Origin of the sequence: Burkholderia sp. R-40, assembly GCF_049942845.1 — a bacterium.
Classification (GTDB): domain Bacteria; phylum Pseudomonadota; class Gammaproteobacteria; order Burkholderiales; family Burkholderiaceae; genus Burkholderia; species Burkholderia ambifaria.
In genome coordinates this window covers 2,057,944-2,170,862 of the sequence record NZ_CP187967.1, presented here as the reverse complement: position 1 = coordinate 2,170,862, position 112,919 = coordinate 2,057,944, and the positions used below count along the sequence as shown (strand labels likewise).

Genomic DNA, 112,919 nt, shown 5'->3' with positions numbered 1-112,919 from the left:
GACCGAGTACGGCGTCGGCGCGAGATGCGGCGCGTTCAGGTACTGGTCGAGCGTGAGCCCGCCGCGCTTCGCGAACGGATGCGTGTTGCTCATCAGGCAGACGATTTCGTCGACGAACAGGTTCGACAGGTGCAGCTGTTCGGGCGGCTCGGGCCAGTTGCCGACGACGATGTCGAGCTTGCCGTCTTCCAGCGCGAGCTCGTAGTCGAACGCGGGGCCGAGCGAGTGGAACTCGAGCGTCGCATTCGGCGCGGCCTGGCGAAAGCGTTCGACGACGGTCGGCACGAACAGCACGTTCAGGTAGTCGGGGCAGCCGATCCGGTAGCAGCGGATCGACGTGGCCGGGTCGAAATTGTGCTGCTGGAACTTGATGCGCTCGATTTCACGCAGTGCGTTCTGCACCGGTTCGAGCAGGCGCAGCCCGTATTCGGTCGGCACCATGCCGGACTTGCCGCGCACGAGGAGCGGGTCGCCGGTGATGTCGCGCAGGCGCCGCAGCGCGGCGCTGATCGCCGGTTGCGACTGGTTCAGTTTGACGGCCGCGCGCGTGACGCTGCGCTCCATCAACAAGGTGTGCAAGACGCGCAAGAGGTACGTGTCGATCGCCTCGCGTTGCTGACTCATGATATCTCCGTTTATATGTACGGGCTGATCGAGGGGGCGTGGGGGTATATGGTTTTTAATATGAACGAAAACCAGCGTCAAGAGATGGATACCCGCAGACGCCCGCCGGCCGGGCCTCGACACGGGGCCCGAACGGGGCGTCATGCAGGCGGGCGCGGCGCCGCGCGGATGCGCATTGCACGCATCCGGTGGTCAGGGCACCGCGCGCGGTGCGTCAGTCGTCGATGCGCATGCCGACTTTCAGCGTGACCTGCCAGTGGATGACCTGATCGCCTTCGATGTGGCCGCGTGTTTCGGTCACCTGGAACCAGTGCAGGTTGTGCAGCGTCTTGCCGGCTTTCGAGATCGCGTTGCGGATGGCGTCGTCGCACGATTGCCGCGACGAGCCGGTCAGTTCGATCAGCTTGTAGACGTGGTCGCTCATGATGCGCTCCCTGGTGTGTCGGTATGTGGTCGGTATGGCCGGCGAAAGTGGCGGCGCCGAAGCGGCGCCGCGCGTGTCCGGCTTCTTGAGTGATAGGTATGATGGGCGGCAAGTGCAACCTCAATTGGAGACGGGAATATCGTGGAAGTCGGATTTTGCGGACCGGGGTTGATGGGCGCGCCGATGATTCGGCATTTGCTGGTGGCAGGCCACAGGGTCAGCGTATGGAACCGGACGCGCGGCAAGGCCGAGGCGCTTGAAAAGGATGGCGCGCAGGTGGTCGACACGCCGCGCGAACTGGCCGAGCGCGTCGATACGGTGTTCATGTGCGTGCTCGACGGCCGTGCGGTCGGCGATGTCACGTTCGGCGAGCACGGGCTGCTTGCCGGCGATGCGAACGCACGCCGCTTGAAGCGCATCGTCGATCATTCGAGCATTCCGCCTGCCACGACGCGCGACTATGCGGCGCGCGCAGCCGCGCTCGGCGTCGGCTGGATCGACGCGCCCGTGTCGGGCGGCGTGCCCGGCGCGCAGGCCGGTACGCTCGCGGTGATGGCGGGCGGCGGCGCGGCCGACCTCGACGCGGTGCGGCCGTTGATCGACGCGTACGCGTCGCGCATCACGCACATGGGCGACGCCGGTGCAGGCCAGACCGCGAAGCTGTGCAACCAGGCGATCGTCACCGCGACGGTGACCGCGATCGCGGAAGCGGTCGGCCTGGCGCAGGCGAGCGGCATCGATGCCGCGCGTCTGGCCGACGCACTGGCGGGCGGCTGGGCCGACTCCGTGCTGCTGCAGACCTTCGTACCGCGCATGACGTCAGGCGGCCACCCGCCGATGGGTGCACTGAGCACGTTCCAGAAGGATGTCGATGCGATCGCCGACGCCGCGCGCGACACGGGCGCGGTGATGCCCGTGTCGGCCACGGTGCAGCAGGTGCTGCGGCTGGGTGCTGCGCAGGGCCTCGCCGGCGCCGATTTCGCCGCGTTCATCGACATCGTCCGGCCCGGCAACGGGCGCGGGACGGCGCAGTGAGCGCGTGGCGGCGGTGAAGCGGGAAGCCTGAATGGCCGATGGGCCGCCCGGAGGCGGCCCATCGTGTCGGTGTCGGTTCAGCCGAGGGAGCGCGGTGTCGTGTCGCCGGCGTTCTGGCGTCCGAGGCCGCCGCGCAGGCTTGCCTTCGTGCCTGCACCAAATTCGGGCAGGATGCGCGCGCGGGCGCGGCTCGCGAACACGAGGAAGCCGAAGCCGTTCGCCTCGTACCAATATCCGCCGTTCTCGAGGCCGTCGAGCGGCTGTTCGAGCGCGTTGGCGATCGATTCCATGCAGCGCTTGCGCAGTTCGGCGATGGCCGGATAGGGCGGCTGTGCGCCGCGCACGCTGCACAGGAGCACGTCGAGGCCGGGCAGCACATGCGCATAGAGGACGGGTTCGTCCTGCGCACGGGCGCGGGCAATCTTGGTGTCGAGCTGCGCAAACGGTTTCGAATGGCGCAATACCGCGAGGAATGACTCCTGGCCATCCTGCTGCGCGCGTCGACGTTTTTTCGGGAAGGACATAAACACTCGCCTCAAAAACAATTGCAAGAAATGCGGCACTTTCATGCGACCCACTCCCGGCTATGTACGCCGCATGTCGATCCTTTATAGCACACGAAAATGCTGCACTCGTGCGGTACGACGATCAATGTCTCCCGTCGACCCGCTTGCCACGATGATCGACACAGCCAGCGTCTCGGCGCCCGTACTGTCGTTTAGTCTCCATCATAGACCTGCTTTTCCCGCGCGTGCATTCGCGCGTCACAAAAAAGTGAGATAAGCGTCGCGCGGCGGCGCGCGGCGCACGCATGCGCGCGGCACGCGCATGAAAAAGGCCCGCATTTTGCGGGCCCGGCAGATGCAGCGTGGCGCGGTGCTCAGCGTTGCTTGAGCGAATCGCGGATCTCGCGCAGCAGCACGATGTCTTCCGGCGTCGCGGCCGGCGCGGCTTCTTCCGGCTTGCGCAGCTTGTTGATGAATTTCACCATCAGGAAAATGATGAACGCAAGGATCACGAAGTTGATCGCCACGGTGATGAACGAGCCGTAGCCGAATGCGGCGACGCCCGCGGCCTGCAGGTCCTTGAATGAATCGGGATTACCCTTGAACGTCGGGGGGATGGTGCCGAGCAGAACGAACTTGTTCGAGAAATCCAGACCGCCGGTCAGCACGCCGATCACCGGCATGATGAGGTCTTTCACGACCGAGTCGACGATCTTCGAGAACGCGCCGCCGATGATCACGCCGACGGCGAGATCCATCACGTTGCCTTTGACGGCGAATTCCTTGAATTCCTTGATTATGCTCATGAGCGGCTTTCTCCTGATTGAGGCTAGGGGAAGGCGTGCCGCGACGCGCAGGGCTGCGAAACGTCGGATGGGATCGGAGGCACGCCGATGGCCGCATGATAGCGAACGTGCCCCATTGCCGGTAGCCCATCTTGAAATGATTGACAAATCCGCGGCCGGCGATCGGGCGGCCGGCGATCGGGCGGCCGGCGATCCGGCGGCCGGCGCGAGTGGGAATGAAAGGAAGCGCGGCGTGAGAGGTGGGCGTCGCGCGATGCGTCGACGCCCGCGTGCGAATGCTCAGGTGTTGTCGTCGGTCCAGCCGTCGTCGTTGCTGCCGAGATCGACACCGCCGCCGCCGTTGCCGTCGCTCCAGTTCGAATCGTCGCCGCGACCGAAGTCGAAGCCCGGATCGTTGTTCTCCTGGCGCCGGCGCTGGTCGTCGACGATCACGTCGCGCTCGACCACGCGCTCGCGCCCGCCCGACATCGCTTCGCCGAGCAGCACGCCGGTCAGCAGCCCGCCCATCCCGCCGGCGAAACCACCGCCTTGCTGGACCACGACGGGCGGCTGCTGCTGCGGATACGGTTGCGGCGGATACGGCTGTTGCGGGTATGGCGGTTGCTGATACGGCTGGCCTTGCGTGCCGGTCATGCGATCGGCTTCCTGCGCATACACGGAGCCGTTGCCATTCGCCGGCGCGGCGGGCTGCGCGGCCGGATCGGGGCGGCCTTCGACGCGTGCCTTCACGCTCGCATGCCGCTGCTCGAGTTCGTCGATGCGATACGGCGGCACCGGGTTCTTGCCGTTCGACAGCGTTTCGACGAGCGTGCGTGCATCGGTCTCGATGCCTTCGAGCTCGCCGGTGAGCGCGGCGGCGCCGGGCGCCGTCGACAGCTTCGCGTCGAGTTTCAGCGGACGAATGTCGTTCAGCACGTCGGTCGCGCGCTTCAATTGCGTGCGGCGTTCGTCGTCGGCGCGACCGTCGTCGGCCGAGCGCGCGCGCCGCAGCGTCCAGCGCAGCACCAGCGCGATGAGTGCGACGATCAGCGCGATGCCGATCCACATGCCGGTCGACGGACCGTGTTTCGCGACCGGCGCGGCCGGTGCGAGCGACGACTGCAACGAGCCGGCCTGCGTGGCCGACGGTGTGTTGCCGCTCACGCGCGCGGCGTCCGCGCGAATGCGGGATTCGGTCTGCGCGAAGCGCGACGCATCGGTGAAGCGCAGTTGCGGATCGAGCGACTTCGCCCGCTGCAGTTGCGCGAGCGCGTCCGACGCGCGGCCTTCGCGGTCCAGCACCTGGGCGTACAGGTAGTGCGCATGCGCGTTGTTCGGGTGGGCGTCGATGACTTGCGACAGCTGAGAGTCGGCGCGCTGCCAGTCGCGTTGTGCGATCGACTGCTCGACTTGCTGCAGCGACGGGACTGCGAATGCCGCGGACGACAGCAGCATCAGCGAGAAGCCGAGTGCGGCGAGAGATTTCTTCATGGTCGAACCGGGCGCGAGCGCCCGTCTCCTGACGATCGATGCGCGCCGCGAGCCGGGCGGGCCGCGGCGCGGTTGCCGTTACTGCGCGGGCGTGTCGAGCTGCTTCTTCAGCGCGGCGAGGCGGTCTTCCACCGACGGGCCCTTGTTCAGCGCGGCGAGCTTGTCCTCGAGCGCCTTGCCGCTCGACGTGTCGGCCGAGTTCAGGCGTGCGTCCGAGCGCGCGTTCTGCAGCGCGACCTTGTCCTCGAGCTTCTGGAAATCCTCGGACAGGTTCTTGCCGCCGATGCCGCCGAGCGCGGTTGCCGCGACGTCCTTTGCCTGCGCGATTTCATGCTTCGCCTGCAGGATGTTCGAGCGCGAGTTCAGGTCGTTGCGGCGCTGGCGCATGTCGGCGATCTGCCCCTTCAGCTTGTCGACCGACGGTTCGAGCGTCGTCAGCTCGGCCGCGAGTGCATCGCGCTCGGCTTCGGCGTTCGATTGCGCGGCGAGCGCCTCGCGTGCGAGTGCTTCGTCGCCGGCCTGCAGCGCGCGCTTCGCGCCGTCTTCGTACTTCTTCACCTTGTCGTCGGCCGCATCGCGCTTGCTGCGCTGGGTCGCGACTTGTGCCTCGATCTCGATCAGCGAATTCTCGGCACGGCCGATGCTGTCGTCGAGCTCCCGCACGATCTGCCGTGCGTCGCGCGACGGATCCTGTACCGAGTCGGCCGCATCGTTCAGCAGGCCTTTGATCGTGCGCGAAATAGAGTCGAAAAGCGACATGAAATCCTCCGTGGTTGAAAGGTGCCGCGTGAGCGGCAGTACCCGTCGCGAATCGGTTCCGACCCGCGTGAGCCGGCGGATATTACACCGCCGGCTCCTTAAATACGGCTTAAGCGCCGGAGTTCAAGCGCGATGCGTGCGCAGTATTCGAACCTTTCGCGTTTGAAAGCAACGCCGCGGCACGCGGCGGGCCGCGTGTCCATGATAGGCGGAGCATGCGGCCAATACGTTCCGTAAATCCCGGCCGTGCGGGAATTTTTACAAAAAATCGCGAAGTCAACCGGTCGATTTCATTAAAATGCGCTGTCACGTCGCGGGAACGGATCGCCGCGCGGCGGGGTCTGTCGACGTGACAGTTGCCACGATGCACCACACTCTGATTCATCCGCTTGCATTTCCGCATGCGTCCGAGGGCGCCACGCCGCCTGCCATTCCGACATGCCAATTATCAAACGACCGCCTTCTTCTTCCGACCGGAACGAACCTCACTACACATTGCGCCGTTCGCCGTCGGGAGCCTACTACCCCGATGACGACAACGGCGACGACGATCGCCGCACGCAGCGCCGCGGAGGCGGGGGCGGCGGCCGCCGCTCGTTCGGCTCGCGCGTCGCGCTGTGGTTCGTCGGACTGTTCGCGACGCTCGCGGTCGTCGGCGCGCTGATCGTCGGCTATGCACTCGTCGTGATGGCACCGCAACTGCCGTCGCTCGATGCGCTGACCAACTACCAGCCGAAGGTGCCGTTGCGCGTGTTTACCGCCGATCACGTGCTGATCGGCGAGTTCGGCGAGGAGCGCCGCAGCCTCGTGCGCTTCCAGGACATTCCCGACGTGATGAAGAAGGCCGTGCTCGCGATCGAGGACTACCGCTTCTACGAACACGGCGGCGTCGACTTCCTCGGCATCCTGCGCGCGGGCGTGGCCGACCTGATGCACGGCGGCGCGCGCCAGGGCGCGAGCACGATCACGATGCAGGTCGCGCGCAACTTCTTCCTGTCGAGCGAAAAGACCTACACGCGCAAGATCTACGAGATGCTGCTCGCGTACAAGATCGAGAAGGCGCTGACGAAGGACCAGATCCTCGAGCTGTACATGAACCAGATCTACCTGGGCCAGCGCTCGTACGGCTTCGCGGCCGCCGCGCGCGTGTATTTCGGCAAGGACCTGAAGGACATCACGCTCGCCGAAGCGGCGATGCTCGCGGGGCTGCCGAAGGCGCCGTCCGCGTATAACCCGGTCGTCAATCCGAAGCGCGCGAAGGTGCGCCAGGAATACATCCTGAAGCGCATGCTCGAGATCGGCTACATCACGCAGCCGCAGTACGACCAGGCGGTGAAGGAGGAGATCCGCGTGCGCACGCCGGGCAACCAGTATGCGGTGCACGGCGAATACGTGTCCGAGATGGTGCGGCAGATGATGTACCAGCAGTACAAGGACGAAACCTATACGCGCGGGCTGACCGTCACGACGACGATCAACTCGGCCGACCAGGAAGCGGCGTACCAGGCCGTGCGTCGCGGCATTCTCGATTACGAGCGCCGCCACGGTTATCGCGGGCCGGAAGCCTCGATCAACCTGCCGGCGGCCGGCGACGAGCGCGACGAGGCGATCGACGACGCGCTCGCCGATCATCCGGACAACGGAGATTTGCAGTCTGCGGTGGTGCTGGCGGCGTCGCCGAATGCGGTCGAGGTGCAGTTCGTCGGCGGTGCGACGACGACGATCGGCCCGGCCGGGCTGCGCTTCGTGTCGGGCGCGCTGAATCAGCGCGCGAACGCCACGCTGCGGATCAAGCCGGGTTCGATCGTGCGCGTGCTGAAGGATGGCAAGACGGGCTGGCAGGTCGTGCAGCTGCCGCAGGTCGAAGGCGCGCTCGTCGCGATCGCGCCGCAGGACGGGGCGATCCGCTCGCTCGTCGGCGGCTTCGACTTCAACAAGAGCAAGTTCAACCACGTGACGCAGGCGTGGCGCCAGCCGGGTTCGTCGTTCAAGCCGTTCATTTATTCGGCGTCGCTCGACAAGGGCCTCGGACCGGCGACGATCATCAACGATGCACCGCTGTACTTCCCGCCGAGCGTGCCGGGCGGCACCGCGTGGGAGCCGAAGGACGACGACCAGCCGGACGGCCCGATGTCGATGCGTACCGGCCTGCAGCGTTCGAAGAACCTCGTGTCGATCCGGATTCTCGCGTCGATCGGCACGCAGTACGCGCAGCAGTACGTGACGCAGCGCTTCGGCTTCGATCCGGCGAAGACGCCGCCGTACCTGCCGATGGCGCTCGGTGCAGGGCTCGTCACGCCGCTGCAGCTCGCGACTGGCTATGCGGTGTTTGCGAACGGCGGCTACAAGGTCGATCCGTATCTGATCGCCGAAGTCGACGACGCGCACGGACAGGCGCTGCAGCGGTCGCAGCCGGTGGTCGCCGGCAGCACGGCGCCGCGCACGATCGAAGGCCGCAACGCGTACGTGATGAACAGCCTGCTGCATACGGTCGCGACGGCCGGCACGGGCGCGGGCACCAACGCGCTCGGCCGCGGCGACCTGCAGGGCAAGACGGGTACGACGAACGATGCGAAGGACGGCTGGTTCGCCGGCTACCAGCAGTCGCTCGTCGCGGTCGCGTGGATGGGCTTCGACCAGCCGAAGAGCCTCGGCAGCCGCGAATTCGGCGCGCAGCTCGCGCTGCCGATCTGGGTGAACTACATGCGCACCGCGCTGAACGGCGTGCCCGAGCAGCAGATGCCGATGCCGGACGGCCTGACGACGGTCGACGGCGAGCTGTACTACGCCGATCGCACGCCGGGCAACGGCTTCGTCGGGAGCGTGGACATCAACCCGGCCGAGAACGCGATCAGCGCGAACGACGCACTCGGCTCGGCCGGCGCGGCCGGGCTTGCGCCGCCGCCCGTCACGCAGCAGGAGAAGCAGCAGATCATGGACATGTTCGAAAACAAGTAAGCGATACGCGGATGATTCGCATGCGACGGGCGCCTTCGGGCGCCCGTTTTTTTTTTGCGTGTCGCCGTGCGTCAACCCACGTGCGTCGGCGGTGTCATCTGCCTATTTCGCGTCCGGCACGCTTCGCGCTTGTAAAACGCTGCGCGCTCAACCACTTGCGTGCTTGCCCGGCGGGTTATCAACAGGGCTGTCAACATAAACTGGGGATAACCCGCAGCGCCATGCGCAGCTTCAGTGCTGCAGTTTCGCGTGCGCGAGATGCATGCCGAGTGTCGCGGGGTCGGTATTCGTGCCCGACAGCAGTACGCCGACGCGCTTGCCCTGCAGCGTCTCGCGCAGCGGCCCGAGCAGCGCCGCGAGCGCCGCCGCGCACGCCGGTTCGACCGCCAGCTTCAGGTGCGAGAACAGGAACAGCATCGCCGCGCGCAGCGCGTCGTCGGACACCGTGACGATGCGGTCGATGTGGCGCCGGCACAGCTGGTAGCTGTATTCCTCGGTGTGCGGCGCCATCAGCGAATCGGCGATGGTCTGCATCGCGCTCATCTTGATCGTGTGATTCGCCGCGAAGCTGCGGCACATCGCGTCGGCGCCTTCCGGCTCGACGCCGTACACATGCACGCGCGGATTCGCGAGCCGCAGCGCGGTCGCCATGCCGGCCGCGAGCCCGCCGCCGCCGATCGGCACGATCACCGCGTCGAGATCGGGCGTCTGCGTCGCCCATTCGTAGCCGAGCGTCGCGGTGCCGAGAATCGTGTGGTAACCGTTGAACGGATGGATGAAGAAGCGGCCTTCCTCGGCCTCGATCCGCCGCACGACGTCGAATGCCTGCGACGCGCTGCCGGCCAGCACGACTTCCGCGCGGTACTGCTTGCACTGTGCGATGCGCGTCGGGCTCGCGGTATGGAACATCACGACCTTCGCACTGCTGCCGAGCCGCATCGCCGCATACGCGACGGCCGCCGCATGGTTGCCGGCCGACACACACGTGACGCCGGCGTTCTTGCGCGCTTCGTCGAGTGCCAGCAGGTGCGTGAACGCACCGCGCGCCTTGAAGCTGCCGCTCGCCTGCAGCAGCTCGAACTTGAAGTTGACGTGCGTGCCCTCGAGAGATGGCAGATTGGCGCGCTCGAACACCGGCGTGCGCGCGACCCACGGTGACAACGCGAAATGCTGCGCGGCGATTTCGTCGAGCGTCGGAATCGGCTCGCCGTCGATCGTCGTATGGGCGGTGCCCTGTTGTTCAGTCGACATGACGTGGCGGGTGGCGGGGTGGGGCCGGCCCGCACACGCAGGCCGGCGTGGCGGGGGGCAGTCAGTGTGCGTCGACCGACATGCTGCGGATGAACTTGCGCAGGAACTGCTCGCAGGCGGCGAGCTGCGCGAGCTCGACATATTCGTTCGGCTTGTGCGCCTGCTCGATGTTGCCGGGCCCGCATACGACGCTCGGGATGCCCGCGCGTTCGAACAGGCCGGCCTCGGTGCCGTATGCGACCTTGCGCTTGTCCTGGTCGGCCGTCAGCGCGCGCACGAGCTGCGTGATCGCGGCCTGTTCCGTCGCGTCGAGGCCGGGTGCCGCCGCGATCTTCGAGAACTCGATCGCCGCGTTCGGATGTTCGCGCAGCATCTGCGGCAGCAGCGTTTCCTGCGCATACGCTTCGATGCGCGTGAAGATCTGCTCGGGATCGAGCGTCGGCAGGTTGCGGAACTCGAAGTCGAACCGGCATTCGGCCGGCACCGTGTTGATCGCGTTGCCGCCCTGGATCGTGCTCGTTTGCGCGGTCGTGAACGGTACGTCGTACAGCTCGTCGAACGGGCCTTCGGCACGGAAGCGCTCGGCGATGTCGCGGATGTGGCAGATGAGGCGCGCCGCGTATTCGATCGCGTTCAGGCCCTTCGGCGTCAGCGACGAGTGAGCTGCGTGACCGCGCACGCAGCAGCGGTACGCGTTGATGCCCTTGTGCGCGATGATCGGCCGCATGCTGGTCGGCTCGCCGACGATGCAGCCGGACGGCTTCACGCCGCGCTTGACGAGATCGGCGATCAGCAGCGGTGCGCCCGCGCAGCCGATTTCCTCGTCGTAGGACAGCGCGAAATGAATCGGCTTCGCGAGCTTCGTCGCCTGCATCTCGGGCAGCAGCGCGAGCGCCGCGCCGATGAAGCCCTTCATGTCGCAGGTGCCGCGGCCGTACAGGCGGCCATCGCGGATTTCCGGCGCGAACGGGTTGCTGTCCCACTGCTGGCCGTCGACCGGCACGACGTCGGTGTGCCCCGACAGCACGATGCCGCCGTCGGTCGAGCCGTCGTGCGCGGGCACGGTCGCGAACAGGTTGGCCCAGCCTTCGCGCGGATCGTGCGTGAGCGTCGACTCGATGCCCTTCGCGGCCAGCGCGTCGCGCACTGCTTCGATCAGGCCGAGGTTCGGCACGCGGCTCGTCGTGTCCATCGACACCAGCTGCTTGATCCAGGGCAGGCTGACGAGCGATGCGTCGCCTTGGTCGGCGGCGGACGGCGCCGTCGCGTCGAGAGTGGACATGGCAAAACTCCGTCTGAGGAATGGGAAAATCATACTCAAAAACGCGCCGGCCCGCCTTTGCCGGCCGCGATGCGGTGCAGCATCGCGGCCACGCGCTCAGCGTGCCGCGCTCGCGGCGTCGGCGCGCGGCGCCAGCGCGCGCAGCGTTTCCTTGATCGTCGACACGCGGATCGCGAGATCGGGCGAGCGCGTCTCGATGCGCAGCTTGTCCTGGCCCGCGAGCTTGATGTGCCGGTGCTTCTGCACCATGTCGATGATGCGCATCGGATCGATCGGCGGGTTCGGCTCGAACTGCAGCCCGATCGCGGCCTCGCTCGCGTCGATCTTGACGATGCCGAGCGGCTTCGCGGCCAGCCGCAGCCGGTGCGTCTCGACGAGCGCGTGCGCCTGCGGCGGCAGCTTGCCGAAGCGGTCGATCAGCTCTTCCTGGATGCCGTCGATCGCGTCGCCGTGCTCGCAGTTCGCGAGACGCTTGTACAGCGACAGCCGCTCCTGCACGTCCGCGCAGTAGTCGGCCGGCAGGATCGCGGGCGCATGCAGGTTGATTTCCGTCGTCGCGGCGAGCGGTGCGGTGAGGTCGGGCTCCTTGCCGTTCTTCAGCGCCTTCACCGCGTCGTTCAGCATGTCGGTGTACAGCTGGAAGCCGATCTCGTGGATCTCGCCCGACTGCTTGTCGCCGAGCACCTCGCCGGTGCCGCGGATCTCGAGGTCGTGCATCGCGAGATAGAAGCCCGAACCGAGCTCCTCCATCTGCTGGATCGCCTCGAGCCGGCGCTGCGCCTGCTTGGTCAGCGATTGCGGATCGTGGACCAGCAGGTACGCATACGCCTGATGGTGCGAACGGCCGACGCGGCCGCGCAGCTGGTGAAGCTGCGCGAGGCCGAACTTGTCCGCGCGGTGCATGATGATCGTGTTCGCGCTCGGCACGTCGATGCCGGTCTCGATGATGGTCGTGCACAGCAGCACGTTCGCGCGCTGCGCGACGAAATCGCGCATCACGCGCTCGAGTTCGCGCTCGTGCATCTGGCCGTGCGCGATCACGATGCGCGCCTCGGGCACGAGTTCCTCGAGCATCGCCCTGCGGTTCTCGATCGTCTCGACCTCGTTGTGCAGGAAGTACACCTGGCCGCCGCGCTTCAGCTCGCGCAGCATCGCCTCGCGGATCACGCTTTCTTCCTCGCGGCGCACGAAGGTCTTGATCGCGAGCCGCTTCTGCGGCGCGGTCGCGATCACCGAGAAGTCGCGCAGCCCCTCGAGCGCCATCCCGAGCGTACGCGGGATCGGCGTGGCCGTCAGCGTCAGCACGTCGACTTCCGCGCGCAGCGCCTTCAGCGCTTCCTTCTGGCGCACGCCGAAGCGGTGTTCCTCGTCGATGATCACGAGGCCGAGGCGCTTGAACTGCACGTCCGACGACAGCAGCTTGTGCGTGCCGATCACGATGTCGACGGTGCCTTCGTTGATCTGCGCGATCGCCGCATTCACTTCCTTCGTGGTCTTGAAGCGCGACAGCTCGACGATGCGCACCGGCCAGTCCGCGAAGCGGTCGACGAAGGTCTGCGTGTGCTGCTCGGCGAGCAGCGTGGTCGGCGACAGCAGCGCGACCTGCTTGCCGCCCATCACCGCGATGAACGCGGCGCGCAGCGCGACCTCGGTCTTGCCGAAGCCGACGTCGCCGCACACGAGGCGGTCCATCGGCTTGCCGCTCGTCATGTCGCCGATCACGGCCGCGATGGCCGCGGCCTGGTCGGGCGTTTCCTCGAAGCCGAAGCTTTCCGCGAACTTCACGTAGTCGCGCGGATCGAGCGCGAACGCATGGCCCTCGCGGGCCGCGCGGCGCGCATACAGGTTCAGCAGCTCGGCCGCCGTGTCGCGAATCTGCTGCGCGGCCTTGCGCTTCGCACGCTCCCACTGGCCCGAGCCGAGCGCGTGCAGCGGTGCGCTGTCGGGATCGGCGCCGCTGTAGCGCGAGATCACGTGCAGTTGAGCGACCGGCACGTAGAGCTTGCTGTCGCCCGCGTATTCGAGGTGCAGGAATTCGGTCTCGCCTTCGCCGAGATCCATCGACACGAGGCCCATGTAGCGGCCGATGCCGTGCTGCGCATGGACGACCGGGTCGCCGACCTTCAGCTCCGACAGGTCGCGCACCATCGCGTCGACGTTGCTCGCCTGTTCCTGGCGGCGCCGGCCCGCGCGCCGGCCGAGCGCGCCGTACAGCTCGGTTTCGGTGACGATCGCGTAGCCTTCGCCCGGCACCGCGAAGCCGCTCGCGAGCGGCGCGACACCGAGCGCGAACGGCGCGTCGCTTTCGAGCCAGCCCGCGAAGTGGTCGTTCGACGCGGGGCGCAGGTGATGTTCGGCGAGCAGTTGCAGGATCGTTTCGCGGCGGCCGGCCGATTCGACCGTCAGCAGCACGCGCTTGCCCGACGATTCGACGAACGTGCGCAATGCGGCGAGCGGATCGTCGGCATGGCGATCGACCGTGAGTTCGGGCAGGCCCGTCGCCCAGCCGCCGGCCGGCTGCGCGGGCAGCACGACGCGCGCGAACGGCTTCGCGAACGCGAAGAAATCCTCGTCGGACAGGAACAGGCGCTGCGGCTCGAGGATCGGCCGCTCGCGGTCGTGCGAGAGGAACGCGTGGCGCTGCTTCGTATCGGCCGTGAAGCGGCGGATCGACGCTTCCAGATCGCCGGTGAACACGAGGTGCGCGTCCTGCGGCAGGTAGTGGAACAGCGTGGCCGTCTCGTCGAAGAACAGCGGCAGGTAGTACTCGATGCCGGCCGACGGCACGCCGTTGCCGATGTCCTTGTAGATCGGCGCGCGGCTCGGGTCGCCTTCGAAGGTCTCGCGCCAGCGGCTGCGAAAGGCCGTGCGCGCGGCTTCGTCGAACGGAAACTCGCGGCCGGGCAACAGGCGCACGTCGCGAACCGGGTAGAGGCTGCGCTGCGTATCGGGATCGAACGCGCGGATCGAGTCGACCTGGTCGTCGAACAGGTCGATCCGGTACGGCAGCGGCGAGCCCATCGGGTACAGGTCGATCAGCGAGCCGCGCACGCAGTATTCGCCGGGCCGCACGACCTGGCTCACGTGCTCGTAGCCGGCCAGCGTGAGCTGCGCCTTCAGCTTCGCCTCGTCGAGCCGCTCGCCCTGTGCGAACGCGAAGGTGTACGCGGCCATGAACGACGCGGGCGGCATCCGGTACAGCGCGGTGGTCGCGGGCACCAGCAGGATGTCGCAGCGGCCCTCGCCGAGGTCGTGCAGCGTCGCAAGCCGCTCGGAGACGAGATCCTGGTGCGGCGAGAACGTGTCGTACGGCAGCGTTTCCCAGTCCGGCAGCAGGCGCACGCGCGCATCGGGCGAGAAGTAGCGGAGTTCCTGCGACAGCCGCTGCGCGTCGACCGCGTTCGCGCAGATCACCGCAAGGAGCGGGACCGCGGCGCGGTTCTCGGCGAGATAGCGGGCGATGGCGAGTGCGTCGGCGGAGCCGTGCGTGCCGTCGAAGGCGAACCGCTGGCCCGGTTTGACGCGGGCGACGGGCGAGGCGAACGGGATGGAAGCGTTGTCTGGCATAGGGACGGCAGGGGTGGCGGGCACGGCGCGGCGCGGTGCGCCGGTCGAGACGAAAGACCTATTATAAAATCCGCTTCTCGATTTCATCTTTCCGGCGTTTCCACTTCGTGACTCCCCGACTTTTCGCCCTGATTCCTTGCGCCGGCACGGGCAGCCGCTCCGGTTCGGCCGTGCCGAAGCAATACCGCACGCTGGCCGGCCGCGCGCTCCTGCATTACACGCTCGCCGCGTTCGACGCGTGCAGCGAATTCGCGCAGACGCTCGTCGTCCTCGCGCCCGACGACACGCACTTCGACGCACGCCGCTTCGCGGGCCTGCGCTTCGCGGTGCGCCGCTGCGGCGGCGGCTCGCGGCAGGCGTCGGTGCTCAACGGGCTGCTGGGGCTGGGCGAATTCGGCGCGACCGACCAGGACTGGGTGCTCGTGCACGACGCCGCGCGCCCCGGCATCACGCCGGAGCTGATCCGCACGCTGGTCGCGGCGCTGAAGGACGATCCGGTCGGCGGGATCGTCGCGCTGCCGGTGGCCGATACGCTCAAGCGCGTGCCGGCCGGCGGCGACGCGATCGCCCGCACCGAGTCGCGCGACGCGCTGTGGCAGGCGCAGACGCCGCAGATGTTCCGCATCGGCATGCTGCGCGACGCGATCCTGCGCGCGCAGCGGGAAGGGCACGACCTGACCGACGAGGCCAGCGCGATCGAATGGGCCGGTCATACCCCGCGCGTCGTGCAGGGCAGCCTGCGCAACTTCAAGGTCACGTACCCGGAAGATTTCGCGCTCGCCGAAGCGATCCTCGCGCGCGCCACGAACGCTTCCTGACTTTCACCTCATCTCACACCGGAATACGCATGGATTTCAGAATCGGACAAGGCTACGACGTGCACCAGCTCGTCCCGGGGCGCCCCCTCATCATCGGCGGCGTGACGATTCCGTACGAGCGCGGCCTGCTCGGCCATTCGGACGCGGACGTGCTGCTGCACGCGATCACCGACGCGCTGTTCGGCGCGGCGGCGCTCGGCGACATCGGCCGCCATTTTTCCGACACCGACGCCGCGTTCAAGGGGGCGGACAGCCGCGTGCTGCTGCGCGAGTGCGCCGCCCGCGTGAAGGCGGCTGGCTTCACGATCCAGAACGTCGACAGCACCGTGATCGCGCAGGCGCCGAAGCTCGCGCCGCATATCGACGGGATGCGCGCGAACATCGCGGCCGATCTCGGGTTGCCGCTCGAGCGCGTGAACGTGAAGGCGAAGACCAACGAGAAGCTCGGCTACCTTGGCCGCGGCGACGGCATCGAGGCGCAGGCCGCCGCGCTGCTGGTGAAAGAGGGCGCGTGAGCGCCTGATGCCGGTTTGACACCGGCCCGAAGCGGCGCGCAGGTTGCGCCGCTGCAATGAAAAATGCCACGCGTTTGCGTGGCATTTTCGTTTTTGGCCCGGGGCGGCGGATGCGGCGTCGAAGGACCGCCGCACCGCGCTGCCGGCCGAGCGGTGCGCTTACTCGCCTTCGGCGGCGATCACCTGCGCGGCGGCGTTGATCACCGACGCGATGCGGCCGACGTCACGCAGTTGCGTCGTCGTCATCCCTTGCTCGTTCTTCAGCAGCGCATAGTGCGACTTCACGCAGAAGTGGCACTTGCCGACGATCGACGCGGCGAGCGCGTACATCTCGAACCGGCGCTTGTCGACGCCGCCGTGCGACGCATACGCGCCCATCCGCAGTTCGGCGCGCTGGGTCTTCAGGTCGGCGTCGTCGGCCATCTCGACATACGGATACCAGGTGTTGTTCATCCCCATCAGCGCGGCCGCCGTCAGCACGGCGTTCGTCTCTTCGGGCGACAGCACGCCGGCTTCGCGGATCGTCTTCACGAGCACGGTGCTCTTCGCCGCGACCGCTGCCGCCAGTGCCACGCCGACCGCATCGTTGCCTTCGAGCGACGAGCGCGAGATCGTGCCGTCGAGGTTCAGGCGAATGTCCTTCGCGTAGTCGGGAATACGTGCCTTAATCGAGTCGATGAATTCCATTGATATCTCCTATGGGTTGGCCGTTAAAAAAGCCCGCAGGCAGGACGTGCGCCGCGGGCTTCGTGCATCGATGCGCTTACAGCGTTGCGCCGCCGACTGCACGGTTGCACGGGCACAGTTCGTCCGTTTGCAGGCCGTCCAGAATGCGCAGGACTTCTTCCGGGCTACGGCCGACGTTCAGGTTGTTCACCGAAACGTGCTGGATCGTGTTGTCCGGATCGACGATGAACGTCGCGCGCAGGGCCACGCCGGCTTCCTTGTCGCGCACGCCGAGCTGGTCGATCAGCTCGCCCTTGACGTCGCCGAACGAGTAGTGGTTCAGCTTGTCGAGATCCTTGTGCTCACGGCGCCATGCGAGCTTCACGAATTCGTTGTCCGAGCTGCCGCCGAGCAGGACGGCGTCGCGCTCTTCGAACTGCTTCGTCAGCTTCGCGAACTCGACGATTTCCGTCGGGCACACGAACGTGAAATCCTTCGGATAGAAGTAGATGATCTTCCACTTGCCCGGGAACGACGCTTCGGTGACGGTCTCGAACGCCGACTGGCCGTTTTCCTCGTGATTGTTGAAGCCCGGCTTCGCGGCTACGACGGTGAATGCTTCGAGTTTATCGCCCACGGTTTTCATGCGGATACTCCTGTGTGAGTTGGGAAGAAGACTGAGTCAAGCTACCTCGGTGCTGCAACGTTGATGTGACAGCATGCGAAGACTGTAACACTATTAACCAAGCGATTCAATAGATTTTGACTAACGATCCCCATAGTTTTTTTCAACCGCAGCGATAGTGTGACGCGCAAGCGGCGTGCGCGAACGCGTCACGCCGTCGCACGCGCCTTGCCGGCGCCGGGGAATTCGAGCGTGACTTCGAGGCCCGCGTCGGGGCTGCGGTTGCGCAGGCGCATCGCGCCGCGATAGCGGCCGACGAGCCGCAGCACGATCGCCATCCCGAGCCCCGTGCCGTCCGCCTTGGTGCGCGCCGTGTCGACGCGGTAGAACGGTCGCATCACGAGCGGCAGTTGATCCTCCGGGATGCCGGGGCCTTCGTCGGTCACCGACAGCTCGACCCGCGCGTGCGTCACGCGCGTCTCGAGCGTGATGCGCGACACGCCGTCCTGCCGGCTCTGGCCGTATTTGCGCGCGTTCTCGACGAGGTTGCCGATCACGCGGCGCATGTCGGTCTCGTCGGCTTCGATCACGGCGCTCGGCGCAAGCCGCGTGCGGATCTCGACGCCGTCCTCGCCCGACACGCGCGCGGCGACTTCGTGCGCGATCGACGACAGGTCGACCGGCTCCGGCTTGCGCTGGGACGGACGCGCGTAGTCGATGAAGGCCGCGATGATGCGGTCCATCTGCTCGATGTCGTCGACCATCGCATCCTTGGTCGCCTGGTCGGACGGGCTCATCTCGGTCTCGAGCCGCAGCCGCGCGAGCGGTGTGCGCAGGTCGTGCGAGATGCCCGCGAGCATCAGCGCGCGATCGGCCTCGAGCTGTTCGAGGTCGCGCACCATCTGGTTGAAGCTGCGGTTGGTCTCGGCCGCGACGCCCATCCCGCGCTCGGGCAGCAGCTCGGGCGTCTGGCCCGAGCCGATCTGGCGCGCGGCGAGCGCGAGCCGCGAGAACGGCCGGTTCACGAGGCTCGTGATGAACGCGGAGCCGAACAGCGACAGCGCGAGCGCGAACAGGCCCCAGCCCGCCCACTGCAGGCCCGTGACGCTGTCGAGCTGGTCGCGGTCGAGCGCGACCCAGTAGTCGTCGTCGTCGATCTTGAAGCTGATCCACACGCCGGGAATGTCGTTGACCGACTGCGCGATCACGGTCTCGTCGCCAAGCCGGCTGCGGATATCGTGTTCGATCAGACGGTTCAGCGATTCGTCGGGCTGCAGCTTGAACTTGTCGGTTTTTTCGCGCGGGTAGACGCGCACGCCCTCGTTGCTCTCGAGATCCTGCAGCAGCGCGCGCCGCAAATCGGGATCGGAATAGAGCAGGGCGGTGCGCGTGAGCTTCACGATCGCGACGAGCTGGAGCGCGACGCGCTGCGCGCGCGGCTCGCGCTCGATCACGCGAAAGCTCTGGAACCACGCGGCGAGACTGACCGAGATCAGCAGCGCGATCAGCAGGAAGGTGCGCCAGAACAGCCCGCCGAACGCGAGCTGCAGGAGGCGCCGGTCGATACGCATGGGACGGGCCGAGGACAGGCGAAACCGGAAAGGAAAAAAATCAGGCGGCGCCGTCCGGAATGAACACGTAGCCGAGGCCCCAGACGGTCTGGATGAAACGCGGGCTGCCCGGATCCGGTTCGATCAGCTTGCGCAGGCGCGAGATCTGCACGTCGAGGCTGCGGTCGAACACTTCGTATTCACGGCCGCGCGCGAGCTCCATCAGCTTCTCGCGCGACAGCGGCTGGCGCGGATGGCGCGCGAACACCTTCAGCACCGAGAATTCGCCGGTCGTCAGCGGAATTTCCTGGCCCGACTTCGTGAGCGTGCGCGTCGCGAGGTTCAGCGAGAATTCGCCGAACTCGAACACCTCGGTGGTTTCCGACGGCGCGCCCGGCAGTTCGGCCGGCGCCTGGCGGCGCAGCACCGCGTGAATGCGCGCGACGAGTTCGCGCGGGTTGAACGGTTTCGGCAGGTAGTCGTCGGCGCCCATCTCGAGGCCGACGATGCGATCGACATCCTCGCCCTTCGCGGTGAGCATGATGATCGGCGTGCGATCGTTGCTGCCGCGCAGGCGGCGGCAGATCGACAGGCCGTCCTCGCCCGGCAGCATCAGGTCGAGCACGAGCAGGTCGAAGCGTTCGCGCACCCAGAGCTTGTTCATCGCAGTCGCGTTCTCCGCGACGTATACGTTGAAACCCTGCTCGCCGAGATATCGGCGCAGCAGATCGCGCAGGCGCGGGTCGTCGTCGACGACGAGAATCTTGGAGGGGTTTTTCGTTTCCATGAGCGGCATCTTATCGCGAATGGGAAATCACGCACGGTCGCGTATTTTCGCGCGTTACAGTCCGTTACAAAATTTACCCGTAGTGTCGCGTGGAGTAAAGGCACGCTATAGAGATTCCTTTACTCGAAGCCGGAGTTCGGTAGATACTCCCCAGCACTCCATCTTTCATCTTTGTACACCCGAATTCCGCAGGGTTTTTCAAGTACCAGAGGTAACCGGTTGCCGCGTGACGAAGCGAACAAATCGACCAGAGAAGCGAGGACGGTCATGCGATCTGCGCGGATTGCAGTGATGCTGACGATCGCACTTGCCGGTCCATATGCGTCGAACTTCGCGTATGCGCAGCGCCCCGAGGCGGGCGCATCGTCGCGCAAGCTGCAGCGCGGCAAGGCGCCGCAGTCCGACCGCGCCGCCGACACGGCGGTCCGGTCCGCCGTGCCTCCCGATCTCGAACAGCACCGCCGCGACGGGCACATGACGCCCGAAGAGCGCCACCTGCTGCGCCAGCACATCGAGGACGCCGTTCGCGAGCTGTACAAGCGCTGACACGCGCGCGTGCCCGCACGGCAACGAAAGATTCCGTAGCAATTTTCCCGTCAACTTTCCCATGCGTGCCGCCGTTGAACCTGCATCCGCACCGCCGGTGCGTTCCGGGAGTCCACGACGATGAAAGCGAACGCTGCCGCCCCGGCATCGCCCGCGATGCAGGCGCCGCTCGACGCCGACGATGCGCTGTTCTTCCTGAGCCGTACCGGCTTTTCTCCCGCACCGGCCGAGGTCGCCCGCATCGTCGGCATGACGCGTGCACAGGTCGTCGCCGATACGCTCGGCAACGTGCGCCGCGAGCCCGTGACGCGCTGGCCCGACTGGGTCGCGGAGTTGCCGCCGACCCGCGCGCAGCGCCAGGCGCTGACCCCCGACATGCGGCGCGACGAGCAGCGCGAACGCAACCGCCGCTACGATGCGTTGCGCGCGGCGTGGGTCAACGAGATGGTCGCGACGCCGTCGCCGCTCACCGAGCGCATGACGCTGTTCTGGCATGGGCACTTCACGTCCGGGCAGGACAAGGTCCCATATCCGCAGACGATGGCCGCGCAGCATGCGCTGTTTCGCCGCGAGGCGCTCGGCAGTTTCGACACGCTGCTGCATGCGGTCGCGAAGGATCCGGCGATGCTCCAGTATCTCGACGGCGCGAGCAACCGCAAGGGACGCCCGAACGAGAATTTCGCGCGCGAGGTGATGGAGCTGTTCACGCTCGGCGAAGGGCATTACACGCAGCACGACGTGACCGAAGCCGCGCGCGCGATGACCGGCTGGAGCGTCGATCCCGACACGCTGCGCTTCGTGGCACGGCCCGAATGGCACGACACGGGCGAGAAGACGATACTCGGCGAGACCGGTGCGTTCGACGGCGACGGGTTTCTCGACATCCTGCTGAAGCGGCCCGACACTGCGCGCTTCATCGCAGGCAAGCTGTGGCGCGAGTTCGTGTCCGATACGCCGGACGCCGGCGCGCTCGAGATCGTGGCCGAACGGTTTCGCGCGAGCGGCTACGACATCCGCACGGCGCTCGCCGCGCTCTGGTCGACCGACGCGTTCTGGGATCCGGGCAATCGCGGCGTGCTCGTCAAGTCGCCGGCCGAGTTCGTCGTCGGGTCGGTGCGGCTGTTCGACGTCGCGTACGGCGATCCGCAGATGCTCGCGAACACCGTGCGCACGCTCGGGCAGAACCTGTTCTATCCGCCGAACGTGAAGGGCTGGCCGGGCGGCGCGCTGTGGATCAACAGCACCACGCTGCTCGCGCGCAAGCAGTTCGTCGAACAGCTGTTCCGCGCGACCGAGGCGGCCGGGATGCGGGCGCCCGCGCACGCGATGGCGCAGCCTTTGCCGAACGCGCGTGCGCATGCGATGCCGGTTGCGGATGCCGCCTCCGGTGCCAGCATGCCCGGTGCCGGTACGCCCGGTGCCGGTACGCCCGGTGCCGGTATGCCCGGTGCCGGTATGCCCGATGCCGGTATGCCCGCTGCCGGCATGCGCGGCGCGCCGGTCAAGCCCGCACGCGGCGGGCTGCGCTTCGACCTCGAACGCTGGCTCGCGCAGTATCGTGTGCGGCCGCAGGCGCGCGCCGGCTTGTCCACCGAACTTCAACTGCAGCACGCGGTGCTGCCGGTGTCGCCGGTCGCGGCGATCGATACGGACTCGACCGGCAGCGCGTATCTCGAGGCATTGCTGATGGATCCGGCCTATCAACTGAAATGACCGAAACGACGACGAACAGGCGCGCTGCAGCGGTGGCCATGCCGCGCGGCGAACCGAAGGATGCACGATGAACCGACGTGATTTTCTGACGCTCACGGGCGCCGCGGCCGCGACGGGCGTGTCGTTGTGGCAGCCGGCCACGCAGGCGGCTTCGATGCCCGCGGCGGGGCGGGCCGGCTATGCGAACGTGCTGATTCTCGTCGAGCTGAAGGGCGGCAACGACGGCCTCAACACGGTCGTGCCGTATGCGGATCCGCTCTACTACCAGCTCCGTCGCGGCATCGGCATCAAGCGCGACCAGGTGCTGCAACTCGATGCACATACGGGGCTGCACCCGGCGCTCGCGCCGCTGATGCCGCTGTGGCGCGACGGGCAGGTCGCGATCGTGCAGGGCGTCGGCTATCCGCAGCCGAATCTGTCGCATTTCCGTTCGATCGAGATCTGGGATACCGCGTCGCGCTCGGACCAGTACCTGCACGAAGGCTGGCTCACGCGCACGTTCGCGCAGGCGCCGGTGCCGCCGGGCTTCGCGGCGGACGGCGTCGTGCTCGGCAGCGCCGAGATGGGACCGCTCGCGAACGGCGCGCGCGCGATCGCGCTCGTCAATCCCGCGCAGTTCATCCGCGCGGCGCGGCTCGCCGAGCCGTCGTCGCTGCGCGAGCGGAACCCGGCGCTCGCTCACATCATCGACGTCGAGAACGACATCGTGAAGGCGGCGGACCGGCTGCGCCCGCGCGGCGGGATGCGTGAGTTCAGGACGGCCTTTCCGGCCGGTACGTTCGGGACCTCGGTGAAGACCGCCATGCAGGTGCTCGCGGCATGCGAAGCATCGGGGCCCGGCGCGCAGGACGGCGTCGCGGTGCTGCGGCTCACGCTCAATGGATTCGACACGCACCAGAACCAGCCGGGACAGCACGCCGCGCTGCTCAAGCAGTTCGCGGAAGGGATGGGTGCGATGCGCGACGCGCTGATCGAGCTGGGGCGCTGGAACCAGACACTCGCGATGACGTATGCGGAATTCGGGCGGCGCGTGCGCGAGAACCAGAGCAACGGCACCGATCACGGTACCGCCGCGCCGCACTTCGTGATGGGCGGCCGCGTGGCCGGCGGGCTGTATGGTGCGGCGCCCGCGCTCGGGCGCCTCGACGGCAACGGCAACCTGCCGGTCGCGGTCGATTTCCGTCAGCTGTATGCGACCGTGCTCGGGCCGTGGTGGGGGCTCGATGCGACGCGCGTGCTGCAGCAGCGCTTCGACACGCTGCCGCTGCTGAAAGTGTGATTGGGGAGGCGCGTTACGGCGCGGGTCAGCGGCGGCGCGCGGCGCGCCATGCGATCCACAGCTTGCGGATCGGCGTCAGCGCGATGCGCTGGTGCAGCACCTGGTAGCCGTCGCGCTCGATTTCGTCGAGCAGCGCGCCGGCCAGTGCGATCTGCGCGCGCAGCGTGCGTTGCGCGCGGCGTTCGGACGCGGGGATCGCTGCGTCGGCGGCGGCGAGCGCTTCGCGCGCGCGGGCCGTCTGAAACTGCAGCAGCTCGGTGAAGGCCGGGCTGTAGCGACGGTTCAGCAGGTCGGCCGCGGTCACGTTGTAGCGTTGCAGTTCGTCGATCGGCAGATAGATGCGGCCATGGCGCGCATCGTTGCCGAGCTCCTGCACGAATTGCGCGAGCATCAGCGCGCGGCCGGCATCCGCGGCCCACGGCTGCGGGTCGGCCGGATTCGCGGCGCTGGCGCGCGCGACCAGCGACGCGAAGGTGCCGCCGACCTGCGCGATATAGCGCTGCAGGTTCGCGAAATCCAGGTAGCGCGCCTGTTCGAGATCCATCCCGTAACCGTTGACCAGCGTGCGCAGCGCATCGGCTTCGGCCGCGATCGCCGGGTGATGCTGCGCGAGCGCCTTCGTGACCGGGTGCGACGGTTCGCCGGCGGCGAGCGCCGCGAGCTCCTTGTGCCACCACGCGAGCTTCGTGTGTCCGACGGTCGGGTCGCTGGTTTCCTTGACGGTTTCCTCGAGTTCGCGGCGCAGCGCGAACAGGGCGGTCAGGCGCGGTTCGGCGGCGAGCGGCGCCTGGCGCAGCGCGTAGTAGACGCTGGAGCCCGCGGGGGCGGCCTTTTGCTGACAGTAGTCGTCGAAGTTCACGGGTGGGATCGTGGCGGAGGCGGGTTCGGGGGCGCGCGCCGGCGCGTGGCCGGCACGTCGAGCGCGGCATTCTAGCACCGCTGTCCGGCGGGCGCCGGCGGGGCGAGACAACGCCGCACAGATCGGGTAGAATCTCGCGCTCGCCTGATCGGGCATGCCGGTTTTCGGGCCGGCATGAAGTCCCGGGCGCGTGGAGAACGCATCTTGCGTGCCGCGCGGTCAGGTGACGGACAATACGCGTGAGTGGCGAAATTGGTAGACGCACCAGGTTTAGGTCCTGACGCCCGCAAGGGTGTGCCGGTTCGAGTCCGGCCTCACGCACCACATATCCTCCCAAGCCGGTTCAGGTTTGGAAAGGAAGCCCCGTCAGTCAAGTACCGACGGGGCTTTTTGTTTCCAGCGTTGCTTGGCGTTTCCGATTGATGCCCATGGAATCGGGGACATCGAAATACCCGCATGCCCGGCCGCCCTTGGGCGGGCGACGTATCGCATCGACGGCAGGGAGAAACGGATGGCCGTGCGACTCCGTTATCAACCCATCGCAACTGATTTGTACATTAACGTTGATGCGCCGGCGCAGACGAGCTTCGGTGGCCCATCAGCGTCCTCAAGATATTCTTGCCGGGGAGTTCGATCGTCCTATATGTCAACCACGACAGCGCGATCGTCGCGACGAAAAAGGCGACGAAGAAGCTGCGGCTGCTATATGGCAACTCGTGTCCGGATGCGACGCCCAGGATGTGCACGGCGAGTTGCATCGGAAAATGCACCAAATAGATCGAATATGAAATGGAGCCGAGGAACACGAGGGGAGGAAGTTTGAGCACCTTGTTGACGACCGTCCCTCGCATCGACCCGACAATCAATGTCGGGAAGCAAATCAGCGTAACCACGATGTCCAGACCACTCGAAAATCTGGAGCTGGCGCAGTAGTAAAGGAAGCACGCGGTCGACGAAACTGCAAGGAGGTCATAGACGGGTTTCGCAATCGAGATCTTGTCGAACACGTCGTTGATGCGTAACAGTGCGACGCCGATACAGAAGCCGAACGTCGCGCGGAAAATGTCATTGTCGATGCCGAACAGGGCCGTGTCGCTGATCAAGCCGTTGCGAAAGATGGCTGCGAGCGCGACCACGAATCCAGTTCCCACCAGAACGGCGGACAGCCTTTTCCGGGTCGAAATGGCCGCAAGGAAGGCGATGTTCACTACGAACTCGGCAGAAATTGACCACGATGGCGCGTTGAACGAGAAGCCCCGCTCGAGTCCGGTTCTGTTGAGCAGCAGCAGGTTGAGAACAAATTCCCGCTTGTCGTTGTAGATGTAGGTAAAAGGTGGCGAGCTGAGGCGGTGCACCAATACCCATTGCATGACCGCGACAAGGCACAGCATGACGAAGTGCAATGGATACAGGCGAGCGATTCGATCACGAAGATTCGACGAGAAATTCGGTGATCGCTTGTCATTCCAGTAGGTGCGAGCGAGCACGAACCCGGAGAGCACGAAGAAGAAGTCGACCAGCAGCAGCCCGTGGCCATAGAACGGGGCCATCAGGCTGGGAAACGGAGACGCATGGAAGTGGTTCGTGTAATGCCAGGCGATTACGCCGATCGCTGCCAATGCTCTAAGGCTATCCAGTTCGTGTAGCCGTTCGTTTCCGCTCATCGCGTTATGGACTGGTGTTGAATTTGCGCGATTGTATCCGAGAAAGCGTCGCTCTCTGGAGCGCAAACCCGCGGCTATCAGGTCCCGAAACCATGCGCCCGCGGAGCCTATGAACGCTTTCCAGCCGAACTGAGCGGTTTGCCGCTTGTCCCGATAAGCGCCACACCTGACAAAAGAAAGCGCCGCGACTCGCCCAACCGCAGCGCTTTGTCGTTTTGCGTGACGCGCCTAATCCCAGAAACTCCGCACCGCGACCGCCACGATCACCGGCACCGAAAACACCAGCGGAATCGCGAAATACTGCGCTTCGCGATCGACGATCCAGCTATAGATCAACCACGCCACGCCGATCGCGAACGTGATGAGGCCGACCAGCACGGCGGCGATATTCAGAGCCAGCTTCGAAGGCTGGCGGCGCGCTTTGTCGTTGGTGTCGGGTTCGCGCGGAGACGGTTTCATCTGACGAGGGGCCTGGCAGGTGTAAAAGCACAGGAAACCCCATCCGCCCCGATCGCGCAAGGGCCGGCGTGTGCCGACCCCGTATCTTGTGTGAAGGCCCGTTACAAGCCGAACGACGCCGCCAGTTCGTCGAGTAGCTCGCGCTGAAACGCGACGAACCGCTCGCCCGGCTGTTGCGCGATCGCGAGTTCGAGCATCGGATCGGCGACCTCGGTACGGATGCCGGCCAGTTCCTCGACGATCGCGAGCCCGCAGAACGGCACGTACGCCTCCGAATAGCCGCCTTCATGGACGATCACGAGCCGCCCGCCGCAGTGGCGCTGTGCTGCGTCCTTCACCGCCCGCGTCATGAACCGGTAGCTGTCGGTATGCAACAGCATGCGCGCGAGCGGATCGACCGCGCTCGCATCGAGGCCGCTCGCGACGACGATCAGTTCCGGCCGGAACCGTTCGAGCGCCGGCAGCACGATCCGCTCGAACGCATACCGATACGCGTCGTCGCCGCTGCCTGCCAGCAACGGCACGTTCAAGTTCGCCCCGACGCCCGCACCTTCGCCGCGGTCGGCGCCGCCGCTATAGCCGGGCGGAAAGCAGCGGTCCTGATGCAGCGAGATCGTCAGCGTGTTGGGATCGTCGTAGTAGATCGACTGCGTGCCGTTGCCGTGATGGACGTCCCAGTCGATCACCGCGACGCGGCCGATGCCGTGCTTCGCGCGCGCGGCCTCGATCGCGATCGGAATGTTCGCGAGCAGGCAGAAGCCCATCGGGCGATCGCGCAGGCAGTGATGGCCGGGCGGCCGCGACAGCGAGAACGCGTTGGCCGCATGCTCGCCGACGACGGTGTCGATCGCCGCGATCGCAAGGCCCGCGGACAGCGTGGCGATCTCGTAGCTGCCCTTGCCGAACGGCGCGAGATCGCCGAGGTCGCCGCCGTGCGCATCGCTGAGCGCGCGGAACGCGTCGAGATAGCTCGCCGGATGGATGCGCAGCAGATCGTCGGCGGTGGCCGGCGCGGCGCCGCGCATGTCGAGGTGAGCGGCGAGGCCCGATGCCTGCACGAGCGACAGGAAGCGGCGCTTCGAATCGGGAGACTCCGCGTAGCCGGCGCTCGATGGCGGCTGGACCCAGCCGCCGACCGGGAAGAACAGCGCGTGTGTGCCGCCGGTGTGCCAGAAGGTGCGTTCGTCGGTGAAGAAGGCAGTGCGATTCATGGATGAGCTTGACCTTGTCACGGTTGGGAAGAAACGGAAGTCATGGAAGTGCGCGCGCGGCGATCGATATGGCGCAGCGCGGCGAACGACGCGATCGCGCCGGCGGTGGCGGCCGCGAATAGCGCGTGCATCGTGCCGCCGGCATCGAGCAACAGCCCGGCGAGCAGCGGGCCGGCCGCGAGGCCCGCACCGATCACGAAATTGAGCGTCGCGACGAGGCGCCCGGACGTATCGATTTGCGCGACGGTCGCGAGCATGAACGGCAGCACGAACGTCCACGCGAACTTGAACGCGAAGATCGCGGCGCTGTAGCCGCTCGCATGCGGCAGCGCGGCGAGTGCGACGAGCGATGCCGCGAGCAGCGCGTAACCGGCGGCCAGCATCGCGCGTCGGGCAAGCCGGCCGCCCGCGCACGATGCTAGCGCCGCGCCGGCAATCCCCATTACGCTCGCGATCGCGAGCACGTTGCCGGTCGACTGCGGATCGAGTCCGGCTTCCGCCGCCGCGCGGCTCGCGAACGTCCACACGCTGCCGATCGCGAGATAGAACATCAGCACCGCGCCGATCGCCAGCGCGACGAAACGTGGTGACGCATCGGCATCGGCGTCGGCGCCGCCGCGCGCGGCCTGCGCCGATGCGGTCCGTACACCGAGCGTCGCTGGAAAGCCGCGCGACAGCGGCGCCGCGAACAGCGCGAGCACGGCCAGCGCGACATAGAGCGCGCGCAGCCCGAACGCGGCGAACACGTGCGGCAGCACGAACAGGCCGATCGCGCCGGCGGTCAACTGGCCGACGACCCACAGCCCATACACGCGATCGCTGTTCTCGCTCGTGGCCGCACTGGTCATGCAGAGCACCATCAGCGAGCCGCCGCCGAGCGCGGTGACGGCTCGCAGCGCGAGCAGCGCGCCGAAGCCCGGCATCCACAGCGCGGTCAGCAAGTTGCCCATACCGAACAGAGCGATCGCGCACGCAGCGACGCGGCGCGCATCGATGCGGCCGAGCCACAGATACGACGGTACGGTCGCAAGGCTGAACGCGCCGAGTTCGACGAAGAAGTAGGTGCCGATCTGCGATGCGGACAGCCCGAGCTGCGCCGCCAGCTGACCGGCGACGGCCGGCGCGACGAGCAGCAGCAGCGGCGTGATGGCCGCGAACACGACGAGCGCGACGAGTGTCGAGCGCGCGAAGGTCGCCGTGCGGCCGTCGGACGGCAGTGCGGCATCGGAGCAAAGGGTTTTCATGGCGGGATCTCGCTGGACGGAATCAGAACAGGTGGTACATGCCGACCATCGCGCCGAACTGCGATGCGCCGGCAAGCGGCGTCGGGTCGTATTCGTAGACGGTCTGCGAGCTCTGGCCGCTGTTGCGCGCATAGCCGAGGTTCACGTACGCGACGGTGCGTTTCGACAGCGCGTAGGTGGTGCTCGCGATGAACAGCGTCGGGTGGCCGATCGCCGGCGTGTGCGAATCGGTGTGATAGACGCCCGCGTTCAGTCCGACTCCGCTCGAGCTCAGGTAGCGCGCGCCGCCCCAGACGATCGTGCGCGCCGCATCGAGGTCGCCGCTCAGGCGTTCGACGCCCGCATAGACGGTGAGCGGCAGTGACGCGAATGCATAACGTGCGGCGAGCGTGCCGAGGTCGCGGCGGCGTGCGGAAGCATCGTCCGCGGCGGATGCGTCGCCGTGCGCCTGATGCAGCACCGCACTGACCGACAACCCGTTGCTCGTGTACTGGCCGCCGAGTTCGAGCACGCGCCCGGCGCGCGTATTGCCCGCGACGCCGGCCGTCGCCGCGAGAGCCTCGACATCGAAGCCGGCGAACGTCGGCGACTGATACTTGATCGAGTGGTCGATGAAGTTCGCCGTCATCGGCACGATCACGCCCTGGCCGCTGTACGACGCGTACCACAGCGGGTCGTAGAACAGCGTCTTGTCGAACAGCACGCTGAATTGCCGGCCGAGCGTGACGGTGCCGGCCGGCCCCGCGACACCGACGTACGCGCCGCGGAAGAACGCATAGCCGGGGGCGGTCGCGGTGCCGTCGTTGAGGTTGAGGCCCTGTTCGAGCTTGAACAGCGCGCGCCAGCCGCCGCCGAGATCCTCGTGGCCCTTCAGCCCGATCTGCGAAGGCAGGATCCCGTAGTTCTGCAACTGCACGGCCGCGTGTCGTCCGTCGGCATGCGTCAGGTACTGCACGCCGGCGTCGAGCGCGCCGTACAGCGTGAGGGTCGACTGCGCATGCGCGGCAACGCTGCACGCGGCGAGCGCCGCGGCGGCCGTGGCCGTGCGGTTGAAGCGGGGTGTCATCACGTCGGGTTCTCCATACCGTCCTGCATCGTGTGTTGTTGTCGCGACGCAGTGTCCGCAGCGGGAAATCGGGCGAACAGTCGTGCAGATGAACGGTATGGAAAACCCGCGGGGCACGGCGTGGCCGTGCCGCGACGCCGCGCTGCGGCGTGCCGCGCGGCAGCAACGGGTGGCGTACCGTTCAAATGGATGGGGCTGCCGCGTGTTCCGGCAGCGACGCCCGCCAAAAATGCCGGTCGCTATAATCGGCCGGTCTGCGTTGCACGCATCAGCGGCCCGGTCGGGCAGGGGAGCGGAAAGTGAGGATCACGACGGATATCGGGCAGGATCTCGACGCGCTGCGCGACGTGCCGGCCGCGATCGTGCTCGACGAATCCGCATGGCCGCCGTTGCCGCCACGGCGGGCCGATTTCGACGGCGTGACGCGCGGCAATGGAGCGCAGCGCGAACTCGGCCTGATGCTGCTCGACCTGTACGCGGTCGCCGCGCGGTCGAGCATCGGCGAATTCGAGTGCCGCTTCTTTTCGCTGCTGCAGGCGCTCATCCCCTTCGACGCCGCATGGACCGGCGTCGCCACGCACGTGCCGACCGGCCCCGTGATGCACAACAGTTTCCTGTATCGCCTTCCGCACGCGTTCTTCAGCGACTGGAAACGCGTGCGCGACTGCGATCCGCTCGCGCAACGCACGCTGCTCGGCGCACACGGTCGAGCGGTGCGCCTGTCGGTCGTCGAACCGGGATTCGACGCGCGGTTTCGCGACTGGTGCGTGAAGTACGGGCTGGCGCAGTTGATGTGCGTGTGCACGCTCGATCGCCGCTTCGGGTTGACGACCTTCATGTCGATCTACCGCCAGGGCCTGAATCGCCCGTTCAGCGACGACGATGCGAGCCGCTTCGAGGAAGTGATTCCGCATCTGGCTGCCGCGCTGACGATCAACCGCGCGGCGCAGCTCACGCGCGAGCGCGACGACGCGGTTGCGCCGGCGGCACGCGCGCTGTGCGACAACTTCGGCGTGCTGCATCACGCCGATCACGGCTTCGACGACGTGCTGCGCACCGAATGGCCGACGTGGACGGGCCCGCGCATCCCGGAGCCGCTGGTCGCGCATGGGCGGCGCCAGTCGGGCCAGCCGTTCATCGGCGACGCGTTGCGCATCCAGTGCGTGCCCGTCGCGGGGCTGTTCCAGATCGAGGCGCGGCCGCGCTCGCTGCTCGACCGGCTGAGCCCGCGCGAACTGGCGGCGATCCGCTATTACGGCACCGGACGCTCGCACAAGGAGGTCGCCCAGCAGATGGCGATTTCGCCGACGACCGTGCGTCACTACCTGCGCTGCGCGTACCGCAAGCTCGGCATGCACGACAAGAGCCAGATCGCCGGCGTGCTCGGCGCGGCCGGCGGCCCGAGCGTCGACGAGCCGCCGGAGGCGGGCGGCGCGTCGCGCTGAATCGCGCGTGCGAATCGATGCTGCGGGCGCTTGCACAAATGGTTGTGCCCTCAACCATTGAGCGTTATGCTCGTCAGCTTCCCGAAGACGGAATTTCATTATGAACGACACGAATTCAGGGTCGATGCGCGCTGCGGTGGTCGGTGTCGGCGCGATCGGCGGATTGCTCGCGGCGGCGCTGTCGCGCGCCGGCATGACGGTGAGCGCCTACGCACGCGGCGCGACGCTCGATGCGCTGAATGCGCACGGCGTGCGCGTGATCGACGAGGCGGGCGCGGTGTCGTCGGTCCCGGTGCGCGCGAGCGACGACGCGGCCGCGCTCGGCGTGCAGGACTACGTGGTGATCGCGCTGAAGGCGCAGGCGTTGCCGGCGCTGGCCGCGCGAATCGCGCCGCTGATCGGCTCCGGCACGGTGATCGTCGCAGCGATGAACGGCCTGCCGTGGTGGTTCACGCACGGGCTCGCGGGCCCGCTCGACGGCGTGCCGCTCGACGCGGTCGACCCGGCCGGTGCGGTCTCGGCGGCGCTGCCGCCCGCGCAGGCGATCGGCTGCGTCGTGCACCTGTCGTCGAGTACCGATGCGCCGGGTCTTGTGCGCCGCGGTCGCGGCAACCGCCTGATCATTGGCTCGCCCGATGCGCGGCTCGACGCGCCCGCCGCGCGATTCGCGGCGGCACTCGCCGCGGGCGGCTTCGACGTCGAATCGACGCCGGCGATCCGCACCGAGATCTGGACGAAGCTGTGGGGCAACATGAACATGAATCCGTTGAGCGCGCTCACGGGTTCGACCACCGAGCAACTGCTCGACGATCCGTTCACGCGAGACCTTGCATTGCGGATGATGGAGGAGGCGGCCGCGATCGGCGCGAAGCTCGGTCTCGATACGGGGATGGCCGGGCCCGAGCGGATCGCCTTGACGCGCAAGCTGGGCGCGTTCAAGACGTCGATGCTGCAGGATTTCGAGGCCGGGCGACCGCTCGAGACCGGGCCGATCCTCGGCGTGTTTCCTGAACTGGGGCGCAAGCTCGACGTGCCGACGCCGTATTGCGATGCGGTGCTGGGGCTGCTGCGTCAGCGCGCGGCGAACAGCGGGCTATAGCGCAAGGGGATCGCTGCGGCGATGGCCTGGTTTGATGAAGGACGACGAGCAGTCGTTCGATACGTGCACGGCGGGGAAAACCGGGCCGCCGCCCGTGCGCTTGCGCGATTCACGCGACGGAGACGAGTGGGGCGATCTGCAGGATTCATCTGAATAAAGCAGGGGCGGGTGGATCGCTCGTGACGCATCTGCGCGGGCCGGCGTACAGCGCGGCGAGTCCGGTACAGGCGCCACACATTCGCAACGCGCACAGGGGCACGGATCGCCCGCCCGGCCGACTCACTCGTCGCCGTCGACCGCGTGCGCGACCACCTTGTCGAGCAGCCGCTCGAACGTCTGGCGCTCGCTGTCGGACAGGCATGCGAGCAAGCCTTCATTCCACTTGCGCACGATCGGCATGATCCGGCGATGCAGCGCGCGGCCGTCGGCCGTCAGCGCGATCAGCACGATCCGGCCGTCGTCCTCGCTCGCGCTGCGCTCGAGCAGCCCCTGGCGCAGCAGCGCTTCCGCCGCGCGGCTCGCCTGGCTCTTGTCGAGATTGGTATGACGTGCGAGATCCATGATCGAGAACGGACCGAACGCGCCGACGGCGGCGATCACGCGCGCCTCGGGCAGCGAGATGTCCAGCTTGTGCCGGTACACGTCGGCGATCCCGCGGTCGGATCGCTTCGTGAGCGCATGGAGGCGATAGGTCAGAAACTGATCGAGCCCGGCTTGACGGCCTTTCATGTCGAATCCTGAAGAAAAAGGGCGGGCCCGATTGTTCCTGTATCGCGCGCTCGGGTCAACGGTCAGTGTGCGCCGTACTTCAGCCGTGTCAACTGCTCCGCTTCGTTCGCGAGCAGATTCGCCGCGTCGCGGATCGCGACGTCGAGCGTGATCGGCCCCGGTGCGGGCGAGAAGCAGCCGGCGAAGTGTTCGGACAGGCGCGGCAGCGCGGCCGGGTCGACGGCGCCCGACAGCAGCGACGCGGGCACGCCGGCGGCCTGCGCGTGACGGCACGCGATGAACGGCGCCTTGCCGTGCAGCGTCTGCACGTCGGAGCGGCCTTCGCCGGTGATCAGCCAGTCGGCGCCGGCGAGCGCCGCGTCGAGCCCGACCTGCCGCGCGACGACTTCCGCGCCGGCTTCGAACCGCGCGCCCAGCATGTGCAGCGCAAAACCGAGGCCGCCCGCGGCGCCGGCACCGGCCAGGTCGCGGCCGCGCCGGTCGAGCGCCGCCTCGAGCAGGTCGGCGAAGTGGCCGAGCGCGGCATCGAGGGTCGCGACTTGCTCGGGCGCCACGCCCTTTTGCGGACCGAACACCGCGGTCGCGCCATGCGCGCCCGTCAGCGGATTGTCGACGTCGGACATGCCGATGAATTCGGCTTCCTTCAGACGCGGATCGAGCGCCGACGCGTCGATCCGCGCGATGTCGGCGAGCCGCGCGGGGACGGGCTCGACCGGCTGGCCGGCCGCGTCGAAGCATTGCAGGCCGAGGCCCGCGAGCAACCCTGCGCCCGCGTCGTTGGTGCTGCTGCCGCCGAGCGCGACGAAGAAGCGGCGCACGCCTTCGTCGAGCAGCGTGCGGATCGCTTCGCCCATCCCGCGCGTGCTGCGCGCGTCGACCGGCACGCTCATGCCGACCGTGTCGGTGATGCCGACGATCTCGGCCGTCTCGACGATCGCGGTGCGCGCATCGATCACGCCGACGGCCGCATCGCGTGCCGCGAGCGACGCGCCGGCCACCTGCAGCGCACGCCGCGTGCCGCCGCCCGCCAGCATCGCATCGAGCGTGCCTTCGCCGCCGTCGGCCATCGGGCAGCAGCGCACGACCGCGTCGGGGCGAGCCCGGCGGATGCCGGTGGCGATCGCGTCCGCGACCTGCTCGGCGGAAAGCGAGCCTTTGAACGAATCGGGCGCGATGACGACGACAGGCGCGGACGGGTGGTGCGGCATGGTGTCTCCGGGAAGCGTAATTGGTGTGAAAAATGGGGGCGCGACGGCGGCGCACCCTCATTCGGAGCTTACAGGATGGCGGGCGCGCGGTGGATACGTCGTTCGGCATAGCGACAATCCGCGCGCATTGCCGTGCACGGGCGCGGGCGGCATGCAGGAGCGCACCCCTGTCATGAGGGATCTGGCGGTACGAGGAAAATTGTTTGCTAGAATAGTCGATTCTTCCGGCCAAAGCCGTGCTCCGAGCCGCTTGCGCTAGCCATTCGGCGCGTGCAGGGATGGCGTGGCGCTCCGGCGCGGCATGTGGATGTGATGCACATCTCGCCGCAGGCAGGCACGGCAAGGAAAACCCGATTCGCTCGAATAATTTTAGGACGATTGAAGCCATGGCTAACGTTGTTGAGAACCTCGGCAAGCTTGAACGCCGCGTGACGATTTCCCTGCCGAAAGACACCGTGCAGAAGGAAATCGACGCCCGTATCCAGAAACTCGCGAAGAACGTTCGCATGCCGGGTTTCCGCCCGGGCAAGGTGCCGCTGAAGATGGTCGCCCAGCAGTACTCGGGTCAGGTCGAAGCGGAAGTGCTGAGCGACAAGATCGGCCAGGAATTCTTCACGATCAGCCGCGCGGAAAACCTGCGCGTGGCCGGCCAGCCGAGCTTCGAGCCGAAGCAGGAGCAGGCCGAGGACGCATACGCGTTCGACGCGACGTTCGAGGTCTACCCGGAAGTGAAGATCGGCGATCTGGCGACGGCTGAAGTCGAGCGCTCGACCACGTCGATCGGCGACGCCGAAATCGACCGCACGCTGGACATCCTGCGCAAGCAGCGCGTGCACTACCACGCTCGCGGCGAAGCCGGCGAGCACGGCGACGGCGGCGCGGACACCGCGGCGAAGGACGGCGACCGCGTGACGGTCGACTTCGTCGGCAAGATCGACGACGTCGCGTTCCAGGGCGGCACGGCCGAAGACTTCCCGTTCGTGCTCGGCGAAGGCCGCATGCTGCCGGAATTCGAAACGGCGGCGCTCGGCCTGAAGGTCGGCGAACAACGTACGTTCGACCTGAAGTTCCCGGACGACTACCACGGCAAGGACGTGGCGGGCAAGACGGCGCAATTCACGGTCACGATGAAGAAGATCGAGTGGCCGCACCTGCCGGAAATCGACGCCGAATTCGCGAAGTCGCTCGGCATCGAAGACGGCGACCTGACGAAGATGCGCGCCGAGATCAAGGAAAATCTCGAGCGCGAAGCGAAGCGCCGCACGCAGTCGATCGTCAAGAACCAGGTGATGGACGCGCTGCTGAAGATTTCCGAACTCGACGTGCCGAAGGCGCTGATCGAGCAGGATCAGCAACGCCTCGTCGAAATGGCTCGCCAGGATCTGGCGCAGCGCGGCGTGCCGAACGCGAAGGACGCACCGATCCCGGCCGAGATGTTCGCCGAGCAGGCAGAGCGTCGCGTGAAGCTGGGCCTCGTGCTGGCCGAACTCGTGAAGGCGAACGGCCTCGAAGCGAAGCCGGAACAGATCCGCGCGGAAGTCGACGAGTTCGCGAAGAGCTACGAAGACCCGAAGGAAGTGGTCCGCTGGTATTATTCCAACCAGCAGCGCCTCGCCGAGATGGAAGCGTTCGTCGTTGAAAGCAACGTCGTCGACTTCGTGCTGGGCAAGGCAAAGGTGACGGACAAGGAAGTGAGCTTCGAGGCACTCGCGAGCGCATCGGCGCAAGCGTAAGTGTCGCTCTAGCGGCGTGCCGGCTGTCGGAGCGACGGCCTGCACGCCGTTTTTACGTCAAGCGCACGGTTGCCATTAATATGGCGATTGAGCGGGCGGCTTCCTTCCGTTCAATTTTCCATTCGAACAAGGTTCATTGAATGATCACTCGCGCTGAATTGCTGGACATGCTTGCTTCGAACGCGCCGCAGGGTTTCGAGGCGCAAGCGCTGGGGCTGGTGCCGATCGTCGTCGAAACGAGCGGCCGCGGCGAGCGTTCGTACGATATTTATTCGCGTCTCCTGAAGGAGCGCCTGGTGTTCATGGTCGGCGAAGTGAACGACCAGACCGCCAACCTCGTGGTCGCGCAATTGCTGTTCCTCGAGAGCGAGAATCCCGACAAGGACATCAGCCTCTACATCAACAGCCCGGGCGGCTCGGTGTCGGCCGGCATGGCGATCTACGACACGATGCAGTTCATCAAGCCGGACGTGTCGACCCTCTGCATGGGCCTCGCGGCCAGCATGGGCGCATTCCTGCTCGCATCGGGCGCGAAGGGCAAGCGTTTCGCGCTGCCGAACTCGCGCGTGATGATTCACCAGCCGCTCGGCGGCGCACGCGGCCAGGCGTCCGACATCGAGATCCAGGCACGCGAAATCCTCTACCTGAAGGAACGGTTGAACAACCTGCTCGCGCAACATACGGGCCAGGATGTCGAGCGCATCGCGCGCGACACCGACCGTGATAACTTCATGTCGAGCGAGGACGCGAAGGCGTACGGGCTGATCGACCAGGTGCTGCTGAAGCGCCCGTGAATTTAAGTGGGGTGCCGCCCCGATTGGGGCGACTCCCGCTGCAACGTCCCGAGTGCCTTGAGCATCTGCGGCAAGCGCATCCAGCCGGCTCCGGTCGCGCCCTAGGCGCGGCGTCCGGAGCATTCGGCGTATCATGTCATTTACCTGTCCGGAGGCTCTACATTCATGGCGGACAAAAAAGGTTCGAACAGCGAGAAGCTGTTGTATTGCTCGTTCTGCGGAAAGAGCCAGCATGAGGTGAAGAAACTCATTGCCGGCCCGTCGGTATTCATCTGCGATGAATGCATCGACCTCTGCAACGAGATCATTCGCGACGAGGCGGCTGCCGCCGGCGTCGAGGCCAGCCTGTCCCGGTCGGATCTGCCGAGCCCGCAGGAAATTCGCGACATCCTCGATCAGTACGTGATCGGGCAGGAGCGCGCGAAGAAGATCCTCGCGGTGGCCGTGTACAACCACTACAAGCGCCTGAAGCATCTCGACAAGAAGGACGACGTCGAGCTGTCGAAGAGCAACATCCTGCTGATCGGCCCGACGGGCTCCGGCAAGACGCTGCTCGCGCAGACGCTCGCGCGGTTGCTGAACGTGCCGTTCGTGATCGCCGATGCGACGACGCTGACCGAAGCCGGCTACGTCGGCGAGGACGTCGAGAACATCATCCAGAAGCTGTTGCAGAACTGCAACTACGAGGTCGACAAGGCCCAGCGCGGGATCGTCTACATCGACGAAATCGACAAGATCAGCCGCAAGTCGGACAACCCGTCGATCACGCGCGACGTGTCGGGCGAGGGCGTCCAGCAGGCGCTGCTGAAGCTCGTCGAAGGCACGATGGCGTCGGTGCCGCCGCAGGGTGGCCGCAAGCATCCGAACCAGGATTTCATTCAGGTCGACACGACCAACATCCTGTTCATTTGCGGCGGCGCGTTCGACGGTCTCGAGAAGGTGATCACCGATCGCACCGAAAAGACGGGCATCGGCTTTGGCGCGACGGTCAAGAGCAAGCAGGAGCGCGACGCGGGCGAAGTGCTGCGCGAGACGGAACCGGAAGACCTGATCAAATTCGGTCTGATCCCCGAATTGATCGGCCGCCTGCCGGTGGTCGCGACGCTCGGCAAGCTCGATGAAGCCGCGCTGATGAAGATCCTCGTCGAGCCGAAGAATGCGCTCGTCAAGCAGTATCACAAGTTGTTCGCGATGGAGCGCGTCGAGCTGGAAATCCGGCCGGGCGCGTTGCAGGCAGTCGCCCGCAAGGCGATCCGCCGCAAGACCGGCGCGCGCGGCTTGCGTTCGATCATCGAACAGGCATTGCTCGACGTGATGTACGAGTTGCCGGCGATGAAAGGGGTCAGCAAGGTCATCATCGATGAAAACGTGATCGATGGCGACGGCAAACCCCTGCTGATCTATGAGGACACGCCGAAAGTGGCGGGTTCGAACTGACCGGCTTGCCGACGATGTTCTGCGAAAAAGGCCGTTCATGAGTCCGTGGGCGGCTTTTTTTCGTTTATCTTGTGGGTAACTCTGACTCGACACGCGGTGGTTACTTTCTTACCGAATATTTCCCGCACTTGAAGGCTTGCAATTCGTTGTGGCGGCCTCAATTACCGAACAATTGATTCCACTCATGGGGAAATGAAATGTCAGGCACCCAACTTCTCCCGCCGGAACGCATCACGCTCCCGCTGCTGCCGCTGCGGGACGTCGTCGTTTTCCCGCACATGGTGATTCCGCTCTTCGTGGGCCGGCCGAAATCGATCAAGGCCCTCGAAGCAGCGATGGAAGGCGGCAAGCACATCATGCTCGTCGCCCAGAAAACCGCGGCCAAGGACGAACCGACCGAAAAGGACATGTACGAGGTCGGTTGTATCGCCAACATCCTGCAGATGCTGAAGCTGCCGGACGGCACCGTGAAGGTGCTCGTCGAGGGCCTGCAGCGTGCGAAGGCGTTGTCGATCGAAGAACAGGAGACGCAGTTCTCCTGCGACGTGATGCCGCTCGAGCCCGATCACGCCGACAGCGCGGAAACGGAAGCGCTGCGCCGCGCGATCGTGTCGCAGTTCGACCAATACGTGAAGCTGAACAAGAAGATCCCGCCGGAGATTCTCACGTCGCTGTCGGGCATCGATGAAGCCGGTCGCCTCGCGGACATGATCGCCGAGCGTCTGCCGCTGAAGCTCGACCAGAAGCAGCACATCCTCGAGATGTTCCCGGTCATCGAGCGCCTCGAGCACCTGCTCGCGCAGCTCGAAGCCGAGATCGACATCCTGCAGGTCGAAAAGCGCATCCGCGGGCGCGTGAAGCGCCAGATGGAAAAGAGCCAGCGCGAGTACTACCTGAACGAACAGGTCAAGGCGATCCAGAAGGAACTGGGCGAAGGCGAGGAGGGTGCGGATCTCGAGGAACTCGAGAAGCGCATCAACGCCGCGCGCATGCCGAAGGAAGCGAAGAAGAAGGCCGACGCCGAGCTCAAGAAGCTGAAGCTGATGTCGCCGATGTCGGCGGAAGCGACCGTCGTGCGCAACTACATCGACACGCTGATCGGCTTGCCGTGGCGCAAGAAGAGCAAGGTCAACAACGATCTGTCGAACGCCGAGCAGGTGCTCGACGAGGATCACTTCGGCCTCGAGAAGGTGAAGGAACGCATTCTCGAATATCTCGCGGTGCAACAGCGTGTGGACAAGGTCAAGGCGCCGATCCTGTGCCTCGTCGGGCCCCCGGGCGTCGGCAAGACCTCGCTCGGCCAGTCGATCGCGCGTGCGACGAACCGCAAGTTCGTCCGGATGGCGCTTGGCGGCGTGCGTGACGAAGCCGAGATTCGCGGTCACCGCCGCACGTACATCGGCTCGATGCCGGGCAAGATCCTGCAAAGCCTCGCGAAGGTCGGCGTGCGCAATCCGCTTTTCCTGCTCGACGAAGTCGACAAGATGGGCATGGATTTCCGCGGCGATCCGTCGTCGGCGCTGCTCGAAGTGCTCGATCCGGAACAGAACCACACGTTCGCCGATCACTACATCGAAGTCGACTTCGACCTGTCGGACGTGATGTTCGTTGCGACGTCGAACTCGCTGAACATCCCGCCGCCGCTGCTCGACCGGATGGAAGTGATCCGTCTGTCGGGCTACACGGAAGACGAGAAGGTCAGCATCGCGCAGCGTTACCTGCTGCCGAAGCAGAAGAAGAACAACGGGCTGAAGGACGGCGAGGTCGACGTCACCGAACAGGCGATCCGCGACATCATCCGCTACTACACGCGCGAAGCCGGTGTGCGTTCGCTCGAGCGGGAAGTGTCGAAGATCTGCCGCAAGGTCGTGAAGATGCTGCTGCTGAAGAAGGCATCGGGCGCGATCAAGGTCGATGGCGAGAACCTCGATACGTTCCTCGGCGTGCGCAAGTACGACTTCGGCCTCGCGGCGAAGGAAAACCAGGTCGGTCAGGTGACGGGCCTCGCGTGGACGGAAGTCGGCGGCGATCTGCTGACGATCGAAGCCGCGGTGATGCCGGGCAAGGGCAACGTGATTCGCACGGGCTCGCTCGGCGACGTGATGAAGGAGTCGGTCGAGGCTGCGCGTTCGGTCGTGCGCTCGCGTTCGCGGCGTCTGGGCATCAAGGACGAAGCGTTCGAGAAGCAGGACATCCACATCCACGTGCCGGAAGGTGCGACGCCGAAGGACGGTCCGTCGGCGGGCGGTGCGATGACGACCGCGCTGGTGTCGGTGCTGACCGGGATTCCCGTGCGTGCCGATGTCGCGATGACGGGCGAGATCACGCTGCGTGGCGAAGTGCTGCCGATCGGCGGGCTGAAGGAAAAGCTGCTGGCTGCGCATCGCGGCGGCATCAAGCTCGTGCTGATTCCGGAAGAGAACGTGAAGGATCTCGCGGACATTCCGGACAACGTGAAGAACGCGATCGAGATCGTGCCGGTCCGCTGGATCGACAAGGTGCTCGAGCTCGCGCTCGAACGTACGCCGACCCCGCTGCCGCCGGAAGAAGAGGCGAAGGCTGCGGCACCGGTTGGCGACGCGGCGAAGGATGCCGGCTCGACGGAAGTCGTCAAGCACTGAGAAGCTGAACACCGTCACTGACGGTCGTTCATGAAACCCGCGGCGTGTCCGCGGGTTTTTTTATGCGCGTCGGCATCGCGTGCGTGAGTGTGGAGCGATGCGCGTTGAAAAAAATTCACGTGCGGGCTTGGCAAAATGATCGGGGATGAATTAAACTTGCGGGCTCGCTGGTTGTTGATGCCGAAACGCAGATCGCAGCCAGAACGAATCGGAAACGGGTGCTTAGCTCAGCTGGTAGAGCGGCGCCCTTACAAGGCGTAGGTCGGGGGTTCGAACCCCTCAGCACCCACCAGTTTCCCGATTCAGCCAGACCAAGGAGCGGTAGTTCAGTCGGTTAGAATACCGGCCTGTCACGCCGGGGGTCGCGGGTTCGAGTCCCGTCCGCTCCGCCAGAAAATGAAGAAGCCCGCCTCGTGCGGGCTTTTTCATTTGCATCGCCGGTCGCGCCCGTTCGTTACGCACCTGCTTTTCTCCCGTGCCACCCCGTATGTTGTAATATCGGACGTTTTGTCCAATTTTCCCGTCACGCATGCTCGATTTCTTCCGTAATCACCAGCGCCTGATGATGGCGCTCCTGCTCCTGATCGTATTGCCGGGGCTGGGTTTCGTCGGGATCCAAGGTTTCCGCGGCTTCTTCGACGACAGCGCGAACGTCGCTGCGGTCAACGGGCACAAGATCACGCGGGTCGAATTCGACGGCGCGTTCCGCCAGCAGATCGACCAGGCGCGCCAGGCGCTCGGTGGGCAGTTCGACATCAAGGCATTCGACACGCCGGAACACCGCAAGCAGGTGCTCGACGGCCTGATCCAGCAACGCGTGCTGGCCGATGAGACGCAACGCCTGCACCTGACCGCATCCGACAACGCCGTGCGCGACGCGCTGATGAGCGACCCGATGATCGCGTCGCTGAAGAAGCCCGACGGTTCGATCGACGTCGAGCGCTATGCGCAGCTGCTGTCGTTCCAGGGGATGACGCCCGAGCAGTACCAGGAGCGCGTGCGCTACAGCCTCGCGCTGCAGCAGATTCCGGCCAGCATCGTGGCGAGCGCATTCACGCCGAAGGGCCCGGCGCAACGCCTGTCGGAGCTGGCCGCGCAGCAGCGCGAAGTGCAGGCGCTCGTGCTGAAGACGAGCGACTACGCGGCGAAGGTACAGCCGACCGACGCGCAGCTCACCGCGTACTATGACGCGCACAAGCAGAGCTTCGCGACGCCGGAAACCGCGACGATCCAGTATCTCGTCTATTCACCGGCCGCGGCCGCCGCGAGCGCACAGCCGAACGATGCGGACATCAAGAAGTTCTACGACGACAACCCGACGCACTTCCGCTCGGAAGCGCAGGTACGCGTGAGCCACATCTTCATCGCCGCGGCGAGCGACGCGAGCGCCGCCGACAAGGCGGCCGCGAAGGCGAAGGCCGAGCAGCTGCTGGCCGACGTGAAGGCGCATCCGGACCAGTTCGCGCAGATCGCGCAGAAGAACTCGCAGGATGCACCGTCGGCAGCGAAGGGCGGCGATCTCGGCTTCATCACGCGCGGCTCGACGGCGGGCGGCAAGGCGTTCGACGATGCCGCGTTCGCGCTGAAGCAGGGCGACGTCAGCGGTGTCGTGCAGTCGGATCTCGGCTTCCACATCCTGAAGGCGACGGAAGTGAAGCCGTCGGTGGTCAAGCCGTTCGCCGACGTGAAGGATCAGATCGCGGTGCAGCTGAAGCAGCAGTATGCAGCGAAGGCGTTCACGGACAACGCGGAAGGCTTCACGTCGACCGTATATGAAAAGGCGAAGACGCTGCAGCCGGCCGCCGACAAGTACAAGCTGACGATCCAGACGGCCACGGTCATGCCGACGCCGAACCCGCAACTGCCGCCGACGAGCCCGCTGAACAATCCGAAGTTCCTCGCTGCGGTGTTCGCGAGCGACTCGGTGAAGAGCCGGAACAACACGCAGGCGATCGACGTGGGCAACAACACGCTGATCTCGGCGCGCGTGACCGACTACAAGCCGGCTGCCGTGCCGGCGCTCGACACGATCAAGGACGCGGTGCGTCAGAAGGTCGTCGCCGAGCAAGCCACGGAACTCGCGAAGAAGGACGGCGCGGCGAAGCTGGCCGAGCTGCAGAAGTCGAAATCGACCGATGGCTTCACGCCCGTGCAGAAGGTGTCGCGCATGCAATCGCAAGGCCTGACGCCGGCCGCGCTGAGCGCCGTGTACAAGCTCGATGCGAAGACGCTGCCGGCCTACGTCGGGGTCGATCTCGGTGCGGACGGCTACGCGATCTATCGCGTGAACGCGGTGATCCCGGGCACGGCCGTCGATCCGCAGCAGCTCGCGGCCGCGCAGCAGCAGATGGCGCAGGTCGAAGCGCAAAGCGAAGGCGAAGCGTATCTCGCCGCGCTGCGCGATCGCTCGAAGGTGAAGCTGTACGGCACCACGCCGAGCCAGTCGCAGGACAGCGGCAACTGAGCGAAGCGCCATTAACGGTTTCGCACGCAACAATAGAAAGCCCCGCTTCGAGCGGGGCTTTCTGTTTTCCGGCCGTGGCGAATCGCCAGGTCAGCCGCGCGGTTTGCCGAGCAGCGGTTTCAGCGCGGGCCAGACGTTGTCGAGCAGGATGCCCTGCGCCTGCTGCGTGGGATGCATCTGGTCCGACTGGAACATCTCAGGCTTGTTCTCGATGCCGGCCAACAGGAACGGCACGAGCGGAACGCCGAGTTCCTTCGACAGCCGCGTATAGAGCGCATGGAATTTCTGCGTGTAATCGGGCCCGTAGTTGGGCGGCACGTACATGCCGACCAGCACGACTTTCGCACGCGCTTGCCGCGCATCGGCGATGATGTCACGCAGGTTCTGCTCGGTCGTCGCGAGCGGCACGCCGCGCAGCGCGTCGTTCGATCCGAGCTCGACGACGACGATCGACGGCTTGAGCCGTTGCAGCACCGCGGGCAGCCGTGCGCGGCCGCCGCTCGTGGTGTCGCCGCTGACGCTTGCGTTCGCGACGCTATAATCGATTCGCTCGGTCGCGAGCCGTTGCCGCAGCAGCGCAACCCAGCCGGTGTCGCGCGGCAGCCCGTATTCGGCCGACAGGCTGTCGCCGAGCACGACGAGCGCGGGCCGGCCCTGGCCCGATGTCGGGGCCGCCGTCGCGGCGCGTGCGGGCACGGTTGCTGCGAGCAGCGTACCCAGCAGCAGCGCGGCGAGCGCCGCGCGTCTTTTCCAGTGGAATGTCGTGTCCATGTTCAAGATTACCGATCCGATCATCGAAGTCCAAGACGTATGCAAGCGGGTCGCCGATGCAACGGGCGAGCTGACGATCCTCGACGGCATCACGCTCAGTGTGCGATCCGGCAGCAGCCTCGCGATCGTCGGTGCGTCGGGATCCGGCAAATCGACGCTGCTCGGCCTGCTTGCGGGGTTGGACAGCGCGACGAGCGGCACGGTTCGCCTGCTCGGGCGCGCGCTCGACCAGCTCGACGAGGACGAGCGCGCCGCGCTGCGCAACGGCGCCGTCGGATTCGTGTTCCAGTCATTCCAGTTGATGCCGCACCTGACGGCGCTCGAGAACGTGATGCTGCCGCTCGAGCTGAGGGGCGGCATCGGTGCGCGTGACGCCGCCGAGCGGGCCCGCGCGCTGCTCGTGCAGGTTGGTCTTGGCGAGCGCACCGCGCATTATCCGAAGCTGCTGTCCGGTGGCGAACAGCAGCGCGTCGCGCTCGCGCGCGCGTTCGTCACGCACCCGGCAATCCTGTTCGCCGACGAACCCACCGGCAGCCTCGATGCGGGCACGGGCCACGCGGTCATCGACCTGATGTTCGAGCTGAACCGCGCGCACGGCGCGACGCTCGTGCTCGTCACGCACGATGCCGAACTCGCGCGGCGCTGCGCGACGACGGTCACCATCGACGCCGGACGCATCGTCGCGCCGCAGGCGGCGTAGCACGGCGCTGAATGCTTGCGCCGGTCGCACACGGTCAATTGCCGGTGCGACCGGCATGCGCATGACGTGGTCGCGTCAGCGCTTGAGCGCCGTACGCGCGCGCTCGATCAGCGCGGTCGTCGACGAATCGTGCTTCGCGGGATCGACCGACTCGGCCGACAGGTCGGCTTCGACGACCTTGCCGAGAATCTTGCCGAGCTCGACGCCCCACTGGTCGAACGGATTGATGTCCCACACCGTCGCCTGCACCAGCACCTTGTGCTCGTAGAGTGCGATCAGCGCGCCGAGCGTGCGCGGCGTCAGCGCCTCCACCAGCAGCGTCGTCGTCGGCCGGTTGCCCGGGAACGTCAGGTGCGGCGCGAGCGCTTCCTTGCCCGGGCCGGCGACCTTGCGCGCTTCGTCGAACGTGCGGCCGAGCATCAGCGCCTCGCTCTGCGCGAAGCAGTTCGCGAGCAGCTTCGGATGATGGCTCGCGAGCGGATGCTCGGGCGTCAGCACCGCGATGAAGTCGATCGGCACGATCGTCGGCCCCTGGTGCAGCATCTGGAAGAACGCGTGCTGGCCGTTGGTGCCGGGCTCGCCCCACGTGACGGCCGACGTCGGGTAGTCGACGAACGTGCCGTCCAGGCGTGCGGACTTGCCGTTGCTTTCCATCTCGAGCTGCTGCAGGTACGACGGCAGGTAGTGCAGCGCTTCCGAATACGGCGCGACGAGATAGCTCTGCGAGCCGAAGAAGTTGCGGTACCAGATGCCGATCAGGCCGAGCAGCACCGGCAGGTTGCGCTCGAGCGGCGCCTGGCGGAAATGGCGGTCCATGTCGTTCGCGCCGGCGAGCAGTTCGTCGAACTGCTCGGGCCCGATCGCGATCATGATCGACAGGCCGACCGCCGACCACAGCGAATAGCGGCCGCCGACCCAGTCCCACATTTCGAACACGTTGTCCGCGTCGATGCCGAACTTCACGACTTCGGCCGGGTTCGCCGACACGCCGACGAAGTGCTTCGCGAGGGCGGCCTCGGGGCAGCCGCGCGCGACGAACCAGTCGCGCAGCGAGCGTGCGTTCGTCATCGTCTCGAGCGTCGTGAAGGTCTTCGACACGATGATCGCGAGCGTTTCCTCCGGATCGACCTGTTCGAGCACGCGCGCGAGATCGGCGCCGTCGACGTTCGACACGAAGTGGGTCGAGATGTCCGGGCTCGCGACGTGATGCAGCGCATGCGTGACCATCTTCGGTCCGAGATCCGAGCCGCCGATGCCGATGTTGATCACGTGGCGGATGCGCTTGCCGGTGTAGCCGGTCCACGCGCCGCTGCGCACGGCGCGCGCGAAGGTCGCCATCTTCGCGCGCTCGGCGCTGATCTGCGCATGGAACGGCGCATGCGGGTCGGTCGCGCGCAATGCCGTGTGCAGCGCGGCGCGGCCTTCGGTCGGGTTGACGATCTCGCCGGCGAACATCGCGTCGCGGCGCGCTTCGACGCCCGCCTCGCGGGCCAGTTGCACGAGCAGGCGCAGCGTGTCGTCGTTGATGCGGTTCTTCGACAAGTCGGCCGCAAGGCCGCCGCCGGGAATCGTGAAGCGTTCGGCACGGGTCGGCGCGCGGTCGTTTTCCGGCGCGAACCAGTCGCGCAGGCGCGCATGGCGGATTTGTTCGAAGTGGGATTGAAGGGCAGTCCAGGCGGGGAGCGAATTCAGCGTCATGGCGGTTCGAGTGAAGCGTGAATCGGGAGGAATGCCGCGCCGGCGCGTCAGGATCGGAAGGCCGGCGGACGAGAGGACCCGCCGTGCGGCGGGGCACTCAGTATAGCGGCGTTATATGTCGGCGCGCGGCGACGGGTAAAAAAGGCGATTGATCAGCGTGCGCACCATCGGCGCGAGTTCGCCCGCGACGAGGCCGGCCGGGCCCGTGCCGTTCGCGGTCAATGTGTCGGCCGCGAGGCCGTGCAGATACACGCCCGCGAGCGCGGCTTCGTATGGCGCGACGCGCTGCGCGAGCAGCGCGCCGATCAGGCCGCCGAGCACGTCGCCGGTGCCGCCGGTCGCGAGCGCGGCGTTGCCGGTCGGGTTGACCGTCAGGCGGCCGTCGGGCGCGGCAATCACCGTGCCCGAACCCTTCAGCACGACGATGCTCGCGTAGCGCGTGGCGAGCGCCTGGGCCGCGGCCAGCCGATCGTGCTGCACCGTCGCGGTATCGCTGCCAAGCAGCCGTGCCGCCTCGAGCGGATGCGGCGTGAGCACGCACGCGAGGCCGCGCGCGCCGCGGGCGGCAACGGCGGTCGCGAGCTCGGCGTGCGTTGCCACGAGGTTCAGCGCGTCGGCGTCGAGCAGCGTCACGGCGTCGTGCGCGAGCACGTCACGCACGAGGGTTGCCGCGGCCTCGCGCGTGCCGAGGCCGCAGCCTGCCGCGATCGCGGACATCGCATCGAGATCGAGGCCGTCCGCCGGATGCAGCATCAGCTCCGGAAAAGGCGGGTCGTACGGCGGCGCGCCGGCGCCGAGGAAGCCGACATGCACCTTGCCGGCCCCCGCGAACAGCGCGGCGCGCGCGGCGAGGATCGGCGCGCCGCACATGCCGGTGTCGCCGCCGAGCACCGCCAGGCTGCCGAACGTGCCCTTGTGCGATGCGAACGCGCGGGCGGGCAGCGCGGCGGCGAACCGGGCCGGCGCATTCAGCACGACGGCCGGCGCGGCGGGCGGAGCGACGTCGAGCGACGCGATGTCGATCTCGCCGGCGAGATCGCGGCCGTCGCCCGTGTAAAGGCCTGGCTTCGCGCCGATGAAGGTGAGCGTATGTGTCGCGGCGACGGCGACGCCCGCGCCGACGATCCGGCCCGTGTCGCTGTCCAGTCCGCTCGGCACGTCGAGCGCGAGCACGCGGCCGCCGCTTCGTGTGTGCGCGGCGATGCGCGCGGCCTGGGCGGCGAACGGGCCGTCGAGTGCGCGGCCGAGGCCGATGCCGAACAGTCCGTCGACGACCCACGCGTAATCGTCCAGCGATGCGGGTGGTTCGGTCGACAGCGGCACGCCGGCCGCGCGCGCGAGGCCGAGCGCCCATTGCGCATCGTCCGGCTTGACCGCCACCGGCATCCACGCCTGCGTGGCGACGCCGAGCTGCTGCAGCTGCGCGGCGGCCACCAGCGCGTCGCCGCCGTTGTTGCCGGGGCCGACCGCGAACCAGACCGGGCGTTCGTCGCCGGCGACCCGCTCGGACAGCCAGCGCGCGGCGGCGGCGCCCGCGCGGCCCATCAGCGTGTGCGGCGGCAGTTCGGCGGTTGCGGCGGCCTCGGCCGCGCGCAGGTCGGCGACGCGCAGCAGCGCGAGCGGGGCGGAGTCGGGAAGCGGGCGGGTATTCGTCATCGCGGAGTCATGGCGGCGAAGAGGAAGCCGCCCCGGGGCGAGCCCGCGGCGGTCAGGTCGTGAAGCGCGCGGCGCTCAGCGCGGCGAGCGTGTCGGCCGGCCACTGCTGCGCGGCGCCGCCCACGCAGTCGGTCACCACTTTAGCAGACCCGCACGCGAGGCCCCAGCCGGCCGGGCCGTGGCCGAAATTGACGAACACGCGCGGATGCGGGGTCGGACCGACGACCGGCAGGCCGTCCGGCGACAGCAGCTGCGTGCCTTGCCACGACAGCGCGGCGGAAATCTTTGCGGCGCCCGGCACCCAGTCGTGGACGGCCTGCCCGAGCAGCGCGAGCGCGGCCTCGGACAACGGCTCGGGGAGCGGCTTCGCGGTGTCGGCGACGCTCTGCAGCACGCCGCCGCCGCCGATGCGCAACCGCTGGTGGGTGCGCGTGATCGAGATCCGCTTGATCGAATCGACGACGCTCAGGTGCGGCGCATGTTCTTCGTACGCGACCGGCGCGGTCAGCGTGTGGGCGCGCACCGGATGCAGCGGCAGCCGCCAGCCGAGCCGCTCCAGCAGCGGCAGGCTGCCGGCGCCGGCGGCGACCACGATCGCGTCGGCCGAAATCACGTCGACCTCGTGCGCCTTCGTCGCGTGCCGGCCGCCGGCCGGCGGCGCGAGCTCGACCGCGGCGCGGCCGGTGTCGACGCGGATCGCGGCGACGTCCGCGCCGAAGCGAAACTGCACGCCGTGCTCGTCGAGCGTCTGCTTGACCAGCTTCGCGAACAGCGGGCAGTTGCCGGTGCGCTCGGCCTCGAGCAGCACGCCGCCGGCGAAGCCGGGCTCGGCCGGCACCGACGGCTCGAGTGCCGCGCATTCGTCGGCGGTGAGCACCCGGTACGGCTGGTCGAGCGTGCGCAGCAGGTCGAGCGCCGGCTGCAGCGCGTCCCAGTCGCGCGTGTCGCGCACGACGTGCAGGATCCCCGGTTTCTGCTCGAATTCGAGCTGGAAGCGCGCCTCGATGTCGGCGAGCGACTCGCGCGACGCGTCGATCAGCGGGCGCAGCCGCGCGTACTGCGCGACGAATGCGTCGGGCTCGCGCAGCGCCGCGAGCTGCTTCACGAAGCGGCGCACGCCGCCGTTCAGGCCCGGCTTGTACACGATGCCGGTGTCGCGCGGCTGGCGCTGATGCATGAAGGTGGGGCCGAACCAGACGTCGAGCGGGCTCGGCAGCAGCGCGCCGCCGTCGCCGTAGGTCGCACCCTGCGCGACGGTCGCGTGGCGCTCGACCACGCACACGCGATGGCCGGCCGCACGCAGCTGGTAGGCGGTGGCGACGCCGCTGAGTCCGCCGCCGATGACGATGACATCCATGGATTGCTTCGATGACGGGCGGCGCGCAGCCGCCCGGTGAGAATTCGCTGACGGGCCCCCGGCCCGGTGAACCGGGAATGATAGCGCCAAAAGCGCGCGAACCGGCGCCACGCGAGCCCATCCAGTTCCGCCATCGGGCGGCCGCCGGCTGCCGCGGCCGGGCACGCCGGCCCGGCGGGCGGATGGGCGGGCGGCTCGGGGAGGCGGGCGCGGCGGATTGCGGTGCACCGTCGCGGTGCGCGACGGGTCCCGATCGGCCGGTCTGGGACGACCGACTTCCGGGTATAATTACGGCCTTCCTTTCGCCCCACGTCGCCACCTCGCGCGACTCATCGACGTCAGTCCAGCCCATGGCTCACTTCTCGTGTTTTCCCGGCGCTTCGGCCCTCTCCGATTTCCGTCAAACCCGTCTGCTCGACACGCTCAGGCAAATCGACGCCAACATCGTCGCGGTGCGCGGCCAGTTCCTGCACTTCGTCAATGCGGCCGAGCCGCTGTCGGCCGACGACAGCGCCCGCATCGACGCGCTGATGCACTACGGCGCGCCGTTCGAGCCGGCGGCCGAGAAGGGCGCGACCGAGACCTTCGTCGTGCTGCCGCGCTTCGGCACGGTTTCGCCGTGGGCCAGCAAGGCGACCGACATCGCGCAGCACTGCGGCCTCACGCAGGTGCGTCGCATCGAGCGCGGCGTCGAATTCACGGTCACGCTGAAGTCGGGCCTGCTCGGCGGCAAGAAGGCGCTGTCCGACGACGCGCGCGCAGCCGTCGCGGCCGCGCTGCATGACCGGATGACCGAAAGCGTGGTCGCCGCGCGCGACGACGCGAAGCACCTGTTCGACGAACTGCCGGCCAAGCCGCTCGCGACCGTCGACGTGCTGGGCGTCGGCCGCGCCGCGCTCGAGCGCGCGAACGTCGAGCTGGGCCTCGCGCTCGCCGATGACGAAATCGACTATCTGGTCGACGCGTTCCGCAAGCTCGAACGCAACCCGACCGACGTCGAGCTGATGATGTTCGCGCAGGCGAACAGCGAGCACTGCCGCCACAAGATCTTCAACGCGCAGTGGACGATCGACGGCGAGCCGCAGGACATGTCGCTGTTCGCGATGATCCGCAACACCGAGAAGCTGAGCCCGCAGGGCACGATCGTCGCGTATTCGGACAACTCGTCGATCATGGTCGGCGCCGAAGCCGAGCGCTGGTTCCCGCGCAACGCGGGCGGGGCCGGCGAGCCGGGTGAGCGCTATGGGCGCCACACCGAGCTCACGCACACGCTGATGAAGGTCGAGACGCACAATCACCCGACGGCGATCTCGCCGTTCCCGGGCGCGGCGACCGGCGCGGGCGGCGAGATCCGCGACGAAGGCGCGACGGGCCGCGGTGCGCGTCCGAAGGCCGGCCTCACCGGTTTCACCGTGTCGAACCTCGACCTGCCCGGCGCGCGCCAGGCGTGGGAAAACGCCCGCGACGCGGCGCAGCCGCTCGGCGAGCGCAACCCGAACGACGTGCACGGCCCGTACGGCCGTCCGGACCGCATCGCGTCGCCGCTGCAGATCATGATCGACGGCCCGCTCGGCGGCGCCGCGTTCAACAACGAATTCGGCCGTCCGAACCTCGGCGGCTACTTCCGCGTGTACGAGCAGAACGTCGACGGTCAGGTGCGCGGCTATCACAAGCCGATCATGATCGCGGGCGGCCTCGGCAACATCGCGGATCAGCATACGCACAAGCACGACGTGCCGGCAGGCTCCCTGCTGATCCAGATCGGCGGCCCCGGCATGCGGATCGGCATGGGCGGCGGCGCGGCGAGCTCGATGGCGACCGGCGCGAACACGGCTGAACTCGACTTCGACTCGGTGCAGCGCGGCAACCCGGAAATCGAGCGGCGCGCGCAGGAAGTGATCAACGGCTGCTGGCAGCTCGGCGCGGAAAACCCGATCCTGAGCATCCATGACGTCGGCGCGGGCGGCCTGTCGAACGCGTTCCCCGAGATCGTCGATGGCGCGGGCAAGGGCGCGCGCTTCGAACTGCGCAAGGTCGCGCTCGAGGAATCGGGCCTGTCGCCGCGCGAAATCTGGTCGAACGAGGCGCAGGAGCGCTACGTGCTGGCGATCGCGCCGGCCGACCTGCCGCGCTTCGAGGCGATCTGCGCACGCGAGCGCTGCCCGTTCGCAGTGGTCGGTGTCGCGACCGACGAACGCCAGCTGAAGCTCGTCGACGACGAAGCATCGGGCGCCGACGAATACCCGGTCGACATGCCGATGGAAGTGCTGCTCGGCAAGCCGCCGCGCATGCATCGCGACGTCACGCGCGTCGCCACCGAGCGCGCGCCGGTCGACGTGACGGGCATCGCGCTGTCGGAAGTCGCGGTCGACGTGCTGAAGCACCCGACGGTCGGCAGCAAGTCGTTCCTGATCACGATCGGCGACCGTTCGGTCGGCGGCACGTCGGTGCGCGACCAGATGGTCGGCCCGTGGCAAGTGCCGGTGGCCGACTGCGCGGTGACCGCGCTCGACTACGCGGGCTTCAAGGGCGAGGCGATGACGATGGCCGAGCGCACGCCGCTCGCGGTGATCGACGCGCCGGCATCGGGCCGCATGGCCGTCGGCGAGGCGATCACGAACATCGCGAGCGCGCCGATCGCGTCGCTCGACAAGCTGAAGCTGTCGGCGAACTGGATGGCGGCGTGCGGCACGGCCGGCGAGGACGCCGCGCTGTTCGATACGGTCCGGGCGATCGGCATGGAGCTGTGCCCGGCGCTCGGGATCGGCATTCCCGTCGGCAAGGACTCGCTGTCGATGAAGACCAAGTGGGACGAGCAGGGCGTCGCGAAGGAAGTGGTGTCGCCGGTGTCGCTGATCATCTCCGCGTTCGCCCCGGTCGAGGACGTGCGCCGCCACCTGACGCCGCAACTGCGTCGCATCGCCGACGCGGGCGACAGCGTGCTGATCGCGATCGATCTCGGCCGCGGCAAGCACCGGATGGGCGGCAGCATCTTCGCGCAGGTCACGCAGCAGGTCGGTGACGCGACGCCGGACGTCGACGATCCGGAAGACCTGAAGCGCTTCTTCAACGCGATCCAGACGCTCAACGCGCAAGACAAGCTGCTCGCGTACCACGACCGCTCGGACGGCGGCCTGTGGGCGACGGTGTGCGAAATGGCGTTCGCGGGTCACGCGGGCGTGTCGCTGAACGTCGACATGCTGACGCTCGACCCGAATCACGAATCCGACTACGGCGACGCGAAGGACTGGGCGAAGCAGACGAGCGGCCGTCGCGAGGATCGCACGCTGCGCGCGCTGTTCTCGGAAGAACTCGGTGCCGTCGTGCAGGTGCGCACGGCCGATCGCGACGCGGTGCTCGGCGCGCTGCGCGAGTTCGGCCTGTCGGCGTGCTCGCACGTGATCGGCACGGTCAACGACCGCGACGTAATCGAGGTGTACCGCGATGCGAAGAAGATCTTCGACGCGCCGCGCGCCGAACTCCATCGTGCGTGGGGCGAAGTGAGCTGGCGCATCGCGCGCCTGCGCGACAACCCGGCTTGCGCGGACGCCGAATACGACGCGCTGCTCGATGCGGCGGACCCGGGCATCTCGCCGGTGCTGACGTTCGATCCGGCCGACGACATCGCCGCGCCGTTCATCGCGACGGGCGCACGCCCGCGCGTCGCGATCCTGCGCGAGCAGGGCGTGAACTCGCACCTCGAAACGGCGTACGCGTTCGACCGCGCGGGCTTCGACGCGCACGACGTGCACATGAGCGACCTGCTCGCGGGCCGTGCGACGCTCGCTGATTTCGCGGGCGCGGTGGCGTGCGGCGGTTTCTCGTACGGCGACGTGCTGGGTGCCGGCGAAGGCTGGGCGAAGACGATCCGCTTCAACGCGAACCTCGCCGACATGTTCTCGGCGTTCTTCGCGCGCCCCGACACGTTCGCGCTCGGCATCTGCAACGGTTGCCAGATGCTGTCGAGCCTCGCGTCGATGATTCCGGGCGCCGAGGCGTGGCCGAAGTTCACGCGCAACAAGTCCGAGCAGTTCGAGGCGCGCTTCTCGTTCGTCGAAGTCGAGAAGTCGCCGTCGATCTTCTTTGCGGGGATGGAAGGCTCGCGGATTCCGGTGGCGGTCGCGCACGGCGAAGGCTATGCGGACTTCTCGCAGCAGGGCGACATCGATCGCGTCGCGGTCGCGATGCGCTACATCGACCACCGCGGCGAAGCGACCGAGCGCTATCCGTTCAACCCGAACGGGTCGCCGGCCGGCATCACGTCGGTCACGACGGCCGACGGCCGCTTCTCGGTGCTGATGCCGCACATGGAGCGCGTGCACCGCACGGTCACGATGAGCTGGCATCCGGAAGATTGGGACGAAGCGAGCCCGTGGATGCGCGTGTTCCGTAACGCGCGCCGCTGGATCGGCTGATGTTCGATCCGCACGCACCGGTCGAGATCGTCACGCTGCGCGATGAACGCGCCAGCGACGTCGATGCGATCGGTCGCGTGATCGTGGCCGCGTTCGCGGACGAACCGCAGCATGGGCAGCTCGAGCGGCAGATCGTCGACGCGCTGCGCGCGGATGGTGCGCTCGCCGTGTCGCTCGTCGCGGAGCGCGACGAGCGCGTGGTCGGTCACGTCGCGTTCTCGCCAGTGTCGATCGGCGGCGCGCCGGCCGGCAGCCACGCATGGTACGGGCTCGGGCCGCTCGCGGTGCGGCCCGAATGCCGGCGCCAGAGCATTGGTGCGCACGGCTGTGTCGTGCTCGGCGACCCCGCGTACTACGCGCGTTTCGGTTTCTTGCCGGCAGGCGATCTCGTGTTCGCGGATGCGCCCCGCGAGTATTTCCTCGCGCTGGCGTTCGACGAAGCCGCGCCGCGGCCGTCGGGTGCGGTCCGCTATCACACTGCGTTCTATCCCGCATAGCGGTTCGCCGCGCTGTCCGAACAGGATCCCGGATCCCGCCGTTCCGAAAAGAAGCCGCTTAGAAGCGGCTTTTTCTTTGCGCGTTCGGGCAGGGCCGCGAGCCGTATCCATATGCATCCCGGCCGCAACGCGTGGGTCGACCGCAGCCGGCGCGGCGTGTGCCGCAGCCGCCAAGCGTGCATGAAAAAAGGCCGCTCACAGGGAGCGGCCTTGGATGGGCGAGTGTCGCCGACGTTACTGGATCTTCGCCTGCTGGCGCAGGCCTTCCTCGAACGCCTGCAGCTTCTGCTGCACGATCTGCTGCGCGATCTGCGCCTTCACCTGATCGAACGGCGGCGGGGCGACGTCGCGGATGTCGTCGGCACGGATGATGTGCCAGCCGAACTGCGTCTTCACCGGCGTGTCGGTCATCTGGCCTTTCTGCAGCTTCTGCGCGGCCGCCGCGAATTCCGGCACGTACGCCTTCGGATCGGACCAGTCGAGGTCGCCGCCATTCTTGCCCGAACCCGGATCCTTCGAGTACTGCTTCGCGAGATCCTCGAACTTCGCGCCGCCCTTGATCTTCGCGATCAGGTCCTTCGCTTGTTGCTCGCTTTCGACGAGGATGTGATGCAGGTGGTACTCGCGGTTGCCGCCGGCACCCTTCACGAGCTCGTCATAGCGCGCCTTCACTTCCGCGTCGGTCGGCTGGTTCTTCTTCAGGAAGCTCTCGATCATCGAGCGCAGCACGACCGTCTGCTGCGCGACGGCGACCTGCGCCTTCACGTCCGGACGGTTCGGGATGCCTTCGCGGATCGCTTCCTGCATCAGGATTTCGCGGTTCACGAGTTCCTGGCGCACGGCCTGCTGCAGTTGCGGGCTGTCGGTCTGACCTTGCTGGACGAGCTGCGCGACCATCGCGTCGGCGCGCGACTTCGGAATCGGCGTGCCGTTCACGACGGCGATGTTCTGGGCGAATGCCGGTGCCGCTGCCAAAGCAGCCGCCGCGACCCACAGGCGGGGGGATTTCAGGATCATCGGGAATTCCTGTTGAGACTAGATTGAAGATTCGTTGAATTCTTCGGGCGTATAAGCGACGATCGCGAGCGCGTGAATGCCGCGCTGCATCGCATCAGCGAGCGCATCATACACCAGCCGGTGCCGCGCCACGCGTGGCTTGCCCGCGAATGCGGCCGACACGATCGTGACCGTGTAGTGGCCGCCGGCGGCCGCGCCGGCGTGGCCCGCGTGCTGCGCGCTGTCGTCGCGCACCGCGAGCGACAGCGGCGCGAGCGAGGCGGTCAGGCGCGCTTCGATCAGCGCGATGCGCTCGTCGGGCGAGGCGTCAAGAAAGGCGTCGAGAAAGGCGTCGGTCATGTCATTCGTCCTTCAGGTACTTCGTGAGCCACAGGCTCTGCAGGATGATGAACACGACCATCGCGCCCGTCGTCCCGAACAGCTTGAAGTTCACCCACTGCGATTCGGTGTAGTTGTGCACCACGTACAGGTTCGCGACGCCGAGCACCGCGAAGAACAGCGCCCACGCGACGTTCAGCTTGTCCCACACGGGATGCGGCAGCGTGAGCTGCTTGCCCATCATCTTCTCGATCAGGTTGTTGCCGAACGCATAGCGTGCGGCGAGCAGCCCGATCGCAAACAACCAGTACAGCACTGTCGGTTTCCATTGAATGAATTTTTCGTCATGCAGGACGAGGGTGGCGCCGCCGAAGACGACGATCACGCCGAGACTGACCCACAGCATCGTGTCGACCTTCCGGTGCCGGAAGGCGACCCACGCGACCTGGGCCAGGGTCGCGACGATCGCGACGGCGGTGGCGGTGAAGATGCCCCAGACCTTGAAGGCGGCGAAAAACAGGATGATCGGAAACAGATCGAACAGGAATTTCATGGCGCTCGCAGCTGCGTGAAAGACCGCAGCGCGCGGCCTTTCACCGTTGTGGGGACCCGCCAGGCGACACCGTCCGGGATCGGCGCAGCCGGCAAGGCTGTCCGACCGATCCGTCCGGCGCCGCTCATTCGTTTTCGGGTCGGGACTCGAAGTTTAACGCAGCCGAATTGATGCAGTACCGCAAACCGGTCTTGTCGCGCGGGCCGTCCTCGAACACGTGGCCGAGATGCGCGCCGCAATGGTTGCAGCGAACCTCGACGCGCACCATCCCGTGCGTGCGGTCGATCTTCTCGTCGATCACCTCGCCGTTCAGCGGCTTGAAATAGCTGGGCCAGCCGCAGCCCGAATGGAATTTCGCGCCGGATTCGAACAGCGGCGTGCTGCAGACGACGCATTTGTAGATGCCGGCGTCTTCAGTGTCGGTGTATTCGCCGGTGAACGCGCGCTCGGTCGCCGCATGCTGCGTGACCTCGTACTGCATCGGCGTGAGCCGGCGGCGCAGCTCGCCGTCGTCCTTCTGGTACGGGTAGGTTTTATCGTCGGTATCGTGTGACATGTGGGAGTTCTCCTGATCGGTCGGTCGGGTCGTGCGGGTCACGACGAACAGCTCACTTCGAGCGACCCGGCCCAGTCGGGCGGCAATGCCGCATAAGTTTCATGTTCTGGTTGTTCGTCGAACGGCCGGCGCAGCACCTGCGCGAGTCGTTCGACTTCGGAAAAGTCCTTTTCCTTCGCGCGCCGGATCGCGACTTCGGCCAGATGATTGCGCAGCACGTATTTCGGGTTCACGCGGTTCATCGCGGCCGCACGGGCCGCGTCGTCGCGCGTCTCCTCGGACAGCCGCGCGCGGTAGAGGTTCGCCCACGCATCGAACGCGTCGCGATCGATGAACAGGTCGCGCACCGGCGCGTCGCGGCTCGCGTCGCGCTTCGACAGCTGCGCGAGCCGGCGGAACGTCAGCGTGAAGTCCGCATGGCTCGCGTGCATCGTTTCGAGCAGCTTGTTCGCAAGTTCGGCGTCGTTCTCGCGTTCGAGCTCGAGGCCGAGCTTCGCACGCATCGCGCGTTCGAGCGCGGGGCCGAAGCGTTCCGGAAACTTCGCGAGCACGGCCTGCGCGTCGTCGACCGCGCGCTCGGCGCGCGCATCGTCGTCGGCGATGCCGTGCTGCAGCCCGATCAGCGGCAGCAGCGCCTGCGCGAGGCAGTAGCAGTTCCAGTGCGCGATGCGCGGCTGCATCCGGTATGCGTAGCGGCCGCTCGTGTCGGAGTGGTTGCAGATGTGATTCGCGTCGAACGCGTCGACGAAGCCGAACGGGCCGTAGTCGATCGTCAGGCCGAGGATCGACATGTTGTCGGTGTTCATCACGCCGTGGCAGAAGCCGACGGCCTGCCATTGCGCGACGAGGTCGGCCGTGCGCAGCGTCGCGGCTTCGAGCAGCGCGAGGTACGGATCGTCGGCGTCGCGGCACGCCGGATAGAAGCGGTCGATCACGTGATCGGCGAGCTGGCGCAACAGGTCCGGGCGATCGTTCGAGAAGAAGTGCTCGAAGTGGCCGAAGCGCACGAAGCTCTCCGACACGCGCGTGACGACGGCCGACGTCTCGATCTCCTCGCGCACCACCGGCTGGTCGGAGCCGATCACCGTGAGCGCGCGCGTGGTCGGGATGCCGAGGTGATGCATCGCTTCGGAACACAGGAATTCGCGAATCGACGAACGCAGCACCGCGCGGCCGTCGCCCATTCGCGAATACGGCGTGCGGCCGCCGCCCTTGATCTGCAGCTCGTAGCGCCGGCCGTCGGTGCCGGGGAGTTCGCCGATCGTCAGCGCGCGGCCGTCGCCGAGCTGGCCGGCCCACACGCCGAACTGGTGACCGGAATACACCGACGCGTACGGCAGTGCGTGCGCCGGCCAGTCGCGCGTCGGGTTGCCGGCGAACAGCTCGGCGAAGCCGGGCTGGGTGGCGAACGATGCCGGCAGGCCGAGGAGTTGCGCGACTTCGTCGGAACAGCCGACGACGTACGGCGCGGGCAGCGGCGCGGCCGGCAGCCGCGTATGAAACGCGTCGCCGAGCGTGACGAACGCGCCAAGGGCCGGCGCGCCGAGCGTGGCGGCGAGGTCGGGGAGAGTGTCAGCCGCATCGGCTGCGCTTCGGGAAAACGACATGTTGAGCGCCTCTGGGTAAGCCGATATTGTAAGGCGGCGCCGCGCCGCCCGCATGGCGGCCCGCGTGCGTTGCGCGACGCCCGTCCGGCCGTGGACGGGCCGCAAGCCGGCGCACCGCTTCAAGGCTGGTCACCGATTCGCGTCCTTCCGGGAGAACAAGACGATGGGTAAGCCGTTGCTGGGCCAGATGATGGACATGCCGTTGCTGGTGTCGTCGCTGATCGCGCATGCCGCGCGTTATGCGGGCGACACGGAGATCGTGTCGAAGCGCGTGGAAGGCGACCTGCATCGCTACACGTACCGCGACTGCGAGCAACGCGCGAAGCGCCTCGCGCAGGCGCTCGCCCGGCTCGGCGTCGAATCGGGCGATCGCGTCGGCACGCTGGCCTGGAACGGCTACCGGCACCTGGAGGCGTATTACGGGATCGGCGGAATGGGCGCCGTGTGCCATACGATCAATCCGCGCCTCTTTCCGGAGCAGATCGCCTACATCGTCAATCACGCGGAAGACCGCTACGTTTTCTTCGACATCAATTTCGCGCCGCTCGTCGATGCGCTCGCGCCGCAGTGTCCGCACGTGAAGGGCTGGATCGCGATGACCGACGCCGCGCACGTGCCGTCCGGCGCGCTGCCGTACCTGTGCTACGAAACGCTCGTCGACGCCGAAGACGGCCGCTACGACTGGCCGCGCCTCGACGAGCTGCAGGCGTCGGGCCTGTGCTACACGTCGGGCACGACGGGCAATCCGAAGGGCGTGCTGTATTCGCATCGCTCGACGGTGCTGCACGCATACGGCGCCGCACTGCCCGACGCGATGAACCTGTCGGCGCTGGACGCCGTGCTGCCCGTCGTGCCGATGTTCCATGTGAACGCGTGGGGGCTGCCGTACGCGGTGCCGCTCACGGGCGGCAAGCTCGTACTGCCCGGCAAGGACCTCGACGGCAAGTCGCTGTACGAACTGATGGAGGCCGAACGCGTGACGTTTTCCGCGGGCGTGCCGACCGTGTGGCTCGGGCTGCTGAACTACATGCGCGAGGCCGGCGTGCGCTTCTCGACGCTGAACCGCACGGTGATCGGCGGCTCCGCGTGCCCGCCCGCGATGCTGCGCACGTTCGAGGACGAATACGGCGTGCGTGTGATCCATGCGTGGGGGATGACCGAGCTGTCGCCGCTCGGCACGCTCGCGAAGCTGAACTGGGCGCAGTCGCAGCGGCCGCTCGACACGCAGCGCCGGCTGCTGGAGAAGCAGGGGCGCGTGATCTGCGGCGTCGACATGCGCATCGTCGGCGACGACGGCCGCGAACTGCCGTGGGATGGCGTCGCGTTCGGCGAACTGCAGGTGCGTGGGCCCTGGGTGATCGATCACTACTTCAGGAGCGACACGTCGCCGCTGTCGGACGGCTGGTTCCCCACCGGCGACGTCGCGACGATCGACCCGGACGGCTTCCTGCAGATCACCGACCGCAGCAAGGACGTGATCAAGTCCGGCGGCGAGTGGATCAGCTCGATCGACATCGAGAACGTCGCGATCGCGCACCCAGGCGTGGCCGAAGCCGCCTGCATCGCCTGTGCGCACCCGAAATGGACCGAGCGTCCGCTGCTCGTCGTGGTGCCGCGCGAGGGGGCGAACCTCACCCGCGACGCGCTGCTCGCGTTCTACGAGGGCAAGGTCGCGAAGTGGTGGGTGCCCGACGACGTCGTGTTCGTTGAATCGCTGCCGCACACCGCGACCGGTAAGCTGCAGAAGCTGAAGCTGCGCGAGACGTTCCGCGACTACGTGCTGCCGACGGCGGTCGGCGAGCCGTAAGCCAGGGCCGGCCACGGTCCGCCACGTAGTCCGTCACGCGGTCGCTCGATCCGGCCCCCGGATCGAAGAAAATTCAAATTGAACGACCGTGCTTTTTCGTTGTATGCTGCCTCCGTTCGATCCGGACATGCGGCCGTTCGACCGCGCACAATGAAGCGCAGCCACCCCGGCGCGCGATGCATGGAGGCAGGCAGATGGCAGTGGATTACTCGACTCGCGACGGCGTGGCCGTCATTACGCTCAACAATCCGCCCGTCAACGGGCTCGGCCTGTCGACGCGCCAGGGCGTCATGGACGCGCTCGATCGCGCGCTGCAGGACGCGTCGGTCACGGCGATCGTGCTGACGGGCGCCGGCCGCGCGTTCTCGGGCGGCGCCGACATCACCGAATTCAATACCCCGAAGGCCCTGCAGGAGCCCACGCTGCACACCGTGATTCGCGCGGTGGAGGCGAGCGCGAAGCCGGTCGTCGCGGCGCTGCACAGCGTCGTGATGGGCGGCGGGCTGGAGCTCGCGCTCGGCGCGCACTATCGCGTCGCGGCGCCCGGTGCGCAGATCGCGCTACCCGAAGTGAAGCTCGGCCTGCTGCCGGGCGCGGGCGGCACGCAGCGGCTGCCGCGTGCGGTGGGCCTCGAAACCGCGCTGAACATGATCGTGTCGGGCGCCCCGGTGCCGTCGGAGCAACTCGCGAACAGCGGGCTGTTCGACGCGATGGCCGACGGCGACCTGCTCGACGCGGCCGTCGCGTTCGCGCGCAAGGTCGGCGCGCAGAAGGGGCCGCACCCACGCGTGCGCGATCGCAAGATCGTCCACGAGAACGCCGCGGGTTTCATCCAGTTCGCGCGCAATTCGGCGCGGGCAGCCGCGCCGAATTTCCCCGCGCCGCACAAGTGCATCGACGCGATCGAAGCCGGCGTGCTGAACGGCTTCGACAAGGGCAGCGCGGCCGAGCGCGAGGGCTTCGTCGCGCTGATGATGACGCCGGAAAGTCGCGCGCTGCGGCACGCATTCTTCGGCGAGCGCGCGGCGAGCAAGATTCCCGACGTGCCGGCCGATACGCCGGTGCGCGAGATCCGCCGCGTCGGCGTAATTGGCGCGGGCACGATGGGCGGCGGGATCGCGATGAATTTCATCAACGCGGGCCTGCCCGTCACGCTGCTCGAGACGAAGCAGGACGCGCTCGAGCGCGGGTTGGCCACGATCCGCAAGAACTACGACGGGCAGGTGAAGAAGGGCAAGCTCACGCAGCAGAAGCTTGACGCGCGCATGGCGCTGATCACGCCGACGCTGTCCTACGACGACCTGAAGGACGCGGACTTGATCGTCGAGGCCGTGTTCGAGGAGCTCGGCGTGAAGGAGCAGGTGTTCGGCCAGCTCGACGCCGTGGCGAAGCCGGGCGCGATTCTCGCGTCGAACACGTCGACGCTCGACGTCGACAAGATCGCCGCGTTCACGAAGCGTCCGCAGGACGTGGTCGGCATGCACTTCTTCAGCCCCGCGAACGTGATGAAGCTGCTCGAGGTCGTGCGCGGCGCGCAGACCGCGAAGGACGTGCTCGCGACCGTGATGGCGGTCGCCAAGAAGATCCGCAAGACGGCGGTCGTGTCGGGCGTGTGCGACGGCTTCATCGGCAACCGGATGATCGAGCAGTACATCCGCCAGGCGCTCTTCATGCTCGAGGAAGGCGCGCTGCCCGCGCAGGTCGATCGTGCGATCGAGAGGTTCGGTTTCGCGATGGGCCCGTTCCGGATGAGCGACCTCGCCGGCAACGACATCGGGTGGGCGATCCGCAAGCGCCGCTACGTCGAGAAGCCCGATCTGCAGTATTCGAAGATCGCCGACCGCCTGTGCGAACTGGGCCGCTTCGGCCAGAAGACGGGCGGCGGCTGGTACGACTACGTGCCGGGCGATCGCAAGGCGAAGCCGTCGGCACTTGTCGACGAGATGGTCGTCGCGTATTCGAAGGAGCGCGGCGTCGAGCGGCGCAAGATCGGCGATGACGAGATCGTCGAGCGGCTCGTGTTCGCGCTCGTCAACGAAGGCGCGAAGATTCTCGAGGAGAAGATCGCGTCGAAGGCGTCCGACATCGACATGGTCTACCTGACCGGCTACGGCTTCCCGCTCTGGCGCGGCGGCCCGATGCTGTACGCGGACATGGTAGGCCTCTACAACGTCGAGCGGGCGATCCGCCGCTACGCGGCCGCGCCGAACGGCGACGCGTGGCAGCTCGCGCCGTCGATCGTCGAGCGGGCGGCGGCCGGACGCGGATTCAACGACTGACGGGCCCCGCGTGACGGCACGGCGAAGCCCGCAAGGAGAAACGCAATGAAACGCACCGACGACGTATTGCTCGTGATCGACGTGCAGTACGACTTCATGCCGGGCGGCGCACTCGCGGTGCCGGACGGCGACGCGGTCGTGCCGGTGATCAACGCGCTCGCGCGACGCTTCGACCAGGTCGTGCTGACGCAGGACTGGCACCCGCGCGAACACGTGTCGTTCGCGGCGAACCACCCGGGGCACGAACCGTTCTCGACGCTCGCGCTGCCGTACGGCGAGCAGGTGCTGTGGCCCGTGCACTGCGTGCAGGACACCGAAGGCGCGGCGCTGCATCGCGATCTCGACATTCCGCACGCCAGGCTCGTGATCCGCAAGGGCGGCGACGCCCAGCTCGACAGCTATTCCGCGTTCGTCGAAGCCGACCGCACGACGCGCACGGGGCTCGCCGGCTATCTGCGCGAGCTCGGCGCGAAGCGCGTGTGGTGTTGCGGGCTCGCGACCGACTATTGCGTTGCGTGGTCCGCGCTCGATGCGCGCGCGGCGGGCTTCGAGGCCGCGGTGATCAACGATGCGTGCCGTGCGATCGACCTGAACGGGTCGCTCGCGCACGCATGGCAACAGATGCAGGCGGCGGGCGTCGCACATGTGACGTCCGCGGGCGCACGCCCGACGGCGTAGCGCATTCCCATCCGATTCAGGACATGAAGCAGGACCGAAGGAGACTCGCATGACCGAAGCCGTAATCGTATCGACCGCACGCACGCCGCTCGCGAAATCGTGGCGCGGCGCATTCAACATGACGCACGGCGCGACGCTCGGCGGCCACGTGGTCGCCGCCGCACTCGAACGCGCGAAGCTCGACCCCGCGCGCATCGAGGACGTGATCATGGGTTGCGCGAACCCCGAAGGCGCGACCGGCGCCAACATCGCGCGGCAGATCGCGCTGCGCGCTGGGCTGCCGGTCAGCGTGCCGGGGATGACGGTGAACCGTTTCTGCTCGTCCGGCCTGCAGACGATCGCGCTCGCCGCGCAGCGGATCATCGCGGGCGAGGGCGACGTGTACATCGCAGGCGGCGTCGAATCGATCTCGTGTGTGCAGAACGAGATGAACCGGCACATGCTTCAGGAAGGCTGGCTCGTCGAGCACAAGCCGGAGATCTACTGGAACATGCTGCAGACGGCGGAGAACGTCGCGAAGCGTTACGGGATTTCGAAGGAGCGGCAGGACGCGTACGGCGTGCAGTCGCAACTGCGGGCCGCGGCCGCGCAGGAAGCCGGGCGCTTCAACGACGAGATCGTGCCGATCACCGTACGCGCGGGCATTGCCGACAAAGCGACGGGCCGGCTGTTCACGCAGGACGTGACGGTGTCGGCCGACGAAGGCATCCGGCCCGACACGACGCTCGAAGGCGTGTCGAAGATCCGTTCGGCCGTGCCGGGCGGCGTGATCACCGCGGGCAACGCGAGCCAGTTCTCGGACGGCGCGTCGGCATGCGTGGTGATGAACGCGGATGTCGCGCAGCGCGAAGGGCTGCGTCCGCTCGGCGTGTTCCGCGGTTTCGCGGTGGCCGGTTGCGAGCCGGACGAGATGGGCATCGGCCCGGTGTTCGCGGTGCCGAAGCTGCTGAAGCAGGCGGGCCTGAAGGTCGACGACATCGGCCTGTGGGAACTGAACGAAGCGTTCGCGGTGCAAGTGTTGTACTGTCGCGACACGCTCGGGATTCCTGAGGACCGCCTGAACGTGAACGGTGGCGCGATCGCGGTCGGCCATCCGTACGGTGTGTCGGGTGCGCGCCTGACCGGCCATGCGCTGATCGAAGGCAAGCGGCGCGGCGTGAAATACGTGGTCGTCACGATGTGCATCGGCGGCGGGCAGGGGGCGGCCGGGCTGTTCGAAATCGTTTGATTGCGACTGACCGACTCGCGGCTTCTCGAGTGGAAGCCGCGAGCGCCGGCCTTCGCAGGCCATTCGAAAGGAACCGGAAGCAAAACGCATTCATTCGATGCTGCCGTTTCCCCTTACTTGTCAAACGAATTGACGCATCTATACTTGCTCTGACATTTGCCTTTCGGCGGGATGGGCCAGCGCGTGCGTTGCACCGACGCTCGCGACGCGTTTCCGGTAGCCGGCGAAGACGATGCAGCACGCGTTTCCGGCACCGTGGACGTTCGAACCACGCAGCAGACCGAAACGGGGTTCAAATTGAGCACGACCTATGCATCCGGGGAACCGCCGCGTGTCGTCAGCGCGGCCGCGAGGCTCTACGCTAAATGCCTGCTGGTCGGATTCGCGCTCTTGCCGGCCTATCTGATTGCCTATTTGTGGTTTTTCGGCGACCCCCACGTCGTGTTCGAGAGCCACGCATTCCATGAAATCGCGATCGCGGCCGCCACGCTCGAAGGCGCCTTCGTCACCTACGTGACGTGGGTGTGCTACCGGTCGTCCGGCGAGCCGCTGCTGCGCTGGCTGACACTCGGCTTTCTCGGCTTCGCGATGATCTACGCGCTGCACGGGGCGTTCACCGGGATGGCGCACCACAATATCTGGCTGTTCCTGCTGTACGGGCCCGCGTCGCGGCTCGTGATGTCGATCCTGCTGCTGACGGGCATGCTGTCGTATTCGAATCCGCCCGACCGGCCGGAGAAGCGCACGCGCGCGCTTACCTGGCTGCCGTGGATCGCGTTCTTCCTGATCATCAATGTCGCGGTCGCCTATATCGCGTATTCGCCGGTCGCCGGCGCGCTGGGCACGCGGCTGTCGATGGAAGGCGGCGCGCTGGTGTTTTCGCTGCTGAACGTCGGCGTGCTGCTCGCCAGGCGGATCCGTTCGCCGCTGATGGTGATCTACGGGATGTCGATCATGGCGTTCGCGCTATCGTCGGTCGCGTTCATCCTCGGCAAGCCGTGGAATCACATGTGGTGGCTCGCGCATGCGATCTTCGCGGGCGGGTTCTTCCTGCTCAGCTATGGTGTCGTGCAGGCGCTGCAGACGACGCGCTCGTTCTCGGCGATCTACCGCCAGGAAGACCTGATGAGCCGGCTGTCGGAATCGATGGCGCGCACCGATAGCGCGCTGCAGGAGTTGCGGCGCACGAACCAGAAGCTCGAGTACATGGCCGCGACCGATCCGATGACGGGTGCGTCGAACCGCCGCCAGTTCATCGGGCAGGTCGAGCGCGAGATCGTGCGTGCGGAACGCGACGGCACGCCGTTTTGCCTGCTGGCGCTCGATCTCGACAACTTCAAGAACATCAACGACGCGTACGGACACCAGATCGGCGACGAGGTGCTGCGCGGCGTCGTGCGCCAGTGTCTCGAGGCGATTCGTCCCGCGGGTGCGCTTGCGCGGGTCGGCGGCGAGGAGTTCATGGCGCTGTTGCCCGAGATGCCGCTCGAAGGCGCGCGCATGACGGCCGAGCGCGTGCGTTCGTCGATCGCGAGTTCGCCGTTCGGGCTGGATTTCAAGCGCGTGCAGGTGACGGTCAGCGTCGGCGTCGCGCAGTACGGGGTCGACGGGAGTACGGTCGATGCGTTGCTGCGCGCGGTCGACGAACGGCTGTACCAGGCGAAGCGCGACGGGCGCAATCGCGTGGTCGCGCACTGACGAGCGACCGCCGCGCATCCGGCGACATGGTGCGCGTTGATGCGCGGCAGTGGCGTGATGCCACATACCGCCGTTTTGCGCGCAACCCGAACGAAGCCCCGCCCGCGGATATGCGCGCGGGGCTTTCGTTTAACCGGCAGCCCGACTATCGCGACGCAATCGCCGCCGTGTTCGCCGGCTGCGCGTCCTGAATCCGCTGCGCTGCCTGCCACCAGTACTTGCCCGTGCGCAGTTGCGGATCGCGGATCGCGAGATACGTCGTGCTCCACAGCTGCGCCGCGTTGGCCTCGGTCGCGTCCGCGCTTCGCGTGCCGAATGCGTCTGGCCGGTACTGGCCGTTGACGTACGACCAGGTCCACATCTCCGACGTGCGCATGTCGCGTCCGTTCGAGATCACCTGCCAGATCGTCTGCCGTGCCTGCGTCAGCAGCGTGCGCGTCGTGTCCGACAGGTCCTGACGCGCGAGCTGGCGATCGAGCCCGGCGACCCACATCGCCTGCTGCCACGACCAGATCACCGTGCCGTGATACGCGGAACTCGTGAACTTCGGCCACAGCGCCTGGCTCGCATACGCGGGGTTCGCGATCAGCATCCCGACATCGGTGACGAGCCCGGTCGGGAAAGGCCGCGTGACGTCGGCGACGATGCGCCGCAGTTCGTCGTCCGGCGGCGTGCCGAACAGCAGCGCGAAGCCGCCGTCGGAATTCATGACCGGGATCGGGGCGCCTTGCTGGTCGAGCGACAGCGCGTAGAACGACAGCGGCGCGCTCGGCGCGGTGCCGGCCGGCACGCCGGCGGACGGCGCATAGGTCGACACGTCGGTCGCCGCCTGCGCGGCCGGCACGCTCACCTGGAACAGCGGCGGCGCCTGCTGCTCCCAGGTGGCCGCTTCGGTCGCCGTGTTCGCGAGCGCCGCGCGTTGGCCGGCGTCCAGGTACGGATCGAGCAGGCCGCGCGCGAGGAACGCGTTCGCCGCGCGCAGCGCGGCCGGCACGAGCACCGCATTCACGTCGTACGGGTAGACGCCGCCGCCGAGCCCGTCGGTGCTGTCGCGCCAGTTACCGACGATCTCGCCGGGCCGCAGGCGAATCAGGTTCGCGACCGACGGCTGCTGCGCGAATGGCTGCGCGGTCGCCGCGACGTGCAGCAGGTTGACGACCAGCCGGCTGCCATTGGTCTGGCCGTCGCTGCCGCGTTGCGCGAGATAGGCGGCCGCGCGCGCCTGGCCGCGCGTGTCGTCGATCAGCCAGGCCGCCGCGATCGGCGCGAGCAGGTAGTCGCTGTCGATCATCTTGTAGTCGTAGGCCGGCGTCGCATCGTTCGGCCGGCCTTTCTTCGCATTGTCGACCAGTGCGAATTCGCCGATGCCTTCCTCGTGCGCGACCTTGCCGTCGTTCGACAGGCGGCTCAGCACCGACGTCAGGCCGGCCTCGATCGCCGCCGGCGCCAGCACCGGCATCAGCATGCGCACCGAGATCAGCGTGTCGCGGCCGAAGTAGGTGTCGTACTGCCACGAGCCGGCCAGCAGCTTGTCGTGGAAGCTCAGGAATTCGAGCACGTTCTGGCTGACCGGGTCGGGGTTCACGGACGGCGCGAGCAGGTCGGCGCGCGTGATCGGCGACAGTGGCGTCTCGCCCGACAGCGCGTCGACGTGCAGTTTCAGCGTGCGCGTGCCGGGCGCCGCGCGTAGCACGAGCTTGCCGCCTGCGGCTGGCGCGATGCTGCCGCCGTCGCGCAGCGTGATGCGCAGCGCGTAGCCGGGGGCGCCGTCGATCCTGTCGCGCTGCCATTGCGCGGCGCTGCCCTGGATCGTCGGGGCGGTGACGATCTCCGGCGGAATCGTCGCGCCGCCGTTGAAGTCGCGCAGGAAGCGCACATTGCTGAGCAGGCCCTGGCGGACCGTCAGCGTATCGGTGTCGACCGACATGTCGGCACCGATGCCGTGCAGCGGACGACCGTGCGTGTCGGGTGCCGATAGCGCGGAGGGCGGCGTGTCGAGGCTCCAGTTCACCGGCTGCGCCGTATCGTCGAACCACAGCCCGGTGCCGCTGTTGCCGGCCGGAAACACCACGAGCAGGCGCGGTTTCGTCGACGAACGCACCAGCAGATGCGCGGCGACCTGGTCCTGCCGGTAGAACGCATTGATCTGTCCACCGGCGTCCATGCGGAACGACAGGGCGGCCTGGTTCGACGGCGGATTGGCCGGCTTGACGTCGTCGTCGTTGCAGGCCGCGAGCAGGCCGGCGCAGACGAATCCCATACACAGCGACTTCGCGAAACGATGCATGTGATGTCCCTCCTGATGAATGGCGATTTTTTTATGAGAATGATCGAATCTGCGGGCGCTCGGCCTGCTTCGTCCGGTGCGACGACATTCGGATGAATGCGTGATTTAATCCGGACGTGATGCGGGCGAATTGGACGGAATAACCGGCAGGCGGTTGAATGCCCGAATTGAAAAGCAAAAGGAGGCTTTCGCCCCGGTGAGGCATGAATGACTTCTTCCACAGGCGGTCCCCGCATGGCGCCGGAAGCGCCGCGCGTGCTGCAGGGGGATGAAACGTAAGCTGTCGTAGGGGATTCTAAAGTTCGAATAAAGATGGAGTCAATAATGATTTTGAATACGCTCGGCTGATCGCTTCAAAGCTGGATGCAATTATTGCCAGATAGGTCGGTAAAATGTTCGAATCGGGATGAATTTGAGATAATCGAATTTGAAATTCGGCGAAAATCGATCGGCAATGGATGTCGGTATAGGCCATTTTCTGGTGCTTGCCGGATGGTTGAACCGACGACAGCGGATTCGGCGAATTCGAGGCGGCGGGTGCCTAGCAATCGATGTTCCCGGCATGGAGCCGAGTGCGGTCGCGCGATGCCGCTTCCGAGTTCCGGCGCGGACCGCAGCGTTCGAGATCATCATCCGTCGGCGCCGACAAATTTGATAGGCTTGGAGGCGTCCTCCGCTTTCGATTTCGGTCCTTCGCGGAGCCGGGTGTTGCATCGATGATCGGCAGTGGACGAGGTTGCCCTTACATCATTTTGGAGAATGCACGGTGCTGCACGTACCCGACGATTCAGTGCTCGTATTGGTCGATTTCCAGACACGACTGATGCCGGCGATCCACGACGGCGCGTCTGTCGTGGCGCAGGCCGTTCGGCTCGGCCGTATTGCCCGGATTTTCGAGGTGCCGGTCATCGGGACCGAGCAAAGCCCACTCAGGCTCGGCGAGAGCATGTCGGAGATCAAAGGGTCGTGCTCGGACACCGTGACCAAGGACCATTTCGACGCGTGCGCGGATGGTCTGGCCGATGCGCTTCCGGCCGAACGCAACAGCGTCATCGTTGCCGGTTGCGAGGCACACGTCTGCGTGTTGCAAACGGCCTTCGGCTTGTTGCGTAGCGGCCGTAAAGTCACGGTGGTCAGCGACGCCGTCGGATCCCGCAAAACGGTCGATCGAGAAGCGGCGATCGGCAGGCTCGGGGCGAACGGCGTGGAGATTGCGACCGTCGAGATGATCGCATTCGAATGGCTCGGATCCAGTCGGTATCCGCGCTTTCGCGACGTGCTGCAATTGATCAAGTGAAGCGCAACGAAACTGAGCATCTGTAGCGAGGAGGACGCGGCGCAGTTTGTTGGGCTGTTCTAATCGACGATGCCGGCGCGCGGATTATCGCGCCGGCATCGTCGATTACAGATCCTTGAAGGCAGGAAGGAGGTCTTGCTCGACGAGCCGGATCTCTATTCGGTTTGCCGTCTCGATGTGCTCGGGGTTCTTCATCGAGAATGGTGCGTCGGTCGTGCTGACGATGATGGTGCCTGTTTGCGACTTGCCGGCCTCCGGGACAGGAACGAGCTCACGTGCTTCCGGAAGCTGCTGCTGCGTGATTACCGTGGGTAGGTAGAGCATCCAGCCGACGCCGGGTTTGTTGTCGAATACTTGCCGTGTCGCGTAGCTTCTCGGCCCGACCGCGGCGTAGACGGGCTTGAAAGTGGCAATTGCGGTGCGAACGATTTTCAGCACGGAATCGAGGTTGCCGAGAATTGTCTTGTCGGCCAGAGACACCTCGAACGTGTTGAGGCGTCCAGGTTCGTTCAGATGGCACGAAATGGTCGTCCCTTGATTGATGTCCTCGTTGCCGTCCCACAGGCTCACATATGTCGTTTCCGGATTTTCTCCAAACTTGTGTTTGAGTACGGCCAAAATGGCCGTGGACGGTGAGCCGTCCTCGAACGCCGGATATAGCCGTGCTTCCTCCAGGCTCTGTCCGCGTGCGTACCAGCGATTGATGCTAGGTTCGACCTCGGCAAGTGCGGTCGTAATGATCTGAATGCGTGACAGGACTTGCTCGAAGTTGGTGGGTTCGAGTTCGTGGTCCCTGAATCTCAGTCTGATGTCCATGATTGTCGCGGTTTACGGTTGCCAGTGGGGGCGAATTAGCCGTTCAGATCGCGGTGTTCCGCGACACGCCACCTGGGGGGCCGAACAGGGGTTCGTACGAGGCCAGCATTTTGCAGGACTACGGGCCCACTCGCGCTATGGCGAAGGTAAACGGGGCGTCGGTTGCGCCGGGGCGTTATCAACATTTGGTCCAAGTTTTGGGAATGCCATCTTGAAAGACTCAGCGTTAAAACTCACGAAGCCGCGTGTTCAGTTGTTTCGGGAAGGTTCCCCGTGCACGCTGGTCACGCATGTCGGAACCATGCTCGCGATGACCATGCTTTGGTCAGGTCTTGCAAGCGCAGCACCGCAGTCCACTCTGCGCTTTGCATTGCCTGGCGGAGCAGCAGTGATCTATAGCAATGCGGCGAACCCTCAAGATCCATTGCCCCGTCGGGCCTGGAAGAAAGCGGTGTTCTCCTTGCCGAATGGAACGACGTTTGGCCTGCTGCCACGAGCAGGTGAGTCGAACGCCGGCGGGGGAACGGAGATGGAGCCGCCTAACAAATGGAATATCTCTCCTTCAGGTCAATATGTAATCGTTATGCGAAACGAGCAGGGAACAGTGTTCATGGGGCAAGGGCAACCGGAAACGGTGCTGAACCGGGAGTACTGTTCCATGATTGAGATAAAAACAGGCTGTATTACGGCCGAGCAAACCGGAGAGATTTGTGGAGCGGGTTGGCAACCGAGTCAAGGTGCCCGGTGGGGAACAGATTCCCAAACTTCGATGATGCTCACGCGCGATCGTCCATCGGCAATCAACAAGTTGGCCTCCATCAATGCAGGACAGCCGCCGCATTTACTGATGCGCAATGCTTCGGGGGCCGACAATCTCTTGCGGTGTGACCCACCTTCCTCTGCCAATCGCGAGTCTTATCAGAAAATTGCAGCGGCTCTCAAGTCGGACGGGGCCCGCGTCGATGCGCAACTGATTGATATGGCGCTTTCGAGAGGTTCTGCCACCACTGTAGGTACGCCAGTAGGGCAAGAGCACTGGGTGGGCCGATCGGCTCGGCGGTGCTCGGTGTGATTGGTGGTGCGGTCGGCACGTTTGCCGGCGACAAGCTGTTCAGCGCTGTCTCGCGCAGGGTGCTGGATCGCAAGCCGGACGAATCGCCTGCGAACGTCGCAGCCGTCGCGAAAGCGAAGGCGCTCGTGCCGGATGCGGCCGGCGTCGGCGCTCGATCGGAGCCGCGTATCGAACAGCAGAACACCTTCGCGCCGGTCTTTCACGTGAAGATCGAAGCGAGCGATGCCGACATGGCTAACAAGTTCCTCGCGCAGGTCAGTCCGATGCTGACACGCATGATGGACGAGCATCAACGCAAAGCGAACAGCCGCACGGCGATGTTCGATGCGCCGCATATGTAAAGGAGGAAACCATGGATGTGATTCGGCAAATCACGGGAGCGGCGACGCAGGCCGGTATCGCAACCGAGCGCGTGCGGCAGATGGTTCGGATATTCGACCGAAACCGCGCGGCGAGCATGTCGACGGTCGACGTGCTGCAGCGTCTCGCGACCGGCAATCTGAGCAGCGGGGCCGAGCTGCTGACGGGGGCGAGCGGTGCGATCGCACTGGCGGGTGACCTGTTTCCGCAGGTCGGCACGGTGCTGCGCAGCTTCAACGCGGCACAGGCGTCGGTCGGCTCGATCCTGACGGCGATCGACGGTTCGAATTTCCCCCTTGTGCGGGCTGCCGCCGACAGCGTCAAGTCGGCGCTTGGCGGGGCGTGGAATCAATTCAACGCGGCGGTCGGTATCAAGGATTCGGCGGTACTCGACGTGATCAAGTCGACGGGCGTCGGCTCGATGTTGTCGGGGCTGGTCGACGGTGCGACATCGAGCACGCCGCACATGATGTCGATGACGAGCGAAGCGGGCGACGCGTTCCACTTCAACCTGTCAACCGCCGCGTACGACACGCGCTGATGCTGCTGTTGTTCTACTTGGACCCGCCGTATTACGAGACGGAAGGGTACGGCGTGGCGTTTCCGTTCTCGGAGTACGAGAAGATGGCGCAGCGTCTGCGGTCGATCAAGGGGCGCGCGATCGTGAGCCTCAACGACCATCCCGACATTCGGCGCGTGTTCGACGGGTTTCACATCGAGACCGTTCCGATCCAGTACACCGTAGGCGGGGGAGGGAGGGCTGCCGAACGAAACGAGCTGATCATCTTCAGTTGGGATGACGCGGCGCAGCCGGTGGGGCTGTTCTAAGCGCGATGCCGGTGCGGACTATCGCGCCGGCATCGCGCTTACAGATCCTTGAAGGCGGGGAGGAGATCTTGCTCGACGAGTCGGATCTCGATTCGATTTGCTGTCTCAACGTGCTCGGGATTCTGCATTGAGAACGGCGCATCTGTTGTGCTGACAACGATGGTGCCGGTCTGTAGTCTTCCTGCTCCAGGAACCGGAATGAGGTCGCGGGCTTCTGGTACCTGCTGTTGGGTGATGACTCGCGGCAAATAGATCATCCACCCCACGCCCGGCTTGTCGTCGAATACCTGCTTGGTAACGTAGCTCCTCGGAGCGACCGACACGTAAGCGGGGTTGAATGCGGTGACCGTGGCTTTCACAATTTCCTGAACTGATGCAGCGTTCTCGAGCACCGAGTCGTCAGAAATTTTGGCATCGAACGAGTTCGGGCTGACGTTTTTCCCGACATGGCATGCGAGGGAAGCGCCTTCCCCCTTGTTCTGGTTACCATTCCAAAGCGCAACGTAAGAGCGCGAGGGATCGGAAGAAAACTTGTGCTTTAGGACGGCGAGGAGGGCCGTCGATGGTTGGCCGTCTTCGAATGCCGGATACAGGAGTGCATCGTCTACAGTCTCGCCTTGCGCAAACCATGTTGCTAGATTGGGTTCAATTGCGCCCATAACGGAGGTGACGACATGTATGCGCGACAGAATCTGTTCGAAGTCTGTCGCAACAAGTGTGGCATCCCTGAACTGAAGGCTGAAGTCCATCTTGATCTCGGGTTACGGTTGTACGACGGAAAGGACCGAGTTCCGCATAAGCTCTTTGAGCAAGTACTCTCTCGGCTCAGGTTCCTCAAAGTACCACGTCAATCGTGTCGGCGGAAACGGATTGACCGCGTCGGCCTGCCGCGAAATATCTGAAATGGTACTGGGCCAGCCTTCGAACCAATCGACGGGTTCGAGTTCGCCGTATTTATCACGCTGCAGGAATTTGGCATAGCGTGACTTGGCTTCTTGGAGCATGCATTCTGCTGGCAGAAAGCCGTCGAAATAGATGCCCTCGAATAACCATTCTTCGTTCCACTTCCCTTCATTGCTGTACGGCCTACCCGTGATGCGAGCCTGATACTCGCGCGAGTGGTTGGACATATGGTGCACTTTGTTTTTCGCGATACCGGTTTCTTCCGGCGGGCACTTTTTACACTTCTCACCGGTACGCGGCACGGCCTTGGCATCAGTCTTTGCCTTGCTCTCATCCTTCGTCGTGTCGCTAGACAGGCTCGCCGTTCCCGCCAGTCCGACCGCGCCCAACAAGGCGGCGCCAGCTCGCGCCAAGACTGGCCCAAGTTCCGCCAATACCCCCTCCAGTAGTGGAAGTGCTGCTGCCATTCTCAAGTCCCCCGTTGTATTCCGGATGTTCGATGCGCCACTTGATGACGCGGAAATAGTCGTGAAAGCGTTCGTCCGGTGAACGACCGGGGCGAGTTAGCCATGCACGTGTTGCGGGCTTTTCGTAGAAGCTCGGCGCGTATGCCTCGATCCGCAGAAACGCGGCGACATTTTCATCGGACTGGATGCCAAGCTGTCGAGCAGCGACGTACGCATTCCAGAGGCGCGTGGGTAGCGTGCCGTCGTCGGCCAGCTTCGGATCCGCCTTGACGAGATCCTGCCGTGTGCGTTCGACGTATCCGCGTGCGTCGATCTCGGCAAGGCCGGCGACCTGTTCGCTCGTCCACTCAAGCATGCGGGTGCACTCCCTTCAGTTTTCCATTCAGTTCGACGAGCCAGTTGAATGTCGGGACGAAGAACTGCATGCGCTGCGTCAATTCCATCAGCGATGCCATGTCGGCCATGATGCGGGCGTCGTAGAAGCGAAGGAGGGCTGTACGGCCATCCGGTAAGCGCACGTCGAGTCGACGGCGCAGCTCGTCGGCCAATGACTCGATTGGATATGCGCTGATCAGCCACGACATGCCTGTGGGACCACCGGCCATCGCGGCGAGCGAACGTCGTACGTTGCCGCCCGCACGCTCGTAGTCGAGCAGCCACGGGCCCGCATCGGCGAGTGATGCGTCCGGTGTGCCGTCGAACAGCGCCACGGCGGCTTGCGATCGCTGAGGCGGGGACCCGCCAGCCGCATCGGCGAACAGGAGACCGTCGACCAGCGCGTACAAGTGCACCTGCATGGTCAACTGCTGTTGCCGCGTGTAGTAGAACGCTTCGATCGAATTGCCGGTCATGGTTCTACCCGCGCGCGATCATCGTTGCAGCATTTTCGGCTGCGGATTTCAGGCATTCGAGGCAGAGCGTAGGCGAAGGGGCCAGCGCTGCTGCAGCGTTGGCGACTGCAGCACCCGTCGTCGCTTCACCGGCTCCGACATCGTCGAGTGTCGCGGACGATTGCGAGGCGATCAGCGTCGCCCCACAAGCGGTCTTCATGCCTTCGATGGCGGTTTCTCGTCCGCCGAAGTTGTGCGGGTATCGCCGGCCAGTGGCGGGCAGGATCGGAAAGACGCCTTTGCACTGAGGGCAAAGGACTTTGTGCCCGACGCCGGCAATCGGTTTCCCGTCAATGGTCGCGGTCGCGGTGCCCTCCAGCACGCGACCGCCGTGCGTCGTCGTGTCGCCGACGCAGATCATGGCTCGGGCCATATATATTCTCTCGTAGGTATGGTTTTCGTATGAATTTACCATTTCCTGGGGAACAATCGCTTCCGAGCCTGATGGGCGCACGTCGAGATACAGTCCATTGCCCACAGTAAGTTTGGTACGCTTGTTGCCTGCTTTCGCTTGTCGGATCTCGACGTCGGTGAGTGGCACGGTAAAAAGACGGGTATCGTCGTTGGACGTTGGAAATCGCCCCCGCTTTGCTACCCGCTTTTTACTCCGCTCGCCACGATTCCCGACGACCGTAAGCAAACGATGAAAAGGGCACTTGATGCCCGACTGGCAAAGGTTCCAGGCGAATCGCCGAACCACCACGAACTGGAGCAAACGAAGTGATCAGACATATCGTCATGTGGAAGTTGAAGGAATCGGCGGAAGGCGGCACGCGTGCGCAGAACGCGCTGAAGCTGAAGGAAAAGCTCGAAGGCTGCCGCGATCTCGTGCCGGGCATCCTGCAGCTCGACGTCGGCGTGGCGACGCCCGGCCTCGACGCGACGTCGGACGTCGTGCTCGTGTCCGATTTCACGGACCAGGCCGCGCTCGATGCGTACCAGGTGCACCCGGTTCACCAGGAAGTGAAGAAATTCGTCGTTGCGGTGGCCGAATCGCGCCAGTGCGTCGACTATTTCTCCGAAAGCGCACGATGAGCGACGCGGCATCCCCGACGGACGGCCCGTCGATCGAAAGCCCGTTCGTCGATCTGCTCGGCGTGCGGCTCGTATCCGCGAAGGATGGCGCGAGCGAGATCGTGCTGCCGCTCGACGAGCGGCACATGAACACGTGGAGCATCGCGCACGGCGGCGTGACGATGACGCTGTCGGACATCGCGCTCGCGATGGCCGCGCGCAGCCTGACCGACGACGGCGTCGGCGTCGTCACGGTCGAGATGAAGGTGAACTTCATGCAGCCGGGGCGCGGCGAGCTGCGCGCGTACGGACGCGTGATGCATCGTTCGACGACGATGGCGTACTGCGAAGGCGAAGTGCGCGACAGCGACGGCAACTTCGTCGCGAAGGCGCTCGGCACGTTCAAGTACATGCGGCGGCTCGCGGTGGGCCGCGACATCAAGCGGCAACGCACGCGCACGGCGCCGGATGCGCAGCCCGGCCCGAGCGACGCGTAAGCGCCGCAACGAGCGGCCCTGCCTGATCGAAGGCAGGGCCGTTTTGTTTTGCGGCACGGATCCGCATCCGGATGGGTATGCGGAATGATCGCCGGCTACGACGGCGTGCCTGCGCCGCTCGCGAATCCGGGCCTGATCCTGCGCTCGCGGCTGACGATGCAGGGTTTCATCGTGTTCGAGCATCCGGACGCGTGGCCGCCCGCGTTGGCCGAGCTGAGCGAACTCGTCGCGACGAAGCAGCTGCATTACCGCGAGTCGATCGCACACGGGCTCGAGCGGGCGCCGGACGCGTTCCTCGGGCTCCTGAAGGGCCGTAATTTCGGCAAGCAGCTGGTGCAGCTCGTCTGACCCGCGCGTGGCATCATGTGACGCTTGTCCGTTCACGGCGCCGCACGCGCCGTCCTCACCGATGCCGCTGAATCCGAAGATCGCCCAAGTGCTCGACATGGTCGAGCGCGCGAAACGTCCGTCCTATCACCACCAGACGCCGCAGCAGGCGCGCGCCGCGTACGAGAAGAGCGCGCCCATCCTCGACGTCGCACCCGCGCCGATGCATTCGGTCGAGGCCTGCGTGGTGCCGACGCGCGACGGTCGCGCGATCGGCGCGCGGCTGTACCTGCCGGTCGAGCCGAGCCTCGCCGAACCGCTGCCGGCGCTGGTCTATTACCACGGCGGCGGCTTCACGGTCGGCAGCGTCGACACGCACGACGCGCTGTGCCGGATGTTCGCGCGCGACGCGCAGTGCGCGGTGCTGTCGGTCGACTACCGGCTCGCGCCCGAACACCGGTTCCCGACCGCGGTGAACGACGCGGACGACGCATTGCGCTGGCTGCATCGCGAGGCCGCCGCATTCGGCATCGACGCGACGCGGCTCGCGCTCGGCGGCGACAGCGCGGGCGGCACGCTCGCGACAGTCTGCGCGGTGCTTGCGCGCGACGCGGGCATCGACCTTGCGCTGCAGATGCTGATCTATCCGGGCGTGACGGGCTACCAGGACACCGGATCGCACGCGCGGCTCGCGAACGGCTACCTGCTGACGCAGGACACGATCCAGTGGTTCTTCACGCAATACGTGCGCGATCGGTCCGATCGCGACGACTGGCGGTTCGCGCCGCTCGACGGCAAGCGCGGTGCGCCGTCGTTCGCCGGCGTCGCACCGGCCTGGATCGCGACGGCCGAATACGATCCGCTGCACGACGAGGGCGCCGCGTATGCGGACAAGCTGCGGGCGGCCGGCAATTCCGTCACGCTGGTCTGCTATCCGGGGATGATCCACGAGTTCTTCAAGATGGGCGGCTACGTACCGGAGGTGCGGGCCGCGCATGCCGACGCGGTGGCGGCGCTCAAGGCGGCATTCGACGACGTTTGACGGCGGCGGCGCTCGACGCCGCGCGGAGGAAGCGATGACCGACGACTGGGTGGAAACGGGCGACTGGACGGTGCTGGGCGGCGATGCCGCCCGCATTCGCGATGCGGTGTTCGTGCGCGAGCAGCGGATTCCGCCGGAATGGGAGCTCGACGACGAGGATCCGCTGTCGCTGCATGCGGTTGCCTACCGGGTCGATGCGGCGACCGGCACCCGCCGCGCGGTCGGGACCGGACGGCTGCTGCGCTCCGGCACGATCGGTCGCGTCGCGGTGCTGGCCGACGCGCGCGGGCAGGGTGCCGGATCGGCCGTGCTGCACGCGCTGCTGGACGCGGCGCGGCATCGCGGCGAACCGGTCGTGCGGCTCTACGCGCAGGATGCCGCGGTCGCGTTCTACGTACGGCACGGTTTCACGGCGATCGGCGACCGGTTCGTCGAAGTGGGCGTGCCGCACGTCGAGATGGCGCGCGCGCCCTAGGGCCTGTTATTCGTATGAACAGGCCCGGGCCGCTCGCACAGGCTCAGCGCGGCTGCGTCGCGTCGATGTCGAACGTGAACGCGCGCTCGAACGTGCCGGGTCGAACGGTCCGGTGCGAGCCGTCGTCGTCGCAGCGTTCCTTGATGTCGACCGTCAATCGCACGCCTTCCTTCATCGTCACGCGCAGCGCGGTCGTGCCGCGCGTACCGTATTCGGGCGTCTCGATGAACGCGGCCGACAGCGCACGCTCGCGCTCGATCGGAATGCCGGTGTGCGGCAGCGCGTCGTCGTCCGCGACGCGCGGATCGCGCATCAGCTCGATCAGTTCGTCGAGCGACGGGGTCGGATTGTCGGTGAGCAGCGTGCCGAGTTCCGCACGCTTGCGCACGATTTTCGGCCAGGGCGTATCGAGCCGCGCGTTCGACAGCGCATGCACGCCGGCGCTGACCGCGACCGGCGGCGCGACAGCGGTTTCGCCTTCGGCCGCGCGGTTGCAGAACCACGCGAGTTCGCGCCGCTTCCAGTCGCCGACCAGCAGGTTGAAGCCGTTGTACACGGCCGAGTGCTCGGCCAGCGCGCCGAGATAATCGAGCGGCGCGACCGGCGGGCCGCCGAGGAAGTCGGACACGAGCTTGCCGCGGGTTGGTGCGCCCGCGCGAATGTCGAACGGCGCGCGGTAATTGGTCAGCGCCGCGAAGCGGCCGTCGCGGGACACGCCGAGCCACGTGCCGCCCGCTTCGAGATCGCGGCCGGCCAGCACACCCGGCACGTCCTCCCACCACGACAGCGGCGCACTCGTACGGCGAAAGAATTCGTCGCGATTGGCGATGAGGGTAAAGACAGGACCGGCGGCGGCATCAGGCTGCCAGTCGAAGGCAATCAGACACATCGGGCGAATCTCTCGCAGGAAACATCGCGCGCCGGCCGCTACGTGCGAACCGGCGTGCAATAGGTTGTCAGTGCGTCACGCTTCCGTCGGCCATGCGTACGGTAGCGCGTCGAACGCGAGCGTCGGTCCGTCGGCCGCACCGAGGTGCACCGTGCCGCTGTCGAGCGCGGCCAGCTTGATCTCGACGAGTGCGTCGACGCCGCCCGCTGGTGCGGCGGCCGCATTGACGATCATTCCGCACGGCTGGCCCGGGTCGTCGCTGTGGAACAGCTCGACGCCGGCATGCACGGTGTCGGTCTCGCCGGCGACGTGCGCGAGCGCGGTGCGGCGCTTGATCGTGCCGCGGTACTGGCTGCGCGCGACGACTTCCTGGCCCGGGTAGCATCCCTTCCTGAAGTTAACGGCGCCGATCACGTCGAAGTTGACCATTTGCGGGACGAACTGTTCGACGGCCGGCTGCGTGATGCGCGGCTCGCCCGCGCGCACGTCGAGCCAGTCCCATACGGCCGGCGACACGACCGGCAGCTTGCCGCCGAGCGCGGCGAGGCGCGCGTCGACTTCCGCGCGCGGCCCGATCCACAGATAGCGCTTGCGGCCTGCCGCGTCCGGCACGCGGATCAGCGCCCCGGCCGGGCCGTCGACCTTCACGTGCACGCCGTCCGGCAGCGCGTCGAAGATGCCCGACAGCGCATCGCGCACGTCGCCCGCGAAGCCGACCACCGCGAGCGTGTCGCTCGCGTCCGTCAGTTTCGCCTTCGAGCGCAGCACGAACATGGACAAGCGTTTCTGAACGGCGGCCTGGACGTCCTTCGAGACCAGCAGCTGCACGCCGTGACCGGCGCGCCAGGCGAGGAACGACGCGAGCAGGCGGCCTTTCGCCGAGCAGTAGCCGGACAGGCGCGCACTCGCGGCATCGAGATGCTCGATGTCGTTGGTGAGCTGGCTGTGCAGGAACGTCGCGGCGTCGTCGCCGGCCACGTCGATCACGCCGAACTGCGGGAGCGGCATGCAGGCGCCCGGCGCGTCGAAATCGGCAGCGGACGGGCGGGGGAAAACGGGGAGCGAGGCAGTTGCGGCCTGGGCAGCCGGTGAAGCGAACGGTGTGCTCATGGAATGAGGGAACAGTCAACCCTGACTTTGACGGAGGCGAGCAAGTATTATATGGGTCTTACCTGAGTCACGTTTCCATGTCCCTACTGAAGAAATGCGCCGCGACGGTCGTGGCGCTGGCCGTCGTTGTGGCCGCTGCCGGCGCGGGCGGCGGATATTACTGGGCGACCCGGCCGCTGTTGCTGGGCTCGGCGTCGCTCGACGTCACGATCAAGCCGCGCAGCAGCGTGAAGAGCGTCGCGCTGCAGCTCAAGCGCGGCGGCGTGCCGGTCGAGCCGCTCGGCTTCGTCGCGATGACGCGCGTGCTCGGGCTGTCGAGCCGGCTCAAGTCCGGCAACTACGAATTCAAGACCGGCATCACGCCGTACGACGTCCTGCAGAAGATCGCGCGCGGCGACGTGAACGAGTACGTCGCGACCGTGATCGAGGGCTGGACCTTCAAGCGGATGCGCGCGGAGCTCGACGGCAATCCCGATCTCGCGCACGCAACGGCCGGCATGAGCGACGCCGAGCTGCTGCGCGCGATCGGGGCGCCGGACGCCGCGATCCAGCGCGGCAGCGGCGAGGGGCTGTTCTTCCCCGACACCTACCTGTTCGACAAGGGCACGAGCGACCTGAACATCTACCGGCGCGCGTACCACCTGATGCAGACGCGTCTCGACGAAGCATGGGCCGCGCGCGCGCCGGGGCTGCCGTACAAGACGCCTTACGAAGCGCTGACGATCGCGTCGATCGTCGAAAAGGAAACGGGCCACGCGGCTGACCGCACGTTCGTCGCCGCGGTGTTCGCGAACCGGCTGCGCATCGGGATGCCGCTGCAGACCGATCCGTCGGTGATCTACGGCCTCGGCGACGCGTACGACGGCCGCCTGCGCAAGCGCGACCTGCAGGCCGACACTCCTTACAATACCTATACGCGCCGCGGGCTGCCGCCGACGCCGATCGCCCTGCCGGGCGTCGCCTCGCTGCAGGCGGCGATTAATCCGGCCCAGACGGGCGCGCTCTATTTCGTTGCGAAGGGCGACGGCACGAGCGTGTTCTCGGATACGCTCGGCGATCACAACAAGGCCGTGGACAAGTACATACGAGGTCAATAATGGCGAGCGGTAAATTCATCACGTTCGAAGGCATCGACGGGGCGGGGAAGACCACCCACCTGCAATGGTTCTGCGAACGACTCCAGGCGAAGCTGGCCGCGGGCGGCCGGCAGGTCGTCGTCACCCGCGAGCCGGGCGGCACGCAGCTCGGCGAGAAGCTGCGCGAGATCCTGCTGAACCAGCCGATGGATCTGGAGACCGAAGCACTGCTGATGTTCGCGGCCCGGCGCGAGCACCTCGCGCTCGTGATCGAGCCCGCGCTCGCGCGCGGCGACTGGGTCGTGTCCGATCGCTTCACCGACGCGACGTTCGCGTACCAGGGCGGCGGCCGCGGGTTGCCGCGCGACAAGCTCGAGACGCTCGAGCGCTGGGTGCAGGGCGGCTTCCAGCCCGACCTGACGGTGCTGTTCGACGTCGCGCCGCAGGTGGCGAGCGAGCGCCGCGGCGCCGTGCGCATGCCCGACAAGTTCGAAAGCGAGTCGGACGCGTTTTTCTCGCGCACCCGCGGCGAATACCTGCGGCGCGCGGAAGAGGCGCCGCACCGCTTCGCGATCGTCGACGCGACGCAGTCGATTCCCGAGATCCACCAGCAGCTCGAACGCGTGCTCGCCGCGCTGTAACCCGAAGGAACGCACCACATGATCTATCCGTGGCAGACCGACGACTGGAACCGCCTGCAGCAACTGCGCCCGCAATGGCCGCATGCGCTGCTGCTGCACGGCCAGGCCGGAATCGGCAAGCTGCAGTTCGCGCAGCATCTCGCGCAGGGCTTCCTGTGCGAAGCGCCGCAGCCGAACGGCGAGCCTTGCGGCAGCTGCGCGGCCTGCACGTGGTTCGCGCAGGGCAACCATCCGGACTACCGGATCGTGCTGCCCGAGGTGCTCGCGGGCGAAGCGCCGGGCGCGGTCGACGACGCGAAGCCGGCCGACGCCGATGAGGGCGGCAAGAAGACGCGCGCGCCGAGCAAGGAGATCAAGATCGAGCAGGTGCGGGCGTTGCTCGATTTCTGCGGGGTCGGTTCGCACCGCGGCGGTGCGCGCGTGGTCGTGCTGTATCCGGCCGAGGCGCTGAACGTCGCCGCGTCGAACGCGCTGCTGAAGACACTCGAGGAGCCGCCGTCGGGCGTCGTGTTCCTGCTGGTGTCGGCGCGCATCGACCGGCTGCTGCCGACCATCATCAGCCGCTGCCGGCAGTGGCCGATGACCGTGCCGGCACCCGACGCGGCCGCCGCATGGCTAGAGGCGCGCGGCGTCGACGACGCGCGTGCGCTACTCGCCGAAGCGGGCGGCGCGCCGCTCGCCGCATTGGCGCTCGCGAGCGACGAGAACCGCCCGCTGCGCGATTTCACGCTCGGCCAGCTCGCGGCCGGCGCCGCGTGCGATCCGTTCGCGTGCGGCGAGACGCTGCAGAAGCTGCCGGTGCCGCTGGTGCTCGGCTGGCTGCAGCGCTGGCTGTACGATCTGCTCGCGCAGCGCATGGCGGGCGCGCCGCGCTACTTCCCGATGCAGGCGGCCGCGCTCGCGCGTTGCGCGGAGGCGGTCGACGCGAACGCGTTCGCGCGCTTCATGAAGGCCGTGACGCGCCAGCGGACGGTCGAGAACCATCCGCTCAACGCCCGGCTCGTATTCGAGGAACTGTTTCTCGGTTATCGGGAAATGTTCGCGTGAGCGCGGATTGCTTCCTGCGGGTGGGGAAACGATTGCCGGCGAGCGCGTGAGCGCCCGTCTTACGTATTCAGGAAACACGATGTTCGTCGATTCTCACTGCCACATCAATTTCAAGGGTCTCGCCGACCGCCTGCCGGCCGTGCTGGAGAACATGCGCGAGCACGACGTCACGCACGCGCTGTGCGTGTCGGTCGACTTCGAGACGCTGCCCGACGTGCTCGCGATCGCGCAGGCGCACGACAACGTCTATGCGTCGGTCGGCGTGCATCCCGATCACGAGGACGCACGCGAGCCGACGCTCGCGGAACTGATCGAGCTGGCCGCGCACCCGAAGGTCGTCGCGATCGGCGAGACGGGCCTCGACTACTACCGCCTCGAAGGCCGCTCGATCGCCGACATGGAATGGCAGCGCGAACGCTTTCGCACGCATATCCGCGCGGCGACCGCGACGATGAAGCCGCTGATCATCCATACGCGCGCGTCGTCGGAGGACACGCTGCGGATCATGGCCGAGGAGCGCGCGGACGTGCCGGGCGGCGTGATGCACTGCTTCACCGAGCCGTGGCCCGTCGCCGAGCAGGCGCTCGCGCAGAACTTCCATATCTCGCTGTCGGGCATCGTCACGTTCAAGAACGCGACCGACGTGCAGGACGTCGCGCGGCGCGTGCCGCTCGAGCGGCTGCTGATCGAAACCGACTCGCCGTACCTCGCGCCGGTGCCGTATCGCGGCAAGCCGAATGAACCTGCGTACGTCAGCCATGTCGGACGTTTTATCGCATCCGAGCGCGGGATCGCCGTCGAGGCGCTGGCCGATGCGACCACGCAGAACTTTTTCCGGCTGTTCAAGATCGCCCGCTCATGACGCGCGGCCAGCCGACAACCCAGGGAAGGAGCCCACAACAATGATGAAGCCGACCACATACCTGCCCAAGCGCGCCCTCGTCACCGCCGCACTCGTCGCGAGCGGCCTGTTTGCCGTCGCCGGCGCGCATGCCGAGTCGCTCGACGCGATCGTCAAGGCGGTCAAGTTCGACGACATCGACGACATCGGCAAGCAGCTGAAGAGCGGCAAGCTCGATCCGAACACGCTCGCGCCGAACGGCGACCCGATCCTCGTGATCGCCGCGCGCGAGAAATCCGACAAGGTCGCCACCGCGATCGCGACGACGCCGAACGTCGACCTCGAGAAGGAAGACAAGGCCGGCGAGAACGCGCTGATGCTCGCATCGCTGAACGGTGATGTCGGCCTCGTCAAGCTGCTGATCGACAAGGGCGCGGAAGTCAGCAAGAAGGGCTGGGCGCCGCTGCACTACGCGGCCACCAACGGCCAGGACGCGGTCGTCAAGATCCTGCTCGACCACGATGCATATATCGACACGGCGTCGCCGAACGGCACGACGCCGCTGATGATGGCCGCGCGCGGCAACCATGCGACGACGGTCAATCTGCTGCTCGATCAGGGCGCCGATCCGCAGGTGAAGAACCAGCTCGGCATCACCGCGCTCGAGTTCGCGAAGCACTACAAGGCGCCGGACGCGATCGACATCCTGAGCAAGCGGACGGTGCGCGTCGGCGCATCGGCGCCGGCCGATGCCCAAAAGAGTGCAAAATGACGGTTTCGGCGCGGCGGCTAAGCGCCCGCCCGGCCGGAATCCGGCCGGCAGCGGGTGTGCGGCCGCCGCGCCGGTCAGTGCAGTGAGCGGCCTGGGGCCGCATTGACATAAGGAACACCATGTTGCGGGCTATGTTTTGTGCCGCGGCGTTTGCCGTGCCGTTGTCGGCGGCGGCTTTCACGGGCGCGGATCTCGACCGGCTGTGCGCGAAGACGGACGTCAAGTCGCGGGCGTCGTGCGCGGCCTACATCGAAGGCGCCGCCGATGGCGTCTACAACACCATCGACGCGATCGGCGGCACCACCGGGCCGCGCGTCGGGCAGTACTTCTGTCTGCCGCCCGACATCCGGGCGCAGCAGATGACCGACGCGGTGCGCAAGTACATCGCGGAGAACCCGAAGCTGGCCGACTACAACGCGAGCACCGCGGTGTCGCTCGGCCTCGGCAAGGCGTTCCCCTGCAGGGGCGGCAGTTGATCTGACGCCGGATCCGGGCGCGCATGCGGCCCGGACGTCGCCGACGCATCCAGGACGAGGCCGTCGCGCCTCATAACCGAAGCATCCCGGGCGCCGATGATTTCAATCGAGGAACTGCAGCGCATCGCCGATGCGCCGTTGCATTCATGGCTCGGCACGCTGATCGTGTCGGTCATCGTCGTGCTTGTCGTGTTGATCGTGCATCGTCTCGGCGCACGCATCGTCAAGCGCATCGCGCAGCCGTATCCGCTGATGAGCGTGATCCTGCGCTACATCGACAAACCGTCGCTCGTCACGCTCGCGCTGCTTGCGCTCGAGTTCGTGTGGCTCCAGGCGGACGAGAGCATGTCGTTCGTGCGCGGCATGCGCACCGCGGCCGCGGTCGGCTCGATCGTGTCGCTCACCTGGCTGCTGGTGCGGCTCGCGGCCGGCGTCGGCGACGCGATCATCCAGGCCCATCCGATGGATACGGCCGACAACCTCCACGCGCGGCGCGTCCACACGCAGGCCAAGGTGCTCGTGCGGACCGTCATGGTGCTGATCGTGATCATCGGCACGGGCGCCGCGTTGATGACGTTCCCGAACGTGCGCCAGATCGGCGCGAGCCTGCTGGCGTCGGCCGGCGTCGCGGGCCTGGTTGCCGGTATCGCCGCGCGGCCGGTGCTCGGCAACCTGATCGCCGGGCTGCAGATCGCGCTCACGCAGCCGATCCGGCTCGACGACGTCGTCGTGATCCAGGGCGAGTGGGGGCGCATCGAGGAAATCACCGGCTCGTTCGTGTCGGTGCGGCTGTGGGACCAGCGGCGCCTCGTCGTGCCGCTGCAGTGGATCATCGAGAATCCGTTCACGAACTGGACGCGCAGCAGCGCGGAAATCATCGGCACGGTGTACCTGTCGGTCGACTACCGTACGCCGCTCGCGCCGCTGCGCGAGGAGCTCGCGCGGCTGGTTCATGCGGCGCCCGAGTGGGACGGGCGCGTCCAGGTACTGCAGGTGACCGACGCGACCGAGCGCGCGATGCAGTTGCGCGCGCTCGTCAGCGCCGTCGATTCGTCGTCGTGCTGGGACCTGCGCTGCCGCGTGCGCGAAGGGTTGATCGCGTACCTGCAGGCGCGTTTTCCGCAATGCCTGCCGCGCAGCCGGATGGAGCTGTATCCGCACGATTCCGCGCCGGACGCGCCGAATCCCGTTCGTCCACATGCGCGCCAGCCCGCCGCCAGCACGGCGGCCAACACCGCCGCCGATCCGCAGGCCGTCGACGGCCGCTGAACGTGGCCCGCCCTCCGTCACCATGACCGCGCTGAACACGCTTGCCATCGCCAATTACCGCTCGCTGCGTGAGCTGATCGTGCCGCTCGCGGCGCTCAACGTCGTCACCGGGCCGAACGGCAGCGGCAAGTCGAGCGTGTACCGCGCGCTGCGCCTGCTCGCCGACACCGCGCAGGGCCGCGTGATCCCGTCGTTCGCGCGCGAGGGCGGATTGCCGTCGACGCTGTGGGCCGGCCCCGAGCGCTTCTCGCGCGCGATGCTGGCCGGCGACGAGCCGGTGACGGGCACGGTGCGCACGGGCCCCGTGAGCCTGAGGCTCGGCTTCGCGTGCGACGATTTCGGCTATGCGATCGATCTCGGCCTGCCGGTGCCGAGCCGTTCGCAGTTCGCGCTCGATCCGGTGGTCAAGCGCGAGTGCATCTGGGGCGGCGCGCTGCCGCGCCCGTCGACGCTGCTGGTCGACCGGCAGGGCGCACAGATCCGCACGCGCACCGCGTCGGGCGACTGGCGGACGATTCCGCAGCCGGTCGCGAGCTTCGACAGCATGATGACCGAGTTCGCCGATCCGACCGGTGCGCCGGAGATGATCGCGGTGCGCGAGCGGATCCGCTCGTGGCGCTTCTACGACCATTTCCGGACCGACGCACAGGCGCCGGCCCGGCAGTCGCATATCGGCACCCATACGCCGGTGCTGGCGGACGACGGTGCCGATCTGGCCGCCGCGCTGCAGACGATTCGCGAAATCGGCGACGGCGCGGCACTCGATGCGGCGATCGACGACGCGTTTCCCAGCGCGTCGGTCGAGATCGACAATCCGGGCGGACGCGGCCGCTTCGACGTGCTGATGCGCCAGCCCGGGCTGTTGCGGCCGCTCGCCGCCGCCGAACTGTCCGACGGCACGCTGCGCTACCTGCTGCTCGCGGCCGCGCTGCTGACGCCGCGGCCGCCGGCGCTGATGGTGCTGAACGAACCGGAGACGAGCCTGCATCCCGATCTGCTGCCGGCGCTCGGCCGCCTGATCGCGCAGGCCGCGCGGCGTTCGCAGGTGCTGGTCGTGTCGCATGCGGCGCGGCTCATCGCGACGCTCGAGCGCGAGGCCGGCTGCGAATCGCTGGTGCTCGACAAGCAGCTGGGCGCGACCGCGCTCGTCGATGCCGACACGCGCGACCTGCCGGCATGGAAGTGGCCGTCGCGTTGACCGGCACGGCGGCGTGCGTTCGAGAACGACCTGGCGCGCCGCGCGGAATGTATCCGGTCTGTAACAACACCCATAAAATGAAAGGCTGACGGTTCCCAGTACGGTGATCGCGAATAATAATGGGATATTCGGCTGGCGCCATGCCGGCCGGCGCCGCATGAAAGCGGGGCGGGGCGGGGCGCAAACCGCGCACACGCCCGCCGGCCGTGCGGCAACGGACAGGACACAGGAGACGTGGACCATGAGAATTGCCCAGATCGCCCCGCTGACCGAATCGGTGCCGCCGAAGCTGTACGGCGGCACGGAGCGCGTCGTGTCCTACATCACCGAGGCGCTCGTCGATCTCGGCCATGATGTGACGCTGTTCGCCAGCGGCGATTCGACGACCCGGGCGAAGCTCGAACCCGTGTGGCCGCGCGCGCTGCGGCTCGATTCGTCGATCCGCGACCGGGTTGCCCCGCACATGCTGCTGATGGAGACGGTCGCGCGCCGCGCGAAGGACTTCGACGTGCTCCATTTCCACATGGACTACTACTCGTTCTCGGTCTTCAACCGGCAGCAAACGCCGTACATGACGACACTGCACGGCCGGCTCGACCTGCCCGAGCAGCAGCCGGTGTTCGACACGTTCAACACGGCGCCCGTGATCTCGATTTCCAATTCGCAGCGCCAGCCGCTGCCGCAGGCGAAGTGGCTGACGACCGTCTACCACGGGCTGCCCGAGACGATGTACATGCCGCAGCCCGTCGAGCCGCGCTATCTGGCATTCCTGGGCCGCATCTCGCCGGAGAAGCGCGTCGACACGGCGATCCGGATCGCCGGCCAGTGCGGGCTGCCGATCCGGATCGCCGCGAAGATCGATGCGGCCGACGAGGAATACTTTGACCGCGAGATCAAGCCGCTTTTCGCGTTGCCGCACGTCGAATTCATCGGTGAGATCGCCGATCACCAGAAGGCCGAATTCCTGTCGGGCGCGCATGCGCTGCTGTTTCCGATCGACTGGCCGGAGCCGTTCGGGCTGGTGATGATCGAGGCGATGTCGTGCGGCACGCCGGTGATCGCATTCAATCGCGGCGCGGTGCCGGAAGTGATCGACGAGGGTGTGTCGGGTTTCATCGTCGAGGATGAAATCAGCGCGGTGGCCGCCGTGAACCGGCTGCACCTGCTGCCGCGCGCGCGCGTGCGGCAGCGCTTCGAGCAGCGCTTCACGTCGCGCCGGATGGCGCAGCAGTACGTCGACGTCTACCAGTCGCTGATTCGCGCGCAGAAGCGCTCGCGCTTCAAGGTGATCGACTCGACGACCTGACGCGCGACGCGCGCGGATAAAAAAACGGCGATGCCCGCAAGGACATCGCCGTTTGCGCATGGCCCGCGCACGCTGTGCACGGGCATGGCGTCAGCGTCAGATCTTGAGCTTCGTGACCTTCGTGCCGTTGATCGATACGTCGCCCATCAGGCCCGCGTTCGTGAGCACGATGACCTGGACCGGTGCGGTGGCCGTGTTGGAATCGACCGCGCCGTTCGCGCCCATCTTCACCAGTGCGACCGATGCGCCGGCGCCGGCTGCCCAGCCGTCCGAGCCGCGGAATTCGTCGAGCGCTTCCTGCGTCATGAATAGGAACACGATCGCCTTCGACTGCGCACCGGCCTGCAGGCCGACCGACAGCGACGACGTGTTGTAGTAGCCGACCGTGCTGCCGCCGACGCGCAGCGCGCCGTTGCCGGACTGGCCGCCGACGATCAGGCCGGCCTGCAGCACGTTCGGGAACACCAGCACGCCGCGCGACTTCGCGACGAGCTCACGCGAACCCTTGACCGTGGAATACATGCGCGACAGCGTGGCGTCGACGCTCGAGTCGATCGCTTGACGCTTCGACGCGTTGGTCGCGGCGTTGTCCGGCTTGTCCGGGGTGGTGGTGCAACCGGTGAGCGCGAGGCTACCGACGATGAGCGCAGCGGCAGCTTTCAGCACAAGATTCCGTTTTTGCATCGTTATTCTCCATCGGATGACGTTCGGAGTGAGTCTCGCTCAGGGAGCGGATCACGTCGGCAGTTATATCACAGTGGATTACAGCCTCTTTTCATTGCGATGTGAAAAAGCGTCAAATCGTCCGGGGATGTCGCGGCACGCCAACGGACGGCGCGGCGTGTGCGGCGACGCGTCGCGCGCCGGCGCGATGGCAGGCGGCTAGCGGGAAAGGAAAGGAGGGGCTGCGCGTCAATGCGTGATCAATGCGTGACGGGCGGCGCCGGCGGAGCGGGCGGCTTGATCGGCGGGCGGCGCAGCGCACGGCGGATCAGCGCGATCACGACCCCGCATGCGAACAGGAACGCGGCCGGCACGACCCAATAGCCGACGAACGCGTGCCACAGATAACCGGCAAGCGTATTGCGGCGCACCACGTATTCGTCGCGGGCCGCCTGCTGGCGCGCCGCGTTGGCGCTCAGCACGTCGGCCGGGCAGCCGGCCGCCCGTGCCGCGTCAGGATCCCCGTGGCACTTCGCGGCCGCGCCGGCGGCCTGTTGAGCCTCGGTGAGCTGCCAGGTGGTCAGCGCGAGCTCCAGATCGGCCTTGTTATACGCCATTTCCTCGCGGATCTCGCGCACGGCGACGATCGCGACGGGCACGGCCCAGAACACGATCACGATCAGCCAGCGGCGAAACCAGCGGTGTTGTCTCCATGCCATCCATGCCTCCGTTTGACGCGGCGTGCGCGTCCGGCTCGAGGGCGGCCCGATGGCGCTTCTTGTACTTGGGTGGGCCGCGTTGCAGCCATCATAGAAGAAATCGCGGCGAATTGCCGCACCATATGGCGGCATTCGCACGGCGCGCCCGGAAAGCGGGGCGGGAGGGCGGCGCAACGTATCGCGGCGTCGGCGTGGCGATGCCGCCGGACGGTGCGCCGGCGCATCGGGCGGCATCGCGCGCGTCGATGCGCGTGCAACGAAAACAAAAAAGCCGCGCCCGCCGAAGCGGTGCGCGGCATTCGTGCGGGAGCGCCGGAACTCAGGCGGCCGGCTGGCTGCTCAGGCAGCTCTTCATGAACGCCTTGCGGTCGTCGCCCTTCTTGCCGGTGGCTTGCGTGTTGCAGGCCTTCATCTTTTCCTGCTGCGTCATTGCCTTCGCGGGCTTGGTCGACAGGCAGTCCTTCATGAACGCCTTGCGTTCGTCGCCCGTCTTGCCGGCGGCCTGCGTGTTGCAGGCCTTCATCTTGTCCTGCTGGCTGTTCGCCGCGAAAGCGGGGGAAGCCAGCATGCCGCCGAGAAGCACTGCGGCTACGAGCGATTGAATTTTCATTTCGACACTCCCATGGGGTGAATTGCGCTTTATATCGACGCCGTCACGAAGCCCGGCGCAACGGGAACAGGGTCGCATCGCGCCGCGCGCTCCGATTATGGCTAATCAATGTGAAAACACCAAAACGGCATTCGTATAACGCGCCGGCCCGCGTAGCCGTTGACGATGCGTGCGCGCGCGGGTGATCGGGACAAACCATGACGCGGGTGCGTCGGCCCCGGCCGTACACGCGGATCCTGCCGGGTGCCGGCCGCGAGCCATTACAATCGCGGCCATGAATACTCCGAACTCCGCATCCCCTTCGTCGGCGGCGGCGCTGCCGCGCATCGCCGTACTCGCCACCGGCGGCACGATCGCCGGCGCCGCGCCGGACGCCGCCAGCACGGCCGGCTATCAGGCCGGCGCGCTCGGCGTCAATTTCCTGCTCGACGCGGTGCCGGCGCTCGCGTCGGTCGCGCGCATCGCCGCCGAGCAGGTCGCCAGCATCGACAGCAAGGATCTCGCGCTGCCGCTGTGGAATACGCTTGCCGCGCGCATCGACGCGCTGATGGCCGATCCGGCGATCGACGGCATCGTGATCACCCACGGTACCGACACGCTCGAGGAAACCGCGTACGCGCTGCATCTGGTCGTGACCGGCGACAAACCGGTCGTGCTGACGGCCGCGATGCGGCCGGCCACCGCGCTGTCGTCCGACGGCCCGCTGAATCTGCTGAACGCAGTGACGGTCGCCGCCCATCCGGCCGCGCGCGGGCAGGGCGTGCTGGTCGCGTTCAACAACCGGATTCACGGCGCGCGCGACGTCGTGAAGACGAGCACCTATGCGGTCGACGCATTCCAGTCGCCGGAACTGGGCGCGCTCGGCTGGGTGCAGGACGGCCGCGTGGAATTCGCGCGCCGCGTGACGCGTGCGCGCGATGCGCAACTGGCGATCGCCGCGGCGTGGCCGCCGGTCGAAATCGTCGCGAGCTATGCGGGCGTGACGCGCACGGCCGTCGATGCGCTCGTCGCGGCCGGCGTGCGCGGCCTCGTCGTCGCGGGCACCGGCAACGGGTCGATCCATGCGACGCTGCAGGCGGCGCTCGTCGATGCGGTGAACGCCGGTGTCGCGGTGGTGCGCGCGTCGCGGGTCGGCTCGGGGCACGTGATGCGCAACGGCGCGGCGAATGACGATGCGCTCGGTTTCGTGAGCGCCGGGTCGCTGAGCCCGTTCAAGGCACGCGTGCTGCTGATGCTGGCGCTCGCGAACGGCATTCAAGGGCGCGACGCGCTGCAACGCGCATTCGACACGCTGTGACCGTTCGCCGCCGAGCGGGCGGCGCGCGGCGCGCATGAAAAAAAGGCAGGCCAATGGCCTGCCTTTTTTGCGTCAGTGCTAGGCGATTGCTCAGGACTGCGGCGGAATCACGAGCTTCTGGCCCGGATAGATCCGGTCCGGGCTCGACAGCATCGGCTTGTTCGCCTCGAAGATCGCCGGGTACTTGTTCGCGTCGCCGTACACTTCCTTCGCGATTGCCGACAGCGTATCGCCCGGCTTTACGTCATGGTACTGAACTTCCTGATCGTCCGGCTGCAGATCGTCGTCGTTGACGCCCGCGACGCCTTGCACGTTGCCGGCCGCGACCTTGACCTTCGCCTTCGTGTCGAGATCGGCGACGCTGCCCGACAGCGTGACGGTGCGCGACGCGCCGTCGAACGCGACGGTCAGATTCGACGTATCGAGACCCTGCGTGCTGATGTAGTTCTTGATTGCATCGGCCGCGGTCTGGTTCGCCGCATTCGGATCTTCCGCTGCTTGCGCGTCAGCGTGACCCAGCAGTTTTTCACCCGCCTCTTTAATAAACGAAAGAAGACCCATCGCTGCACTCCCTAGGTGGTTGAAAAGAAAACGCGCCGTGAAGTGGCGAAAAAAACACCGCGCTGAGCGCACTCACCGGAGTGAGCGCCAGGCGCGGCGGATTTCTCGAAAGGCGTGGCGAAAGTGTAGGCGTTCATCGCGACGATTGCATGAAAAATCGCATGCCTGAACGTAAAGAAATGTAATACGCGAAATCCGACAGGCGGACACCCGACGACGACGTCTGACCGACCAAGGCTTCCCCGGCGTCGCCGGGTGCCGCTGCGGACCCCACCACGCCGCTCTCAGCCCAGAGCGGCGTTTTTCGCCCCATCGCGCACGCGCTTTGCGATGCGCGGCGGGGCGCCCCACCGTGATGCGCGCGTGTTCGCGCACCGATACGACCGGCCGCGGCCGGATCGCGAGTATGCGTCGCGCTGCGCCCACGCGCGTTCGCCGTTGCAGCGAAACGCGCGCCGCTGCATCCGCTGCATCCGCGTTACGCGGCCGGCGTCTGGCCGATTTCGAAGTTCGACATGATCTCGAGCGCACGCACGAGTGCCGAGTGATCCCATGCCTTGCCGCCGTGGGACGCACACACGCTGAACAGTTGCTGCGCGCTCGCCGTGTGCGGCAGCGCGAGGCCGAGCTTGCGTGCGCCGTCGAGCGCGAGGTTCAGGTCCTTCTGGTGCAGCTCGATGCGAAAGCCCGGATCGAACGTGCGCTTCGTCATGCGCGCGCCGTGCACTTCGAGGATCCGCGACGCGGCGAAGCCGCCCATCAGCGCCTGGCGCACGCGCTCCGGATCGGCGCCCGAGCGCGCGGCGAACAGCAGCGCTTCGCCGACCGCCTCGATGTTCAGCGCGACGATGATCTGGTTCGCGACCTTGCAGGTCTGGCCCGCGCCGTTGTCGCCGACGAGCGTGATGTTCTTGCCCATTTTCTCGAACAGCGGCTTCGCGCGCTCGAAGGCCTGCTCCGGGCCGCCGACCATGATCGTGAGCGTCGCTTCGCGGGCGCCGACTTCGCCGCCGGACACCGGCGCGTCGAGGTAGTCGCAGCCGAGCGCGTTGATCTGCTTCGCGAATTGCTGCGTGTCGAGCGGCGAGATCGAGCTCATGTCGATCACGAGCTTGCCGGCCGTCAGGCCCTTCGCGACGCCGTCGTCGGCGAACAGTACGTTACGCACGTCGGGCGTATCCGGCACCATCGAGATGATGATGTCCGCGTTCCGCGCGACTTCGGTCGAGTTCGCGACGACCTTCGCGCTCGCGCGCAGGTCGTCCGGCACCGGGAACGCACCGTTCACGACGAGCTGATGATCGCCCTTGAGCAGGTTGCGCGCCATGTGCGCGCCCATGATGCCGAGGCCGATGAAACCGATGGTTGCCATGTGAAAGTCTCCTATAGGGGCGTGGGTTTGGAAGTCCGCGGGAAGGGCGGATCTCAGGCGGCGCGACGCGCCGAGCCCGGTGCGCAGCCGGCGACGCTTTGCAGCCAGCCGAGGCCTTCCGTCGTAGTGGTGCGGGGCTTGTATTCGCAGCCGACGTAGCCGGCATAGCCGAGCCGGTCGAGCAGCGCGAACAGGAACGCGTAATTGATCTCGCCCGTGCCCGGCTCGTTGCGGCCCGGGTTGTCCGCGAGCTGGACGTGGCCGATCGACGCGAGGTTGCGTTCGATCGTCGCGGCCAGTTCGCCTTCCATGCGCTGCATGTGATAGATGTCGTACTGCAGGAACAGGTTGTCCGAGCCGACCGCGCGGATCACGTCGAGCCCTTCGGACGAGCGGTTCAGCGCGAAGCCCGGGATGTCGAAGCTGTTGCACGGCTCGACCAGCAGGCGGATGCCTTCGCGCTTGAGCGCGTCGGCGGCGAAGCGCAGGTTGTCGACGATCGTGACGAAGGTCTTGTCGCGCGCCGTGCTCGCCGACGGGATGCCGACCAGGCAGTTCAGCTGCGGCACCTTCAGCGCCTTCGCGTACTCGATCGCACGGCCGACCCCTTCCTGGAATTCACCGACGCGATCGGGCAGGCACGCGATGCCGCGCTCGCCCTGGTCCCAGTTACCGGCGGGCAGGTTGTGCAGCACGAGGCGCAGGCGGTGCGTCTCGAGCCGCTCGGCGAGTCCCTCTTTCGCGTACGGATACGGGAACAGGAATTCGACGGCGTCGAAGCCCGCGTCCGCGGCCGCCTTGAAGCGGTCGAGGAACGGCACTTCGTTGAACAGCATGGTCAGGTTTGCAGCAAACTTCGGCATGAGCTAAGCCTCTTCGGTCGGTCAGTCAAAAAATGGCGTGCGGATCAGTCGAGCATCGAGATCGCGGTCGGCGCGTGCTCGGCCTTCTCGGCGAGTTCCTCGAACTCGTTGATCGCATCGATTTCGGTGCCCATCGAAATGTTCGTCACGCGCTCGAGGATCACTTCGACGACCACCGGCACGCTGAACTCCTGTGCGAGCGCCTGCGCCTGCTTCAGCGCCGGCTCGATCTCTTCCGGCTTGGACACGCGCAGCGCCTTGCAGCCGAGGCCTTCGGCGACCGCCACGTGATCGACGCCATAGCCGTTCAGCTCCGGGGCGTTGACGTTGTCGAACGCGAGCTGCACGCAGTAGTCCATGTCGAATGCGCGCTGGGCCTGGCGGATCAGGCCGAGGTACGAGTTGTTCACCACCACGTGCACGTACGGCAGCTTGAATTGCGCGCCGGCGGCCAGCTCCTCGATCATGAACTGGAAGTCGTAGTCGCCGGACAGCGCGACGATCGGGCGGGTCGGATCGGCCGCACGCACGCCGAGCGCGGCGGGGATCGTCCAGCCGAGCGGGCCGGCCTGGCCGCAGTTGATCCAGTTGCGTGCCTTGAACACGTGCAGGAACTGCGCGGCGGCGATCTGCGACAGGCCGATCGTGCTGACGTAGCACGTATCGCGGCCGAACACCTTGTTCATTTCTTCATACACGCGCTGCGGCTTGACCGGCACGTTGTCGAAGTGGGTCTTGCGCTGCAGCGTGCGCTTGCGCGCCTGGCACTCGGACACCCACGCGCTGCGGTCCTTCAGCTTGCCGGCGGCCTTCCATTCCTGCGCCACCGCGACGAACAGCTCGAGCGCGGCCTTCGCGTCGGACACGATGCCGAGATCCGGGCCGAACACGCGGCCGATCTGGGTCGGCTCGATGTCGACGTGCACGAACTTGCGGCCCTTCGTATAAACCTCGACGCTGCCGGTGTGGCGGTTCGCCCAGCGGTTGCCGATGCCGAGCACGAAGTCGGACGCGAGCATCGTCGCATTGCCGTAGCGGTGCGACGTCTGCAGGCCGACCATGCCGGCCATCAGCGGGTGGTCGTCGGGAATCGCGCCCCACGACATCAGCGTCGGGATCACCGGCACGCCGATCGTTTCGGCGAACTGGACGAGCAGGTCTTCGGCTGCCGCGTTGAGCACGCCGCCGCCCGACACGATCAGCGGCTTGTCCGCGTCGTTGAGCATCGCGAGCGCCTTCTCGATCTGCGCGCGGCTCGCCGCGGGCTTGTAGACCGGCAGCGGTTCATACGTGTCGATGTCGAATTCGATTTCGGCGAGCTGCACGTCGATCGGCAGGTCGACTAGCACCGGGCCCGGCCGGCCCGAGCGCATCAGGTGGAACGCCTGCTGGAACACGCGCGGCACCAGCGCAGGTTCGCGCACGGTGACGGCCCACTTGGTGACGGGCTTCGCGATCGACTCGATGTCGACGGCCTGGAAGTCTTCCTTGTACAGGCGTGCACGCGGTGCCTGGCCCGTGATCGCGAGGATCGGAATCGAGTCGGCCGATGCGGAGTACAGGCCGGTGATCATGTCGGTGCCGGCGGGGCCCGACGTGCCGATGCACACGCCGATGTTGCCGGGCGCGGCACGCGTGAAGCCTTCGGCCATGTGCGACGCGCCTTCGACGTGGCGGGCCAGCACGTGGCTGATGCCGCCCGACTGGCGCATCGCGGAATAGAACGGGTTGATCGCTGCGCCCGGCACGCCGAACGCGGTCTGGATGCCTTCCTTCTCGAGCACGAGTACGGCTGCGTCGACGGCTCTCATCTTGGCCATGCATGTCTCCTTGAATGTGTGGATCTTGCGAATCGGTCTGTTGGGAACACTTTAGGGACGCAGGAAAGGTTTGATAAGATCAGCCGAAGTCGCTTATTTCGAAACTAAAAGTATGGAATGACGGCCGGACGGGGCTTCCCGCCGGCGTCGACGCCGGGACGGAGACAGGAGATGGATCGTTTCAAGCAGATCGAGACGTTCGTGCGGGTCGCGGACGCGGGCAGCCTCGCGGCGGCGGCGCTCGAGGAAGGCGTGTCGCCGGTGGTGCTCGGGCGGCGCATCGACGCGCTCGAGAAGCGCCTCGGCGTGAAGCTGATGTACCGCTCGACGCGGCGGCTGGTGGTCAGCGAGGAGGGCGCCGCGTTCCTCGAGCGCTGCCGCGGGCTGCTGTCCGAATGGGATCAGGCCGAGAACGAGCTGGCCGCCGGGCGACGCGCGGTCAGCGGGCACCTGATCGTGTCCGCGCCGGCCGCGTTCGGCCGCAAGCACGTCGCGCCGCACGCACCCGGCTTCCTCGTCGACAAGCCGGAAATGCAGCTGTCGTTCAACCTGACCGATCGCGTCGTCGATCTGGTGCGCGAAGGCTACGACTTGTCGATCCGGATCGGCGGCTCGGTCGATCCGAACTTCGTCGCGGTGAAGCTCGCGTCGAACCGGCGCGTCGTGTGCGGCACGCCCGACTATTTCCGCCGCCACGGCCGGCCGAAGTCGCTGGACGACCTGCTCAAGCACAACTGTCTCGCATTCAACCTGCAGGGCGGGCAGAACCGCGGCTGGTATTTCCAGCGCCACGGCAAGATCGTCACGATGCGGGTGACCGGCAATCTCGACTGCAACGACGGCGAGCTGCTGCATCGCTGGGTGGCCGAGAGCCTCGGGCTCGGCTGGCGATCGACCTGGGAAATCGCCGCGCAGCTCGAGACGGGCGAACTCGAGACGGTGCTCGACGAATATGCGCTGCCGGACTACGACATCCTCGCGGTCTATCCGCAGCAGCGCTACGTGCCCGCGCGCGTGCGCTACTTCATCGACTACCTGCGCGAAGCGTATGCGCGGCCCGGCTACTGGAGCAGCACGCCGTAACGGGCGCGGCGGGCCCGGGCATTTTTTGCGCTTCACCGGCTTCATGCGGGAATAAACTCGATGCAGCGGCGGTAAGGTCATCGAGTGCGCGCGCTGCCGGTCTGTCCGGGCATCGGACGCGAGAACGGACGCAAGACGGGCGCGGTTTCGGCCGCCGGGACCAGGGAGGCCATGTGGGGCAAGCCGGACAGGCGGTCGACGAGCAGCCAGACGGCGACGCGATCGCGCGCGGCGAGCGGTTTCGCGCGCTCGTGCTGCCGCATCTCGACGCCGCGTACAACCTCGCACGCTGGCTGAGCGGCAATCCGGGCGATGCGGACGACGTCGTCCAGGACGCGTGCATGCGCGCGCTGCGCTTCGTCGACTCGTGTCGCGGCGACAACGCCCGGCCGTGGCTGCTGACGATCGTGCGCCACACCTGGTACACGGAGTGGCGCCGCCGCACCCACGCGCACGAGGTTGCACTGCCCGACACGCTCGACGACACGGAGGTGCCCGACGACTGGCAGCCGGCGCCGGGCGATCCGCTCGCGCAGCTGCTGCGCGGCGAGAACGTGCGGCTCGTGAACGCGGCGCTCGCGAAGCTGCCGCCCGAATACCGCGAGGTGCTGGTGCTGCGCGAGATGGAGGATTTGAGCTACCGCGAGATCGCGGCGATCGCCGACGTGCCGGTGGGCACGGTGATGTCGCGGCTCTCGCGCGGCCGGCGCCGGCTTGCCGCGCTGCTGGACGGCACGCAGGTGCCGCCGTCCGGACCCGTGTCGGGGCGTGCGTCGGCGAGCGGAACCGCATCGGAGGCGATCGATGGACTGTAACGAAGCGCGAGCCTTGCTGGACGCGGACGTCGACCGCGAGCTGTCGGCGCCCGATGCGTTGTGCGTCCAGCGGCATGTCGACGGGTGCGACGCGTGCCGCCGCGAACGCGAGCGGATCGTCGTGCTGGGGCGGGCCGTGCGGCAGGCCGATTATCACCGCGCGCCCGATGCGCTGCGGGCGAGCATCCTCGCGGCGCTGCCGGCGGCAGGCGGCGCGCGCGAGCGCGGGCCGGCCGCGGCGGCGCCGGAGCCTGATGCGGCACCGCGGCCGCGGCCTCGATCGGGCGGGCGCCGGTGGTTCTCGTGGCCGGCCGGACGCGGCGTATCGGCTCGCCCGGCCTCGGCCGGGCCGGGGCCGCGCGTCACGGCGGTGCCCGCGCTCGGCTGGGGCGTGGCGCTGGTGGTCGCGCTCGCGGCGGCGGCCGGGATGGCGCTGTCCGCCCGTCACGCCGCAACCGGCCAGATGGTCGACGAGCTGGTCGCGAGCCACGTGCGGGCCGGCCTGTCGGCGCGCGACATCGACGTGATCTCGACCGACCGGCATACCGTCAAGCCGTGGTTCAACGGCCGGCTCGACTATGCGCCGCCGGTCGAGGACCTGTCGGCGAGCGGCTTCCCGCTCGTGGGCGGCCGGCTCGACTACGTCGGGCGGCGCCGCGTCGCGGTGCTCGTGTACCGATACCGGCAGCACGTGATCGACGTGTACGTGCGGCCGGCGGGCGGCGGCGGGGAGGCGGCGCCGTACGCGACCGTGTCCCAAGGCTACGCGCTCGACCGCTGGGACGCGGCCGGGATGACCTGGTGGGCCGTGACCGACGCCGAGCCGTCGGCGCTGGCCGCGTTCAGGACGGCGCTCGACGCGCGGCTGGGCGGGGCGCGCGGCGAGTGACGGCGGGACGCGGCGCCGGCCCGTCACCCGCGCGTGAGGCTCCGTCCCCGATTCCGAGCGGGCGTGCGAGCCGCCGTTCGACCGTCGGCGCGGGTTCAAGTCTTTGAAAACATGGCCGAATCCGGTCCGGAATCGTCGATCGGTGTTGCATGCGCCCTGTATCCGGGTTAGAATCTTCGGCTTCTCACTTGCCACACCGGTTCAGACGCCCGGGTGGCTTCAATCCACAAGGAGTGTGTAATGCGTCATTACGAAATCGTATTCATCGTGCACCCCGATCAAAGCGAGCAAGTGCCCGCGATGATCGAGCGTTACAAGACCACGATCACGACGCACGGCGGCCAGATCCACCGTGTCGAAGACTGGGGCCGTCGCCAACTGGCCTACATGATCGAGAAACTCGCGAAGGCTCACTACGTCTGCATGAACATCGAGTGCGACCAGACGACGCTCGACGAACTCGAACACGCGTTCAAGTTCAACGACGCCGTGCTGCGCCACCTCATCGTCAAGATGAAGAAGGCCGAGACCGGCCCGTCGCCGATGATGAAGGAAGTTCAGCGCGAAGAAGCCAAGAAGGCGGCTGCTGCTCAGCCGACCGAAGCGCAGGCTTAAGTTCGTCATTCATTAAGCCATCAAGGAGCGCGCTACTCACGTGAACAGGTTGCAATTGACGGCGAGCGTCGTCGAACGCGCACCGGTGCGATATACGCCGGCAGGTGTTCCGATCGCAAGCGCCACGTTGCACCACCGCACGGAAGTCGTCGAAGCAGGCATTTCCCGTCAGGTCGAAATGACGATCGAGGCGGTGGCGGCCGGTGAGGCGAGCGGCAGGCTGGAAAGTCGTGAAATGGGCGTCGAAACGCTGTTCACGGGCTTCCTGGCAAAGAAAAGCCGCAACGCGAGAACCTTGGTGTTTCACATCACAGCATTGCAGGACATTGGAAAGGACTGAAATCATGCCCCGCCCGACTGGTAAGAAATTCGACAAGCGTCGTCAGCAACAAAACCCGCTCTTCAAGCGCAAGAAGTTCTGCCGTTTCACGGCAGCCGGCGTCGACCAGATCGACTACAAGGACACGGAAACGCTGAAGGACTTCATCGGCGAAAACGGCAAGATCACGCCGGCTCGTCTGACGGGTACGAAGGCGCACTATCAGCGTCAGCTGGATACGGCCATCAAGCGTGCGCGTTTCCTCGCGCTGCTGCCGTACACCGATCAGCACAAGGCGTAATCAGGCGACGCAATAAGGAGAATTCGAATGCAAATCATTCTGTTGGAAAAAGTCGCCAATCTGGGTAACCTCGGCGACATCGTCAAGGTCAAGGACGGTTACGCTCGCAACTTCCTGATCCCGAACCGCAAGGCTCGCCGTGCAACGAAGGAAGCGATCGCCGAATTCGAAGTTCGCCGCGCTGAACTCGAAAAGGTCGCCGCCGAGAAGCTGGCAGCGTCGCAGGCAGTCGGCGAGAAGCTGAACGGCCAGTCGTTCGAAATCACGCAGAAGTCGGGCGTTGACGGCCGTCTGTTCGGCTCGGTCACGAACGGCGACATCGCGGAACTGCTGAAGAAGGCAGGCTACGAAGTCGAGAAGCTGCAAGTTCGCATGCCGGAAGGCCCGCTGAAGATGATCGGCGAGCACACGGTTCAGGTCGCGCTGCATACGGACGTCGTCGTCGACGTCACGATCAACGTGATCGGCGACCACGCGTAAGCGTCGTACGCAAGCTTCCCGGGCGGCTTCCGCTGTCCGGACAAGGGCAGGCGCCCGGGCAACCGGGGCCTGCCTTTTTTATTGCCTGTTCGTCGGGGCCCGTCTCTAGCAACGTCGTAGGTTATTCGCGATAATCCCAACCCATGAACGCGCCGCAAGATCCTCAAATCGAATCGCTGAAAGTCCCGCCGCACTCGGTCGAAGCCGAGCAGTCGGTGCTCGGCGGCCTGTTGCTCGACAACGCGGCATGGGACCGGATAGCCGACTTCCTGTCGCAGGGCGACTTCTATCGCTACGACCACCGGATCATCTACGAGCACATCGGCCGGCTGATCGCGTCGACGCGCCCGGCCGACGTCGTGACCGTGTACGAAGCGCTGACCACGTCCGGCAAGGCCGACGACGTCGGCGGCCTCGCGTACCTGAACGCACTCGCGCAGAACACGCCGAGCGCGGCTAACATCCGCCGCTATGCGGAAATCGTGCGCGACCGCGCGGTGCTGCGCCGGCTCGTGTCGGTCGCCGACGAAATCTCGGCCGATGCGTTCAATCCGCAGGGCAAGGAAGTCCGCCAGCTGCTGGACGAAGCCGAATCGAAGGTGTTCTCGATCGCGGAAGAAGGCGCGCGCGGCAACCAGGGCTTCCTCGAGATCGGCCCGCTGCTCACGCAGGTCGTCGAGCGCATCGACACGCTGTACCACACCGCGAATCCGAGCGACGTCACGGGCACGCCGACGGGTTTCGTCGACCTCGACCGGATGACGTCCGGGATGCACGGCGGTGAGTTGATCATCGTCGCAGGGCGCCCGTCGATGGGTAAGACGGCGTTCTCGATGAACATCGGCGAATACGTCGCGGTCGAGTACGGGCTGCCGGTCGCGGTGTTCTCGATGGAAATGCCGGGCACCCAGCTCGTGATGCGTATGCTCGGCTCGATCGGCCGGCTCGACCAGCACCGGATGCGTACGGGCCGCCTGACCGACGAGGACTGGCCGAAACTGACGCACGCGGTGCAGAAGATGAGCGAGGCGCAGCTCTTCATCGACGAGACGGGCGGCCTGAACCCGATGGAATTGCGCTCGCGCGCACGGCGTCTCGCCCGGCAATGCGGCAAGCTCGGCCTGATCATCGTCGACTACCTGCAGCTGATGTCGGGTTCGTCGCAGGGCGAGAACCGCGCGACCGAAATCTCGGAAATCTCGCGATCGCTGAAGAGTCTGGCAAAGGAGCTGGACGTGCCGGTGATCGCGTTGTCGCAGCTGAACCGCGGCCTCGAACAGCGTCCGAACAAGCGTCCGGTGATGTCCGATTTGCGCGAATCGGGCGCAATCGAACAGGATGCGGACGTGATCCTGTTCATTTATCGCGACGAAGTCTACAACCCGGACAGCCCCGACAAGGGCACGGCCGAAATCATCATCGGCAAGCAGCGTAACGGTCCGATCGGCCCCGTTCGGCTCACGTTCCTGGGGCAATTCACGAAGTTCGACAACTTTGCAGGGGCGCAGACCTTCTACGGCGAGTGACGCCGGATGTAAAGCCCTAAATCGCCAAGCGTTGTATCCAATCCCGCCGTGCGCATATGCGCGCGGCGCGGCCCGACCGGAAACGGTACAATGTCGCCCGTTTTCGTGACAGTAGTTTGACAATCTCTCAGGAATCCCATGTTCGGTCGATTCATGCCCACCGAGGGCAAGTTCTTTGAACTCTTCAACGCGCACGCGAAGCACATCGTTTCCGGTGGCCGCGAGCTCGAACTGCTGATCGACAATCTCGCCGACGCCGAGATTCACAAGCAAAACGTGCAAATTGCCGAGAAGGCCGCTGACAAGCTGACGCACGAAGCGATCGATCTGCTGCACAAGACCTTCATCACGCCGCTCGATCGCGACGAGATCCACAAGCTGATCACGACGATGGACGACATCCTCGACCTGATGGAAGACGTCGCGACGGCCGTGTCGCTGTACGACGTGCGCTCCGTCACGTCCGAGGCGAGCCAGCTCGCGCACATCGTCACGCAGTCGGCCCAGCACGTGCAGCAGGCCGTCGGCATGCTGTCCGACATGAAGCAGTCGGCGCAGATCCTCAAGCAATGCGAAGAGATCGACCGCTGGGAGTCGGAGGCCGATCGCGTGCTGCGCTCGGCGATGTCGAAGCTGTTCCGCGAGGAAGACGACGTGAAGACGCTCATCAAGCTGAAGGCGATCTACGAGCTGCTCGAGGAGATCACCGACAAGTGCGAGGACGTCGCGAACATCATCGAAGGCATCGTGCTGGAAAACGCCTGAGCGGACCACGATGCATTCGATACAACTCGCCCTATGGATGGTCGCGACGCTGGTGCTCGTCGCGCTCGTATTCGACTTCATGAACGGCTTCCACGATGCGGCGAACTCGATCGCCACCGTGGTGTCCACCGGGGTGCTGAAGCCCCAGCAGGCCGTCGTGTTCGCGGCCGCGTTCAACGTCATCGCGTATTTCATCTTCCACCTGAAGGTGGCACAGACGGTCGGCAAAGGCACGATCGATCCGGAGATCGTTGACCACTACGTCGTGTTCGGCGCGCTGATCGGCGCGATCGGCTGGAACGTGATCACGTGGTACTACGGGATCCCGTCGAGTTCGTCGCACGCGCTGATCGGCGGCCTCGTCGGCTCGGCGCTCGCGAAGTCGGGCTGGAGCGCGCTGAACATCGATGGCCTGATGAAGACCGTCGCGTTCATCTTCATTTCGCCGCTGCTCGGCTTCATTCTCGGTTCGCTGTTCATGCTCGGCGTGTCGTGGCTGTATTTCCGCACCGCGCCAAGCAAGGTCGACCGGCGCTTCCGGCGGTTCCAGCTGCTGTCGGCCGGCCTGTACAGCCTGGGTCACGGCGGCAACGACGCACAGAAGACGATCGGCATCATCTGGATGCTGCTGATCGCGTCGGGCTATGCGTCGGCGACGGCCGATGCACCGCCTGCGTGGGTGATCGGCGCGTGCTACCTGTCGATGGGCCTCGGCACGCTGTTCGGCGGCTGGCGCATCGTGCGCACGATGGGCCAGAAGATCACGAAGCTCAAGCCGGTCGGCGGTTTCTGTGCCGAAAGCGGCGGGGCGATCACGCTGTTCATCGCGTCGTTCCTCGGTATTCCGGTGTCGACCACGCACACGATCACCGGTGCGATCGTCGGTGTCGGCGCGACGCAGAAGCTGTCGGCCGTGCGCTGGGGCGTTGCCGGCAACATCGTGTGGGCATGGGTGCTGACGATTCCGGCATCCGCGCTGATCGCGGCCGGCGGATGGTGGGTCGGGCACCAGATCTTCTGATTTCGACGCTGCCGCCTCGACACGAAATGCGCCGCCAACCGAAAGGTTGCGGCGCATTTTCTTTGGTGGTCGGGAAAAGTGCGGCGAAGGACGCGGTTGCCGCCGACGATGACGCGGGTCAGTAACTGCCGTTCGCGAAGCGGGCGATCGGATCGTCCGCGGTGCCGGTGCGCGCGCTGACGGGCGCGGATTGCGTCGACGCACGCCACACCTGCGCGGGCTCGATGGCGCGCGGCGACGGCGCGGCGGCGGGCGGCGGTTCGTCGTCGAACGCGGCCGCCTGGGCGGCGGTCAGCGCCGTCGTCGGAATCTGCGTGCCGACCTCTGCCGGGACGGCCGTCGCTGCATTCACGGTCGGGGCGCTCATGTCGCCGCTCGTGGAGCTTGCCTGCTGCCGGGCGGCCTGCATGCGCGACGGCGGCGGTTCGTACGGATCGGCGGCAGGCGCGGCTGCCGGCGCCACCGCGGCGGTCGATACGACGGCCGCGGCTGGCGCGACCGGAGCGGGAGACGGGGCCGCGCTGGCTTGCGCAGCGGCATAGGCGGGCTGCCGTGGCGCGGGTGCGGTCACGACAGCGGCCGGTGCGGCCGGCGGCGCGTCGCGCCGTGCCTCGTAGGTCGGCGAATCGAACGGTGCCGATGTGCCGCGCGGCGGCGCGACACGGCGAATGCCGTCGAAGCGCTTCGCCCAGTACGGGTTCGTCAAATAATCGAGCCGCACGGTGCCGCCGGTCGACGGCGCGTTGACGAAGCGCAGCTTGCCGACATAGATGCCGACGTGCGAATGCGGGCGTCCGGTCGTATTGAAGAAGATCAGGTCGCCCGGCGCGACCTGCTCGGGATCGATCGATACACCGCGGCTGCTCATGTCGGCGGTCGTGCGCGGCAGGTTCACGTCGGCCGCGCGGCCGATCACGTAGCGCACGAGCCCGCTGCAGTCGAAACCGCTCGTCGGCGTGTTGCCGCCCCAGCGATACGGCACGCCGACGAGGCTCATCGCCTGGATCGAGATTTCTTCCTGGCCGACGCTGTGATCGACGAATTTCGGGAAATTGGCGGGCGGCGGGAACGCGCGCGGGGTCGTGATCTTCATGCCGGAGGTGCGCGATGCCGACTGCGGCGGCACGCTGGAGCAGGCCGCGAGCAGTGAAACGACGGCGACGGGAACCCAGATTCGAAGCATGAGAAGGCGGACGAGCGCGACGCGCTCGCCAATCGTATGACAACAGACAGACCCGATGGTAGACGTTCCGGCGGGGCTTAGGCAACCATTCCTGAGAATTTACTTGAAGTTTCGCGCGTAAGTGAGGTTGTTCCGTTACGAAGCGTGACCAACGATTTCGACCCCAAAAATAAAAACGGCGCTCCGGAAACGGAGCGCCGCGTGGCGTCGACGGCCGGCGAAAGCCGGCGTGTCGTGCGTTACAGGATGTCCGACGCGTAGTCGGCGAGCCGCGAGCGTTCGCCGCGCGCGAGCGTCACGTGGCCACTGTGGCCCCAGCCCTTGAAGCGGTCGACGACGTAGGTCAGGCCCGAGCTGCCTTCGGTCAGGTAAGGCGTGTCGATCTGCGCGATGTTGCCGAGGCACACGATCTTCGTGCCGGGGCCCGCGCGCGTCACGAGCGTCTTCATCTGCTTCGGCGTCAGGTTCTGCGCTTCGTCGATGATCAGGTACTTGTCGACGAACGTGCGGCCGCGCATGAAGTTCATGCTCTTCACCTTCAGGCGCGAACGGATCAGCTCCTGCGTCGCCGCACGGCCCCATTCGCCGGCCGCGTCGTCGGTCTTCTGCAGCACCTCGAGGTTGTCGTCGAATGCACCCATCCACGGCTGCATCTTCTCTTCCTCGGTGCCGGGCAGGAAACCGATGTCCTCGCCGACGGGCACGGTCGCGCGCGTCACGATGATCTCGTTGTAGCGCTTGTCGTCGAGCACCTGCGCGAGGCCGGCCGCGAGCGCGACGAGCGTCTTGCCGGTGCCGGCCTGGCCAAGCAGCGTGACGAAGTCGATCTCGGGGTTCATCAGCAGGTTCAGCGCGAAATTCTGCTCGCGGTTGCGCGCGGTGATGCCCCACACGTTGTTCTTGTGGTGGCTGTAGTCGCGCAGCGTCTGCAGCAGCGCCGTCTTGCCGTTCAGTTCGCGGACGATCGCATGGAACGTCGGCTCGCCGTTCTGCGGCTCGAGATAGACGAACTCGTTGACGAGCATCGACGCGACGAGCGGGCCGGTCACGCGGTAATACGTGGTGCCCGTCTTCGTGTCCTGCCAGCTCTCCATGCCCTTCGCATGCTTGGTCCAGAAATCCTGCGGCAGCTCGCGCACGCCGTTGTAGAGGAGATCCTTGTCCTCGAGGACCTGGTCGTTGAAGTAGTCTTCAGCGGGCAGGCCGAGCGCGTGCGCCTTGATCCGCATGTTGATGTCTTTCGACACCAGCACGACCTGGCGGTCCGGCCGGTCGCGCTGCAGCGCGCGCACGACGCCGAGGATCTGGTTGTCGGCCTTGCCTTCGGGCAGGCCTTCGATCGGCGCGATGTCCGCGAGCTTCGTCTGGAAGTACAGGCGGCCGAGTGCCTCGCGGCTGCCGAGGCGCGACAGCGGAATGCCGGCCGAGATAGGGCCGCCGTCGGCGACCAGCGAGTCGAGCGTGCGGCTCACCTGACGCGCGTTGCGCGCGACTTCGGACATCCCCTTCTTGTGGTTGTCGAGTTCCTCGAGCGTCATCATCGGCAGATAGACGTCGTGTTCCTCGAAGCGGAAGAGGCTGCTCGGGTCGTGCATCAGCACGTTGGTGTCGAGCACGAACAGCTTCTGCAGTTCGGCTTCGGCCGGCTTGCGGCTGCGCGACTTCGTCGCGGCGCCGGCATCGCGCGCGGGCGCCGCGGACGGTTTGCCGGCGGCCGGCTTGTCGTTGCGTGCAACGACCGGCGCGGCGGGTGCCGCGGGTGCCGCCGGTACGGCCGGCGCCAGCATCGGTTGCAGCAACGCGGCCGTCTGCCGGGACTTGCGGCCGCGTGCGGGCGTGCTTGCGGTATCGTGCTCCGACGACGCGACGGCGCGCAGCGGTGCGGTCGTGTTCGCGGCTTCGGTCATCGGTTGGGCCACGCTGGCCGGACCGTAGTCACCGGCTGTGGATGCGTCCCCTTCGGCGGATTTCTTCGCGGCTTTCGCGGGCCGCGCTTTCGCCTTGTATTCGTCGGGCGGCAGCAGGCTGCCGAGCTTGCTGGGGGGGGTAGGCAAAGGCATGGTGTCCCTCGGGAGGAATCGTGTCGCATGAAGTGCGCCGCTGATCGCATCCTGCGTGACGTAGACGCATGCAGTTTGCGCGCGGTGGCGCACAGGAATTTCGTCGAGCCGGTTCGCCTAAGTGTCGGTCAACTCCTTGACGAGATGACGGCCGGACCGAGAGCCGGCACGCAGTCCATAAAAAAAGCCGCTGCCCCGTGGACCGGGACATGCGGCTCGGCTGATACCGTCGTGATGCGCGTCAGGTGCCGGCAAGCAACGCAACGGGCACCGGCGCAGCTACGAGAAATATGGGGCGAACTGGCATTCATTGCGGCCCAATATAGCGCGGCTCAAAGCGCTTGTACAGCACTTAGCACGTCGTCCACGTGGCCGGGCACCTTGACGCCGCGCCATGCCTGGCGGAGCACGCCGTCGGCGTCGATCAGGAACGTCGAGCGCTCGATTCCGCGCACTTCCTTGCCATACATTTTCTTCATCTTGATGACATCGAACAGCGCGCACAGCGCTTCGTCGGCATCGGAAATCAGCGGAAACGGCAGCTCGAGCTTTGCCTTGAAATTGTCATGCGAGCGCAGGCTGTCGCGCGACACGCCGATGACTTCGGCGCCAGCCTTCTTGAACTTCGGATAAAGATCGCGGAACTGCAGGCCTTCGGTCGTGCAGCCCGGCGTGTTGTCCTTCGGATAGAAATACAGGACGAGCTTCTTGCCCTTCAGGCCGGACAGCGAAATGTCGCCACCCGTGGCCGGTGCGGTGAAATCGGGAACTTGACGGTCAACTTCGACGGACACGTGTTTCTCCTGTTGTTATGGAAAGCGCCGCTCGGGCGGCGCGGTTCGGCGGGGGCGCTGCGGCACGCCGCGAGGGCGGGGCGGGCGGTGCCGGCGCACGCGCACGCTCAGTCGGGCTGGACGATCAGTTCGCCGGAGCGGCCGGGGATTTCGCCCCACGTGACAGGGTACGATGGCAGCGAGTCGCGGTCCAGCGTCGCGTGGTAGTCGCCCATCGTCGCAAACGTATGGCCCTGCGCGCGCCAGCCGGCAAGCAGCTGTTCGAACACCGGCGCGAGCTTCTGGCCTTCCAGTTCCGCGTGCAGCGTGAATACCTGGTCGTGCGGATTGGCTTGCGTGAACTTCAGGATGTGCGCGGCGACGTTGTGCGTGTCGATGCCGTCGATGCCGAGCACTTCGTCGAGCGTCGGCAGCGTGGTCGGCATCTGCACGTGCGACAGCGTGCGGCCGCCGACCACCGGCAGGTACGGCGAATGGCCCCGGCCGTCGGATGCGTAGCGCATCCCCCATGCGTCGATCTGCTCGAATGCGGCATCGTTCATCTGCCAGCCGGCCGCGCCGTGCGTGACGGGCGGTGCGCCGAAGATGTCGATGAAGCGCGCGTGGCTCTTCTGCATTTCACGCGCGGTCCAGTCGCGATCGCGCACGCGCACGTTGTCCTGCCAGTACACGTGATCCCACGTATGGATCCCGCATTCGAAGCCGGCCTCGTGGATCGCGCGCATGTCGGCGATCGCACGGCGGCCGATGTCGGGGCCCGGCAGCAGCACGCCGTACATCAGCTGCTTCACGCCGTAATGCTCGACCACCGACGTGCGCGACACCTTCTTCAGGAAGCCGGGGCGGAACACGCGCCGCAGCGCCCAGCCCGTGTGATCGGGCCCGAGGCTGAAGAGGAAGGTCGCGCGCGCACTGAAGCGGTCGAAGATGCGCGCGAGGTTCGGCACGCCTTCGCGCGTGCCGCGCAGCGTGTCGACGTCGATCTTGAGGACGATACGAGCCAAGCGAGCGTCCCGGTCAGTTCTGCTCGACCAGCGCGCGCGCGTCGGCGACATGGCCGCGATACGCTTCGAAGATCTTGCGCAGTGCGTCGTCGAACGTCGATTGCGGCGCCCACGCGAGTTCCTGCATCGTGTTGTCGATCTTCGGCACGCGGTTCTGCACGTCTTGATAGCCGTTGCCGTAGTAGGCGCCCGACGTCGTTTCGACGAGCTGCACCTGCTTCGCGGAGCCGGCGTATTCCGGGTATTCGGCGGCCAGTTCGAGCATCTTGTGCGCGAGCTCGCGAACCGAGAAGTTATTCTTCGGATTCCCGATGTTGTAGATCTTGCCCGACGCGACGCCGTTCTTGTTGTCGATGATCTTCATCAGCGCGCTGATGCCGTCGTCGATGTCGGTGAACGCGCGCTTCTGCGAGCCGCCGTCGACGAGGCTGATGTTCTCGCCGCGCACGATGTGGCCGAGGAACTGCGTGACGACGCGCGAGCTGCCTTCCTTCGGCGTGTAGATCGAGTCGAGGCCCGGGCCGATCCAGTTGAACGGGCGGAACAGCGTGAAGTTCAGGCCTTCCATCCCGTAGCCCCAGATCACGCGGTCCATCAGCTGCTTCGAGCACGCGTAGATCCAGCGCGGCTTGTTGATCGGGCCGTAGGTGAGCGCCGATGCGTCCGGATCGAACTCTTCGTCCGAGCACATGCCGTAGACCTCGGAGGTCGACGGAAACACGAGGTGCTTGCCGTACTTGACGGCCGAACGCACGATCGGCAGGTTCGCCTCGAAGTCGAGCTCGAACACGCGCAGCGGCTGCTTGACGTAGGTCGCGGGCGTTGCGATCGCCACGAGCGGCAGGATCACGTCGCACTTCTTCACGTGATACTCGACCCACTCCTTGTTGATCGTGATGTCGCCTTCGAAGAAGTGCATCCGCTCGTGGTTGACGAGGTCGCCCAGCCGATCGGTCTGCATGTCCATGCCGAACACTTCCCAATCGGTGGTTTCAAGAATGCGCTTCGACAGGTGATGGCCGATGAAGCCGTTCACACCCAGGATCAGGACTTTTTTTGCTTTCATGAATGACGGGAAGAATGAATGAACTGCGCGAATTCCGCGGGCGTCACGACGGTTTCGCTGCCGTCGCGCTGCTGCCACAGCTCGAGAATGGATAGGGCGCGGCTGTCGCCGCAGACGCCGAATAGCGCATTATCGCTTACGTGCAGGCCGCGCGGCAAATCTGCCGCCGCCACGGCGGCCGCGCTGCCGGGCGCCGCGAGGCGCGCGCGGGCGATCACGAAGCGCGTGCCGCTGACGTCGGTGAATGCGCCCGGATACGGGGGCGCGACCGCGCGCACCAGGTTGTAGACCTGCGCGGCCGGCTTCGACCAGTCGATGCGGCCGTCCTCCGGCTTGCGGCCGCCGTAGTAGCTGCCGTTCACGAGCTCGTTCGGCAGGTGCGGCGCCTCGCCCGCGAGCAGCGCGGGCAGCACGCGCCAGAGCGTCTGCTCGGCGGCCACCGTCACCTTGTCGAACACTTGCGCGGCCGTGTCGTCCGGCAGGATCGGCACCGCGGTCTGGCCGATGATCGCGCCGGCGTCCGGTTTCGCGGCCATCTCGTGCAGCGTCGCACCGGTGTCCGTTTCGCCGTTCAGCACGGCCCAATTGGTCGGTACCCGACCCCGGTATTTCGGCAGCAGCGAACCGTGCATGTTGTACGCGCCGCGCGGCGCGATCGCGAGCAGGTCCACCGGCAGCATGTGGCGGTAATAGAACGAGAAGATGAAGTCCGGCTGCGCGTCGGACACCGCGCGGCGCAGTGCCGGGTCGGTGGGGTCGGCCGGCGTGGCGACGGGAATCCCGTGCTCGGCGGCAACCGATGCGACGCTGCCGAACCAGATGTTCTCGTTCGGGTTGTCCTCGTGCGTGACGACGAGCGCGACGTCGACGCCGCGTGCCAGCAGCACCTGCAGGCAGCGCACGCCGACGTTGTGATACGCGAAGACGACGGCGCGCGGCTTCATTGCGCGGCCTCCGAGCGGTTCATGCCCGGCACCGCCGGGATGCCGTCGTGCTGTTCGAGCACGGCCTGGATCAGGTAGCGCGGCCGCGCACGCACCTGCTGGTAGATGCGGCCGACGTATTCGCCGAGCAGGCCGAGCGCGAAGATGATCACGCCGAGCAGGAAGAACGTGATCGCGAACAGCGTGAACACGCCTTGCACTTCCGCGCCGACGATGAAGCGGCGCACGAGCAGCAGCACGAACAGTGCGGCTGAGCCGAGCGACAGGATCACGCCGATGAACGACAGCCACTGCAGCGGCACGACCGAGAAGCCCGTCACGAGGTCGAAGTTCAGCCGGATCAGGCTGTACAGCGAGTACTTCGACTCGCCCGCGAAGCGCTCCTCGTGCGCGACCTCGATTTCGGTCGGGTTCTGCGCGAACGTGTAGGCGAGCGCGGGGATGAACGTGTTGACTTCGCCGCACACGTTGATCGTGTCGATGATGCGGCGGCTGTACGCGCGCAGCATGCAGCCCTGGTCGGTCATCTTGATCCGCGTGATGCGCTCGCGCAGCCGGTTCATCATCTGCGACGCCTTGCGCCGCCACAGGCTGTCCTGACGCTGCTTGCGGATCGAGCCGACGTAGTCGTAGCCCGCGCGCATCTTCTCGATCAGCTTGCCGATTTCCTCCGGCGGGTTCTGCAGGTCGGCATCGAGCGTGATGACGATGTCGCCGCGCGACTGCGCGAAGCCGGCGAGGATCGCCATGTGCTGACCGTAGTTGCCGTTGAGCAGCACGACGCGCGTCGTGTCGGGACGCACGTGGAACTGGTCCGCGAGCATCGCGGCCGAGCGGTCGCGGCTGCCGTCGTTGATCAGGATCACTTCGTACGACGTGCCGAGTGCGTCGAGTGCCGGGTAGAGCCGCGCGAACAGCGCAGCCAGGCCCTCTTCCTCGTTGTACACGGGGATGATGACCGATACCTCCGGGTTCGCGGCGCCCGGATGCCCGGCGCCCGGATGCCCGGCGCGTGCTTCAAGGTGATTCATGTACGCTTATTTTCCGTATTGATCGCAAATCTGGTTGATGGCGTCGGCCACGCGACGCACGTCGTCTTCGGTCATCTGCGTGAAGAGCGGCAGCGTGACGGTCGACGCGCCGTATCGTTCGGCGTGGGGGAACATGCCCTCCTTGAAGCCGCGCGCACGATACAGCGTG

The 112,919-nt window shown here is 66.7% G+C and carries 104 protein-coding genes, 3 tRNA genes and 3 pseudogenes (2 of these 110 only partly in view); 56 read left to right on the top strand and 54 right to left on the bottom strand.

The genetic code is table 11. From position 1 onward, the window contains the following. Both ACP26O_RS10025 and ACP26O_RS10020 read right to left on the bottom strand, forming a co-directional pair. Window positions 1-624: the 5' portion of a LysR substrate-binding domain-containing protein gene (locus ACP26O_RS10025; protein ID WP_006762467.1), read on the bottom strand. 306 nt of this gene lie to the left of the window's left edge; the window shows 624 of its 930 coding nt (coding positions 1-624); the start codon lies at window positions 622-624; the stop codon falls past the left edge of the window. Window positions 625-838: 214 nt separating this feature from the next. Continuing rightward, window positions 839-1,048, bottom strand: coding sequence for a dodecin (locus tag ACP26O_RS10020; protein WP_006755984.1), 210 nt, complete (start codon window positions 1,046-1,048; stop codon window positions 839-841). Between the two features lie 141 nt (window positions 1,049-1,189). On the opposite strand from ACP26O_RS10020, the gene ACP26O_RS10015 reads away from it, so the two are divergent. Next, entirely contained in the window at window positions 1,190-2,083 is an 894-nt protein-coding gene (locus ACP26O_RS10015) for an NAD(P)-dependent oxidoreductase (RefSeq protein ID WP_175664876.1), read from the top strand. A 77-nt stretch (window positions 2,084-2,160) separates the two neighbouring features. Here ACP26O_RS10015 and ACP26O_RS10010 read toward each other — a convergent pair whose 3' ends face one another. The 4 genes from ACP26O_RS10010 to ACP26O_RS09995 form a co-directional block, all read right to left on the bottom strand. Further along, a complete protein-coding gene (locus ACP26O_RS10010; RefSeq protein ID WP_175656186.1) occupies window positions 2,161-2,607 on the bottom strand; it encodes a hypothetical protein in 447 nt (148 codons plus the stop codon). Window positions 2,608-2,963: 356 nt separating this feature from the next. Further along, window positions 2,964-3,395, bottom strand: coding sequence for a large conductance mechanosensitive channel protein MscL (gene mscL / locus ACP26O_RS10005; protein WP_006760677.1), 432 nt, complete (start codon window positions 3,393-3,395; stop codon window positions 2,964-2,966). 279 nt (window positions 3,396-3,674) lie between these two features. Then, window positions 3,675-4,865 carry a tetratricopeptide repeat protein gene (locus ACP26O_RS10000; protein WP_175664875.1) on the bottom strand — a complete coding sequence of 397 codons (1,191 nt, stop codon included), beginning with the start codon at window positions 4,863-4,865 and terminating at the stop codon, window positions 3,675-3,677. 78 nt (window positions 4,866-4,943) lie between these two features. Then, window positions 4,944-5,624: a PspA/IM30 family protein gene (locus ACP26O_RS09995; RefSeq protein WP_012364094.1), complete on the bottom strand. Its 681-nt coding sequence runs from the start codon at window positions 5,622-5,624 to the stop codon at window positions 4,944-4,946. A gap of 438 nt (window positions 5,625-6,062) precedes the next feature. Here ACP26O_RS09995 and ACP26O_RS09990 point away from each other — a divergent pair, with 438 nt between their 5' ends. Then, on the top strand, window positions 6,063-8,582 hold the full coding sequence (locus ACP26O_RS09990) for a penicillin-binding protein 1A (RefSeq protein WP_175664874.1): 2,520 nt from the start codon (window positions 6,063-6,065) through the stop codon (window positions 8,580-8,582). A gap of 231 nt (window positions 8,583-8,813) precedes the next feature. Here the strand turns inward: ACP26O_RS09990 and ACP26O_RS09985 are convergent, their stop codons facing one another. The 3 genes from ACP26O_RS09985 to mfd form a co-directional block, all read right to left on the bottom strand. Continuing rightward, window positions 8,814-9,833: a threonine/serine dehydratase gene (locus tag ACP26O_RS09985; RefSeq protein ID WP_175664873.1), complete on the bottom strand. Its 1,020-nt coding sequence runs from the start codon at window positions 9,831-9,833 to the stop codon at window positions 8,814-8,816. Window positions 9,834-9,894: 61 nt separating this feature from the next. Further along, on the bottom strand, window positions 9,895-11,115 hold the full coding sequence (argE, locus tag ACP26O_RS09980; protein WP_175664872.1) for an acetylornithine deacetylase: 1,221 nt from the start codon (window positions 11,113-11,115) through the stop codon (window positions 9,895-9,897). Between the two features lie 96 nt (window positions 11,116-11,211). After that, the gene (mfd, locus tag ACP26O_RS09975) at window positions 11,212-14,769 is read right to left on the bottom strand and encodes a transcription-repair coupling factor (RefSeq protein ID WP_175655567.1); all 3,558 of its coding nucleotides are present in this window, start codon (window positions 14,767-14,769) and stop codon (window positions 11,212-11,214) included. Between the two features lie 20 nt (window positions 14,770-14,789). On the opposite strand from mfd, the gene ispD reads away from it, so the two are divergent. Both ispD and ispF read left to right on the top strand, forming a co-directional pair. Then, complete coding sequence (ispD, locus tag ACP26O_RS09970) at window positions 14,790-15,500, top strand: 2-C-methyl-D-erythritol 4-phosphate cytidylyltransferase (protein ID WP_105785531.1); 711 nt, start codon at window positions 14,790-14,792, stop codon at window positions 15,498-15,500. A 29-nt stretch (window positions 15,501-15,529) separates the two neighbouring features. Then, window positions 15,530-16,015, top strand: a complete 486-nt coding sequence (ispF, locus tag ACP26O_RS09965) for a 2-C-methyl-D-erythritol 2,4-cyclodiphosphate synthase (RefSeq protein WP_175660552.1) — start codon at window positions 15,530-15,532, stop codon at window positions 16,013-16,015. Between the two features lie 159 nt (window positions 16,016-16,174). Here the strand turns inward: ispF and ACP26O_RS09960 are convergent, their stop codons facing one another. The 4 genes from ACP26O_RS09960 to ompR form a co-directional block, all read right to left on the bottom strand. Continuing rightward, window positions 16,175-16,702, bottom strand: coding sequence for a carboxymuconolactone decarboxylase family protein (locus ACP26O_RS09960; RefSeq protein WP_006752031.1), 528 nt, complete (start codon window positions 16,700-16,702; stop codon window positions 16,175-16,177). 76 nt (window positions 16,703-16,778) lie between these two features. Then, window positions 16,779-17,327: a peroxiredoxin gene (locus ACP26O_RS09955; RefSeq protein ID WP_006478563.1), complete on the bottom strand. Its 549-nt coding sequence runs from the start codon at window positions 17,325-17,327 to the stop codon at window positions 16,779-16,781. Window positions 17,328-17,515: 188 nt separating this feature from the next. Continuing rightward, the gene (locus ACP26O_RS09950; RefSeq protein ID WP_175664871.1) at window positions 17,516-18,877 is read right to left on the bottom strand and encodes an ATP-binding protein; all 1,362 of its coding nucleotides are present in this window, start codon (window positions 18,875-18,877) and stop codon (window positions 17,516-17,518) included. Between the two features lie 40 nt (window positions 18,878-18,917). Then, entirely contained in the window at window positions 18,918-19,652 is a 735-nt protein-coding gene (gene ompR / locus ACP26O_RS09945) for a two-component system response regulator OmpR (RefSeq protein ID WP_004192636.1), read from the bottom strand. A 258-nt stretch (window positions 19,653-19,910) separates the two neighbouring features. Between ompR and ACP26O_RS09940 the strand changes: the two genes are divergently transcribed. From ACP26O_RS09940 to ACP26O_RS09930, 3 genes are all read left to right on the top strand, one after another. Continuing rightward, on the top strand, window positions 19,911-20,189 hold the full coding sequence (locus ACP26O_RS09940; protein WP_126228058.1) for a hypothetical protein: 279 nt from the start codon (window positions 19,911-19,913) through the stop codon (window positions 20,187-20,189). Between the two features lie 120 nt (window positions 20,190-20,309). Next, on the top strand, window positions 20,310-21,902 hold the full coding sequence (locus ACP26O_RS09935; RefSeq protein ID WP_175664870.1) for a DUF1800 domain-containing protein: 1,593 nt from the start codon (window positions 20,310-20,312) through the stop codon (window positions 21,900-21,902). Between the two features lie 67 nt (window positions 21,903-21,969). Further along, entirely contained in the window at window positions 21,970-23,181 is a 1,212-nt protein-coding gene (locus tag ACP26O_RS09930) for a DUF1501 domain-containing protein (RefSeq protein WP_175664869.1), read from the top strand. Window positions 23,182-23,206: 25 nt separating this feature from the next. On the opposite strand, the gene hpnD is transcribed toward ACP26O_RS09930, so the two are convergent. Next, window positions 23,207-24,040 (bottom strand): presqualene diphosphate synthase HpnD, encoded by an 834-nt coding sequence (gene hpnD, locus ACP26O_RS09925; RefSeq protein WP_041491204.1) that lies wholly within the window; start codon window positions 24,038-24,040, stop codon window positions 23,207-23,209. Between the two features lie 237 nt (window positions 24,041-24,277). On the opposite strand from hpnD, the gene ACP26O_RS09920 reads away from it, so the two are divergent. Beyond that, window positions 24,278-24,364: transfer RNA gene (locus ACP26O_RS09920), tRNA-Leu, on the top strand. 233 nt (window positions 24,365-24,597) lie between these two features. On the opposite strand, the gene ACP26O_RS09915 is transcribed toward ACP26O_RS09920, so the two are convergent. The 5 genes from ACP26O_RS09915 to ACP26O_RS09895 all read right to left on the bottom strand — a co-directional run bounded on the left by ACP26O_RS09915 (window position 24,598) and on the right by ACP26O_RS09895 (window position 29,687). Next, window positions 24,598-25,704: an acyltransferase family protein gene (locus tag ACP26O_RS09915; protein WP_175664868.1), complete on the bottom strand. Its 1,107-nt coding sequence runs from the start codon at window positions 25,702-25,704 to the stop codon at window positions 24,598-24,600. Window positions 25,705-25,932: 228 nt separating this feature from the next. Further along, window positions 25,933-26,163, bottom strand: a complete 231-nt coding sequence (locus tag ACP26O_RS09910) for a hypothetical protein (protein WP_126228054.1) — start codon at window positions 26,161-26,163, stop codon at window positions 25,933-25,935. 101 nt (window positions 26,164-26,264) lie between these two features. After that, entirely contained in the window at window positions 26,265-27,374 is a 1,110-nt protein-coding gene (locus ACP26O_RS09905) for a class II histone deacetylase (RefSeq protein WP_175664867.1), read from the bottom strand. Between the two features lie 17 nt (window positions 27,375-27,391). Next, the gene (locus ACP26O_RS09900; protein WP_175664866.1) at window positions 27,392-28,618 is read right to left on the bottom strand and encodes an MFS transporter; all 1,227 of its coding nucleotides are present in this window, start codon (window positions 28,616-28,618) and stop codon (window positions 27,392-27,394) included. Window positions 28,619-28,640: 22 nt separating this feature from the next. After that, window positions 28,641-29,687 (bottom strand): porin, encoded by a 1,047-nt coding sequence (locus tag ACP26O_RS09895; protein WP_175664865.1) that lies wholly within the window; start codon window positions 29,685-29,687, stop codon window positions 28,641-28,643. A gap of 296 nt (window positions 29,688-29,983) precedes the next feature. Here ACP26O_RS09895 and ACP26O_RS09890 point away from each other — a divergent pair, with 296 nt between their 5' ends. Then, window positions 29,984-31,129, top strand: a complete 1,146-nt coding sequence (locus ACP26O_RS09890; RefSeq protein ID WP_175664864.1) for a helix-turn-helix transcriptional regulator — start codon at window positions 29,984-29,986, stop codon at window positions 31,127-31,129. Between the two features lie 100 nt (window positions 31,130-31,229). Beyond that, on the top strand, window positions 31,230-32,228 hold the full coding sequence (locus tag ACP26O_RS09885) for a 2-dehydropantoate 2-reductase (protein ID WP_175664863.1): 999 nt from the start codon (window positions 31,230-31,232) through the stop codon (window positions 32,226-32,228). 279 nt (window positions 32,229-32,507) lie between these two features. Here ACP26O_RS09885 and ACP26O_RS09880 read toward each other — a convergent pair whose 3' ends face one another. After that, the gene (locus ACP26O_RS09880; RefSeq protein WP_011657164.1) at window positions 32,508-32,957 is read right to left on the bottom strand and encodes a MarR family winged helix-turn-helix transcriptional regulator; all 450 of its coding nucleotides are present in this window, start codon (window positions 32,955-32,957) and stop codon (window positions 32,508-32,510) included. Between the two features lie 62 nt (window positions 32,958-33,019). After that, window positions 33,020-34,165, bottom strand: a complete 1,146-nt coding sequence (locus ACP26O_RS09875; protein WP_175664862.1) for a glycerate kinase — start codon at window positions 34,163-34,165, stop codon at window positions 33,020-33,022. Window positions 34,166-34,551: 386 nt separating this feature from the next. Between ACP26O_RS09875 and tig the strand changes: the two genes are divergently transcribed. The 7 genes from tig to ACP26O_RS09840 all read left to right on the top strand — a co-directional run bounded on the left by tig (window position 34,552) and on the right by ACP26O_RS09840 (window position 43,214). After that, entirely contained in the window at window positions 34,552-35,898 is a 1,347-nt protein-coding gene (tig, locus tag ACP26O_RS09870; RefSeq protein WP_175664861.1) for a trigger factor, read from the top strand. 140 nt (window positions 35,899-36,038) lie between these two features. Next, a complete protein-coding gene (clpP, locus tag ACP26O_RS09865; protein WP_006496351.1) occupies window positions 36,039-36,692 on the top strand; it encodes an ATP-dependent Clp endopeptidase proteolytic subunit ClpP in 654 nt (217 codons plus the stop codon). A gap of 165 nt (window positions 36,693-36,857) precedes the next feature. After that, a complete protein-coding gene (clpX, locus tag ACP26O_RS09860; protein ID WP_006754177.1) occupies window positions 36,858-38,129 on the top strand; it encodes an ATP-dependent Clp protease ATP-binding subunit ClpX in 1,272 nt (423 codons plus the stop codon). Between the two features lie 197 nt (window positions 38,130-38,326). Then, a complete protein-coding gene (gene lon, locus ACP26O_RS09855; RefSeq protein ID WP_011657161.1) occupies window positions 38,327-40,750 on the top strand; it encodes an endopeptidase La in 2,424 nt (807 codons plus the stop codon). A gap of 216 nt (window positions 40,751-40,966) precedes the next feature. Beyond that, window positions 40,967-41,042, top strand: a tRNA-Val gene (locus tag ACP26O_RS09850). Between the two features lie 23 nt (window positions 41,043-41,065). Next, window positions 41,066-41,142, top strand: a tRNA-Asp gene (locus ACP26O_RS09845). 137 nt (window positions 41,143-41,279) lie between these two features. After that, window positions 41,280-43,214 carry a SurA N-terminal domain-containing protein gene (locus ACP26O_RS09840; RefSeq protein WP_175664860.1) on the top strand — a complete coding sequence of 645 codons (1,935 nt, stop codon included), beginning with the start codon at window positions 41,280-41,282 and terminating at the stop codon, window positions 43,212-43,214. A 90-nt stretch (window positions 43,215-43,304) separates the two neighbouring features. Here ACP26O_RS09840 and ACP26O_RS09835 read toward each other — a convergent pair whose 3' ends face one another. Continuing rightward, window positions 43,305-43,985, bottom strand: coding sequence for an arylesterase (locus ACP26O_RS09835; protein ID WP_175664859.1), 681 nt, complete (start codon window positions 43,983-43,985; stop codon window positions 43,305-43,307). On the opposite strand from ACP26O_RS09835, the gene ACP26O_RS09830 reads away from it, so the two are divergent. Beyond that, window positions 43,984-44,685, top strand: coding sequence for an ABC transporter ATP-binding protein (locus ACP26O_RS09830; protein WP_175664858.1), 702 nt, complete (start codon window positions 43,984-43,986; stop codon window positions 44,683-44,685). The genes ACP26O_RS09835 and ACP26O_RS09830 overlap by 2 nt on opposite strands. Window positions 44,686-44,760: 75 nt before the next feature. Here ACP26O_RS09830 and pgi read toward each other — a convergent pair whose 3' ends face one another. The 3 genes from pgi to ACP26O_RS09815 form a co-directional block, all read right to left on the bottom strand. After that, on the bottom strand, window positions 44,761-46,383 hold the full coding sequence (gene pgi / locus ACP26O_RS09825; RefSeq protein ID WP_175664857.1) for a glucose-6-phosphate isomerase: 1,623 nt from the start codon (window positions 46,381-46,383) through the stop codon (window positions 44,761-44,763). Window positions 46,384-46,494: 111 nt separating this feature from the next. Then, window positions 46,495-48,039 (bottom strand): NAD(P)H-hydrate dehydratase, encoded by a 1,545-nt coding sequence (locus ACP26O_RS09820; RefSeq protein WP_175664856.1) that lies wholly within the window; start codon window positions 48,037-48,039, stop codon window positions 46,495-46,497. A 52-nt stretch (window positions 48,040-48,091) separates the two neighbouring features. Further along, window positions 48,092-49,396, bottom strand: a complete 1,305-nt coding sequence (locus tag ACP26O_RS09815) for an FAD-dependent oxidoreductase (RefSeq protein WP_175664855.1) — start codon at window positions 49,394-49,396, stop codon at window positions 48,092-48,094. A gap of 350 nt (window positions 49,397-49,746) precedes the next feature. Between ACP26O_RS09815 and purL the strand changes: the two genes are divergently transcribed. Together purL and ACP26O_RS09805 are read left to right on the top strand one after the other, a co-directional pair. Further along, complete coding sequence (purL, locus tag ACP26O_RS09810; protein WP_175664854.1) at window positions 49,747-53,811, top strand: phosphoribosylformylglycinamidine synthase; 4,065 nt, start codon at window positions 49,747-49,749, stop codon at window positions 53,809-53,811. After that, window positions 53,811-54,308 (top strand): GNAT family N-acetyltransferase, encoded by a 498-nt coding sequence (locus ACP26O_RS09805; RefSeq protein ID WP_426356237.1) that lies wholly within the window; start codon window positions 53,811-53,813, stop codon window positions 54,306-54,308. The genes purL and ACP26O_RS09805 overlap by 1 nt, the downstream gene beginning before the upstream one ends. Window positions 54,309-54,542: 234 nt before the next feature. Here the strand turns inward: ACP26O_RS09805 and ACP26O_RS09800 are convergent, their stop codons facing one another. The 5 genes from ACP26O_RS09800 to ACP26O_RS09780 form a co-directional block, all read right to left on the bottom strand. Then, window positions 54,543-55,325 (bottom strand): peptidylprolyl isomerase, encoded by a 783-nt coding sequence (locus tag ACP26O_RS09800; protein ID WP_175664853.1) that lies wholly within the window; start codon window positions 55,323-55,325, stop codon window positions 54,543-54,545. Between the two features lie 18 nt (window positions 55,326-55,343). Next, window positions 55,344-55,664 carry a BolA family protein gene (locus tag ACP26O_RS09795; protein WP_175664852.1) on the bottom strand — a complete coding sequence of 107 codons (321 nt, stop codon included), beginning with the start codon at window positions 55,662-55,664 and terminating at the stop codon, window positions 55,344-55,346. A 1-nt stretch (window position 55,665) separates the two neighbouring features. Further along, window positions 55,666-56,196, bottom strand: a complete 531-nt coding sequence (locus tag ACP26O_RS09790) for a septation protein A (RefSeq protein WP_006753406.1) — start codon at window positions 56,194-56,196, stop codon at window positions 55,666-55,668. Between the two features lie 124 nt (window positions 56,197-56,320). After that, window positions 56,321-56,752: a peptide-methionine (R)-S-oxide reductase MsrB gene (msrB, locus tag ACP26O_RS09785; protein ID WP_175664851.1), complete on the bottom strand. Its 432-nt coding sequence runs from the start codon at window positions 56,750-56,752 to the stop codon at window positions 56,321-56,323. A 38-nt stretch (window positions 56,753-56,790) separates the two neighbouring features. Then, window positions 56,791-58,359 (bottom strand): protein adenylyltransferase SelO, encoded by a 1,569-nt coding sequence (locus ACP26O_RS09780; RefSeq protein WP_175664850.1) that lies wholly within the window; start codon window positions 58,357-58,359, stop codon window positions 56,791-56,793. A gap of 163 nt (window positions 58,360-58,522) precedes the next feature. On the opposite strand from ACP26O_RS09780, the gene ACP26O_RS09775 reads away from it, so the two are divergent. The 5 genes from ACP26O_RS09775 to ACP26O_RS09755 all read left to right on the top strand — a co-directional run bounded on the left by ACP26O_RS09775 (window position 58,523) and on the right by ACP26O_RS09755 (window position 66,049). Then, window positions 58,523-60,166 carry a 3-(methylthio)propionyl-CoA ligase gene (locus tag ACP26O_RS09775; RefSeq protein ID WP_175664849.1) on the top strand — a complete coding sequence of 548 codons (1,644 nt, stop codon included), beginning with the start codon at window positions 58,523-58,525 and terminating at the stop codon, window positions 60,164-60,166. A 194-nt stretch (window positions 60,167-60,360) separates the two neighbouring features. After that, complete coding sequence (locus ACP26O_RS09770; protein ID WP_175664848.1) at window positions 60,361-62,445, top strand: 3-hydroxyacyl-CoA dehydrogenase NAD-binding domain-containing protein; 2,085 nt, start codon at window positions 60,361-60,363, stop codon at window positions 62,443-62,445. Between the two features lie 45 nt (window positions 62,446-62,490). Then, window positions 62,491-63,123, top strand: a complete 633-nt coding sequence (pncA, locus tag ACP26O_RS09765; RefSeq protein WP_006753411.1) for a bifunctional nicotinamidase/pyrazinamidase — start codon at window positions 62,491-62,493, stop codon at window positions 63,121-63,123. A 49-nt stretch (window positions 63,124-63,172) separates the two neighbouring features. Further along, window positions 63,173-64,351, top strand: coding sequence for an acetyl-CoA C-acyltransferase (locus tag ACP26O_RS09760; protein ID WP_126228033.1), 1,179 nt, complete (start codon window positions 63,173-63,175; stop codon window positions 64,349-64,351). Window positions 64,352-64,648: 297 nt separating this feature from the next. Beyond that, window positions 64,649-66,049 (top strand): sensor domain-containing diguanylate cyclase, encoded by a 1,401-nt coding sequence (locus ACP26O_RS09755; RefSeq protein WP_105834142.1) that lies wholly within the window; start codon window positions 64,649-64,651, stop codon window positions 66,047-66,049. A gap of 145 nt (window positions 66,050-66,194) precedes the next feature. Here ACP26O_RS09755 and ACP26O_RS09750 read toward each other — a convergent pair whose 3' ends face one another. Continuing rightward, window positions 66,195-68,336, bottom strand: coding sequence for a hypothetical protein (locus tag ACP26O_RS09750; protein WP_175664847.1), 2,142 nt, complete (start codon window positions 68,334-68,336; stop codon window positions 66,195-66,197). A 766-nt stretch (window positions 68,337-69,102) separates the two neighbouring features. Between ACP26O_RS09750 and ACP26O_RS09745 the strand changes: the two genes are divergently transcribed. Further along, window positions 69,103-69,633, top strand: a complete 531-nt coding sequence (locus tag ACP26O_RS09745; protein ID WP_175664846.1) for an isochorismatase family protein — start codon at window positions 69,103-69,105, stop codon at window positions 69,631-69,633. A gap of 105 nt (window positions 69,634-69,738) precedes the next feature. Here the strand turns inward: ACP26O_RS09745 and ACP26O_RS09740 are convergent, their stop codons facing one another. Then, window positions 69,739-70,449 carry an immunity 52 family protein gene (locus ACP26O_RS09740; protein ID WP_175664845.1) on the bottom strand — a complete coding sequence of 237 codons (711 nt, stop codon included), beginning with the start codon at window positions 70,447-70,449 and terminating at the stop codon, window positions 69,739-69,741. Here ACP26O_RS09740 and ACP26O_RS09735 point away from each other — a divergent pair. The 4 genes and pseudogenes from ACP26O_RS09735 to ACP26O_RS09720 form a co-directional block, all read left to right on the top strand. Continuing rightward, window positions 70,442-71,521 (top strand): hypothetical protein, encoded by a 1,080-nt coding sequence (locus tag ACP26O_RS09735; protein WP_175664844.1) that lies wholly within the window; start codon window positions 70,442-70,444, stop codon window positions 71,519-71,521. The two genes, ACP26O_RS09740 and ACP26O_RS09735, sit on opposite strands and share 8 nt — an antisense overlap. Beyond that, window positions 71,509-71,862 carry a hypothetical protein gene (locus ACP26O_RS09730; RefSeq protein WP_233410126.1) on the top strand — a complete coding sequence of 118 codons (354 nt, stop codon included), beginning with the start codon at window positions 71,509-71,511 and terminating at the stop codon, window positions 71,860-71,862. The genes ACP26O_RS09735 and ACP26O_RS09730 overlap by 13 nt, the downstream gene beginning before the upstream one ends. 11 nt (window positions 71,863-71,873) lie before the next feature. Then, window positions 71,874-72,422: a hypothetical protein gene (locus ACP26O_RS09725; RefSeq protein WP_233410125.1), complete on the top strand. Its 549-nt coding sequence runs from the start codon at window positions 71,874-71,876 to the stop codon at window positions 72,420-72,422. 8 nt (window positions 72,423-72,430) lie between these two features. Further along, window positions 72,431-72,709: pseudogene (locus ACP26O_RS09720) on the top strand (DNA adenine methylase); the annotation flags it as partial. 38 nt (window positions 72,710-72,747) lie between these two features. Here ACP26O_RS09720 and ACP26O_RS09715 read toward each other — a convergent pair. From ACP26O_RS09715 to ACP26O_RS09695, 5 genes are read right to left on the bottom strand one after another with little or no spacing between them, the layout of a single operon-like run. Next, window positions 72,748-73,458 carry an immunity 52 family protein gene (locus ACP26O_RS09715; protein WP_175664842.1) on the bottom strand — a complete coding sequence of 237 codons (711 nt, stop codon included), beginning with the start codon at window positions 73,456-73,458 and terminating at the stop codon, window positions 72,748-72,750. Between the two features lie 12 nt (window positions 73,459-73,470). Beyond that, window positions 73,471-74,004 carry a restriction endonuclease fold toxin 5 domain-containing protein gene (locus tag ACP26O_RS09710; RefSeq protein ID WP_244096843.1) on the bottom strand — a complete coding sequence of 178 codons (534 nt, stop codon included), beginning with the start codon at window positions 74,002-74,004 and terminating at the stop codon, window positions 73,471-73,473. Further along, window positions 73,961-74,434, bottom strand: a complete 474-nt coding sequence (locus tag ACP26O_RS09705; RefSeq protein WP_175660620.1) for a hypothetical protein — start codon at window positions 74,432-74,434, stop codon at window positions 73,961-73,963. Before ACP26O_RS09705 ends, ACP26O_RS09710 begins: the two co-directional genes overlap by 44 nt. Continuing rightward, window positions 74,427-74,930, bottom strand: a complete 504-nt coding sequence (locus ACP26O_RS09700; RefSeq protein ID WP_175660621.1) for a DUF4123 domain-containing protein — start codon at window positions 74,928-74,930, stop codon at window positions 74,427-74,429. The genes ACP26O_RS09705 and ACP26O_RS09700 overlap by 8 nt, the downstream gene beginning before the upstream one ends. A 4-nt stretch (window positions 74,931-74,934) precedes the next feature. Beyond that, complete coding sequence (locus ACP26O_RS09695; protein WP_175660622.1) at window positions 74,935-75,342, bottom strand: PAAR domain-containing protein; 408 nt, start codon at window positions 75,340-75,342, stop codon at window positions 74,935-74,937. A gap of 347 nt (window positions 75,343-75,689) precedes the next feature. Here ACP26O_RS09695 and ACP26O_RS09690 point away from each other — a divergent pair, with 347 nt between their 5' ends. The 5 genes and pseudogenes from ACP26O_RS09690 (at window position 75,690) to ACP26O_RS09670 (ending at window position 78,324) form a co-directional block, all read left to right on the top strand. Then, window positions 75,690-76,004 (top strand): Dabb family protein, encoded by a 315-nt coding sequence (locus tag ACP26O_RS09690; protein WP_006753419.1) that lies wholly within the window; start codon window positions 75,690-75,692, stop codon window positions 76,002-76,004. Then, window positions 76,001-76,480 carry a PaaI family thioesterase gene (locus ACP26O_RS09685; protein ID WP_006753420.1) on the top strand — a complete coding sequence of 160 codons (480 nt, stop codon included), beginning with the start codon at window positions 76,001-76,003 and terminating at the stop codon, window positions 76,478-76,480. Before ACP26O_RS09690 ends, ACP26O_RS09685 begins: the two co-directional genes overlap by 4 nt. Before the next feature lie 75 nt (window positions 76,481-76,555). After that, a pseudogene (locus ACP26O_RS09680) lies at window positions 76,556-76,828 on the top strand (NADP-dependent oxidoreductase); the annotation flags it as partial. Between the two features lie 61 nt (window positions 76,829-76,889). Next, a complete protein-coding gene (locus ACP26O_RS09675) occupies window positions 76,890-77,849 on the top strand; it encodes an alpha/beta hydrolase (protein ID WP_175664841.1) in 960 nt (319 codons plus the stop codon). Window positions 77,850-77,883: 34 nt separating this feature from the next. After that, window positions 77,884-78,324, top strand: a complete 441-nt coding sequence (locus tag ACP26O_RS09670; RefSeq protein ID WP_138847577.1) for a GNAT family N-acetyltransferase — start codon at window positions 77,884-77,886, stop codon at window positions 78,322-78,324. Between the two features lie 43 nt (window positions 78,325-78,367). On the opposite strand, the gene ACP26O_RS09665 is transcribed toward ACP26O_RS09670, so the two are convergent. Both ACP26O_RS09665 and ACP26O_RS09660 read right to left on the bottom strand, forming a co-directional pair. Further along, on the bottom strand, window positions 78,368-79,213 hold the full coding sequence (locus ACP26O_RS09665) for an NRDE family protein (protein WP_011657087.1): 846 nt from the start codon (window positions 79,211-79,213) through the stop codon (window positions 78,368-78,370). A 75-nt stretch (window positions 79,214-79,288) separates the two neighbouring features. Next, the gene (locus ACP26O_RS09660) at window positions 79,289-80,323 is read right to left on the bottom strand and encodes a YgfZ/GcvT domain-containing protein (RefSeq protein ID WP_175664840.1); all 1,035 of its coding nucleotides are present in this window, start codon (window positions 80,321-80,323) and stop codon (window positions 79,289-79,291) included. Between the two features lie 77 nt (window positions 80,324-80,400). On the opposite strand from ACP26O_RS09660, the gene mltG reads away from it, so the two are divergent. From mltG to ACP26O_RS09615, 9 genes are all read left to right on the top strand, one after another. Then, a complete protein-coding gene (gene mltG, locus ACP26O_RS09655; protein WP_175664839.1) occupies window positions 80,401-81,420 on the top strand; it encodes an endolytic transglycosylase MltG in 1,020 nt (339 codons plus the stop codon). Continuing rightward, complete coding sequence (tmk, locus tag ACP26O_RS09650) at window positions 81,420-82,040, top strand: dTMP kinase (protein ID WP_175664838.1); 621 nt, start codon at window positions 81,420-81,422, stop codon at window positions 82,038-82,040. Before mltG ends, tmk begins: the two co-directional genes overlap by 1 nt. 18 nt (window positions 82,041-82,058) lie before the next feature. After that, on the top strand, window positions 82,059-83,087 hold the full coding sequence (locus ACP26O_RS09645) for a DNA polymerase III subunit delta' (RefSeq protein ID WP_105834086.1): 1,029 nt from the start codon (window positions 82,059-82,061) through the stop codon (window positions 83,085-83,087). Between the two features lie 79 nt (window positions 83,088-83,166). Further along, window positions 83,167-83,949 (top strand): TatD family hydrolase, encoded by a 783-nt coding sequence (locus ACP26O_RS09640; protein WP_138847580.1) that lies wholly within the window; start codon window positions 83,167-83,169, stop codon window positions 83,947-83,949. Window positions 83,950-83,989: 40 nt separating this feature from the next. Further along, complete coding sequence (locus tag ACP26O_RS09635; protein ID WP_175664837.1) at window positions 83,990-84,700, top strand: ankyrin repeat domain-containing protein; 711 nt, start codon at window positions 83,990-83,992, stop codon at window positions 84,698-84,700. Window positions 84,701-84,819: 119 nt separating this feature from the next. Beyond that, window positions 84,820-85,176: a Rap1a/Tai family immunity protein gene (locus ACP26O_RS09630; protein ID WP_006755340.1), complete on the top strand. Its 357-nt coding sequence runs from the start codon at window positions 84,820-84,822 to the stop codon at window positions 85,174-85,176. 96 nt (window positions 85,177-85,272) lie between these two features. Continuing rightward, window positions 85,273-86,445, top strand: coding sequence for a mechanosensitive ion channel family protein (locus tag ACP26O_RS09625; RefSeq protein ID WP_006755342.1), 1,173 nt, complete (start codon window positions 85,273-85,275; stop codon window positions 86,443-86,445). 22 nt (window positions 86,446-86,467) lie between these two features. Then, entirely contained in the window at window positions 86,468-87,643 is a 1,176-nt protein-coding gene (locus ACP26O_RS09620; RefSeq protein WP_175664836.1) for an AAA family ATPase, read from the top strand. 241 nt (window positions 87,644-87,884) lie between these two features. Next, window positions 87,885-88,949, top strand: a complete 1,065-nt coding sequence (locus tag ACP26O_RS09615) for a glycosyltransferase family 4 protein (protein WP_175664835.1) — start codon at window positions 87,885-87,887, stop codon at window positions 88,947-88,949. Between the two features lie 96 nt (window positions 88,950-89,045). On the opposite strand, the gene ACP26O_RS09610 is transcribed toward ACP26O_RS09615, so the two are convergent. The 3 genes from ACP26O_RS09610 to ACP26O_RS09600 form a co-directional block, all read right to left on the bottom strand. Further along, window positions 89,046-89,633, bottom strand: a complete 588-nt coding sequence (locus ACP26O_RS09610; RefSeq protein WP_011657078.1) for a BPSL1445 family SYLF domain-containing lipoprotein — start codon at window positions 89,631-89,633, stop codon at window positions 89,046-89,048. A 239-nt stretch (window positions 89,634-89,872) separates the two neighbouring features. Continuing rightward, window positions 89,873-90,331 (bottom strand): hypothetical protein, encoded by a 459-nt coding sequence (locus ACP26O_RS09605; RefSeq protein ID WP_126228018.1) that lies wholly within the window; start codon window positions 90,329-90,331, stop codon window positions 89,873-89,875. A gap of 319 nt (window positions 90,332-90,650) precedes the next feature. Continuing rightward, window positions 90,651-90,941 carry a PsiF family protein gene (locus ACP26O_RS09600; RefSeq protein ID WP_006755058.1) on the bottom strand — a complete coding sequence of 97 codons (291 nt, stop codon included), beginning with the start codon at window positions 90,939-90,941 and terminating at the stop codon, window positions 90,651-90,653. Window positions 90,942-91,215: 274 nt separating this feature from the next. Between ACP26O_RS09600 and ACP26O_RS09595 the strand changes: the two genes are divergently transcribed. After that, the gene (locus tag ACP26O_RS09595; RefSeq protein ID WP_175664834.1) at window positions 91,216-92,238 is read left to right on the top strand and encodes an asparaginase; all 1,023 of its coding nucleotides are present in this window, start codon (window positions 91,216-91,218) and stop codon (window positions 92,236-92,238) included. 90 nt (window positions 92,239-92,328) lie between these two features. Here the strand turns inward: ACP26O_RS09595 and lysM are convergent, their stop codons facing one another. From lysM to gcl, 4 genes are all read right to left on the bottom strand, one after another. Next, window positions 92,329-92,799, bottom strand: a complete 471-nt coding sequence (lysM, locus tag ACP26O_RS09590; RefSeq protein ID WP_006755060.1) for a peptidoglycan-binding protein LysM — start codon at window positions 92,797-92,799, stop codon at window positions 92,329-92,331. A gap of 478 nt (window positions 92,800-93,277) precedes the next feature. Then, window positions 93,278-94,171, bottom strand: coding sequence for a 2-hydroxy-3-oxopropionate reductase (locus tag ACP26O_RS09585; RefSeq protein WP_165751549.1), 894 nt, complete (start codon window positions 94,169-94,171; stop codon window positions 93,278-93,280). Window positions 94,172-94,224: 53 nt separating this feature from the next. Further along, the gene (gene hyi, locus ACP26O_RS09580) at window positions 94,225-95,034 is read right to left on the bottom strand and encodes a hydroxypyruvate isomerase (protein ID WP_175664833.1); all 810 of its coding nucleotides are present in this window, start codon (window positions 95,032-95,034) and stop codon (window positions 94,225-94,227) included. 44 nt (window positions 95,035-95,078) lie between these two features. Then, window positions 95,079-96,854, bottom strand: a complete 1,776-nt coding sequence (gene gcl, locus ACP26O_RS09575; RefSeq protein WP_126228012.1) for a glyoxylate carboligase — start codon at window positions 96,852-96,854, stop codon at window positions 95,079-95,081. A gap of 171 nt (window positions 96,855-97,025) precedes the next feature. Here gcl and ACP26O_RS09570 point away from each other — a divergent pair, with 171 nt between their 5' ends. The 10 genes from ACP26O_RS09570 (at window position 97,026) to ACP26O_RS09525 (ending at window position 104,668) form a co-directional block, all read left to right on the top strand. Then, window positions 97,026-97,937, top strand: coding sequence for a LysR family transcriptional regulator (locus tag ACP26O_RS09570; RefSeq protein ID WP_175660629.1), 912 nt, complete (start codon window positions 97,026-97,028; stop codon window positions 97,935-97,937). A gap of 173 nt (window positions 97,938-98,110) precedes the next feature. After that, window positions 98,111-98,752, top strand: a complete 642-nt coding sequence (locus ACP26O_RS09565; protein WP_175664832.1) for an RNA polymerase sigma factor — start codon at window positions 98,111-98,113, stop codon at window positions 98,750-98,752. Further along, window positions 98,742-99,641, top strand: a complete 900-nt coding sequence (locus ACP26O_RS09560) for an anti-sigma factor family protein (RefSeq protein WP_175664831.1) — start codon at window positions 98,742-98,744, stop codon at window positions 99,639-99,641. The genes ACP26O_RS09565 and ACP26O_RS09560 overlap by 11 nt, the downstream gene beginning before the upstream one ends. Window positions 99,642-99,881: 240 nt before the next feature. Further along, window positions 99,882-100,256: a 30S ribosomal protein S6 gene (gene rpsF, locus ACP26O_RS09555; protein ID WP_006755436.1), complete on the top strand. Its 375-nt coding sequence runs from the start codon at window positions 99,882-99,884 to the stop codon at window positions 100,254-100,256. A 40-nt stretch (window positions 100,257-100,296) separates the two neighbouring features. After that, entirely contained in the window at window positions 100,297-100,596 is a 300-nt protein-coding gene (gene priB / locus ACP26O_RS09550) for a primosomal replication protein N (RefSeq protein ID WP_175664830.1), read from the top strand. A 4-nt stretch (window positions 100,597-100,600) separates the two neighbouring features. Further along, a complete protein-coding gene (gene rpsR / locus ACP26O_RS09545) occupies window positions 100,601-100,876 on the top strand; it encodes a 30S ribosomal protein S18 (RefSeq protein WP_011657068.1) in 276 nt (91 codons plus the stop codon). A gap of 27 nt (window positions 100,877-100,903) precedes the next feature. Beyond that, window positions 100,904-101,356: a 50S ribosomal protein L9 gene (gene rplI, locus ACP26O_RS09540; RefSeq protein WP_006755438.1), complete on the top strand. Its 453-nt coding sequence runs from the start codon at window positions 100,904-100,906 to the stop codon at window positions 101,354-101,356. A 143-nt stretch (window positions 101,357-101,499) separates the two neighbouring features. Then, window positions 101,500-102,882 carry a replicative DNA helicase gene (locus tag ACP26O_RS09535; protein WP_006755439.1) on the top strand — a complete coding sequence of 461 codons (1,383 nt, stop codon included), beginning with the start codon at window positions 101,500-101,502 and terminating at the stop codon, window positions 102,880-102,882. 138 nt (window positions 102,883-103,020) lie between these two features. Next, window positions 103,021-103,647: a DUF47 domain-containing protein gene (locus ACP26O_RS09530; RefSeq protein WP_006755440.1), complete on the top strand. Its 627-nt coding sequence runs from the start codon at window positions 103,021-103,023 to the stop codon at window positions 103,645-103,647. Window positions 103,648-103,657: 10 nt separating this feature from the next. Then, entirely contained in the window at window positions 103,658-104,668 is a 1,011-nt protein-coding gene (locus tag ACP26O_RS09525; protein ID WP_011657066.1) for an inorganic phosphate transporter, read from the top strand. Window positions 104,669-104,786: 118 nt separating this feature from the next. Here the strand turns inward: ACP26O_RS09525 and ACP26O_RS09520 are convergent, their stop codons facing one another. Both ACP26O_RS09520 and ACP26O_RS09515 read right to left on the bottom strand, forming a co-directional pair. Further along, the gene (locus ACP26O_RS09520) at window positions 104,787-105,851 is read right to left on the bottom strand and encodes a C40 family peptidase (protein WP_175701279.1); all 1,065 of its coding nucleotides are present in this window, start codon (window positions 105,849-105,851) and stop codon (window positions 104,787-104,789) included. A 239-nt stretch (window positions 105,852-106,090) separates the two neighbouring features. Further along, window positions 106,091-107,911, bottom strand: a complete 1,821-nt coding sequence (locus ACP26O_RS09515) for a PhoH family protein (protein ID WP_175664828.1) — start codon at window positions 107,909-107,911, stop codon at window positions 106,091-106,093. On the opposite strand from ACP26O_RS09515, the pseudogene ACP26O_RS09510 reads away from it, so the two are divergent. Further along, window positions 107,807-108,051: pseudogene (locus ACP26O_RS09510) on the top strand (hypothetical protein); the annotation flags it as partial. The gene ACP26O_RS09515 and the pseudogene ACP26O_RS09510 sit on opposite strands and share 105 nt — an antisense overlap. A 192-nt stretch (window positions 108,052-108,243) precedes the next feature. Here ACP26O_RS09510 and ACP26O_RS09505 read toward each other — a convergent pair. From ACP26O_RS09505 to ACP26O_RS09480, 6 genes are all read right to left on the bottom strand, one after another. Then, window positions 108,244-108,705, bottom strand: a complete 462-nt coding sequence (locus ACP26O_RS09505) for a peroxiredoxin (protein ID WP_175664827.1) — start codon at window positions 108,703-108,705, stop codon at window positions 108,244-108,246. Between the two features lie 107 nt (window positions 108,706-108,812). Beyond that, window positions 108,813-109,709: a polysaccharide deacetylase family protein gene (locus ACP26O_RS09500; RefSeq protein ID WP_011657062.1), complete on the bottom strand. Its 897-nt coding sequence runs from the start codon at window positions 109,707-109,709 to the stop codon at window positions 108,813-108,815. A gap of 13 nt (window positions 109,710-109,722) precedes the next feature. Beyond that, window positions 109,723-110,775 carry a bifunctional UDP-4-keto-pentose/UDP-xylose synthase gene (locus ACP26O_RS09495; RefSeq protein WP_011657061.1) on the bottom strand — a complete coding sequence of 351 codons (1,053 nt, stop codon included), beginning with the start codon at window positions 110,773-110,775 and terminating at the stop codon, window positions 109,723-109,725. Continuing rightward, window positions 110,772-111,719, bottom strand: a complete 948-nt coding sequence (locus ACP26O_RS09490) for a formyltransferase (protein ID WP_175664826.1) — start codon at window positions 111,717-111,719, stop codon at window positions 110,772-110,774. Before ACP26O_RS09490 ends, ACP26O_RS09495 begins: the two co-directional genes overlap by 4 nt. Further along, window positions 111,716-112,750 carry a glycosyltransferase gene (locus ACP26O_RS09485; protein WP_105834098.1) on the bottom strand — a complete coding sequence of 345 codons (1,035 nt, stop codon included), beginning with the start codon at window positions 112,748-112,750 and terminating at the stop codon, window positions 111,716-111,718. Before ACP26O_RS09485 ends, ACP26O_RS09490 begins: the two co-directional genes overlap by 4 nt. A 6-nt stretch (window positions 112,751-112,756) precedes the next feature. Further along, on the bottom strand, window positions 112,757-112,919 hold the end of the coding sequence (locus tag ACP26O_RS09480) for a DegT/DnrJ/EryC1/StrS family aminotransferase (protein WP_175660633.1). Its footprint extends 989 nt past the window's final position; the window shows 163 of its 1,152 coding nt (coding positions 990-1,152); the start codon falls outside the window, past its right edge — the gene reads right to left on this strand; its stop codon occupies window positions 112,757-112,759.

Bases quoted from the DNA above. Each gene is read 5' to 3' on its own strand.
- clpX (WP_006754177.1), top strand. From the start codon at position 36,858: ATGGCGGACAAAAAAGGTTCGAACAGCGAGAAGCTGTTGTATTGCTCG.
- mltG (WP_175664839.1), top strand. From the start codon at position 80,401: ATGTCCCTACTGAAGAAATGCGCCGCGACGGTCGTGGCGCTGGCCGTC.
- ACP26O_RS09790 (WP_006753406.1), bottom strand. From the start codon at position 56,196: ATGAAATTCCTGTTCGATCTGTTTCCGATCATCCTGTTTTTCGCCGCC.
- ACP26O_RS09805 (WP_426356237.1), top strand. From the start codon at position 53,811: ATGTTCGATCCGCACGCACCGGTCGAGATCGTCACGCTGCGCGATGAA.
- ACP26O_RS09535 (WP_006755439.1), top strand. From the start codon at position 101,500: ATGAACGCGCCGCAAGATCCTCAAATCGAATCGCTGAAAGTCCCGCCG.
- ACP26O_RS09700 (WP_175660621.1), bottom strand. From the start codon at position 74,930: ATGACCGGCAATTCGATCGAAGCGTTCTACTACACGCGGCAACAGCAG.
- purL (WP_175664854.1), top strand. From the start codon at position 49,747: ATGGCTCACTTCTCGTGTTTTCCCGGCGCTTCGGCCCTCTCCGATTTC.
- tmk (WP_175664838.1), top strand. From the start codon at position 81,420: ATGGCGAGCGGTAAATTCATCACGTTCGAAGGCATCGACGGGGCGGGG.
- gcl (WP_126228012.1), bottom strand. From the start codon at position 96,854: ATGGCCAAGATGAGAGCCGTCGACGCAGCCGTACTCGTGCTCGAGAAG.
- ACP26O_RS09525 (WP_011657066.1), top strand. From the start codon at position 103,658: ATGCATTCGATACAACTCGCCCTATGGATGGTCGCGACGCTGGTGCTC.
- ACP26O_RS09695 (WP_175660622.1), bottom strand. From the start codon at position 75,342: ATGGCCCGAGCCATGATCTGCGTCGGCGACACGACGACGCACGGCGGT.
- ACP26O_RS09955 (WP_006478563.1), bottom strand. From the start codon at position 17,327: ATGAAAACCGTGGGCGATAAACTCGAAGCATTCACCGTCGTAGCCGCG.
- ACP26O_RS09780 (WP_175664850.1), bottom strand. From the start codon at position 58,359: ATGTCGTTTTCCCGAAGCGCAGCCGATGCGGCTGACACTCTCCCCGAC.
- mfd (WP_175655567.1), bottom strand. From the start codon at position 14,769: ATGAAATCGAGAAGCGGATTTTATAATAGGTCTTTCGTCTCGACCGGC.
- ACP26O_RS09705 (WP_175660620.1), bottom strand. From the start codon at position 74,434: ATGCTTGAGTGGACGAGCGAACAGGTCGCCGGCCTTGCCGAGATCGAC.
- ACP26O_RS09930 (WP_175664869.1), top strand. From the start codon at position 21,970: ATGAACCGACGTGATTTTCTGACGCTCACGGGCGCCGCGGCCGCGACG.
- ACP26O_RS09665 (WP_011657087.1), bottom strand. From the start codon at position 79,213: ATGTGTCTGATTGCCTTCGACTGGCAGCCTGATGCCGCCGCCGGTCCT.
- lysM (WP_006755060.1), bottom strand. From the start codon at position 92,799: ATGGGTCTTCTTTCGTTTATTAAAGAGGCGGGTGAAAAACTGCTGGGT.
- ACP26O_RS09880 (WP_011657164.1), bottom strand. From the start codon at position 32,957: ATGAAAGGCCGTCAAGCCGGGCTCGATCAGTTTCTGACCTATCGCCTC.
- ACP26O_RS09795 (WP_175664852.1), bottom strand. From the start codon at position 55,664: ATGACCGACGCCTTTCTCGACGCCTTTCTTGACGCCTCGCCCGACGAG.
- ACP26O_RS09950 (WP_175664871.1), bottom strand. From the start codon at position 18,877: ATGCGTATCGACCGGCGCCTCCTGCAGCTCGCGTTCGGCGGGCTGTTC.
- ACP26O_RS09775 (WP_175664849.1), top strand. From the start codon at position 58,523: ATGGGTAAGCCGTTGCTGGGCCAGATGATGGACATGCCGTTGCTGGTG.
- ACP26O_RS09605 (WP_126228018.1), bottom strand. From the start codon at position 90,331: ATGGCATGGAGACAACACCGCTGGTTTCGCCGCTGGCTGATCGTGATC.
- ACP26O_RS09995 (WP_012364094.1), bottom strand. From the start codon at position 5,624: ATGTCGCTTTTCGACTCTATTTCGCGCACGATCAAAGGCCTGCTGAAC.
- pgi (WP_175664857.1), bottom strand. From the start codon at position 46,383: ATGACGCTGAATTCGCTCCCCGCCTGGACTGCCCTTCAATCCCACTTC.
- ACP26O_RS09530 (WP_006755440.1), top strand. From the start codon at position 103,021: ATGTTCGGTCGATTCATGCCCACCGAGGGCAAGTTCTTTGAACTCTTC.
- hyi (WP_175664833.1), bottom strand. From the start codon at position 95,034: ATGCCGAAGTTTGCTGCAAACCTGACCATGCTGTTCAACGAAGTGCCG.
- ACP26O_RS09670 (WP_138847577.1), top strand. From the start codon at position 77,884: ATGACCGACGACTGGGTGGAAACGGGCGACTGGACGGTGCTGGGCGGC.
- ACP26O_RS09990 (WP_175664874.1), top strand. From the start codon at position 6,063: ATGCCAATTATCAAACGACCGCCTTCTTCTTCCGACCGGAACGAACCT.
- rpsR (WP_011657068.1), top strand. From the start codon at position 100,601: ATGCCCCGCCCGACTGGTAAGAAATTCGACAAGCGTCGTCAGCAACAA.
- ACP26O_RS10000 (WP_175664875.1), bottom strand. From the start codon at position 4,865: ATGAAGAAATCTCTCGCCGCACTCGGCTTCTCGCTGATGCTGCTGTCG.
- ACP26O_RS09905 (WP_175664867.1), bottom strand. From the start codon at position 27,374: ATGAATCGCACTGCCTTCTTCACCGACGAACGCACCTTCTGGCACACC.
- ACP26O_RS09630 (WP_006755340.1), top strand. From the start codon at position 84,820: ATGTTGCGGGCTATGTTTTGTGCCGCGGCGTTTGCCGTGCCGTTGTCG.
- ACP26O_RS09740 (WP_175664845.1), bottom strand. From the start codon at position 70,449: ATGGACATCAGACTGAGATTCAGGGACCACGAACTCGAACCCACCAAC.
- ACP26O_RS09675 (WP_175664841.1), top strand. From the start codon at position 76,890: ATGCCGCTGAATCCGAAGATCGCCCAAGTGCTCGACATGGTCGAGCGC.
- ACP26O_RS09715 (WP_175664842.1), bottom strand. From the start codon at position 73,458: ATGGACTTCAGCCTTCAGTTCAGGGATGCCACACTTGTTGCGACAGAC.
- ACP26O_RS09640 (WP_138847580.1), top strand. From the start codon at position 83,167: ATGTTCGTCGATTCTCACTGCCACATCAATTTCAAGGGTCTCGCCGAC.
- mscL (WP_006760677.1), bottom strand. From the start codon at position 3,395: ATGAGCATAATCAAGGAATTCAAGGAATTCGCCGTCAAAGGCAACGTG.
- ACP26O_RS09615 (WP_175664835.1), top strand. From the start codon at position 87,885: ATGAGAATTGCCCAGATCGCCCCGCTGACCGAATCGGTGCCGCCGAAG.
- ACP26O_RS09815 (WP_175664855.1), bottom strand. From the start codon at position 49,396: ATGGATGTCATCGTCATCGGCGGCGGACTCAGCGGCGTCGCCACCGCC.
- ACP26O_RS09610 (WP_011657078.1), bottom strand. From the start codon at position 89,633: ATGCAAAAACGGAATCTTGTGCTGAAAGCTGCCGCTGCGCTCATCGTC.
- ACP26O_RS09915 (WP_175664868.1), bottom strand. From the start codon at position 25,704: ATGAGCGGAAACGAACGGCTACACGAACTGGATAGCCTTAGAGCATTG.
- ACP26O_RS09985 (WP_175664873.1), bottom strand. From the start codon at position 9,833: ATGTCGACTGAACAACAGGGCACCGCCCATACGACGATCGACGGCGAG.
- ACP26O_RS09885 (WP_175664863.1), top strand. From the start codon at position 31,230: ATGAACGACACGAATTCAGGGTCGATGCGCGCTGCGGTGGTCGGTGTC.
- ACP26O_RS09625 (WP_006755342.1), top strand. From the start codon at position 85,273: ATGATTTCAATCGAGGAACTGCAGCGCATCGCCGATGCGCCGTTGCAT.
- ACP26O_RS09935 (WP_175664870.1), top strand. From the start codon at position 20,310: ATGAAAGCGAACGCTGCCGCCCCGGCATCGCCCGCGATGCAGGCGCCG.
- ACP26O_RS09840 (WP_175664860.1), top strand. From the start codon at position 41,280: ATGCTCGATTTCTTCCGTAATCACCAGCGCCTGATGATGGCGCTCCTG.
- ACP26O_RS10010 (WP_175656186.1), bottom strand. From the start codon at position 2,607: ATGTCCTTCCCGAAAAAACGTCGACGCGCGCAGCAGGATGGCCAGGAG.
- tig (WP_175664861.1), top strand. From the start codon at position 34,552: ATGGCTAACGTTGTTGAGAACCTCGGCAAGCTTGAACGCCGCGTGACG.
- ACP26O_RS09875 (WP_175664862.1), bottom strand. From the start codon at position 34,165: ATGCCGCACCACCCGTCCGCGCCTGTCGTCGTCATCGCGCCCGATTCG.
- ACP26O_RS10020 (WP_006755984.1), bottom strand. From the start codon at position 1,048: ATGAGCGACCACGTCTACAAGCTGATCGAACTGACCGGCTCGTCGCGG.
- ACP26O_RS09910 (WP_126228054.1), bottom strand. From the start codon at position 26,163: ATGAAACCGTCTCCGCGCGAACCCGACACCAACGACAAAGCGCGCCGC.
- ACP26O_RS09685 (WP_006753420.1), top strand. From the start codon at position 76,001: ATGAGCGACGCGGCATCCCCGACGGACGGCCCGTCGATCGAAAGCCCG.
- ACP26O_RS09485 (WP_105834098.1), bottom strand. From the start codon at position 112,750: ATGAATCACCTTGAAGCACGCGCCGGGCATCCGGGCGCCGGGCATCCG.
- pncA (WP_006753411.1), top strand. From the start codon at position 62,491: ATGAAACGCACCGACGACGTATTGCTCGTGATCGACGTGCAGTACGAC.
- ACP26O_RS09750 (WP_175664847.1), bottom strand. From the start codon at position 68,336: ATGCATCGTTTCGCGAAGTCGCTGTGTATGGGATTCGTCTGCGCCGGC.
- argE (WP_175664872.1), bottom strand. From the start codon at position 11,115: ATGTCCACTCTCGACGCGACGGCGCCGTCCGCCGCCGACCAAGGCGAC.
- ACP26O_RS09820 (WP_175664856.1), bottom strand. From the start codon at position 48,039: ATGACGAATACCCGCCCGCTTCCCGACTCCGCCCCGCTCGCGCTGCTG.
- ACP26O_RS09495 (WP_011657061.1), bottom strand. From the start codon at position 110,775: ATGAAAGCAAAAAAAGTCCTGATCCTGGGTGTGAACGGCTTCATCGGC.
- ACP26O_RS09520 (WP_175701279.1), bottom strand. From the start codon at position 105,851: ATGCTTCGAATCTGGGTTCCCGTCGCCGTCGTTTCACTGCTCGCGGCC.
- ACP26O_RS09835 (WP_175664859.1), bottom strand. From the start codon at position 43,985: ATGGACACGACATTCCACTGGAAAAGACGCGCGGCGCTCGCCGCGCTG.
- ACP26O_RS09490 (WP_175664826.1), bottom strand. From the start codon at position 111,719: ATGAAGCCGCGCGCCGTCGTCTTCGCGTATCACAACGTCGGCGTGCGC.
- ACP26O_RS09725 (WP_233410125.1), top strand. From the start codon at position 71,874: ATGGATGTGATTCGGCAAATCACGGGAGCGGCGACGCAGGCCGGTATC.
- msrB (WP_175664851.1), bottom strand. From the start codon at position 56,752: ATGTCACACGATACCGACGATAAAACCTACCCGTACCAGAAGGACGAC.
- ompR (WP_004192636.1), bottom strand. From the start codon at position 19,652: ATGCCGCTCATGGAAACGAAAAACCCCTCCAAGATTCTCGTCGTCGAC.
- ACP26O_RS09940 (WP_126228058.1), top strand. From the start codon at position 19,911: ATGCGATCTGCGCGGATTGCAGTGATGCTGACGATCGCACTTGCCGGT.
- ACP26O_RS09770 (WP_175664848.1), top strand. From the start codon at position 60,361: ATGGCAGTGGATTACTCGACTCGCGACGGCGTGGCCGTCATTACGCTC.
- ACP26O_RS09760 (WP_126228033.1), top strand. From the start codon at position 63,173: ATGACCGAAGCCGTAATCGTATCGACCGCACGCACGCCGCTCGCGAAA.
- rpsF (WP_006755436.1), top strand. From the start codon at position 99,882: ATGCGTCATTACGAAATCGTATTCATCGTGCACCCCGATCAAAGCGAG.
- ACP26O_RS09570 (WP_175660629.1), top strand. From the start codon at position 97,026: ATGGATCGTTTCAAGCAGATCGAGACGTTCGTGCGGGTCGCGGACGCG.
- ACP26O_RS09960 (WP_006752031.1), bottom strand. From the start codon at position 16,702: ATGGAATTCATCGACTCGATTAAGGCACGTATTCCCGACTACGCGAAG.
- ACP26O_RS09660 (WP_175664840.1), bottom strand. From the start codon at position 80,323: ATGAGCACACCGTTCGCTTCACCGGCTGCCCAGGCCGCAACTGCCTCG.
- ACP26O_RS09585 (WP_165751549.1), bottom strand. From the start codon at position 94,171: ATGGCAACCATCGGTTTCATCGGCCTCGGCATCATGGGCGCGCACATG.
- ACP26O_RS09735 (WP_175664844.1), top strand. From the start codon at position 70,442: ATGTCCATGATTGTCGCGGTTTACGGTTGCCAGTGGGGGCGAATTAGC.
- ACP26O_RS09800 (WP_175664853.1), bottom strand. From the start codon at position 55,325: ATGATCCTGAAATCCCCCCGCCTGTGGGTCGCGGCGGCTGCTTTGGCA.
- lon (WP_011657161.1), top strand. From the start codon at position 38,327: ATGTCAGGCACCCAACTTCTCCCGCCGGAACGCATCACGCTCCCGCTG.
- ispF (WP_175660552.1), top strand. From the start codon at position 15,530: ATGGATTTCAGAATCGGACAAGGCTACGACGTGCACCAGCTCGTCCCG.
- ACP26O_RS09600 (WP_006755058.1), bottom strand. From the start codon at position 90,941: ATGAAAATTCAATCGCTCGTAGCCGCAGTGCTTCTCGGCGGCATGCTG.
- ACP26O_RS09515 (WP_175664828.1), bottom strand. From the start codon at position 107,911: ATGCCTTTGCCTACCCCCCCCAGCAAGCTCGGCAGCCTGCTGCCGCCC.
- ACP26O_RS09620 (WP_175664836.1), top strand. From the start codon at position 86,468: ATGACCGCGCTGAACACGCTTGCCATCGCCAATTACCGCTCGCTGCGT.
- ACP26O_RS09830 (WP_175664858.1), top strand. From the start codon at position 43,984: ATGTTCAAGATTACCGATCCGATCATCGAAGTCCAAGACGTATGCAAG.
- ACP26O_RS09595 (WP_175664834.1), top strand. From the start codon at position 91,216: ATGAATACTCCGAACTCCGCATCCCCTTCGTCGGCGGCGGCGCTGCCG.
- clpP (WP_006496351.1), top strand. From the start codon at position 36,039: ATGATCACTCGCGCTGAATTGCTGGACATGCTTGCTTCGAACGCGCCG.
- rplI (WP_006755438.1), top strand. From the start codon at position 100,904: ATGCAAATCATTCTGTTGGAAAAAGTCGCCAATCTGGGTAACCTCGGC.
- ACP26O_RS09900 (WP_175664866.1), bottom strand. From the start codon at position 28,618: ATGAAAACCCTTTGCTCCGATGCCGCACTGCCGTCCGACGGCCGCACG.
- ACP26O_RS09635 (WP_175664837.1), top strand. From the start codon at position 83,990: ATGATGAAGCCGACCACATACCTGCCCAAGCGCGCCCTCGTCACCGCC.
- ACP26O_RS09645 (WP_105834086.1), top strand. From the start codon at position 82,059: ATGATCTATCCGTGGCAGACCGACGACTGGAACCGCCTGCAGCAACTG.
- ACP26O_RS09560 (WP_175664831.1), top strand. From the start codon at position 98,742: ATGGACTGTAACGAAGCGCGAGCCTTGCTGGACGCGGACGTCGACCGC.